This window comes from Rhizobium ruizarguesonis, from assembly GCF_017357285.1.
Taxonomy (GTDB): domain Bacteria; phylum Pseudomonadota; class Alphaproteobacteria; order Rhizobiales; family Rhizobiaceae; genus Rhizobium; species Rhizobium ruizarguesonis.
In genome coordinates this window covers 2,600,551-2,712,612 of sequence record NZ_CP071678.1, presented here as the reverse complement: position 1 = coordinate 2,712,612, position 112,062 = coordinate 2,600,551, and the positions used below count along the sequence as shown (strand labels likewise).

The 112,062-nt window shown below is 61.5% G+C and carries 107 protein-coding genes, 2 tRNA genes, 4 pseudogenes and 1 riboswitch (2 of these 114 cut by a window edge); of the genes and pseudogenes, 51 read left to right on the top strand and 62 right to left on the bottom strand.

Annotated elements, in window-relative coordinates; genetic code table 11:
• Window positions 1–2, top strand: a 2-nt sliver of a protein-coding gene (gene dksA, locus J3P73_RS13480) for an RNA polymerase-binding protein DksA (RefSeq protein ID WP_017964517.1). It extends 418 nt beyond the left edge of the window; just 2 of its 420 coding nucleotides fall inside the window; the start codon falls outside the window, past its left edge; only part of the stop codon is in view: it crosses the left edge, with 2 bases visible at window positions 1–2.
• A gap of 141 nt (window positions 3–143) precedes the next feature.
• Here dksA and J3P73_RS13475 read toward each other — a convergent pair whose 3' ends face one another.
• Both J3P73_RS13475 and J3P73_RS13470 read right to left on the bottom strand, forming a co-directional pair.
• Window positions 144–779, bottom strand: a complete 636-nt coding sequence (locus J3P73_RS13475) for a DUF1062 domain-containing protein (protein WP_018072295.1) — start codon at window positions 777–779, stop codon at window positions 144–146.
• Window positions 780–1,190: 411 nt separating this feature from the next.
• Window positions 1,191–2,273 (bottom strand): flagellar biosynthetic protein FliO, encoded by a 1,083-nt coding sequence (locus tag J3P73_RS13470; protein ID WP_207579649.1) that lies wholly within the window; start codon window positions 2,271–2,273, stop codon window positions 1,191–1,193.
• A 299-nt stretch (window positions 2,274–2,572) separates the two neighbouring features.
• Between J3P73_RS13470 and cckA the strand changes: the two genes are divergently transcribed.
• The gene (cckA, locus tag J3P73_RS13465) at window positions 2,573–5,176 is read left to right on the top strand and encodes a cell cycle histidine kinase CckA (RefSeq protein ID WP_130681722.1); all 2,604 of its coding nucleotides are present in this window, start codon (window positions 2,573–2,575) and stop codon (window positions 5,174–5,176) included.
• Between the two features lie 236 nt (window positions 5,177–5,412).
• Here cckA and J3P73_RS13460 read toward each other — a convergent pair whose 3' ends face one another.
• Window positions 5,413–6,339 (bottom strand): pseudouridine-5'-phosphate glycosidase, encoded by a 927-nt coding sequence (locus tag J3P73_RS13460; RefSeq protein WP_026170914.1) that lies wholly within the window; start codon window positions 6,337–6,339, stop codon window positions 5,413–5,415.
• A gap of 88 nt (window positions 6,340–6,427) precedes the next feature.
• A complete protein-coding gene (locus J3P73_RS13455; protein WP_018483693.1) occupies window positions 6,428–7,375 on the bottom strand; it encodes a carbohydrate kinase family protein in 948 nt (315 codons plus the stop codon).
• Window positions 7,376–7,604: 229 nt separating this feature from the next.
• Here J3P73_RS13455 and recA point away from each other — a divergent pair, with 229 nt between their 5' ends.
• Window positions 7,605–8,699, top strand: a complete 1,095-nt coding sequence (gene recA / locus J3P73_RS13450) for a recombinase RecA (protein WP_003540131.1) — start codon at window positions 7,605–7,607, stop codon at window positions 8,697–8,699.
• A gap of 154 nt (window positions 8,700–8,853) precedes the next feature.
• A complete protein-coding gene (gene alaS, locus J3P73_RS13445) occupies window positions 8,854–11,508 on the top strand; it encodes an alanine--tRNA ligase (protein ID WP_130691880.1) in 2,655 nt (884 codons plus the stop codon).
• A 95-nt stretch (window positions 11,509–11,603) separates the two neighbouring features.
• Here the strand turns inward: alaS and J3P73_RS13440 are convergent, their stop codons facing one another.
• Complete coding sequence (locus tag J3P73_RS13440) at window positions 11,604–12,236, bottom strand: LysE family translocator (RefSeq protein WP_032989241.1); 633 nt, start codon at window positions 12,234–12,236, stop codon at window positions 11,604–11,606.
• 127 nt (window positions 12,237–12,363) lie between these two features.
• On the opposite strand from J3P73_RS13440, the gene J3P73_RS13435 reads away from it, so the two are divergent.
• Window positions 12,364–13,215 (top strand): AraC family transcriptional regulator, encoded by an 852-nt coding sequence (locus tag J3P73_RS13435; protein ID WP_130691878.1) that lies wholly within the window; start codon window positions 12,364–12,366, stop codon window positions 13,213–13,215.
• A gap of 47 nt (window positions 13,216–13,262) precedes the next feature.
• Here J3P73_RS13435 and J3P73_RS13430 read toward each other — a convergent pair whose 3' ends face one another.
• The 3 genes from J3P73_RS13430 to J3P73_RS13420 all read right to left on the bottom strand — a co-directional run bounded on the left by J3P73_RS13430 (window position 13,263) and on the right by J3P73_RS13420 (window position 15,707).
• Window positions 13,263–13,889: a glutathione S-transferase family protein gene (locus J3P73_RS13430; protein ID WP_130691876.1), complete on the bottom strand. Its 627-nt coding sequence runs from the start codon at window positions 13,887–13,889 to the stop codon at window positions 13,263–13,265.
• 88 nt (window positions 13,890–13,977) lie between these two features.
• Window positions 13,978–14,424, bottom strand: a complete 447-nt coding sequence (locus J3P73_RS13425) for a GNAT family N-acetyltransferase (protein WP_130691874.1) — start codon at window positions 14,422–14,424, stop codon at window positions 13,978–13,980.
• 71 nt (window positions 14,425–14,495) lie between these two features.
• A complete protein-coding gene (locus tag J3P73_RS13420; protein ID WP_130691872.1) occupies window positions 14,496–15,707 on the bottom strand; it encodes an NADP-dependent isocitrate dehydrogenase in 1,212 nt (403 codons plus the stop codon).
• A 187-nt stretch (window positions 15,708–15,894) separates the two neighbouring features.
• Here J3P73_RS13420 and J3P73_RS13415 point away from each other — a divergent pair, with 187 nt between their 5' ends.
• From J3P73_RS13415 to J3P73_RS13360, 12 genes and pseudogenes are all read left to right on the top strand, one after another.
• A complete protein-coding gene (locus tag J3P73_RS13415) occupies window positions 15,895–16,422 on the top strand; it encodes a hypothetical protein (protein ID WP_130675185.1) in 528 nt (175 codons plus the stop codon).
• 97 nt (window positions 16,423–16,519) lie between these two features.
• Window positions 16,520–18,559: an FUSC family protein gene (locus tag J3P73_RS13410; protein WP_130691870.1), complete on the top strand. Its 2,040-nt coding sequence runs from the start codon at window positions 16,520–16,522 to the stop codon at window positions 18,557–18,559.
• 4 nt (window positions 18,560–18,563) lie between these two features.
• On the top strand, window positions 18,564–19,394 hold the full coding sequence (locus J3P73_RS13405; RefSeq protein WP_130691868.1) for an RNA methyltransferase: 831 nt from the start codon (window positions 18,564–18,566) through the stop codon (window positions 19,392–19,394).
• A complete protein-coding gene (murI, locus tag J3P73_RS13400) occupies window positions 19,375–20,178 on the top strand; it encodes a glutamate racemase (RefSeq protein WP_130686487.1) in 804 nt (267 codons plus the stop codon). Before J3P73_RS13405 ends, murI begins: the two co-directional genes overlap by 20 nt.
• Window positions 20,179–20,202: 24 nt before the next feature.
• Window positions 20,203–21,450 (top strand): MFS transporter, encoded by a 1,248-nt coding sequence (locus J3P73_RS13395; protein WP_185827871.1) that lies wholly within the window; start codon window positions 20,203–20,205, stop codon window positions 21,448–21,450.
• A 6-nt stretch (window positions 21,451–21,456) separates the two neighbouring features.
• Window positions 21,457–21,768 (top strand): annotated as a pseudogene (locus J3P73_RS13390) (aspartate/glutamate racemase family protein); the annotation flags it as partial.
• Window positions 21,769–21,933: 165 nt separating this feature from the next.
• The gene (locus J3P73_RS13385) at window positions 21,934–23,448 is read left to right on the top strand and encodes a helicase HerA domain-containing protein (RefSeq protein ID WP_130691864.1); all 1,515 of its coding nucleotides are present in this window, start codon (window positions 21,934–21,936) and stop codon (window positions 23,446–23,448) included.
• Between the two features lie 224 nt (window positions 23,449–23,672).
• A complete protein-coding gene (rpsD, locus tag J3P73_RS13380; protein WP_018072277.1) occupies window positions 23,673–24,290 on the top strand; it encodes a 30S ribosomal protein S4 in 618 nt (205 codons plus the stop codon).
• Between the two features lie 102 nt (window positions 24,291–24,392).
• Window positions 24,393–25,322 carry a glutaminase gene (locus tag J3P73_RS13375; RefSeq protein ID WP_018072276.1) on the top strand — a complete coding sequence of 310 codons (930 nt, stop codon included), beginning with the start codon at window positions 24,393–24,395 and terminating at the stop codon, window positions 25,320–25,322.
• Between the two features lie 60 nt (window positions 25,323–25,382).
• Window positions 25,383–26,252 carry a tRNA 2-thiocytidine(32) synthetase TtcA gene (gene ttcA, locus J3P73_RS13370; RefSeq protein ID WP_018072275.1) on the top strand — a complete coding sequence of 290 codons (870 nt, stop codon included), beginning with the start codon at window positions 25,383–25,385 and terminating at the stop codon, window positions 26,250–26,252.
• A 46-nt stretch (window positions 26,253–26,298) separates the two neighbouring features.
• On the top strand, window positions 26,299–27,126 hold the full coding sequence (locus J3P73_RS13365; RefSeq protein ID WP_020397556.1) for an inositol monophosphatase family protein: 828 nt from the start codon (window positions 26,299–26,301) through the stop codon (window positions 27,124–27,126).
• 40 nt (window positions 27,127–27,166) lie between these two features.
• Window positions 27,167–27,991 (top strand): inositol monophosphatase family protein, encoded by an 825-nt coding sequence (locus J3P73_RS13360; RefSeq protein WP_018072273.1) that lies wholly within the window; start codon window positions 27,167–27,169, stop codon window positions 27,989–27,991.
• Window positions 27,992–28,014: 23 nt separating this feature from the next.
• On the opposite strand, the gene J3P73_RS13355 is transcribed toward J3P73_RS13360, so the two are convergent.
• The 6 genes from J3P73_RS13355 to J3P73_RS13330 form a co-directional block, all read right to left on the bottom strand.
• Window positions 28,015–28,488: a GNAT family N-acetyltransferase gene (locus J3P73_RS13355; RefSeq protein ID WP_018072272.1), complete on the bottom strand. Its 474-nt coding sequence runs from the start codon at window positions 28,486–28,488 to the stop codon at window positions 28,015–28,017.
• Window positions 28,489–28,562: 74 nt separating this feature from the next.
• Entirely contained in the window at window positions 28,563–29,429 is an 867-nt protein-coding gene (locus J3P73_RS13350; RefSeq protein WP_018072271.1) for an alpha/beta hydrolase, read from the bottom strand.
• Window positions 29,430–29,506: 77 nt separating this feature from the next.
• On the bottom strand, window positions 29,507–30,787 hold the full coding sequence (locus J3P73_RS13345) for a multidrug effflux MFS transporter (protein WP_064648233.1): 1,281 nt from the start codon (window positions 30,785–30,787) through the stop codon (window positions 29,507–29,509).
• A gap of 35 nt (window positions 30,788–30,822) precedes the next feature.
• A complete protein-coding gene (locus J3P73_RS13340; RefSeq protein ID WP_130693087.1) occupies window positions 30,823–32,028 on the bottom strand; it encodes a multidrug effflux MFS transporter in 1,206 nt (401 codons plus the stop codon).
• A gap of 137 nt (window positions 32,029–32,165) precedes the next feature.
• Complete coding sequence (gene grxD, locus J3P73_RS13335; protein ID WP_018072268.1) at window positions 32,166–32,501, bottom strand: Grx4 family monothiol glutaredoxin; 336 nt, start codon at window positions 32,499–32,501, stop codon at window positions 32,166–32,168.
• Window positions 32,502–32,738: 237 nt separating this feature from the next.
• Window positions 32,739–32,969 (bottom strand): hypothetical protein, encoded by a 231-nt coding sequence (locus tag J3P73_RS13330; RefSeq protein ID WP_018072267.1) that lies wholly within the window; start codon window positions 32,967–32,969, stop codon window positions 32,739–32,741.
• Window positions 32,970–33,133: 164 nt separating this feature from the next.
• On the opposite strand from J3P73_RS13330, the gene J3P73_RS13325 reads away from it, so the two are divergent.
• The gene (locus J3P73_RS13325; RefSeq protein ID WP_018072266.1) at window positions 33,134–34,315 is read left to right on the top strand and encodes a hypothetical protein; all 1,182 of its coding nucleotides are present in this window, start codon (window positions 33,134–33,136) and stop codon (window positions 34,313–34,315) included.
• A gap of 35 nt (window positions 34,316–34,350) precedes the next feature.
• Here the strand turns inward: J3P73_RS13325 and J3P73_RS13320 are convergent, their stop codons facing one another.
• Window positions 34,351–34,584, bottom strand: a complete 234-nt coding sequence (locus J3P73_RS13320; protein ID WP_003540079.1) for a BolA/IbaG family iron-sulfur metabolism protein — start codon at window positions 34,582–34,584, stop codon at window positions 34,351–34,353.
• A 19-nt stretch (window positions 34,585–34,603) separates the two neighbouring features.
• Window positions 34,604–36,838: a phosphoribosylformylglycinamidine synthase subunit PurL gene (purL, locus tag J3P73_RS13315; RefSeq protein ID WP_075225542.1), complete on the bottom strand. Its 2,235-nt coding sequence runs from the start codon at window positions 36,836–36,838 to the stop codon at window positions 34,604–34,606.
• Between the two features lie 364 nt (window positions 36,839–37,202).
• Here purL and lhpI point away from each other — a divergent pair, with 364 nt between their 5' ends.
• Entirely contained in the window at window positions 37,203–38,945 is a 1,743-nt protein-coding gene (gene lhpI, locus J3P73_RS13310; RefSeq protein WP_130691862.1) for a cis-3-hydroxy-L-proline dehydratase, read from the top strand.
• A gap of 91 nt (window positions 38,946–39,036) precedes the next feature.
• Here lhpI and J3P73_RS13305 read toward each other — a convergent pair.
• Together J3P73_RS13305 and J3P73_RS13300 are read right to left on the bottom strand one after the other, a co-directional pair.
• Window positions 39,037–39,135 (bottom strand): annotated as a pseudogene (locus J3P73_RS13305) (acyloxyacyl hydrolase); the annotation flags it as partial.
• Between the two features lie 4 nt (window positions 39,136–39,139).
• Window positions 39,140–40,558, bottom strand: a complete 1,419-nt coding sequence (locus J3P73_RS13300) for an aminotransferase-like domain-containing protein (RefSeq protein ID WP_130675174.1) — start codon at window positions 40,556–40,558, stop codon at window positions 39,140–39,142.
• 81 nt (window positions 40,559–40,639) lie between these two features.
• Between J3P73_RS13300 and J3P73_RS13295 the strand changes: the two genes are divergently transcribed.
• Window positions 40,640–40,897: a DUF1127 domain-containing protein gene (locus J3P73_RS13295; RefSeq protein ID WP_130655637.1), complete on the top strand. Its 258-nt coding sequence runs from the start codon at window positions 40,640–40,642 to the stop codon at window positions 40,895–40,897.
• A 27-nt stretch (window positions 40,898–40,924) separates the two neighbouring features.
• Here the strand turns inward: J3P73_RS13295 and J3P73_RS13290 are convergent, their stop codons facing one another.
• The 7 genes from J3P73_RS13290 to J3P73_RS13260 all read right to left on the bottom strand — a co-directional run bounded on the left by J3P73_RS13290 (window position 40,925) and on the right by J3P73_RS13260 (window position 46,911).
• Window positions 40,925–41,314 carry a hypothetical protein gene (locus J3P73_RS13290; RefSeq protein ID WP_018072260.1) on the bottom strand — a complete coding sequence of 130 codons (390 nt, stop codon included), beginning with the start codon at window positions 41,312–41,314 and terminating at the stop codon, window positions 40,925–40,927.
• Between the two features lie 86 nt (window positions 41,315–41,400).
• A complete protein-coding gene (gene purQ / locus J3P73_RS13285; RefSeq protein WP_018492937.1) occupies window positions 41,401–42,072 on the bottom strand; it encodes a phosphoribosylformylglycinamidine synthase subunit PurQ in 672 nt (223 codons plus the stop codon).
• The gene (locus tag J3P73_RS13280; protein WP_018072258.1) at window positions 42,069–42,623 is read right to left on the bottom strand and encodes an RNA 2'-phosphotransferase; all 555 of its coding nucleotides are present in this window, start codon (window positions 42,621–42,623) and stop codon (window positions 42,069–42,071) included. Before J3P73_RS13280 ends, purQ begins: the two co-directional genes overlap by 4 nt.
• A 44-nt stretch (window positions 42,624–42,667) precedes the next feature.
• Window positions 42,668–42,910: a phosphoribosylformylglycinamidine synthase subunit PurS gene (purS, locus tag J3P73_RS13275; protein ID WP_018072257.1), complete on the bottom strand. Its 243-nt coding sequence runs from the start codon at window positions 42,908–42,910 to the stop codon at window positions 42,668–42,670.
• A 15-nt stretch (window positions 42,911–42,925) separates the two neighbouring features.
• The gene (gene purC / locus J3P73_RS13270) at window positions 42,926–43,690 is read right to left on the bottom strand and encodes a phosphoribosylaminoimidazolesuccinocarboxamide synthase (protein WP_003540062.1); all 765 of its coding nucleotides are present in this window, start codon (window positions 43,688–43,690) and stop codon (window positions 42,926–42,928) included.
• A 272-nt stretch (window positions 43,691–43,962) separates the two neighbouring features.
• Window positions 43,963–46,260: a bifunctional diguanylate cyclase/phosphodiesterase gene (locus J3P73_RS13265; RefSeq protein ID WP_130691860.1), complete on the bottom strand. Its 2,298-nt coding sequence runs from the start codon at window positions 46,258–46,260 to the stop codon at window positions 43,963–43,965.
• Window positions 46,261–46,356: 96 nt separating this feature from the next.
• Window positions 46,357–46,911: an RBBP9/YdeN family alpha/beta hydrolase gene (locus J3P73_RS13260; protein ID WP_130691858.1), complete on the bottom strand. Its 555-nt coding sequence runs from the start codon at window positions 46,909–46,911 to the stop codon at window positions 46,357–46,359.
• Window positions 46,912–47,074: 163 nt separating this feature from the next.
• Here J3P73_RS13260 and J3P73_RS13255 point away from each other — a divergent pair, with 163 nt between their 5' ends.
• Together J3P73_RS13255 and J3P73_RS13250 are read left to right on the top strand one after the other, a co-directional pair.
• Window positions 47,075–47,881, top strand: coding sequence for a DUF2189 domain-containing protein (locus J3P73_RS13255; RefSeq protein WP_130675169.1), 807 nt, complete (start codon window positions 47,075–47,077; stop codon window positions 47,879–47,881).
• A 153-nt stretch (window positions 47,882–48,034) separates the two neighbouring features.
• Window positions 48,035–48,514, top strand: a complete 480-nt coding sequence (locus J3P73_RS13250) for a low affinity iron permease family protein (RefSeq protein WP_130693086.1) — start codon at window positions 48,035–48,037, stop codon at window positions 48,512–48,514.
• Between the two features lie 52 nt (window positions 48,515–48,566).
• Here the strand turns inward: J3P73_RS13250 and purB are convergent, their stop codons facing one another.
• The 5 genes from purB to J3P73_RS13225 all read right to left on the bottom strand — a co-directional run bounded on the left by purB (window position 48,567) and on the right by J3P73_RS13225 (window position 53,027).
• On the bottom strand, window positions 48,567–49,874 hold the full coding sequence (purB, locus tag J3P73_RS13245; RefSeq protein ID WP_130691856.1) for an adenylosuccinate lyase: 1,308 nt from the start codon (window positions 49,872–49,874) through the stop codon (window positions 48,567–48,569).
• 118 nt (window positions 49,875–49,992) lie between these two features.
• A complete protein-coding gene (locus J3P73_RS13240; RefSeq protein ID WP_024321812.1) occupies window positions 49,993–50,478 on the bottom strand; it encodes a hypothetical protein in 486 nt (161 codons plus the stop codon).
• Between the two features lie 2 nt (window positions 50,479–50,480).
• Window positions 50,481–51,206 (bottom strand): DUF2259 domain-containing protein, encoded by a 726-nt coding sequence (locus tag J3P73_RS13235; protein ID WP_130675166.1) that lies wholly within the window; start codon window positions 51,204–51,206, stop codon window positions 50,481–50,483.
• Complete coding sequence (rpe, locus tag J3P73_RS13230; RefSeq protein WP_130675165.1) at window positions 51,203–51,880, bottom strand: ribulose-phosphate 3-epimerase; 678 nt, start codon at window positions 51,878–51,880, stop codon at window positions 51,203–51,205. Before rpe ends, J3P73_RS13235 begins: the two co-directional genes overlap by 4 nt.
• 64 nt (window positions 51,881–51,944) lie before the next feature.
• On the bottom strand, window positions 51,945–53,027 hold the full coding sequence (locus tag J3P73_RS13225) for an ABC transporter substrate-binding protein (protein WP_130691854.1): 1,083 nt from the start codon (window positions 53,025–53,027) through the stop codon (window positions 51,945–51,947).
• A 183-nt stretch (window positions 53,028–53,210) separates the two neighbouring features.
• Here J3P73_RS13225 and J3P73_RS13220 point away from each other — a divergent pair, with 183 nt between their 5' ends.
• Entirely contained in the window at window positions 53,211–53,705 is a 495-nt protein-coding gene (locus J3P73_RS13220) for a flavin reductase (RefSeq protein ID WP_003559728.1), read from the top strand.
• A gap of 93 nt (window positions 53,706–53,798) precedes the next feature.
• Window positions 53,799–54,116 (top strand): TfoX/Sxy family protein, encoded by a 318-nt coding sequence (locus J3P73_RS13215; protein WP_018072246.1) that lies wholly within the window; start codon window positions 53,799–53,801, stop codon window positions 54,114–54,116.
• On the opposite strand, the gene J3P73_RS13210 is transcribed toward J3P73_RS13215, so the two are convergent.
• The 5 genes from J3P73_RS13210 to J3P73_RS13190 all read right to left on the bottom strand — a co-directional run bounded on the left by J3P73_RS13210 (window position 54,117) and on the right by J3P73_RS13190 (window position 58,976).
• Window positions 54,117–54,542 carry an NUDIX domain-containing protein gene (locus J3P73_RS13210; protein WP_130655635.1) on the bottom strand — a complete coding sequence of 142 codons (426 nt, stop codon included), beginning with the start codon at window positions 54,540–54,542 and terminating at the stop codon, window positions 54,117–54,119. It lies immediately after the preceding gene.
• Window positions 54,543–54,549: 7 nt separating this feature from the next.
• Window positions 54,550–56,115 (bottom strand): DEAD/DEAH box helicase, encoded by a 1,566-nt coding sequence (locus J3P73_RS13205; protein WP_018483730.1) that lies wholly within the window; start codon window positions 56,113–56,115, stop codon window positions 54,550–54,552.
• A 139-nt stretch (window positions 56,116–56,254) separates the two neighbouring features.
• Entirely contained in the window at window positions 56,255–57,574 is a 1,320-nt protein-coding gene (locus tag J3P73_RS13200) for a peptidoglycan DD-metalloendopeptidase family protein (RefSeq protein WP_024321806.1), read from the bottom strand.
• A 104-nt stretch (window positions 57,575–57,678) separates the two neighbouring features.
• The gene (locus J3P73_RS13195; RefSeq protein WP_024321805.1) at window positions 57,679–58,506 is read right to left on the bottom strand and encodes a ferritin-like domain-containing protein; all 828 of its coding nucleotides are present in this window, start codon (window positions 58,504–58,506) and stop codon (window positions 57,679–57,681) included.
• Window positions 58,503–58,976 (bottom strand): peroxiredoxin, encoded by a 474-nt coding sequence (locus tag J3P73_RS13190; RefSeq protein ID WP_024321804.1) that lies wholly within the window; start codon window positions 58,974–58,976, stop codon window positions 58,503–58,505. The genes J3P73_RS13195 and J3P73_RS13190 overlap by 4 nt, the downstream gene beginning before the upstream one ends.
• A gap of 124 nt (window positions 58,977–59,100) precedes the next feature.
• On the opposite strand from J3P73_RS13190, the gene J3P73_RS13185 reads away from it, so the two are divergent.
• Window positions 59,101–62,499 (top strand): YhdP family protein, encoded by a 3,399-nt coding sequence (locus J3P73_RS13185; protein WP_024321803.1) that lies wholly within the window; start codon window positions 59,101–59,103, stop codon window positions 62,497–62,499.
• Between the two features lie 42 nt (window positions 62,500–62,541).
• Here the strand turns inward: J3P73_RS13185 and J3P73_RS13180 are convergent, their stop codons facing one another.
• Window positions 62,542–64,203: an alpha-amylase family protein gene (locus J3P73_RS13180; protein WP_130691852.1), complete on the bottom strand. Its 1,662-nt coding sequence runs from the start codon at window positions 64,201–64,203 to the stop codon at window positions 62,542–62,544.
• Between the two features lie 225 nt (window positions 64,204–64,428).
• On the opposite strand from J3P73_RS13180, the gene J3P73_RS13175 reads away from it, so the two are divergent.
• On the top strand, window positions 64,429–64,749 hold the full coding sequence (locus tag J3P73_RS13175) for a hypothetical protein (RefSeq protein ID WP_080654769.1): 321 nt from the start codon (window positions 64,429–64,431) through the stop codon (window positions 64,747–64,749).
• Between the two features lie 61 nt (window positions 64,750–64,810).
• Here J3P73_RS13175 and tyrS read toward each other — a convergent pair whose 3' ends face one another.
• Entirely contained in the window at window positions 64,811–66,067 is a 1,257-nt protein-coding gene (gene tyrS / locus J3P73_RS13170; RefSeq protein WP_130691850.1) for a tyrosine--tRNA ligase, read from the bottom strand.
• A gap of 129 nt (window positions 66,068–66,196) precedes the next feature.
• Between tyrS and J3P73_RS13165 the strand changes: the two genes are divergently transcribed.
• Complete coding sequence (locus J3P73_RS13165; RefSeq protein WP_130691848.1) at window positions 66,197–67,315, top strand: anhydro-N-acetylmuramic acid kinase; 1,119 nt, start codon at window positions 66,197–66,199, stop codon at window positions 67,313–67,315.
• Window positions 67,316–67,320: 5 nt separating this feature from the next.
• A pseudogene (locus tag J3P73_RS37550) lies at window positions 67,321–67,422 on the top strand (GNAT family N-acetyltransferase); the annotation flags it as partial.
• Here the strand turns inward: J3P73_RS37550 and J3P73_RS13160 are convergent.
• Both J3P73_RS13160 and J3P73_RS13155 read right to left on the bottom strand, forming a co-directional pair.
• Window positions 67,419–68,594 carry an acyltransferase family protein gene (locus tag J3P73_RS13160; protein WP_130661662.1) on the bottom strand — a complete coding sequence of 392 codons (1,176 nt, stop codon included), beginning with the start codon at window positions 68,592–68,594 and terminating at the stop codon, window positions 67,419–67,421. The pseudogene J3P73_RS37550 and the gene J3P73_RS13160 sit on opposite strands and share 4 nt — an antisense overlap.
• 144 nt (window positions 68,595–68,738) lie before the next feature.
• A complete protein-coding gene (locus J3P73_RS13155) occupies window positions 68,739–69,416 on the bottom strand; it encodes an alpha/beta hydrolase (RefSeq protein ID WP_003540001.1) in 678 nt (225 codons plus the stop codon).
• Between the two features lie 217 nt (window positions 69,417–69,633).
• Between J3P73_RS13155 and J3P73_RS13150 the strand changes: the two genes are divergently transcribed.
• From J3P73_RS13150 to sufA, 8 genes are all read left to right on the top strand, one after another.
• Window positions 69,634–70,851 (top strand): cysteine desulfurase family protein, encoded by a 1,218-nt coding sequence (locus J3P73_RS13150; RefSeq protein ID WP_130655631.1) that lies wholly within the window; start codon window positions 69,634–69,636, stop codon window positions 70,849–70,851.
• A gap of 93 nt (window positions 70,852–70,944) precedes the next feature.
• Window positions 70,945–72,414 carry a Fe-S cluster assembly protein SufB gene (sufB, locus tag J3P73_RS13145; RefSeq protein ID WP_018483742.1) on the top strand — a complete coding sequence of 490 codons (1,470 nt, stop codon included), beginning with the start codon at window positions 70,945–70,947 and terminating at the stop codon, window positions 72,412–72,414.
• A 46-nt stretch (window positions 72,415–72,460) separates the two neighbouring features.
• Window positions 72,461–72,661, top strand: a complete 201-nt coding sequence (locus J3P73_RS38145; protein WP_318026069.1) for a hypothetical protein — start codon at window positions 72,461–72,463, stop codon at window positions 72,659–72,661.
• 83 nt (window positions 72,662–72,744) lie between these two features.
• The gene (gene sufC, locus J3P73_RS13140; protein ID WP_017988448.1) at window positions 72,745–73,500 is read left to right on the top strand and encodes a Fe-S cluster assembly ATPase SufC; all 756 of its coding nucleotides are present in this window, start codon (window positions 72,745–72,747) and stop codon (window positions 73,498–73,500) included.
• A 25-nt stretch (window positions 73,501–73,525) separates the two neighbouring features.
• Entirely contained in the window at window positions 73,526–74,800 is a 1,275-nt protein-coding gene (gene sufD, locus J3P73_RS13135; protein ID WP_207579648.1) for a Fe-S cluster assembly protein SufD, read from the top strand.
• Window positions 74,801–74,812: 12 nt separating this feature from the next.
• Complete coding sequence (locus J3P73_RS13130; protein ID WP_018072228.1) at window positions 74,813–76,054, top strand: cysteine desulfurase; 1,242 nt, start codon at window positions 74,813–74,815, stop codon at window positions 76,052–76,054.
• Between the two features lie 12 nt (window positions 76,055–76,066).
• Entirely contained in the window at window positions 76,067–76,447 is a 381-nt protein-coding gene (locus J3P73_RS13125; RefSeq protein ID WP_003559708.1) for an SUF system Fe-S cluster assembly protein, read from the top strand.
• A 93-nt stretch (window positions 76,448–76,540) separates the two neighbouring features.
• Window positions 76,541–76,933, top strand: a complete 393-nt coding sequence (gene sufA / locus J3P73_RS13120; RefSeq protein ID WP_018483745.1) for a Fe-S cluster assembly scaffold SufA — start codon at window positions 76,541–76,543, stop codon at window positions 76,931–76,933.
• Between the two features lie 50 nt (window positions 76,934–76,983).
• Here the strand turns inward: sufA and J3P73_RS13115 are convergent, their stop codons facing one another.
• Window positions 76,984–77,304, bottom strand: coding sequence for a flagellar basal body rod protein FlgC (locus tag J3P73_RS13115; protein WP_130691846.1), 321 nt, complete (start codon window positions 77,302–77,304; stop codon window positions 76,984–76,986).
• Window positions 77,305–77,765: 461 nt separating this feature from the next.
• Window positions 77,766–78,284 carry a Dps family protein gene (locus J3P73_RS13110; protein ID WP_130661660.1) on the bottom strand — a complete coding sequence of 173 codons (519 nt, stop codon included), beginning with the start codon at window positions 78,282–78,284 and terminating at the stop codon, window positions 77,766–77,768.
• 486 nt (window positions 78,285–78,770) lie between these two features.
• Between J3P73_RS13110 and J3P73_RS13105 the strand changes: the two genes are divergently transcribed.
• Complete coding sequence (locus J3P73_RS13105) at window positions 78,771–81,056, top strand: FdhF/YdeP family oxidoreductase (protein WP_130661659.1); 2,286 nt, start codon at window positions 78,771–78,773, stop codon at window positions 81,054–81,056.
• A 31-nt stretch (window positions 81,057–81,087) separates the two neighbouring features.
• Here J3P73_RS13105 and J3P73_RS13100 read toward each other — a convergent pair whose 3' ends face one another.
• Both J3P73_RS13100 and J3P73_RS13095 read right to left on the bottom strand, forming a co-directional pair.
• The gene (locus J3P73_RS13100; protein ID WP_018072223.1) at window positions 81,088–82,134 is read right to left on the bottom strand and encodes a glycoside hydrolase family 25 protein; all 1,047 of its coding nucleotides are present in this window, start codon (window positions 82,132–82,134) and stop codon (window positions 81,088–81,090) included.
• A 332-nt stretch (window positions 82,135–82,466) separates the two neighbouring features.
• Window positions 82,467–83,090, bottom strand: coding sequence for a TetR/AcrR family transcriptional regulator (locus tag J3P73_RS13095; protein WP_018492929.1), 624 nt, complete (start codon window positions 83,088–83,090; stop codon window positions 82,467–82,469).
• A 95-nt stretch (window positions 83,091–83,185) separates the two neighbouring features.
• On the opposite strand from J3P73_RS13095, the gene J3P73_RS13090 reads away from it, so the two are divergent.
• Window positions 83,186–84,154, top strand: coding sequence for an SDR family NAD(P)-dependent oxidoreductase (locus J3P73_RS13090; protein ID WP_165406133.1), 969 nt, complete (start codon window positions 83,186–83,188; stop codon window positions 84,152–84,154).
• Between the two features lie 125 nt (window positions 84,155–84,279).
• On the opposite strand, the pseudogene J3P73_RS13085 reads toward J3P73_RS13090, so the two are convergent.
• The 5 genes and pseudogenes from J3P73_RS13085 to gcvT form a co-directional block, all read right to left on the bottom strand.
• Window positions 84,280–84,992, bottom strand: a pseudogene (locus tag J3P73_RS13085) (IS5 family transposase).
• Between the two features lie 172 nt (window positions 84,993–85,164).
• A tRNA-Thr gene (locus J3P73_RS13080) sits at window positions 85,165–85,239 on the bottom strand.
• Between the two features lie 160 nt (window positions 85,240–85,399).
• A complete protein-coding gene (gene gcvP, locus J3P73_RS13075; RefSeq protein ID WP_130691840.1) occupies window positions 85,400–88,264 on the bottom strand; it encodes an aminomethyl-transferring glycine dehydrogenase in 2,865 nt (954 codons plus the stop codon).
• Complete coding sequence (gene gcvH, locus J3P73_RS13070; RefSeq protein WP_017964444.1) at window positions 88,264–88,626, bottom strand: glycine cleavage system protein GcvH; 363 nt, start codon at window positions 88,624–88,626, stop codon at window positions 88,264–88,266. The genes gcvP and gcvH overlap by 1 nt, the downstream gene beginning before the upstream one ends.
• Before the next feature lie 23 nt (window positions 88,627–88,649).
• Window positions 88,650–89,786 (bottom strand): glycine cleavage system aminomethyltransferase GcvT, encoded by a 1,137-nt coding sequence (gcvT, locus tag J3P73_RS13065; protein ID WP_018072219.1) that lies wholly within the window; start codon window positions 89,784–89,786, stop codon window positions 88,650–88,652.
• A 157-nt stretch (window positions 89,787–89,943) separates the two neighbouring features.
• A riboswitch (glycine riboswitch) is annotated at window positions 89,944–90,036 on the bottom strand.
• A 157-nt stretch (window positions 90,037–90,193) separates the two neighbouring features.
• Here gcvT and J3P73_RS13060 point away from each other — a divergent pair.
• Together J3P73_RS13060 and J3P73_RS13055 are read left to right on the top strand one after the other, a co-directional pair.
• Complete coding sequence (locus tag J3P73_RS13060) at window positions 90,194–90,574, top strand: hypothetical protein (RefSeq protein ID WP_018072217.1); 381 nt, start codon at window positions 90,194–90,196, stop codon at window positions 90,572–90,574.
• A gap of 73 nt (window positions 90,575–90,647) precedes the next feature.
• The gene (locus J3P73_RS13055; protein ID WP_130664650.1) at window positions 90,648–91,664 is read left to right on the top strand and encodes a DUF1775 domain-containing protein; all 1,017 of its coding nucleotides are present in this window, start codon (window positions 90,648–90,650) and stop codon (window positions 91,662–91,664) included.
• Between the two features lie 125 nt (window positions 91,665–91,789).
• Here J3P73_RS13055 and J3P73_RS13050 read toward each other — a convergent pair whose 3' ends face one another.
• Complete coding sequence (locus tag J3P73_RS13050) at window positions 91,790–92,056, bottom strand: hypothetical protein (protein WP_024321788.1); 267 nt, start codon at window positions 92,054–92,056, stop codon at window positions 91,790–91,792.
• A gap of 122 nt (window positions 92,057–92,178) precedes the next feature.
• Between J3P73_RS13050 and crcB the strand changes: the two genes are divergently transcribed.
• The 7 genes from crcB to J3P73_RS13015 all read left to right on the top strand — a co-directional run bounded on the left by crcB (window position 92,179) and on the right by J3P73_RS13015 (window position 97,787).
• On the top strand, window positions 92,179–92,556 hold the full coding sequence (gene crcB, locus J3P73_RS13045; protein WP_018485897.1) for a fluoride efflux transporter CrcB: 378 nt from the start codon (window positions 92,179–92,181) through the stop codon (window positions 92,554–92,556).
• Window positions 92,557–92,650: 94 nt separating this feature from the next.
• Window positions 92,651–93,643: an RluA family pseudouridine synthase gene (locus J3P73_RS13040; RefSeq protein ID WP_018072213.1), complete on the top strand. Its 993-nt coding sequence runs from the start codon at window positions 92,651–92,653 to the stop codon at window positions 93,641–93,643.
• Window positions 93,640–94,293 carry an HAD-IA family hydrolase gene (locus tag J3P73_RS13035; protein WP_130691838.1) on the top strand — a complete coding sequence of 218 codons (654 nt, stop codon included), beginning with the start codon at window positions 93,640–93,642 and terminating at the stop codon, window positions 94,291–94,293. The genes J3P73_RS13040 and J3P73_RS13035 overlap by 4 nt, the downstream gene beginning before the upstream one ends.
• 9 nt (window positions 94,294–94,302) lie before the next feature.
• Window positions 94,303–95,088 (top strand): ATP12 family chaperone protein, encoded by a 786-nt coding sequence (locus tag J3P73_RS13030; RefSeq protein ID WP_130691836.1) that lies wholly within the window; start codon window positions 94,303–94,305, stop codon window positions 95,086–95,088.
• Between the two features lie 67 nt (window positions 95,089–95,155).
• Window positions 95,156–95,614 (top strand): calponin homology domain-containing protein, encoded by a 459-nt coding sequence (locus J3P73_RS13025; RefSeq protein WP_020397551.1) that lies wholly within the window; start codon window positions 95,156–95,158, stop codon window positions 95,612–95,614.
• 107 nt (window positions 95,615–95,721) lie between these two features.
• A complete protein-coding gene (locus tag J3P73_RS13020) occupies window positions 95,722–97,254 on the top strand; it encodes an acyl-CoA carboxylase subunit beta (RefSeq protein WP_018072209.1) in 1,533 nt (510 codons plus the stop codon).
• A 140-nt stretch (window positions 97,255–97,394) separates the two neighbouring features.
• Window positions 97,395–97,787 (top strand): DoxX family protein, encoded by a 393-nt coding sequence (locus J3P73_RS13015; protein ID WP_003559672.1) that lies wholly within the window; start codon window positions 97,395–97,397, stop codon window positions 97,785–97,787.
• A 42-nt stretch (window positions 97,788–97,829) separates the two neighbouring features.
• Here J3P73_RS13015 and sugE read toward each other — a convergent pair whose 3' ends face one another.
• The 9 genes from sugE to J3P73_RS12970 form a co-directional block, all read right to left on the bottom strand.
• Complete coding sequence (gene sugE, locus J3P73_RS13010; RefSeq protein ID WP_130664648.1) at window positions 97,830–98,144, bottom strand: quaternary ammonium compound efflux SMR transporter SugE; 315 nt, start codon at window positions 98,142–98,144, stop codon at window positions 97,830–97,832.
• A gap of 188 nt (window positions 98,145–98,332) precedes the next feature.
• Window positions 98,333–99,275, bottom strand: a protein-coding gene (locus tag J3P73_RS13005) for an IS630 family transposase (protein WP_027689416.1) whose coding sequence is annotated in 2 segments (ribosomal slippage) — window positions 98,333–98,938 and window positions 98,940–99,275 — 942 coding nt in all. Because the reading frame shifts where the segments join, the coding sequence is not laid out codon by codon here.
• Between the two features lie 129 nt (window positions 99,276–99,404).
• Window positions 99,405–99,872: a YaiI/YqxD family protein gene (locus J3P73_RS13000; RefSeq protein ID WP_018072207.1), complete on the bottom strand. Its 468-nt coding sequence runs from the start codon at window positions 99,870–99,872 to the stop codon at window positions 99,405–99,407.
• 156 nt (window positions 99,873–100,028) lie between these two features.
• Complete coding sequence (locus tag J3P73_RS12995; protein ID WP_226532158.1) at window positions 100,029–100,391, bottom strand: hypothetical protein; 363 nt, start codon at window positions 100,389–100,391, stop codon at window positions 100,029–100,031.
• 187 nt (window positions 100,392–100,578) lie between these two features.
• A complete protein-coding gene (locus J3P73_RS12990; RefSeq protein WP_130691832.1) occupies window positions 100,579–101,706 on the bottom strand; it encodes an S-(hydroxymethyl)glutathione dehydrogenase/class III alcohol dehydrogenase in 1,128 nt (375 codons plus the stop codon).
• Window positions 101,707–101,820: 114 nt separating this feature from the next.
• Entirely contained in the window at window positions 101,821–103,830 is a 2,010-nt protein-coding gene (locus J3P73_RS12985) for an acetyl-CoA carboxylase biotin carboxylase subunit (RefSeq protein ID WP_207579647.1), read from the bottom strand.
• Between the two features lie 75 nt (window positions 103,831–103,905).
• Window positions 103,906–104,610, bottom strand: a complete 705-nt coding sequence (locus J3P73_RS12980) for a hypothetical protein (RefSeq protein WP_130771533.1) — start codon at window positions 104,608–104,610, stop codon at window positions 103,906–103,908.
• A gap of 97 nt (window positions 104,611–104,707) precedes the next feature.
• Window positions 104,708–105,658: a DMT family transporter gene (locus J3P73_RS12975; protein WP_174826569.1), complete on the bottom strand. Its 951-nt coding sequence runs from the start codon at window positions 105,656–105,658 to the stop codon at window positions 104,708–104,710.
• Between the two features lie 97 nt (window positions 105,659–105,755).
• Window positions 105,756–105,840 (bottom strand) — tRNA-Leu (locus tag J3P73_RS12970).
• A 182-nt stretch (window positions 105,841–106,022) separates the two neighbouring features.
• On the opposite strand from J3P73_RS12970, the gene lipB reads away from it, so the two are divergent.
• Both lipB and J3P73_RS12960 read left to right on the top strand, forming a co-directional pair.
• Window positions 106,023–106,742 carry a lipoyl(octanoyl) transferase LipB gene (gene lipB / locus J3P73_RS12965; RefSeq protein ID WP_130655624.1) on the top strand — a complete coding sequence of 240 codons (720 nt, stop codon included), beginning with the start codon at window positions 106,023–106,025 and terminating at the stop codon, window positions 106,740–106,742.
• A gap of 260 nt (window positions 106,743–107,002) precedes the next feature.
• Window positions 107,003–107,647, top strand: coding sequence for a methyltransferase family protein (locus J3P73_RS12960; RefSeq protein WP_130655623.1), 645 nt, complete (start codon window positions 107,003–107,005; stop codon window positions 107,645–107,647).
• A 78-nt stretch (window positions 107,648–107,725) separates the two neighbouring features.
• Here J3P73_RS12960 and J3P73_RS12955 read toward each other — a convergent pair whose 3' ends face one another.
• The 3 genes from J3P73_RS12955 to J3P73_RS12945 form a co-directional block, all read right to left on the bottom strand.
• Window positions 107,726–108,091, bottom strand: coding sequence for a hypothetical protein (locus tag J3P73_RS12955; RefSeq protein ID WP_130664644.1), 366 nt, complete (start codon window positions 108,089–108,091; stop codon window positions 107,726–107,728).
• A 321-nt stretch (window positions 108,092–108,412) separates the two neighbouring features.
• A complete protein-coding gene (locus J3P73_RS12950) occupies window positions 108,413–108,931 on the bottom strand; it encodes a BON domain-containing protein (RefSeq protein WP_207579646.1) in 519 nt (172 codons plus the stop codon).
• Between the two features lie 84 nt (window positions 108,932–109,015).
• Window positions 109,016–109,510, bottom strand: coding sequence for a peptide deformylase (locus tag J3P73_RS12945; protein WP_207579645.1), 495 nt, complete (start codon window positions 109,508–109,510; stop codon window positions 109,016–109,018).
• 242 nt (window positions 109,511–109,752) lie between these two features.
• On the opposite strand from J3P73_RS12945, the gene mgtE reads away from it, so the two are divergent.
• Together mgtE and J3P73_RS12935 are read left to right on the top strand one after the other, a co-directional pair.
• Window positions 109,753–111,168 carry a magnesium transporter gene (gene mgtE / locus J3P73_RS12940; protein WP_017964422.1) on the top strand — a complete coding sequence of 472 codons (1,416 nt, stop codon included), beginning with the start codon at window positions 109,753–109,755 and terminating at the stop codon, window positions 111,166–111,168.
• A gap of 63 nt (window positions 111,169–111,231) precedes the next feature.
• On the top strand, window positions 111,232–111,624 hold the full coding sequence (locus J3P73_RS12935; protein WP_075225557.1) for a MerR family transcriptional regulator: 393 nt from the start codon (window positions 111,232–111,234) through the stop codon (window positions 111,622–111,624).
• 25 nt (window positions 111,625–111,649) lie between these two features.
• On the opposite strand, the gene J3P73_RS12930 is transcribed toward J3P73_RS12935, so the two are convergent.
• Window positions 111,650–112,062, bottom strand: partial view of a heparan-alpha-glucosaminide N-acetyltransferase gene (locus J3P73_RS12930; protein WP_018072194.1) — the final stretch only. It continues 577 nt past the right edge of the window; the window shows 413 of its 990 coding nt (coding positions 578–990); its start codon lies beyond the right edge, outside the window; the stop codon is at window positions 111,650–111,652.

Sequence of the window (112,062 nt, the reverse complement as noted above, 5' to 3'; positions counted from 1 at the left end):
GAGAGTTTTCATGCAGGCATGAGAGCAGAATAGGCGCCGCGATCTGATCGCGGCGCTTTTTTGTTTATCCATTGTCCCGCGTGTTGGAGAACAAGCCGCAAAGGCCCCGAGATTCGAGTCTTTGTGGCGGCGGGTTTTGACGACTACAGCGGATCTCCCGACGCCAGAGGCTTCCACGATTGCTCTCGGTCAGCTTCCATGGCGAGGTCAATCAACACCAGGGTGCCATTCCTGATCCGCCGCCGCATGACGTCTGCTCGATCAGGATCTGTCCGAACCATGCCTTCATCGTAAAGAGCCTGCAGCCGCGAGCGTGAAACCTTCAGCTCGGACGCCAGCAGGCGGTCAAGGCGTATGCTCGTTGGAAACGGGACCAACAGTTCGATTGTCAATCTCGTCCAATGTGCAGTTTCGCGCTGCATCTCCTTTGCGATTTCAAATTCGACAAATTCGTCCACACGCTGCGATCTGCGTCGGAGAGCATCGAGGTTGAAGGTTTCTGCCCTAATCCAATCCGGATCGTTGGACTGCAGCGCAGCAAGGACGGCAGGATCGATGTCGCGAACATTCCGGCGCTCGAGGATTGGCCGATTCCATGTCCTTTCACAGGTCAGGCATTTGTAGATAAGCCAAGCGTCAAGCTTGCGACCGTTGGCGTTGAGCCGGATCTTGCCGCTGGATTGGAAAGCTCTCAGGCCTCCGCATCCGCCGCATGCAATCCAAGGCTGGGGAGCTGTCTTGGGAATAATGGTCCATCGGACCCGAAGCGTATTGCACATACCGTCTTGGTCTTCCGTTCGGAAGTCCACCAAGATGGTGCTTGAGAAAACCCCTGCGGGCGCGGTGTGGCGATGTTGTGGGCGGCTGAAGAGCTGAGACAGCGGAGCTGCACATGGCACATTGTAACAATGCCAAACCGGTCTCTCGCCACCACCCGATGAACATGTTCATACGCCGTCAGCGTGTAGCTGCCCGGCAGTACGGGTGAAACTGGAGTGAGACCGGTATTTACTTAGGCAAAGTATGACCTCGATGCGCCAACGCTCTTCAACCGGAGCGATAACAAATTATCAGCACAAGATGGAGTCCCCTGATGCATCGGGAACTGAAAGTCGCCGCATTGCGGCTTTTATGCAACTTGGTGATGAAGGAAGGTCGGACGTACGTTTCCGCTCACCTGTCGCGCCCGATCACTTGTCGCGGTTGACGCTCATCTCGCCGAAGATACGGGCGACTTCTTTTTGCAGATCGGTATCGGCGCCGGTGATCGGGGCCATTTCCGGATCGCGGCGCGGCAGGTTTCCGGGTTGCGGCGCTCTGGGCCGGGGGTCCTGGTTTGCCGGCGCCGGCACGATGCGTTCGGCAGTCAGATTGTTCGACATTTCCTGTTCCAGCACCCGCTGGAAATCAAGACGGCTCGCTGCTGCAGACTGCGCAGCCGAAGCGTCTTCGGCGCTACCTGGTGCGGCGCGTGCGGCCGCCGGCATCTCCTGGACAGGCGGGGCGGAGTCCTCGGGTTCGATGCGGTGCTGCGGCAGCACGCGCTGACGGGCGGCATCGAGGATCTCGGCGGCACTTGAGGTATCGTGGAACGGTGCGGGCTGCGCCGCTGGAGGAGCGGCGGGACGCTCCGGCGGGCGTGGCTGGGGCTGGGCAGCACGCAGAGGATTGTCGAGTTCGGCCGACAGCGGAGCAGTCACCGGCTCTGCCGGAAGAGGGCTCGTGACCACCGGCGGTGCCACGGCCGGCTGGACAGGCGGGTGGGTCGACGGTTGGGTCAACGATTCTGGGCGCGGGCGCGGCTCTGGCAAACCCGGCGCAGCGAAAGAGGGTTCGGCGGCGGGCTCGACACGGGCTGCGACCGGTGGGCGCGGTGGCGAAACCGGTGGCGTTTCCCGTGGCATTTCCGGCCGCGCGACGGATATCGGCCGCTGTTCGACGGGTTGCGGGCGGCTGGCGCCGTCCGGCTGTTCGGCCGCTGCCGGCAGGATACGGCTTTCGATGACGATATCACTCGGGCCGCCGATCATGATCAGGTGCTCGACATCGTCGCGGCGCACCAGCACCAGCCGGCGACGGGCATCGACGGCTGCGGCATCCAGCACCTGCAGGCGGGGCTGGCGGTTGCGGCCGCCGCGCACGAAGGGTGAGGGCGCCCGGCTGCGGATCACCCAGAGCACGATGATGAGCAGGAGAAGCGCCAGACCGACGCCACCGGCGGCAAGCAGGAAACGGCTGCCATAAGCTCCGACAACATCATCCAACATAGTCACTCACTCCATTTCGCATTCGGCACATATTGACGACTTTTCCGTTCCTTAGGCAAGGGCAGCCAGCGCTGTCCAGTCACGGGAGAACGCGATTTCGTGTTCCGCTGCTAGGCACCCGGCGACCTTGCGCACGGGCAGCAGCATTGGGCTTCTGGGGCAGATGGCGCTGTTGCCTGTGAATTCAAGCAGTCTTGCCGGCTAGCGGTGTTTTTGCCGACGCGGCAAATTGCTAAGAAGGAAAGAGTGCCTGATTCCTGCTTCGTGTTCGTGCTACGAAGCGGGAGGGCTTATGTGAGGAATATATGACGAAACCGCGTCAGGCCGACGACTATAACGCACCGCTTGTGGATCGTGGGGGGCGTTCTGGCACGGTCTTGCGCATTCTTCTGCTGGCGCTCGTGCTGATCGCGGCGGCGGGCGCCTTCGTCTTCTTCAAAAAGTCGCTCGACAACGAGGTCGTGCTTGGCGGTCTCGGCGTGCTTGCCATGGTCGGCATTTTCTTCCTGGTATCCTCGGTTATCGGCTTCATCGAGGTGATGCCGCAGCGCCAGTCCGACAGCCTGGCGCGCGCCTTCCTCAACAGCCATCCAGACGGTACGCTGATCACCGATGAAAAAGGCCGGATCATCTATGCCAATGCCGCCTATGGCGCGCTGACCGGCGCGCGCAAGGCGACCGAGGTGCAGACGCTGGAAACGCTGCTGTCGCGCCACCGCGAATCCAACGAGGCGCTCTACAGGCTGGTCAACGGCCTGCGCGAGGGCAAGGAAGGCCGGGAGGAATTTCGCCTGCTGCGCGCCGTCGGGCCTGGCAGCAACAGCTCCGGCGCGCATTGGTACCGGCTGAAGGCGCGGCTGCTGCAGCCGGAGGAGAACGGCGGCAAGCCACTGCAGATCTGGCAGATCACCGACATCACCACCGAGCGCGACGACCAGGAGCGCTTCTTCAAGGAATTGCAGAACGCAATCGATTATCTCGACCACGCGCCGGCCGGCTTCTTTTCCGCCGGCAGGAAGGGTGAGATCTTCTACCTGAATGCGACGCTTGCCGAATGGCTTGGCCTCGACCTCACCAAGTTCGTGCCGGGCTCGATGACGATCGGCGACGTTGTGGCGGGCGAGGGCCTGGCGCTGATCCAGTCGGTGCAGGCCGAACCGGGTCTGAAGAAGACCGTGACGCTCGATCTCGACCTGCGCAAGAGCAACGGCCAGAGCCTGCCGGTGCAGATCATCCATAGCGTCACCTCGATGCGCGACGGCGCACCCGGCGAAAGCCGGACGATCGTATTGGCGCGTGAAAAGAGCGATGCCGGCGGCCAGTCCGCTTCGGCCGCCGCCATGCGCTTCACGCGCTTCTTCAACAATACGCCGATGGCGATCGCCTCGGTCGACGGCAACGGGCGAATCTTGCGGACCAATGCGCCGTTCCTGAAGATGTTTTCCGGCGTCGTTTCGCGCGACGATCTCGAAAAGGCGCCGCATCTCGAAACCATCGTGCAGGAGAGCGACCGGCCACAGCTGGCCGCGGCGCTGGCGGCGGCCAAGGACCGGCAGGGCGACATCGCGCCCCTCGACACCCGCACGCCGACCGACGAGGCGCGCTATTTCCGCTTCTATGTCAATGCCGTTATCGACCAGAGCGACGAGGCGCCCGAGGAAGCGGCGATCGTCTATGCCGTCGAGGTGACCGAGCAGAAGGCACTGGAAGCGCAGATGGCACAGACGCAGAAGATGAATGCTGTGGGCACGCTCGCCGGCGGCATCGCGCATGATTTCAACAACGTGCTGACGGCGATCCTGCTTTCCGCCGACCATCTGCTGCTGCAGGCGCGGCCGGCCGATGCCAGCTTTGCCGACCTGATAGAGATCAAGCGCAACGCCAACCGCGCCGCCGTGCTGGTGCGCCAGCTGCTCGCCTTCTCGCGCAAGCAGACGATGCGGCCCTCGGTGCTGAACCTCACCGATGTCGTCGGCGACCTGCGCATGCTGGTCGACCGGCTGCTTTCCGGCACCAATGTCAAGCTCGACGTGCAATATGGCCGCGACCTCTGGCCTGTCAAAACAGACCTTTCGCAATTCGAGCAAGTGCTGATCAATCTCTGCGTCAATGCGCGCGACGCAATGCCCGAAGGCGGCAAGCTGACATTGCGCACTCGCAATCTGACCGCCGTCGAGGTCTCGGCCTTCAACTATTCCTATATGCCGGCCGAGGACATGGTGCTTGTCGAAGTCGCCGATAATGGCACCGGTATCGCACCGGAGATCATGGACAAGATCTTCGAGCCGTTCTTCACCACCAAGGATGTCGGCAAGGGCACCGGTCTTGGCCTCGCCATGGTCTATGGCATCGTCAAACAGTCGGGCGGATATATCCAGCCGGAATCCGAAGTCGGCAAGGGCACGACCTTCCGCGTCTTCCTGCCGCGCCACATCCCGGAGCCGGCAGTGGCGGCAGAAGCGGGGTCGATCGACGGCGCCATCGCCGGGGCCGAAGTGGTGCCGCTGCCAGTTTCGCCGCAGCAGCCGGAAGACCTGACGGGATCGGCCGTCATCCTTCTCGTCGAAGACGAGGAGGCGGTACGCCGCGGCGGCAAGCGCATGCTGGAAACGCGCGGCTATACCGTGCATGAGGCGGGCTCGGGCGTCGAGGCGCTGAGCATCTTGGAAGAGCTCGACGGCAAGGTCGATATTGTCGTTTCCGACGTCGTCATGCCCGAAATGGACGGCCCGACGCTGCTGCGCGAACTGCGCAAGACCTATCCAGATATGAAATTCATCTTCGTCTCAGGTTATGCCGAAGATGCCTTTGCCCGCAATCTGCCGCCGGAGGCGAAATTCGGCTTCCTGCCGAAGCCTTTTTCGCTGAAGCAGCTCGCGGTCGTCGTCAAGGAGACGTTGGACGGGTGAGGGAGGTTTGACGGAGAGGTCGTGCCGTGTAGGCGCCCCCTCTGCCCTGCCGGGCATCTCCCCCACAGGTGGGGAGATCACAAGGGGCGAACGCTTCCCATCACATCAACGCTTCACCGAGTTGAAAGGGACATTTGTTCAGAAAGCCGGTGCTTCCAGCCGATCTCCCCACCCGTGGGGGAGATGCCCGGCAGGGCAGAGGGGGCTTGCTCGGCATAACCGGCAGCCCGTGGCTTTCATTCACCCAGCGCCACCGCGATTTCAGCGGCGAGCCGCGCGTTGTTTTCGACGAGCGCGATATTGGTCTTGAGGCTTTGGCCATCCGTCAGGTCGAAAATGGTCGACAGAAGATAGGGTGTGACCGCCTTGCCGGTGACTTCGTCGCGCTCGGCGCTGTCGAGCGCCCGCTCGATATAGATTTCCATCTCCTCGCGCGCGATCTCGTCGGCCTCGGGCACGGGGTTGGCGACGAGCATGCCGCCGTCGACGCCGAGCTGCTCGCGCACCGTCTGGAAATTGGCGATGGCGGCCGGACTGTTCAGCGACAGCGGGCTGCGAATGCCCGAGGAGCGCGACCAGAAGGCGGGGAATTCCTCGCTCTCATAGGTGACGACAGGCACGCCGCGGGTTTCCAGCACTTCCAGCGTCTTCGGAATGTCGAGGATCGCCTTGGCGCCGGCGCAGACGACGATGACGCCGGTGCGAGCGAGTTCCTCGAGATCGGCTGATATATCGAAGCTTTCCTCGGCGCCGCGATGCACGCCGCCGATGCCGCCTGTGGCAAAGACGCGGATGCCGGCGCGCGCCGCCGCAATCATCGTCGCCGCAACCGTGGTGGCGCCGGTGCGGCGCTCGGCGATGGCGAAGGCGAGATCGGCGCGCGACACCTTCATCACTTCGGTCGCCTTGGCGAGTTGCTCCAGCTCCGCGGCTTCAAGGCCGATATGCAGCGTGCCGTGAATGACGGCGATCGTTGCCGGCACCGCACCCTGTTCGCGAATGATCGCCTCGACGCTGCGGGCCATCTCGATATTGCCGGGATAGGGCATGCCGTGGGTGATGATCGTCGATTCCAGTGCCACCACCGGCGCGCCGCGCTGCTTGGCGCTGGCGACTTCCTTCGAATAGGCGATCGGCAGAAGAGGGGAGATGGGCTTGGTCATGGTCTTGTCCTGTGATCGACAGAGCATGATGCCGAAAAGTGCGAGCGGTTTTCGAACGACATCATGCTCAACTATTTAATTAGCCGCTTCAATGCAGAATTCTGACCTTGGGAACAAGGGCAAGCGCTTCATTCAGCAGATCGGGTGTCAGATTTTCGTTGACGGCATGCCGCGACTGCACCGTCAGCGTGGCAGCCGCGGTGCCGTGGCGAACGGCTTCTTCGAGCGGCAGGCCTGATATCAAGGCGGCGAGCGTGCCGGCCGCAAGTGAATCGCCGGCACCGGTGACATCGGCGACGGTCTCGGCGATCGGCGGCTGCAGCGTCACGGCGCGGCGACCCTCGCACAGCGCGACGAGCTCGCGCCGGCCGCGGGTGATGACGGCGTTCCTGATACCGATCTCGTTCAGCAAAGGCGGCCAGCCGGCGGCATCTTCCGGCCGCTCACCGGCAAGGGCGGCCGCTTCAGCCTCATTCAGGAACAGATAGTCGATATCGCCGATGCACGGTTTCAGCCTGACGACCTTGGCAGGCGAGATGGCGATTGCCGCAACGGGCTTGCCTAGAGAATGCGCCTTTGCGACGATCGCCGCGATCGTCTCTTCCGGCAGGTTGGCGTCGAAGAGGATGAAATCATGGGCGGCGAAGGCCTCCCGCACCCAGCGGATGGAGAGACGTCGCGGCACGAAGAAGCGGTAAAGATCCATGTCTGCAAGGGCGATCACCAGATTGCCGTCCTTTTCGATGATCGCCGTGTAGCTCGGCGTCTTGCGGTCGAGGAAGACGAAGGGCCGGTCGTCGATGCCGGCGAAATCGGCAGCTTCTCCGACCGTCTCGCCCATCGGATCGCCGCCGCGCGGTGAGATCATCGTCACCTGAAAACCGAGTCTTGCCAGGTTGCGCGCCGCATTGAAGCCACCACCGCCCGGCTCCTCGAACCAGGTGCCGGGATTGCTGGCGCCGGGCGCCGTCTCGCCGGAGATGCGGCCGCGCCGGTCGATATGGGCGCCGCCGAGAACAAGAATCTTTTTCTTCATCCGATCCGCTCTCCCGATGCCCGAAGGACGAATCGATACGGTGCGCCTAGCGGCGGTTGAGTCGGCACTTTTGGCTTAAGCCGTTGCTTTTCATCGATAAAACAAATACAGAACACGTGCCGTTTTACCTTTTTCTTTCAACTGTTTGGTCGCCTATTGCGAGAATGGAACAAATAGGGTACAAACTCGACATTGCTTGAGCGGCTTCAATAACCTAAAGGTGGATCGGATGTCTCAGAATTCATTGCGGCTGGTAGAGGACAAATCGGTGGACAAAAGCAAGGCGCTTGAAGCGGCACTCTCACAGATAGAGCGGTCGTTCGGCAAGGGCTCGATCATGAAACTCGGCTCCAACGAGAATGTTGTCGAGATCGAGACGATCTCGACCGGCTCGCTTGGCCTCGATATTGCACTCGGCGTCGGTGGCCTGCCGAGGGGCCGCATCATCGAAATCTACGGGCCGGAAAGCTCCGGTAAGACGACGCTTGCACTGCAGACGATTGCCGAAGCGCAGAAGAAGGGTGGCATCTGCGCCTTCGTCGATGCCGAACATGCGCTCGATCCCGTCTATGCCCGCAAGCTTGGCGTCGACCTGCAGAACCTTCTGATCTCGCAGCCCGATACCGGCGAGCAGGCGCTCGAAATCACCGATACGCTGGTGCGCTCCGGCGCCGTCGACGTTCTGGTCGTCGACTCGGTCGCGGCACTGACGCCGCGCGCCGAAATCGAAGGCGAGATGGGCGACAGCCTTCCCGGCCTGCAGGCGCGACTGATGAGCCAGGCGCTTCGCAAGCTCACCGCTTCGATCTCGAAGTCGAACACCATGGTGATCTTCATCAACCAGATCCGCATGAAGATCGGCGTCATGTTCGGCTCGCCGGAAACGACGACGGGCGGCAATGCGCTGAAATTCTACGCCTCCGTGCGCCTCGACATCCGCCGCATCGGCGCGGTCAAGGAGCGCGAAGAGGTGATCGGCAACCAGACCCGCGTCAAGGTCGTCAAGAACAAGATGGCGCCGCCCTTCAAGCAAGTCGAGTTCGACATCATGTATGGCGAGGGTGTTTCCAAGACCGGCGAACTGGTCGATCTCGGCGTCAAGGCCGGCATCGTCGAAAAGTCGGGCGCCTGGTTCTCCTATAACAGCCAGCGCCTCGGCCAGGGCCGCGAAAACGCCAAGACCTTCCTGCGCGACAATCCGGATCTCGCCCGCGAGATCGAACTGTCGCTGCGCCAGAATGCCGGCCTGATCGCCGACCGCTTCCTGCAGAACGGCGGACCGGACCCCGATGACGGCGATGGCGATGCCACTGCGGAAATGTAATTTTCGCGCCTAAACTCATCGGACAGTTCCAACCGGCCGCATTCCTGATGAGAATGCGGCCGGTTTTGTTTGTCTGCTGGACAGTGGCGGGGGTGAACGTTAAAAGCCGATGAATTTAAATTTACCTGCCTCCGGCAGCATTGAAGGGCATAGCATGAGCGGTGTGAACGATATCCGGTCGACCTTCCTCGACTATTTCAAGAAGAACGGCCACGAGATCGTTCCGTCGAGCCCGCTCGTGCCGCGCAACGACCCGACGCTGATGTTCACCAATGCCGGCATGGTGCAGTTCAAGAACGTCTTCACCGGCCTCGAAAAGCGTCCCTATTCGACGGCGACGTCTTCGCAGAAATGCGTGCGAGCCGGCGGCAAGCACAACGACCTCGACAACGTCGGCTATACTGCACGCCACCTGACCTTCTTCGAGATGCTCGGCAACTTCTCCTTCGGCGACTATTTCAAGGAGAATGCGATCGAGCTTGCCTGGAAGCTCGTCACCGAAGGCTTCGACCTTCCGAAGAGCCGCCTGCTGGTGACCGTCTATTCCGAGGACGAAGAAGCTGCGACGTTGTGGAAGAAGATCGCCGGCTTTTCCGACGACAAGATCATCCGCATCCCGACCTCCGACAATTTCTGGCAGATGGGCGATACCGGCCCCTGCGGCCCGTGCTCGGAAATCTTCATCGACCAGGGTGAGAATGTTTGGGGCGGCCCGCCGGGCTCACCGGAGGAAGATGGCGACCGGTTCCTGGAATTCTGGAACCTCGTCTTCATGCAGTTCGAGCAGACCGAACCTGGCGTTCGCAACCCGCTGCCCCGCCCGTCGATCGATACCGGCATGGGGCTGGAGCGCATGGCCTGCATTCTGCAGGGCGTTCAGAGCGTGTTCGACACCGATCTCTTCCGCACGCTGATCGGCACCATCGAGGACACGATGGGCGTCAAGGCGGAAGGCAGCGCCAGCCACCGCGTCATCGCCGACCATCTGCGCTCCTCGGCCTTCCTGATCGCCGACGGCGTGCTTCCGTCGAATGAGGGCCGCGGTTATGTGCTGCGCCGCATCATGCGCCGCGCCATGCGCCATGCGCAGCTGCTCGGCGCCAAGGAGCCGCTGGTCTACAAGCTGCTGCCGACGCTGGTGCAACAGATGGGCCGCGCCTATCCGGAACTGGTGCGCGCCGAGGCGCTGATCTCGGAAACGCTGAAGCTGGAGGAAAACCGCTTCCGCAAGACGCTGGAACGCGGCCTGTCGCTTCTGTCGGACGCGACGACGGATCTTTCCAAGGGCGATATGCTGGATGGTGAGACCGCCTTCAAACTCTACGACACCTACGGCTTCCCGCTCGATCTGACGCAGGATGCATTGCGTGCCCGTGAGATCGGCGTCGACATTTCCGGCTTCACCGATGCGATGCAGCGCCAGAAGGCCGAAGCCCGCTCGCATTGGGCCGGTTCCGGCGAGAAGGCGACGGAAACCGTCTGGTTCGAGCTTAGGGAAAAACACGGTGCAACCGAATTCCTGGGCTACGACACCGAAACGGCTGAAGGCGTCGTACAGGCGATCGTCAAAGAGGGCGCGGTTTCGACCGAGGCCAAGGCCGGCGACAAGGTGCAGGTCGTCGTCAGCCAGACGCCGTTCTACAGCGAATCCGGCGGCCAGATGGGCGATACCGGCGTGATCTCGTCCGACCACGGCAAGATCGAGATTTCAGATACGCAGAAGAGGGGCGAAGGCCTGTTCGTGCATCAGGGCACTGTCATCGACGGCGTGGTCAAGGACGGCGATGCTGTCGTGCTGACAGTCGATCATGCCCGCCGTTCGCGGCTGCGCGCCAACCATTCTGCGACCCACCTGCTGCACGAGGCGCTGCGCGAAGTGCTCGGCACCCATGTTGCCCAGAAGGGTTCGCTGGTCGCGCCCGAGCGCCTGCGCTTCGACGTTTCGCATCCGAAGCCGATGTCGGCCGAGGAACTGAAGATCGTCGAGGATATGGCAAACGAGATCGTGGCGCAGAATTCGCCGGTTACAACGCGGCTGATGAGCGTCGACGATGCGATCGCCGAAGGCGCGATGGCGCTGTTCGGCGAAAAGTACGGCGACGAAGTCCGCGTCGTGGCGATGGGAGAGGGTGTGCGCGGCGCCAAGGCCGGCAAGCCCTATTCGATCGAACTCTGCGGCGGCACGCATGTCGGGGCCACCGGCCAGATCGGGCTGATCCGCGTTCTCGGCGAAAGCGCCGTCGGCGCCGGCGTTCGCCGTATCGAGGCCGTCACCGGTGAATCGGCGCGGGAATATCTGGCCGAACAGGATGAACGCGTGAAGACGCTTGCCGCCTCGCTGAAGGTGCAGCCGGGCGAAGTGCTGTCGCGTGTCGAAGCGCTGATGGATGAGCGCCGCAAGCTTGAAAAGGAACTGGCTGACGCCAAGCGCAAGCTCGCCATGGGCGGCGGGCAGGGCGGCTCGACCGATGCCGTGCGCGAAGTTGCCGGCGTCAAGTTCCTCGGCAAGGCGATTTCGGGCGTCGATCCCAAGGATTTGAAGGGACTTGCCGATGACGGCAAGACCAGCATCGGGTCGGGCGTCGTTGCGCTCGTTGGCGTTTCCGACGACGGCAAGGCAAGTGCTGTGGTGGCGGTGACGCCGGACCTCGTGCAGCGCTACAGCGCCGTCGATCTCGTCCGCATCGCATCCGCCGCCCTCGGCGGCAAGGGCGGCGGCGGTCGCCCCGACATGGCGCAGGCCGGCGGCCCCGACGGCTCGAAGGCCGATGAAGCGATCGAGGCGGTTGCCGTGGCACTTGCCGGCTGAACTGCCGCCTGACAACAGTTTGAAAATTCAAACCGGCTGCGAGATCATGGATTTCGCAGCCGGTTTTGTTTTCAACGACCGTGGTCACTCGATGTTCAGCTTCGCGGCTGCAATGCCAGGCGGCAGGCGAGCCCGGTGAAGACCGTTGCCAGGACATATTGCGGCAACTTCGGGAAACGGCTCGCCGATTGGAGTCTCGAACGGATCGTGCTTCCGAGGAAAATCACGGCGCCGTTCACGATGAGGCCGATGCCGTTCAGGATGCTTGCAAGTATCAGCATCTGCACCGTCAGCGATCCGGCTGAGGCATTCAGGAATTGCGGAAAGAGCGCCATGACGAAGAGCGCCATCTTCGGATTGAGCAGATTGGTGGCAAGGCCCGCAAAGAAGATACGCCGGCCCGACAGCCGCTTCAGCGTCGATGCTGGCTGAAAGGCGGCGCCTTCCGAGCGGACCGTCTTGTAGGCGAGATAGAGAAGATAGCAACAGCCGGCCCAGCGCACCGTCTCATAGGCGGCCGGCACGGTCATGAAGAGCTGCGACAGCCCAAAGGCTGCGGCAATGGCGTGGCAATAGGTGCCGAGCGCGATGCCGGCATAGGTCAGGAAACCGGCAGCGCGTCCCTGGCTGATGCTGCGAGAGGCGATCAGTAGCATGTCGGGACCGGGCGTGGCGGTCAGCACCAGCGCTGCGGCGGCAAAGAGCATTAATGTTGAAAAATCCGGCATCTATCATTCCTTTTGAGTTCGAGCCGGAATTCCGGTCTACGCAGGATTCGCCGAAGGTTCAAGTCCGCAGGATTTGTCAAATCGGGTTATGGTTCTCTCAAGCCGATCGATTTGCACGAGGTTCGACATGAATGGCGAAACGGCATGGGCACTTTATGAAAACCGTCTGAGACGGGTTTCGGCCTATATTCACGACCACTTGGATGAGGAGCTGGATATGGAGCGCCTTGCCGAAATCGCCTGCATGTCGAGCTATCATTGGCACAGGATCTACCGGGCGATTTACGGCGAGACGCTGGCGGCCACCGTCAAGCGGCTCAGGCTGCATCACGCGGCGGGCGAGATCGTCGGCACGGAACTTGCCGTCAGTGAAATTGCGAAGCGATCAGGTTATCCCAATCTCCAATCCTTCAATCGTATCTTCAAGTCGGTCTACGGCATGCCGCCGGCCCGCTATCGGAGAGAGGGAAGCCACACAGCCTATGAGCCCTCACCCAACGGAAAGACCAAAGTCATGTTAGACGTTACCATACGTGAGATCGCGCCGATCGAGCTGATCGGCGTTGCCCATACCGGTTCCTACATGCAGATCGACAAGGCCTTCGAGACGCTGTTCGGCACGCTTTACGCCCGCGGCCTCGCCAAGCCCGACATGCGGATGATCGGCGTCTATCTCGACGATCCCGATATCGTGCCGGAGGAAAAGCTGCGCTCGATCGCCTGCGTCACCGGCGCTGCCGACGTGCCGGCCGATGCGCCGTTCGAGCGGCGCACGATCGAGGGCGGCGATTATGCGGTGCTGCGCCACAAGGGGCCCTATGCCAATATGCCGAAGTCTTATCAGTGGCTCTTTGCCGAATGGCTGCCGAAATCCGGCCGGCAGCTGAAGGACAGGGTCATGTTCGAGGAATATCTCAACAATCCGCGCGAGGTTCCGCCGACCGAGCTTCTGACGGACATTCACATGCCGCTTGTCTGACGGCTGATATTCCCGGCGCGCCGGTCTGGCCGCGCCGGGATTGGCGGTCAGGCGGCCTGCATCGTCTTGCCGGCCTCGTCGTCCAGCGCATTGGCGCACTTGTAGGCCTCACGCTCGCTGATGCGGCCGAAATAGTCGACGAAGGCCTGGCGCTTTTCGATGCTGCCGAAACCAAGGCCCCAGCCGATATGGGAGCCGACATAAACGTCGGCGGCGGTGAAGCGCTCGCCGGTGACGTAGATGGAGCCGGAGACCGCCATTTCGAGCGTGTTCATGACATCGCCGAAACCGCCGCAGCCGGCCATGCGCAGGCGGTCTTTCGGAATTTCGAAGCCGAGACCCTTCATCGTTACCGCCGATTCGAGCGGGCCGGCGGCAAAGAACATCCAGCGGTAATAGCGGGCGCGCTCCTCCGGCCTCGGCGCCAGGGTCTTTTCGGGGAAGGTCTCGGCGAGATAGGCGCAGATCGCTGCGCATTCGGTGACGATGGTATCGCCGTGGCGGATTGCCGGCACCTTGCCCATCGGATTGACCGCGAGATATTCCGGCGCCTTCATGGTTTCGCCGAAGGTCAGGAGTTCGGTGCGATAGGGCTGGCCGATCTCTTCCAGCATCCAGCGCGCGATGCGGCCGCGCGACATGGGGTTCGTATAGAATACCAGTTCTTCAGTCATGAGATCCTCCTCGTGTTCCCGTTATTCTTCGGCCTTGCGGTTCCCCGGAATCAATAGTGCGGCGGGGCCTTTGTGCAACCCCACGCCTTTAAAGCGCCTTGCGGTACTGGATGAAACCCGAGCGCTCGGCGATCCTGTCGTAGAGCCGGCGCGCCGTTGCATTGGTTTCGTGCGTCATCCAATAGAGCCTGCCTGCGCCGTTGGCGCGGGCGAGGTCGGCGACGGCCTCGATCAATGCGGCACCGGTGCCGAGCCCGCGCTGGCTGTTGTCGACATAGAGATCCTGCAGGTAGCAGGTCCATTGCGGCAGCCAGCAGGAGCGGTGAAAGATGGCATGCACGATGCCGACAAGATGGCCGTCTTCATCGAAGGCGCCGAGCGCATGCATCGGTTCGTCAGGATCGTGGAAGCGAGCCCAGGTGAGATCGGTGGTTTCGGGCGAGATGACCACTTCGTAGAAGCGCTGATAGGCCCCCCACAAGGGTTCCCAAGCGGCGCGGTCCGAGGATTCGAGCGGTCGCAGGATGGCCGTCATCGGTTCATTCTCCCAAAATGAAAACGGCGGGGAAATCCCCGCCGCTTCGATGTTATCTCGGAAAGGCCGGCTTACGCCATGGCCTTCTGCAGGTTCTGGTCGATCTTGTCGAGGAAGGCAGTGGTCGAGAGCCACGGCTGGTCGGGGCCAATCAGCAGCGCCAGGTCCTTGGTCATGAAACCGGATTCGACGGTGTCGACGCAGACCTTTTCGAGCGTCGCGGCGAAGCGGCCAAGCTCGGCATTGTCGTCGAGCTTGGCGCGGTGCGCCAGGCCGCGGGTCCAGGCGAAGATCGAGGCGATCGAGTTCGTCGAGGTTTCCTGGCCCTTCTGGTGCTGGCGGTAGTGGCGGGTGACCGTGCCGTGAGCGGCTTCGGCTTCGACCGTCTTGCCGTCGGGCGTCAGCAGAACCGAGGTCATCAGGCCGAGCGAGCCGAAGCCTTGAGCGACGGTGTCGGACTGGACGTCGCCGTCATAGTTCTTGCAGGCCCAGACGTAACCGCCAGACCACTTGAGCGCCGAGGCGACCATGTCGTCGATCAGGCGGTGTTCGTAAGTGATGCCGGCTTCCTTGAACTGATCCTTGAATTCGGTCTCGTAGACCTCCTCGAAGATGTCCTTGAAGCGGCCGTCATAGGCCTTGAGGATGGTGTTCTTGGTCGACAGATAGACCGGCCACTTGCGCATCAGGCCGTACATCATCGAGGCGCGGGCGAATTCGCGGATCGATTCGTCGAGGTTGTACATGGCCATGGCAACGCCGGCGCCCGGCGCGTTGAAGACTTCCTTCTCGATGACGGTGCCGTCTTCGCCGACGAACTTGATCGTCAGCTTGCCCTTGCCGGGGAACTTGAAATCGGTGGCGCGGTACTGGTCGCCGAAGGCGTGGCGGCCGACGACGATCGGCTTGGTCCAGCCGGGAACGAGGCGCGGCACGTTCTTGCAGATGATCGGCTCGCGGAAGATGACGCCGCCGAGAATGTTGCGGATCGTGCCGTTCGGGCTCTTCCACATTTCCTTGAGGTTGAATTCCTTGACGCGGGCCTCATCCGGCGTGATCGTCGCGCACTTGATGCCGACACCGTACTTCTTGATGGCGTTGGCGGCGTCGACGGTGACCTGGTCGTTGGTGGCGTCGCGGTTTTCGACCGAGAGGTCGAAATAGTCGATATCGAGGTCAAGATACGGATGGATCAGCTTATCCTTGATGAGCTGCCAGATGATGCGCGTCATTTCATCGCCGTCGAGATCGGCGACGGGATTGGCGACCTTGATCTTGTACATGTATCTGCCTCGTTCGAGCTTCAATGGGGACCGGCGTCCCGGGTGGGTGATGTGATGAGGAGCGCTATAGCATTGTGATCAGGGAACGCAAAGCTGCAAGGGGCTCGACAATGCGTTTTTGCCGCCATTGCCAAGCGCCGGAAATTAGCTAGTGTCCGCCTCAACTGCCGCCCCCGGACATTCGACCATGAAGACAATCGCCGTTGTTATCGCAAGCCTTATCGCCTTTTCTGGTATCGGTCACGCCGCCGACTTCATTGCTCCGGTGAAGGAGATCATGGAGGCGACCAAGAGCAACTGGGCCGACAATAACAGCGACTGGACCGACATCTTCGACACCTCCCGGCTCGGCCGTCTCTACAGCCGCGATTTCGTCGCGAAATACCAGGCGGCGGCGCAATTTCCCGCTGTCGATGACGACGGCATATCGCCCTTCGACTACGACGTCATCGTCAACGGCCAGGATGCATGCCCGCTGGAGGATCTGACGATGGCGGCAGCGCCTGTGGTCGACGGCGTGGCCGAGGTGACCGTACGCTTCAAGAAATCCGCCTGCTCGGATGCGCCCGATGGCAAGGACTATACGACCGTTCGTTTCCAAGTGGTCGAAGAAGGCGGCAAGCCCGTCATCGACGATATCGTCACCGAGAATATCGAAACGCAGGCGCGCGATTCCCTGAAGACGACGATGGCGCTGATTGCCAAGGGCCAATAGGCGCGTAACATTCAAGAGCATCGGGATTCGAACTCGGGCGGTTTGATTTCCGCTCGTGCGGCGGTATCTGTTGATCCCTGGGCGGCATGAGGGGCTCTTGCATTTGTTTTCCGGTTTTCAGTTCCGCGACTGGCTGCTTGCCAACGATCCGGCGCTTTCGCGCCTGCGCATGGCCTCGCGGGTGACGCTGACGATCGTCTTCTCCTTTTTGGTCCTCCTCGCCATCCAGATGTTCATCGTGCCGTTGCCGACGGCGGCTTTCGGTCTTGGCATCGTGCTGTCGATCGAGGGCGGGGTGGCGGTTCGCGACAAGGGCAATACGCGACAACTGGTGACGCGGCTCTTCGGTTGCGTCGCAAGCCTCGGCGTCGTCGCCATAGCGGCCGGCCTCGAGGATCGGCGGTTTCTCTCCGATCTCGTCTTCCTGGTGGTGATCGCGCTCGCATCGGCGGGCCGCGTGTTCGGGCCGCGCGGTTTTGCGATCGGCATGTTCGCCTTCACCTCCTATTTCATGGGGTCTTATTTCCGGCCTTCTCTTGCCGAGCTGCCGGCGGTGGCGATCGGCCCCGTCGTTTCGGTGCTCTTCGGGCATCTGGTGAGAGCTGTGCTCCTGCCGGACGATTGGCGGCGCGACCTGCTGCGCTCGCTCGAAAGCGTGCGCGGCCGGATCAACCAGATCCTCTTCAAGCTCGCCGCCCTTGCCGGTGGCGCCGAGATCGGCGAAGCCGACAGGCAGGAGCTGCGTCAGCTGGAAGACCGGCTGAAGGAAGTGGTGCTGATGGCCGAAACCTTCATTCCACGCCCGGCCGGCGGGGTTTTCGATGTCACCGCCGATCCCGCCGCAGAATTGGCGATCCGGCTCTTCGATGCGCATCTCGCTGCTGAGAGCGCGATCGTGCTGAGCTTCCAGAGCCAGCCGCCCTTCGCACTCGTCCATGCGGTGATCGAGGCGGATGCAGCCGAACTTGCACCCTATAGCGCCATGGCGGAAGCCATCAGGGACGAGCCGCAAGGCGAAACCGTGCGGGCGCTTCTCTGGCTCGGCGAGGCGCGGCAGCAGCTAACGCAGGCGATCGGCGAGGGGCAGGCCTCCGGCTTTGCCGGCATCGATGCCGTCAAGGACACTGCGCAGTCTGAAAAGATCGACTTTTCCTTTGCCAATCCGCTGCTGCGGTCGGCGCTGCAGATCACGCTCGCCTCGGCGCTTGCCATGGGCTTCGGTCTGCTTCTGTCGCGCGAACGCTGGTTCTGGGCGGTGCTTGCCGCCTTCCTCGTCTTCACCAATACCAATTCGCGCGGCGACACGGCGATGAAGGCGCTGTCGCGCTCGCTCGGCACGGTGTTCGGGATCGCCATCGGCCTCCTGCTGGCGACGCTGATTTCGGGGCAGCTGGCGATCGCCATTCCGGTTGCGGCCGTATGCATTTTCCTCGCCTTCTATTTCCTGCAGGTTTCCTATGCGACGATGACCTTCTTCATCTCGATCGTGCTCTGCCTGGTCTACGGCATGACCGGGGTGCTGACGCTCGACCTGCTGCAGCTGCGCATCGGCGAGACCGTGATCGGCGCGGTGGCCGGAACGGCGGTCGCCTTCCTGGTCTTCCCGGCCCGCACGCGCGGCGCGCTCGATGCGGCACTTGCCCGCTGGTTCCAGGCGCTGGACGAGTTATTGAGCGCGATCGGCGAAGGCAAGAGCGGTTTTGCGCTGATTGCGCTGTCGCAGAAGATCGATGCCTGCTACCGCGACGTGACGGTGGCCGCCAAGCCGCTCGGCTCGTCCTGGTCGGTGGTGACGCGTCCGGGCCAGATCCGCCAGACGCTGGCGATCTTCCTCTCCTGCACCTACTGGGCGCGCACCTTGGCGAAGAGTTCCACAGCGCCGGCCGAAGCCGACGAGCTGAAGAGGCTGATCGCGGCGGATCTGGCGCTGATGAAGGATGCGGCCGCGCAAGGCTCGACCTGTTTCTTCATCGAGCGCAAGGCGTCGCGGACGACAGGACGGCATCTGCCGCTGTCGCGCGAGGGCGCCAGACTGGGGCTCGAAATGATCGGTTCGGCGCTGGAAAGGCTCTATCCGCAGGCTGATGTCTTGCCGTTTGCACCGGGCGAGGTTATTGCGCGCTCGAAACAGGGATAAGGTCATGGCAGGCACGAACAGCGAGCGTCAACTTCTGGCCGAAGGGCCGGCCATCATTCTGGTCGAGCCGCAGATGGGTGAGAATATCGGCATGGTGGCGCGTGCCATGGCGAATTTCGGCCTTGCTGAACTGCGCCTCGTCAATCCGCGCGATGGCTGGCCGAACGAGAAAGCCCTGGCGACCGCCTCCAAGGCCGATCACGTGATCGAGGCGACCAAGGTCTACGATACGCTGGAGCAGGCGGTCGCTGACCTCAACTTCGTTTATGCGACGACGGCGCGCGAGCGCGACGGTTATAAGCCGGTGCGTTCGCCCGTCATTGCCGCCGAGACACTTCGGGCGAGGTTTCGCGCCGGCGAGGGCACCGGCATCCTCTTCGGGCGCGAGCGCTGGGGGCTGACCAACGAGGAGGTGGCACTTGCCGACGAGATCGTCACCTTTCCCGTCAATCCGGCCTTTGCTTCGCTGAACATCGCCCAGGCGGTGCTGCTGATGTCCTATGAATGGATGAAGTCCGGCATGGCGGATCTCGGCGCCGTGGCCTTCCAGGCGATGGGGCAGACGCCCTCGACGAAGGACCAGCTGTTCGGCCTGTTCGACCAACTGGAGGAGGCGCTCGATGCGCGCGGTTATTTCCACCCCGCCGGGAAAAAGCCAAAAATGGTCGACAATCTGCGCGCTGTCTTATCCCGCCGGGCCTTCACGGAGCAGGAAATCAGCGTGCTGCGCGGCGTCATCTCCTCCCTCGACCGCTTCTCGCGCAAGAGCCCGCGCGGCGGCCGGTTCCCGACAGCGGCCAAGGAAACACCGCCCGATGACAGCGCCGACGCATGAGCTGAAACCCGTCCTCGTCTTCGATTCCGGCATTGGCGGGCTGACCGTCTTGCGCGAGGCGCGCGTGCTGATGCCGGAACGCGGCTTCATCTATGTCGCCGACGATGCCGGCTTTCCCTATGGCGGCTGGGAGGAACAGGCGCTGAAGGAACGGATCATCGGGCTCTTCGGCCGGCTGCTCGCAGATCACGACCCCGAGGTCTGCATCATCGCCTGCAACACCGCCTTCACGCTTGTTGGTGCCGATCTGCGCGCTGCCTTTCCGCAGATGACCTTCGTCGGCACCGTGCCGGCGATCAAGCCGGCGGCGGAGCGCACGCGCTCCGGCCTGGTCTCGGTGCTCGCGACGCCGGGCACGGTCAAGCGCGCCTATACGCGCGATCTCATCCAGTCCTTCGCCCAGCAATGCCATGTGCGGCTCGTCGGCTCGGAGAACCTGGCGCGCATGGCGGAGGCCTATATTCGCGGTGACGCTGTCTCCGACGACGCCGTGCTTGCCGAAATTGATCAATGCTTCGTCGAGAAGGACAGTCAGAGGACGGATATCGTTGTGCTTGCCTGCACGCATTATCCCTTCATGGCCAATCTATTCCGCCGGCTTGCGCCTTGGCCGGTGGACTGGCTGGATCCGGCAGAAGCCATTGCCCGGCGCGCGCGCACACTAGTTCCGCAGATCGCCGATGCCGTTCACCCAGATAATTTCGACTTTGCCGTCTTTACATCCGGCAATCCCGATTTTGCGACGCGCCGACTGATGCAGGGTTTCGGTCTCAGCACGCGATAAGGCACTGCGCGCTTTATTTCGCCGATGTCATCGCGCAACATCTCTGCGGGGAATCGCGGGCGGGTGTTTGCCGCTCAAGACATAAAGGGATGCGCCGTGCCGCTGCAAAGACTTGTCATGCTGATCTTCTTTCTGCAGCCGATAGCCTTTGGCGCCTGGTTGCCGCGCATTCCTGATATCCAGGCGAAGCTTGAACTCGGCACCGCCGATCTCGCCGTCGCACTTCTGGGATTGCCGATCGGCACGCTGATCACCCTGCCGTTTGCCGGCCGCCTCGTCTCGCGCATCGGCGGGCGCATGGCGATCATCTATGGTTTCATCTTCTTTCTTGCCGTGGTTTCGCTTCCAGCCTTCGCGCCCAGCGCCATGCTTCTATTCTTCGCCTTGATTGTCGTTGGGGTCGCGCTTTCGACGGTGGAACTCGGCATGAATGTCGAGGCCGATGTGACGGAGAAGGCGACGGGGCTGATCATCATGAGCCGCTGCCACGGCTTCTGGAGCTTCGGCATCATGACCGGCAGCCTGATCGGCGTTGGTGCCATAGCCATCGGGCTTTCGCCGCACTGGTCGATCCTGATCACGGCGATCGTCATCCTGCCGGCTGCGCTGATTGCCAGCCTGCGCCTGCCGAAATTGCCGGAAAGTCACCATGCGGAGAATTCGCAGGCAATGACCGGCTTCAAGCTGCCCAGTCTTGCTCTGCTCGGGATCTGCGCCTTCGTCTTCGGCGTGACGATGACCGAAGGTGCGATCGCCGATTGGTCGGCGGTCTACCTCCGCGATGTTATGAATGCAGAAGGCGCGCAAACCGGCCTCGGTTATTCGGTTTTCGCTTTCATGGTTGCGGCGGGGCGCTTCAGCGGTGATTACATGAAAGGCCGTTTCGGCGCGGTTGCCATTGCCCGTGGCTGCGGCATCGCCTCGCTTGCCGGCATGCTCGTCGTTCTCCTTGCACCGGCGACACCGCTTGCGCTACTCGGCTTTGCCGCAGTCGGTGTCGGCGTCTCGGTCGGGTTTCCGCTTGCGGTGACGGCCGTCGCTTCGCTGACTGACCGCCCGCCCGCTTCAAGCGTTGCGACGCTCTCCTTCGCAGCCCTGACCGGTTTTCTCATCGGGCCGCCGATCATCGGCTTTCTTGGCGAACTCCTGGGTTTGCGCGCGGGGCTTGCGGTCTTGCTGGTACCGCTTTTCGTCAGCCTGCTCTGCACACGTTTGCTGATTCCGACGCAGAAGGACATGGCGGGCGACCTCGTCGAGCGCGAGGCAGTGTGAAGCCTTATCCGCGGCGAGACCGTCTCCGATGAGGCCGTGCTTGCCAAAATCGATCAATGCTTCGTCGAGAAGCGCGGACGAAAGACCGATATCGTCGTACTGGCCTGCACGCATTATCCCTTCATGGCGAACCTATTCCGGCGACTTGCGCCCTGGCCGGTCGATTGGCTGGATCCAGCCGAGGCGATCGCGCGCCGTGCCCGCGCGTTGGTGCCGCAGGTGGCCGATGCCGTGCATCCCGACAAGTTCGACTTCGCGGTGTTCACCTCGAGCAATCCGGATTTTGCGATGCGGCGGCTGATGCAGGGTTCAGCTTGAGGGCGTGACGATCGTTTCGACGGCCGGAATTGTCTTAGGGAAATTGTCCTGTGGGTTGGTGAAATCCGGTCCTGAAAGACGATGCATTCTTTGATAGACGGGGCGCTGCCGTTTCGGAAGAATGGCGTTTCGTTCATGTGAGTCTTTTCGCCGCGAGGATCAGCATTGCAGGTTGGCATCGATATGGGATTGGCGTCCGGCAGCCCGGCGACGCTCGATATCGAGGAGCTGCTGGCGACCCGTCTGCTCGTGCAGGGCAATTCCGGATCGGGCAAGTCGCATCTGCTGCGCCGCCTGCTCGAGCAATCGGCGCAATGGGTGCAACAGGTCATCATCGATCCAGAGGGTGATTTCGTCACGCTCAGCGACAGGTTCGGCCATGTCGTGGTCGACGGTGAGCGGACCGAGGCGGAGCTTGCCGGCATCGCCAACCGCATTCGTCAGCATCGCGTTTCCTGCGTGCTGACGCTCGAAGGCCTCGATCTCGAAGACCAGATGCGCGCCGCCGCCGCCTTCCTCAACGGCATGTTCGATGCCGATCGCGAATACTGGTATCCGGTTCTCGTCGTGGTCGACGAGGCGCAGATGTTTGCGCCGTCGGTCGGCGGCGACGTCTCGGAAGATGCGCGCAAGATGTCGCTCGGCGCGATGACCAACCTGATGTGCCGCGGGCGCAAGCGCGGGCTTGCCGGCGTGATCGCGACGCAGCGGCTTGCCAAGCTCGCCAAGAACGTCGCCGCCGAGGCCTCGAACTTCCTGATGGGCCGCACCTTTCTCGATATCGACATGGCGCGCGCTGCCGACCTGCTCGGCATGGACCGGCGCCAGGCCGAGATGTTCCGCGACCTGAAGCGCGGCAATTTCGTCGCTCTCGGACCGGCGCTATCGCGCCGGCCGCTGCCGATACAGATCGGCGCGGTGGAGACCTCGGCGCGCTCTTCCAGCCCGAAGCTGATGCCGCTGCCGGATGCGCCTCAGGATGTCGAGGATCTGATCTTCACGCCCGATCCGGAGGAATTCCAGCGCCCGCTGGTGCGCCGCGCCCCGCCGGCGCCGCGGCCGACGACCGATATTCTGGCCGAACTCTCACGCTCGACGCCGGCGGCATCGGCGGTACCTGCCGAGGCGAGGGCGAGCCAGGTGGAAGTCTCCGCCGAGGAGCGGGAGGAGCGCCTGGCCGGCGTGCTTGCCGAAATCCTCGACGATCCCACCTCCGCCTTCCGTACCGATTCGGTGCTCTACCAGGATTTTCTGGTAAGGCTGCGCATGCGCCGCGTGCCGGGACCGCCGATCGCGCTGCCGGATTTCCGCCGGCGCGTGGCGATCTCGCGCTCCGGCGTCGATGCGGCAACCGCCGCGACCGATGCCTGGGCGACGGCGCTGTCGCTGTCTTCAACTGTCACCGACGACCTGCAGGGCGTCTTCCTGATGCTCGCCAAGGCCGCCGTCTGCGGCGAGCCGTGCCCGTCGGACGCCCGTATCGCCCGCGCCTATGGCACCCATTCCGCCCGCCGCGCGCGCCGTCTGCTTGGCTATTTCGAGGAGCAGGGCATCATCGTCGTGCACGCCGATTTTTCCGGCAAGCGTATCGTCGCTTTCCCGGACATGGACTGCCAGACGGCGCCGGGCGACGCCAACGCACCTGATGCCGGCGGGGACCAAGCGCTGGCGGCGGAATAGTGGTGCTTTCGGGGTTTGCCGCTGTTGACATTTTCATGACGGCCCTCTAAAGACCGCCGCAAGCACCGGGCAGCAATGTCCGGTATTTCATTTGACATGTCCCGTGGATCGTTCCTGTTCGCTAACCGGAACATCCTGTCAGATCTCGGCAGAGATCAGAGGAGGGCGTGTTTCCTTCGCGCGGTTTGGCAACAAACCGTCTTAAACCTTTGAAAGGAAATACGATGAGCAAGCGCGAATCGTCCAAGTACAAAATTGACCGCCGTATGGGCGAAAACATCTGGGGCCGTCCGAAGTCCCCGGTGAACCGCCGCGAATACGGCCCGGGCCAGCACGGCCAGCGCCGCAAGGGCAAGCTTTCGGACTTCGGTGTGCAGCTGCGCGCCAAGCAGAAGCTCAAGGGCTACTACGGTGACCTGCGCGAAAAGCAGTTCCGCGCGATCTTCGCCGAAGCCGACCGCCGCAAGGGCGACACGTCTGAAAACCTGATCGGACTCCTGGAATCGCGCCTCGACGCAATCGTCTATCGCGCCAAGTTCGTTCCGACGGTCTTTGCTGCCCGTCAGTTCGTCAACCATGGCCACGTCACCGTCAACGGCGTGCGCGTCAACATCGGTTCCTACCGTTGCAAGGCCGGCGACGTCATCGAAGTTCGCGAAAAGTCGAAGCAGCTGGTGATCGTTCTGGAAGCCGTCAGCCTCGCAGAGCGCGACGTTCCCGACTATATCGAAGTCGATCACCACAAGATGGTCGCAACCTTCGGCCGCGTTCCGACACTCAGCGACGTTCCGTTCCCGGTCGTCATGGAACCGCACCTGGTCGTCGAATTCTACTCGCGCTAATGCATTCGTCTCGCAGTCGAAACCGATTGCGAGACAACAGCATGCGCCGGTATACGGAAAGCCGCTCTTTCGAGCGGCTTTTTTGCGATCTGGAGAGAAGCAATGGCAGATTTGCAGGCGACCCTCGATAGCATCTACGCCGATATCCAGCCGCGGATCGGCGAGGGCAAGGTCGCGGACTATATTCCCGAGCTCGCCAAGGTCGACCCGAAGCAGTTCGGCATGGCGATCGTCACCGTCGATGGCAAGGTCTATCGCGTCGGCGATGCCGATACCGCCTTTTCGATTCAGAGCATATCGAAGGTCTTCATGCTGACGCTGGCGCTCGGCAAGGTCGGCGAGGGGCTGTGGAAGCGGGTCGGGCGCGAACCCTCGGGATCGGCTTTCAACTCGATCGTCCAGCTCGAGCACGAGAGCGGCATCCCCCGCAATCCCTTCATCAATGCCGGCGCGATCGCCGTCAGCGACGTCGTCATGGCCGGCCATGCGCCGCGCGAGGCAATCGGCGAGCTGCTGCGTTTCGTGCGCTATCTGGCCGATGACGAGTCGATCACCATCGACGACAAGGTGGCGCGCTCGGAAACGCAGACGGGATATCGCAATTTCGCGCTTGCCAACTTCATGCGCGCCTACCGCAATCTCGACCATCCCGTCGACCACGTGCTCGGCGTTTATTTCCATCAATGCGCCTTGTCGATGAGCTGCGAGCAGTTGGCCCGCGCCGGGCTGTTCCTGGCGGCGCGCGGCAGCAATCCGACGACCGGCCATTCGGTGGTCTCGCCGAAGCGGGCGCGGCGCATCAATGCGCTGATGCTGACCTGCGGCCATTACGACGGCTCGGGCGACTTCGCCTATCATGTCGGCCTGCCCGGCAAGAGCGGCGTCGGCGGCGGCATCTTCGCCGTGGCGCCGGGCATTGCCTCGATCGCGGTGTGGTCGCCGGGGCTGAACAAGGTCGGCAATTCGCAGCTCGGCGCCGCGGCGCTGGAAATGCTCGCAGCGCGCACCGGCTGGTCGGTTTTCGGCGATTGACGCTGTGTTGCCAGACCGGTTTCTGCTAGAGCAAGTGTGGAATTTCTGTAGGACGAAGCAATGAATATCGCAGCCAACATCGCCGATGATTTGGAAACCGGCGAGGCCGACACCAGCGGCCATGCGCTGTTTGCCGATGCGCCGCGTTCCGTCTCCTTCAACAAGCTGCGCAAACGCCTGCTTCGGCAGGTGCGCCAGGCCTTCGACGATTTCGACATGCTGAAGGGCCAGAAGCGCTGGCTGGTCGGCCTTTCCGGTGGCAAGGATTCTTACGGGCTGCTGGCGCTGCTGCTCGATCTCAAATGGCGCGGCCTGCTGCCGGTCGAACTCATCGCCTGCAATCTCGACCAGGGCCAGCCGAACTTCCCGAAGCACGTGCTGCCGGATTATCTCACCAAGATCGGCGTCCGCCACCGGATAGAATATCGCGATACCTATTCGATCGTGAAGGAGAAGGTGCCTGAAGGCGCTACCTATTGTTCGCTCTGTTCGCGGCTGCGGCGCGGCAATCTCTATCGCGTCGCGCGGGAAGAGGGTTGCGATGCGCTGGTGCTTGGCCACCACCGCGAAGACATTCTCGAGACCTTCTTCATGAATTTCTTCCATGGCGGCCGGCTCGCCTCGATGCCGGCGAAACTTCTGAACGACGAGGGCGACCTGATGGTGCTCCGGCCTCTGGCCTATGCCGCTGAGGACGACCTCACGAAGTTTGCCGCCGCCATGCAGTTTCCGATCATCCCCTGCGATCTCTGCGGCTCGCAGGACGGGCTGCAGCGCAATGCGATGAAGGACATGCTCGCCGATATCGAGCGGCGCATGCCGGGCCGCAAGGATACGATGCTGCGGGCGCTTTCGCATGTGAACCCGTCGCATCTGCTCGACCCGAAACTCTTCGACTTTTCCACCCTTGGTGTCACCGATCCTTCATGAAAGGCCGGCTATGCAGGCTGGCTATTGAATGAAGGCAGGATTTCGCATGATTATTTCAGACCAGGATATTGTCTTTCTCGGCGATTGCGTTCGGGAGACGGCGCGCGCCGAAATCATGCCGCGTTTCCGCAATCTCGGCGCTGCCGATGTTTCGGAGAAGACTTCGGCAATCGATCTGGTGACGCAGGCTGACCTGCTTGCCGAACACCGGATCACCGCGGCGCTGAGAGAGCGCTTTCCCGCAGCACTGGTCGTCGGCGAGGAGGCTTATGACGCCGACCGGTCCGTCGTGCCGGCACTTGCCGATGCCGAGCTCGCCTTCGTCATCGACCCTGTCGACGGGACGTTCAACTTCGCCGCCGGGCTTCCTGTCTTCGGGACCATGTTGGCGGTGACCGTCAGGGGCGAAACGGTCGCCGGCATCATTCACGATCCCGTTCTCGGCGATACAGTGACCGCGATCAGGGGGGCAGGCGCCTTTCTGACGCGTCGGGACGGGCAGTCGACAAAGCTGAAGGTCGCCGAGCCTGCTAGCCTGAACCAGATGGTCGGTGGCCTGTCATGGAGCCACATGGACGAACCGGATCGCGCGCGTATCTGCGCCAACATGGCGAAGATCCGGATGACCTTCGCCTTCAACTGCTCAGCCTACGAATATTGGATGGTCGCCTCCGGCAAGATGCATTTCATCGGCCATGCGAAGCTGATGCCCTGGGATCACCTGGCCGGCGTGCTCGCGCATCAGGAGGCCGGCGGTCATACGGCGAAATTCGACGGCACGCCCTATCGCCCCGGCGAGACGACGGGTGGCATCATCTCTGCGCCCGACCGGGAGAGCTGGCAGCTCATCCGGCGCGAGATCGTCGGCATCTGATTCAAGCTTCTCCTGAGAGACCTAAGCGTGAGGATTTGACATGACTTCGACTGTCGACGTGACCGTTCTGGCCGATCTGCTGCGCCGCGCGGCGAAGGCGGAGATCCTGCCACGCTTCCGCCGGCTTGGTCAGGACGACGTGCGTGCCAAGAGCGAGGCCACCGATCTCGTCACCGAGGCGGATGAGCAGGCGGAGCGGATGATTGAGGCGGAAGCTGCGCAACTCTGGCCGAGCGCACTGTTCCTCGGCGAAGAATCGGTTGCGGCCGATCCTGATTTGCTCGGCAGCCTCGAACATGCCGATCTCGCGATCGTCGTCGATCCGGTCGACGGCACCTTCAATTTCGCCGCCGGCATTCCGGCCTTCGGCGTCATGGCGTCCGTTATCTCCGGCGGCGAGACGGTTGCCGGTATCATCTACGATCCGATGGGAGACGACTGGGTGATGGCGGAAAAGGGCGGCGGCGCCTGGCTGCGGCGGCCGGAAGGCGGCGCCGAGCGGCTCTCGGTCGCAGCGCCCGTGGGATTGGAGCATATGGTCGGCATGGCCTCGACTGGCTACCTGCCAAAGGAGAAGCGCGCCGAGGTGCTCGGCAATCTCGCCAAGGTGCGCTTCCTCACCAACTACCGCTGCGCCGCCCACGAATACCGCACCTTTGCCGGCGGTCATGTGCATTACCTGATGTACAACAAGCTGATGCCCTGGGATCACCTTGCCGGCACGCTGATCTCGCAGGAGGCAGGCGCCTATGCGGCGCGCTTCGACGGCTCGCCCTACCTGCCGCATCATCTCGATGGCGGGCTGCTGATTGCGCCCGACAAGGCCTCATGGGACGTGCTGCGGCGTGAGGTGTTCACGGTCTGAACAACCGCCCGACCTACCGCATGTTACTGGTAGAGCTTTTCCATGAGAAAGTTTTCCAGGCCTTGCCCACGTTTCTCGACGATTTGCTGCGTTATGACGCGAAAGCCTTTGCGCTCAAAAAACGGTCGGGCCGTTCGGCTGGCTTCGGTGTAAATTCGGCTAAACCCCAGTTTCAGAGCTTCGTCCTCGACCCTGCTCAATAGCCGACTTGCGATTCCGACCCCTTGAAATTCGGGGTGCACAAACATCATGTCCAGGCACCCGTCGCCAGTCAGGTCGGAAAACCCGACAGGCTGTCCGTCAAATTCTGCGATCCAGGCAGGCCTGCTTATCCTTCGCTCTGCCCATAGTTCGCGATCTTCCACCTTTGCCCAAGCCTGTATTTCAGCGGGTGAGTAGTCTTTCGACGCGACCTCTCGAATGGCGCGCAGAAAAATTTCAATCGTCGCGTCCGCGTCGCCTGGCGCGTAGGGCCTGATCAGAATTCGGTCGTCCATCGAGGGTGCCTTTCGCGCACTGCCGCGCCAATCCGATGGATTGAACCATCGATCAAATCACTGCAGCGCTCACGCTATAGCATCTCAAGAATATGTTCCCACGCGAGTCGTCCCAATTGGGCGTCGGCCTCGTCACTTCCACCATGAGCGCGCAGCGATGATCGAGGAGTCGTTTCGCCCGGCAGCAGAATGCGATGGCCCGCATCTTCTCCCAAGACAAGCTGGGTGAGTAAGCCCGAAGCTGCGCGCCTCCGAACAAGTGACACGGCAAATTTGTTTGATGGCCAGAGCGCGTCGTCGCATCCTGCTACGAGCAGAATTTCGGCATTCGTTTTCTCCAAAGGGATAGCCGCTGCGTCGATCTCAGACTCGTGCATATCGAGACATCTTTCGACCAGATCCCTATAGGCGATCAACCCGTCTCTGTATTCCCGCACCCATTCTGGGTCTGACGAAACAAAAGGAAGCGGTGTACCTCGCAATGTCCACGACGAGCGCTCGGGCCAGCTGATGCCATCAAGCCCCGGACCAATATTTCCCCAGACGACTGAAGAAGGGCTTATTGCCACGACCGCGCTGATGCGCGGATCGTATACCGCTGTGAGCAGCGCAGCTTCGGCGCCTTTCGATGTCCCCACCAGGACGATGCGTTTACAACCGAGTTCGATCAAGTAATCAGTGGCAGCGAAGAAGGTTTCCAGCGGCACCTCGCAAATGCCTAGCACCTGACCTTCGCCGCTGAACCAGCGAAGAGCGATTGCCGTTGTGCCTTGGCTCGCAAACAACCTGGCGCGGGCCACATCGACCCGGCCACTGGAGCCGCCGAGTACAACAACGCCAGTGCCGGTATCTGGTTTGACTTGAAATATCTCACCCTGCAATGGCGGGGGGAGACGTTGATATTCTGCATCCAAAACCAGGCTCCTTCGTTCAGGGGGCATCCAGATTTAGGAGCGTGCCGAGTTTGCCATCTAATGCAATGCTGCCGGGGACCAACCGCTCCGGCAGATTTCCCATTTCAGAAGTGAGCAGCACCCGGATCGAGCTGCGGGCTGTCGCCGGGGTGGGTGAAGAGCTTGCCGTTTTCGGCCCAGAGGGTGGCTGCGATCGTCACCGCGCCGAAGAGCGCGAAGCCGCCGAAGAGCGGCTGCACCGTGCCATTGAACATCTGGCCGACCAGGCCGCCGAGGATGGCGCCGGCCGTCGTCGAGACGAAGCCGGTGATGGCGGTGGCCGTGCCGGCGAGATTACCCATCGGCTCAAGGCTGATGGCGGTGAAATTAGTGGCGATCAGGGCAAACATCATCAGCACGATGGTGAAGATGCCGTAAGCGATGGCGAAATCCGGCTTGCCGGCCAGCGAATAGAAAAAGCCGGCAGCCGACAGCGCCGTGAAGATCAGCAGAGCGGCGTGCGAGATGCGGCGCATGCCGAATTTGCGCACGAAGAATCCGTTGGCGAAATTGGCGACGGCGATGCCGCCGGCGGTGGCCGCAAAGGCGATCGGCAGCCAGTCGCCAAGGCCATAGACCTCGCCGAAGACCTGCTGCACCGAGATCACATACGCGCTGATGACGCCGGTGAACATGGTGAGGCCGATCATGTAGCCGCAGGTGATGCGGTTGGTGAGCACGGTCTTAAAACCATCCACGACAGAGCCGACCGACAGCGGCAGCCGTTCTTCCGGCGGCAGCGATTCCTTCAGCCGGAGGAAAGCCCAGACGAACAGGATGGTAGCGATGATCCCGAGCAGGATGAAGATCCAGTGCCAGTTGGCATAGAGGATGATGAGCTGGCCGACGGAGGGGGCAACGATCGGCACGATCATGAAGACGATCATCACATAGGACATCACACGGGCCATTTCGCGGCCACCGAAGCAGTCGCGTACCATGGCCATGGTGGTGATGCGCACCGCAGCACCGCCCACACCCTGAACGAAACGCATGACGAGCAGCATTTCAAAGCTGCCAGTTGCTGCAGCGGCAAACATTCCGACAATATAGCAGGCCAAGCCGCCGAGCAGGATGTTGCGGCGGCCGAACGTATCCGAAAGGCTGCCGAAGAAGATCTGCGAGACGCCGAAGCCTAAGAAGAACACGCCGATGATCAGCTGCGCGTCGTTGGTATTGGTGACGCCGAGGGAATGGCCGATATTGGGCAATGCCGGTAGCATGCTGTCGATCGCCATAGCGACGCTGGCGGTCATGATGGCAATGGTAACGACGAATTCGCCAAAGCCCATGCCGATGCGGCGGGAGCCCTGGTTTTCCTGGTGCGGTTTATGCGGCGGCGTCATGTGGTGAAATCCTGGATGCGAAGGAGGCCAGCCGTTCAGACGGCTGGGTTCTGCGATTGGAAGAGGCGGCCCTTCTCGGCGATCAGCACGAAGACGAGCCCGATGATCGACACGGTGAAATAACCGGCGACCATCGGCAGCGCGGTGCCGTCGAAGGCCTGGCCGATGCCGGCGCCGATAATGGCGCCGCCGACCGTGCTCATGAAGCCGAGGACGGAGGAGGCGGTGCCGGCGACGTGGCCGAGCGGCTCCATGGCGAGCGAATTGAAGTTTGAGCCGATCCAGCCGAACTGGAACATGGCAAGGCCGAAGAAGGAGATGAACAAAGCGAAGGGCATCGGATCAGTGCTCGCCATCTGGACGATCAGCCAGATGGCGTTGATGGCGATGAAGCCGAGCAGCGAGCCGTGCGACAGGCGGCGCATGCCGAGCTTGCCGACAAAGCGTGAATTGAAGAAGGACGACAGCGACATGAAGATCGCCACGCCGGCGAAGGCGAAGGGGAAATAGACGCCGAGATCGTAAATGCCGACATAGACCTGCTGGGCCGAATTGATGAAGCCGAACAGCGCGCCAAAGATGAAGGTGCTGGCGATGGTGTAGCAGAGCGCGACGCGATTGGTCAGCACCAGCTTGAAGGCGCCGAAGATCGAGCGGGCGGTGAAGGGACGGACATTGGCGGGATGCAATGTTTCAGGCAGGCGGAGATAGGCCCAGACGGCGATACCAGTCGCCATGGTGGCGATGAAGAGGAAGATCAGGTGCCAGTTGCCGAAGAACATGACGATCTGGCCGGTGCCGGGCGCAATGACCGGTACGATCATGAAGACCATCATGATCAGCGACATGACTTCGGCCATCTGCCGGCCGCCATAGATGTCGCGAACGATGGAGACTGTGATGACGCGGGTTGCGGCCGAACCGACGCCCTGCACGAAGCGCAGGGCGAGCAACGCTGCAAAGGTCGGCACAAAGACGATACTGATGGCGGACATGATATAGATGACGAGACCGATCAAAAGCGGCGTGCGGCGACCGAAACGGTCTGAGAGCGGCCCGTAGAACAGCTGGGCACAGCCGAAGCCGAGCAGATAGGTGGAGACGACGAATTGCCGGTGATTTTCGCTCTCGACGCCGAGGCTCGCGCCGATCTGCTGCAAGGCCGGCAGCATGATGTCGATCGCCAGAGAATTGACGGCCATCAGGAAGGCGGCGAGCGCGATAAATTCTCGCTTGCCCATGGGCAGGCGGCCCGCGGACACGGCCTGTGATGAATCTGTCACAATGAAATTCCCATAAACAGGCTAAGGCGCTGCTTGCCGCAGCGCCTCGGACTCAAGATACAGATTTGGAAACCGGGCGGACGCCCGGTGACCGGTCAGGAGGCGGCGCGCACCGCGATGCCGTTTTCCTGGAGATGCTGCTGCAGTTCACCAGCCTGGAACATTTCCCGGACGATGTCACAGCCGCCGACGAACTCGCCCTTTACGTAGAGCTGCGGGATTGTCGGCCAGTTGGAATATTCCTTGATGCCCTGGCGGATTTCCGAATCGGCGAGCACGTTGACGCCCTTGTAGTCGACGCCGATGTAATCGAGAATCTGCACGACCTGGCCGGAGAAGCCGCACTGCGGAAACTGCGGCGTGCCCTTCATGAAGAGGACGACGTCGTTGCTCTTGATTTCGTTGTCGATGAATTCGTGAATGCCGCTCATGGGACCTAATCCTTTCAACAGGTGGGTTAAAGGCCCACCGTTTCAATCGTTGCCTTTAGATAGCATGCGACAGCAGGAATTCCAGCCGCCCGAACCAAAAAAATACCAATTCCGGCGGGCCGTTGCCGGGGCTGTTGCCGTCGCGCTACTGCACATCAAAGCGCTACAGCTTCCTTTGCGCGCCTCAAAAGACGCAGCGGCGCAGAATTCGTCCGAACGCTCACATTTCATCATACCTTAGCTACGTCGTTGACGGCTGCGGCCGGCGGCGGTGCGGCGCTTGCTGACTTGTTTCCGGGGAGGCTTGGGTTTGGCCGAGGTCGCCTTGCGCGCAGCTGTCGTCGTCGCGGCGGGGTGTGTCTTACGCCTCTTGCGCTTCGTCGTGGCGCGGCCGGTGGTTTTCTTCAGGATCTCCTTCAGCACGCTGTCGACGACGCCTGATATCAATTCTTTGACTAGGTCGGCCACAAAACCCCTCCGTTCGTGATGGAAACGACATGGATACTATTGAATTCCGGAAGAGTTCGGTTAGCAAGACGGCTTCGAGACCATAGCTGCTTTTTTGCCCTATCAGTGGCGCAGCAGCCGGATCGCGCCAACATGCCGGCCATTCGTCCGGCCGGAAGAGTGGAATGAAACTGATCGAGAAGCGGGTCGTCCTGCATTTCACGGGCTTCGAGCCGCTCGACGGCGTTGCCCACAGGGCACGCTACGAGCGTTCGGCCAGGCAGAGTGCCGCCGTCTGGGGCTATTCGGTTGAGACAGGGGCAGCGGACGAGGGGAGTGATCCGGTCAGTTTCGTGGTCACGACGGGTGAGAAGGCCACAGCGCCGGAGGCAGGGGCCGGTTCCCCCGGCTGGCAGACGAAGAGCCGGATCCACATGGTCGATCACGATACCTTGGTGCGTAGACTGCGCAGCGGCAACACGCTGAGCCAGATCATTGCAGGCTTCCGAAGCTGCGCCGAGATCATGCTCGAAGGAGGCATGCGGGGATATTTCCGCCACGCCTGGCGCTTCGGCCTGTTCTTCCTCTTCCCGTTCCTGCTGACGGCGCTGGCGATCGCGCTGACGGCGCAGATCGCCATCATGCCCTATGGTCTCGGCTTTTCGCCGTGGCACATGCTCTGGAGCGCGCCGCTGGCGCTCTGTTTCTTCATCTTCGCCTTCCTGCCGTTTTCCGAACGCTTCCATACGCTGCATCTCTTCGCCGATTGGGCAATGGCCGTGGCGCTAGGCCGTATGGACCGGAAAGATTTCAACGACTGGCTGGAAGAGCGGGCCACTGCCGTGCGCAAGGCGCTTGACGAAGAGGCGGACGAATATGTGATCTCCTCGCACAGCATGGGATCGAGCGTCGCCGCCCATGTCATCGGCATATTGCTGGAGAGGGAGCCGGAGATCTTCAAGGGCAAGCGCGTGGTGTTTGCCACACTCGGCAGTGCCATTCTGCAATGTGCGTTGATGTCATCGGCGACACTGCTTCGCGCCCGCGTCGGGCTGATCGCCCGCTGCCCAGAGATTTCCTGGCTCGACGTGCAGTGCCTGACGGATTCGATCAATTTCTACAAAGTGCCTGTCGTCGCCGTCTCTTGCCATCGGGATGCGCCTGAGGCGAAGATGATTCTGATCCGCGTCAAGCAGATGCTGACGCGCGAACACTACCGCAAGATCCGCAAGGACCAGCTACGCGTCCACCGGCAATATGTGCTTGGCCCGGACCTAAAGGCGTCGTTTGATTTCACGCTGATGACCGCGGGGCCGATGCCGGCCTCGGTCTTTGCCAGTCCCGATGAAAAGAGAATGCCCGGCTGAGGGCCGGGCATCGTCCATCCAGATTGCGTCGGGCTTTATTCCGGCGCCGAGGTCTGCAGGGCCAGAGCGTGCAGTACGCCGCCCATATTGCCCTTCAGCGCTTCGTAGACCATCTGGTGCTGTTGCACGCGGCTCTTGCCGCGGAAGGCTTCGGCAACGACTTCGGCGGCGTAGTGATCGCCGTCGCCCGCCAGATCGCGGATCGTCACCTTGGCACCGGGAATCCCAGCCTTGATCATGTCTTCGATATCGCCGGGTTTCATGGCCATGGTCGTTACTCCTTGCGCATCATTCCGCAGCGGCAAGTTCGCCGCGGCCTTCCATGAAATCAGGGAACCACGATTCATGGGCATCGCGCAATTGCTGAATCGGCAGCGAGATGAGATCGCCGACGACGAGCGCCGTTCCTCCGACCGTGCCGAGACGGCGGAAGGGAACGCCGCCGCCTTCTGCATTGACGCAGACGAAATCGGCGACATCGGCAGGCAAGGTCAGGACGTAGCGCGCCTGATCCTCGCCGAAGAGCAGCGCATGCGGCGCGTCCCTGCCTTCGCTCAGATCAATCGTCAGGCCTTTGCCCGAGGCCATCGCCATTTCAGCGAGCGCCACGGCAAGGCCACCCGAGGAGATGTCGTGGCAGGCGGTTGCCTGGCCGTTGCGGATGACGGAGCGGACGAAATCGCCATTGCGGCGCTCGGCAAACAGATCGACCTCCGGCGCGGGACCTTCGCGGCTGGAAAGCACGTCGCGCAGATAGACCGACTGGCCGAGATGGCTGCCGTCGACGCCGATCATGATCACCTTATCGCCATCGTTGGCAGCGCCGATACGGGCCATCTTGCTCCAATCCGGCAGCAGGCCGACGCCTGCGATCGTCGGGGTCGGCAGGATGGCGACGCCGTTGGTCTCGTTGTAGAGCGAGACGTTGCCGGAAACGATCGGGAAGTCGAGCGCGCGGCAGGCCTCGCCGATGCCTTTCACCGCCTCGACGAACTGGCCCATGATCTCGGGCTTTTCGGGATTGCCGAAGTTCAGATTGTCGGTGGCGGCGAGCGGCTCGGCGCCTGTTGCGGTGATGTTGCGCCAGCATTCGGCGACCGCCTGCTTGCCGCCTTCGAAGGGGTCTGCCTCGACATAACGCGGGGTGACGTCGGAGGAGAAGGCGAGCGCCTTGGAGGGATGGCCGTCGACGCGGACCACGCCGGCATCGCCGCCCGGCAGCTGCAACGAATTGCCTTGGATCAGCGTGTCGTATTGCTCATAGACCCAGCGGCGGCTCGACTGGTTGGCGGAGCCGACGAGTTGCAACAGCGCCTGGCCGTAGTCTTCGGGTGCGGCAACGAGATTGGCCGGCAGGGGGGCATGCTTGCCGGATTCGCGCCAGGGGCGATCATATTCCGGCGCCTGGTCACCGAGATCCTTGATTGGAAGGTTGGCGACTTCTTCGCCCTGGTGCACGACGCGGAAGCGCAGGTCGTCGGTCGTCTTGCCGACAATAGCGAAATCGAGGCCCCACTTCACGAAGATCGCCTTGGCTTCCTCTTCCTTCTCCGGCTGCAGCACCATGAGCATGCGCTCCTGGCTTTCCGACAGCATCATCTCGTAGGCGGTCATCCGCTCTTCGCGGACCGGCACCTTGTCGAGCTCGAGCAGGATGCCGAGATCGCCCTTGGCGCCCATTTCGACGGCGGAGCAGGTGAGGCCGGCCGCGCCCATGTCCTGGATGGCGATGACGGCGCCGGTCTTCATCAGCTCAAGGCAGGCTTCCAGCAGGCACTTTTCGGTGAAGGGGTCGCCGACCTGAACGGTCGGACGTTTCTCCTCGATCGATTCGTCGAATTCGGCCGACGCCATCGTCGCGCCGCCGACGCCGTCGCGGCCGGTCTTGGCGCCGAGATAGACGACCGGAAGGCCAACGCCCTTGGCTTCCGAGAGGAAGATAGCATTGGATTTCGCAATGCCGGCGGCAAAGGCGTTGACGAGGATGTTGCCGTTGTAGCGGGCGTCGAATTCGACCTCGCCGCCGACCGTCGGCACGCCGAAGGAATTGCCATAGCCGCCGACGCCGGAGACGACGCCGGAGACGAGGTGGCGGGTCTTCGGATGATCCGGCTCGCCGAAGCGCAGCGCGTTCATCGCGGCGATCGGGCGCGCACCCATGGTGAAGACGTCGCGCAGGATGCCGCCGACGCCGGTCGCAGCCCCCTGATAGGGCTCGATATAGGAGGGGTGGTTGTGGCTCTCCATCTTGAAGACGACGCAATCGCCGTCATCGATGTCGACCACGCCGGCATTTTCGCCCGGGCCCTGGATGACGCGTGGCCCCTTGGTCGGCAGCGTGCGCAGCCACTTCTTCGAGGATTTGTAGGAGCAGTGCTCGTTCCACATGGCCGAGAAGATACCGAGCTCCGTGAAAGTCGGTTCGCGGCCGATCAGATCCAGAATGCGCTGGTATTCGTCCGGCTTCAGGCCATGGCTCGCGATGAGTTCCGGCGTGATCGGGATGGTGTTTGGAATGGTCATGAGCTCTCGAAAGTCCCTGCCTTAGAGCAATCCAGCAAAAGTGCGCAGCGGTTTTGCGTCCGGAATTGCGTGAAAAGAAAGAGATAGAGCATCTCCGTGATTCGAAGAAAACGGAGATGCTCTAGCGCGTTTTCCGCTCTTTAACCTATGTCGGGACGGCGCGCGATAGGAAAATGCCCGCCGTCAACAGAGGGCGGGCGACTTATTCGGCCCGGTACAGGCGGCCGCTTCTCAGAGTCTGTTTGACAACTTGCTTTTGATTCTCGATCGATAGCAATGGGGCAAGGCTCCGGCCTCAGCTTTTGCGTGCCGTTGATGTTTCCTATAGGAAACTTTTCTTCTTGGTTGATGGTATCGAGATACAATGCCGGATATACAACAACAGGCAGACGAAAAGGTGTTTGCCGGGCGCGCGCTTGTGGCTGGCTTCGCTACGGGGTCGATCGTATTCAGCGACACGGCGCTCAGCTTCTGGGGCGGCGTCGACTCCCGAACCGGAGAAGTCATCGACCGCCACCATCCCCTGTCGACACAGGTCCTGACAGGAAAGATTCTCGCCATCCCCGGCGGACGCGGCTCGTGTACGGGCAGCAGCGTGCTCATGGAGCTGATCATGAACGGGCACGCTCCCGCCGGCATCGTGGTCTCGCGCCAGGAAGAAATACTGTCGCTCGGAGTGATCGTCGCTGAGGAAGTGTTCGGCCGATCGATCCCCGTTGTCCAGCTCTCCGAAGACGACTTCGCCGAGCTGCACTCTATCCCTGAAGTCACCCTCATCGGCGACAAGGTCATCGCGAGCCGGATCGAAACCGCCCCCGGTTTCGATGCCGCCGATCGCACCTATGGAAATTCGATAGCGCTGACATCGAGGGATCGGTCGGCTTTGAACGGGGAAATGGGCAAGGCCGTGCAGGTGGCAATGAGGGCCACGACGCGCATGGCTGAAATTCAGGGAGCGACGGAACTCATCGATATCTCCCAGGTCCATATCGATGGCTGCATCTACACCGGGCCGACCAGCCTGGAATTCGCGAAACGCATGCGGGACTGGGAGGGTAGGGTTGCCGTTCCAACGACCCTGAACTCGATATCGGTGGACCAGATGCGTTGGCGGGAGCAGGGCGTGTCTCCCGACGTCGCCGGACCCGCATCCGAATTGGGTGAGGCCTACGCCTCCATGGGAGCACGAAAGACGTTCACCTGCGCGCCCTATCAGCTGTCGTCCGCACCCAGGCAGGGTGAGCAGGTGGCCTGGGCGGAGTCGAACGCCGTCGTATTCGCGAACAGCGTTTTGGGTGCTCACACTGCCAAGTATCCTGACTACCTGGATCTGTGCATCGCTCTCACCGGGCGCGCGCCGCTGACCGGGCCGCATATCGCCGACAACAGGCGCGCCAGCCTCGTGGTCAATGTGTCGGGCTTCGTGTCGCGGGATGACATGGTCTACCCCATTCTCGGCTACCACATCGGCAAGCTTGTCGGAGATGAAATTCCGGTCGTGATCGGCCTCGAGACGTGGAAGCCGAATCTGGACGACCTAAAGGCGTTCGGGGCGGGTTTTGCGACGACATCAGGCTCTCCCATGTTCCATATCGTCGGTGTCACGCCGGAGGCCGACAGCCTTGAGAGCATTATCGGAAGCAAGATCAAGGCGAGCTACGAAATCTGTCCCAAGGACGTCGTTGCGGACTGGAGGAAACTCAACGGCGGGTCTGTGGATGCCATCGAGTTCGTCGCGCTGGGCAATCCGCATTTCTCTTTCGACGAATGCGCGCGGCTGGCCGCGCTCTGCGAAGGCCTGACGAAACATCCTGACGTCAAGGTTCTGGTTACCTGCAACCGTGCGACGTTCGAAAGGGCTTCCGCTGCGAATCTCGTCGGCAAATTGTCGGACTTCGGCGTGGAATTCGTAACCGATGCGTGCTGGTGCACACTTGCGGAGCCTGTCATCCCCAAATCGGTCGATACAATTATCACCAATTCCGCGAAGTTCGCTCACTACGGTCCTGGATTGACGGGTAAGGCGCTTCGGTTTGGCAGCCTGGCGGACTGCGTCGCGGCGGCTTGTCAGGGCGAGTTGAATACTGTTCGTCCCACATGGGACTGAACGGTTCCCGCCTGCCGATGATCGATTAGACGGCCGTAATGAGCAGTTCAATCATCCGTCGGCCAACCCGCTGAAATTGTCGAATGGACTCTCAGAACTTGTAGCCGACCTGCAAGCCGGCGCGCGTCATGCCGTCGTTCGGCCCGTCGCACAGATTGGCGTTCGAGGAATGGGCGATCTCGGCCATCAACGGATCATATTTCGCCGTCATAGGCGGAGCCGCCATTTTCCAGCAGCCGGCGCAGGATCATCAGGCCGGAGACCAGTTCCTGCCCCGTCTTCGGCGAGGAAAAACCGATGCGAACGCGATGATAGGTTTTCTCGCCGCGCGCCGCCTTGAACTCGTCCTCGTCGTCGACGAGCACGCCGTCGCGGAAGGCGGCATTCTTGAAGGTGCCGGACATCCAGGGCTCCGGCAGTTTCAGCCAGAGGAAGGGCGCATGCGGGTGCGATTGGAAATCGAAGCCCTGCAATTGTTCACGGGCGAGCCGGACGCGCCTGGAAAGTTCTTCGACGCTTTCCTTTCGGATCTCGTGTGCCGTGCCGCTTTCGACGAGGCGGGCGCAGGTCTCGGCCAGGATGAAGGGCAGGCCGCCGGTGATCATCCTGTGCGTCACCTTGATGCGCTGAGCAAAATGCGGCGGGCAGGCGACCCAGCCACCGCGCACGCCGGCGGCGACCGATTTCGACAGGCCGTTGACGAGGAAAGTGCGGTCGGGCGCCAGCGAGGCGAGCAGCGGCGTATCGTCGCCTGACATGCCGCCATAAAGGTCGTCCTCGATCAGCCAGACGCCGTGTTTCCTGGCGATTGCAGCGATTGCCACGCGCCGCTCATAGGGCATGATCGACACCGTCGGATTGTGGACAGTCGGCATCAGGAAGGCGATCTTCGGGTGCTGCTGCTGGCAGAGCCGCTCGAAATCCTCGGGGATGACGCCCAGTTCATCAGACTCGACCGTCAGCGTGCGCCGGCCGAGAAGGCGGGCGCTGCGGCTGACCTGCGTATAGGTGAGATGCTCGAAGACGATCTTGTCGCCCGGCGCCGAGACGGCGGCAATGACCGAGATCGCCGCCGCATGGGCGCCGAGCGTCGGCACGATGTTTTCGGCCTCCGGCATCCAGCCGCTGCGGGCAAGCCAGAGACGGCCAGCCTCGAACCAGTTGCTCGGGAAATTGCGGGAATAGGAAGAAATCTCAGAGAAATGCTGCTCGCCGATCTCGGCAAGGATGCCAGCGATGACCTTGCCCTGGCCGAGATCGGGGGCGGCTGTCGTATCGAAGCGGATCTTGTTGGCAGGCGCATCGTGGACGCGGGTGCCGCCGAGCGAGACGGTCAGCGGGTCGATCTGTTCGCCGGGCGGCGTCTCGGAGCGGTTCAGCACATAGGTGCCACGCCCGACCTCGCCGGCGACGAGGCCGCGCTCGTGCACCAGCGCATAGGCGCGGCCGATCGTGCCGATCGTCACGCCGATATCATAGGCGAGGTTGCGCTGCGGCGGCAATTTGCTGCCGGCGGGCAGGGCGCCGCTTGATATGGCGGATTCGATGCTGTCGGCAAGCCGGAGATAGACCGGCCCGGAACCACGGGAAATATCAGGAAGCCAATTTGTCATGGTGACAATTGTATATATTGCCACATTGTACCCGTCAAGCCTAAGAGACAATCCGAACGGACGAACCGAGAGGATTCTGGGATGTCTGCCCTACCCGAAATGAAAATGCCGATTGTACCGATTGTCTCTTATGACGACAGGAGACAAATTGTCCTGCCGACCGCGCCTGCGGAGGAGACGACGCGTCTCAAGCGGATATGGGCCGCCATTCTTCTCTGGCAGCAGAAGCGGGAGGGCCGGCGCGCGCTGAGAGGCCTGACGGCGGCTGAACTCAAGGATATCGGGGTGTCGCAGTCGGATGCGGCACGCGAAGTCAGCAAGTCGTTTTTCTGGGATTGATCGGGCTTTGCGGACTGATCCGGGCGATCAGCTGCAGGCCTTGCTGCCTGCCGACCAGCGATTGACGTCGGTGGTGATGCGGCCGGCGACCGGTTCCGACATCATCGGACCGAAGGCCTGCAGGCGCGACGGGCTTCCTTCGGCCTGAACGACGAGCAGCGGCCGGCTTTCCGGGCTGCCCTTGTGGACAAGCAGGATGCGCGGCCGGCCGGAGAAGGAATTGAGCTCCGGCGCGAGCTTATAGGCTGCAAAGGCCGGATCGCCCGATTTGAACCAGCAGGCATTGGCGCCGAGCGCCACGCGTTCCATGGTCGGCAGCGCGGCGCGGTTCGGGCCTGTCGGCGCTGGCGTCTGGCAGGCTGCGACCATGGCTGCAACAGCGGTCAACAGGGCGGCGTTTGCGAGGCGAGGGCGCATCAATCTTGCTCCAGATCCGGACGGAAGGATTTTCGGGTGCATGCCGTTGCCCAAGACCGCTGTGCGTTTTTGGGCAAGGCGCGGGCTCAGGCGGCGATGACGTCGAGCGCCGAGGCGAAGAGCCCGCGACCGTCCGAGCCGCCATGAGCGGCTTCGATCAGGTTCTCGGGATGCGGCATCATGCCGAGTACGTTGCCCTTTTCATTCATGACAGCGGCGATGTCGTTGATCGAGCCGTTCGGATTGGTGCCCTCGGCATAACGAAACACCACCTGGCCATTGCCTTCGATGGCAGCCAGCGTCGCTTCGTCGGCGAAATAATTGCCGTCGTGATGGGCAACCGGGCAGCGGATGACCTGGCCCTGCGCGTAGGCGCGGGTGAAGTCCGTCTCGGCGTTGACGACTTCGAGCTTGATCTCACGGCAGACGAATTTCAGCGAGGAATTGCGCATCAGCGCGCCGGGCAGGAGGCCGGCCTCGACGAGGATCTGGAAGCCGTTGCAGACGCCGAGCACCTTCACGCCCTTTGCAGCCTTGTCGATGATCGCCTGCATGACCGGCATGCGGGCGGCGATCGCGCCGCAACGCAGGTAATCGCCATAGGAAAAGCCGCCGGGGATGACGATCAGATCGACATCGGGGATTTCGGTTTCCGTCTGCCAGATCGTCACCGGCGGCTTGCCGGAGATCTTGGTCAGGGCGGCGATCATATCGCGGTCGCGGTTGAGGCCCGGAAGTTGAACGACGGCTGATTTCATGGGGTCCCTGCGTTTCGCGAAAGATATTGAACTGGAACGCTTTCGGCGAGCCATACTCCATTGTCGGAGACAAAGAAAGAATGACCCTCTGAAAACATGCGGGCCGCATCCACACGCAGGATGATATGTTCACCCTTGCGGCGCGCTGCGACAATTTTCGCCGTTTCGACATCCGCCGACAGATGAACGTGGTGCCGCTGCATCTTCTTCAAGCCTTCGCGCTCGATCGAGTGCCAGTTCGTCAGAGACGTGCCGTGAAAAAGAGCGGCGGGCGGTTCAACCTGGTTCAATGCGAGATCGACATCGACGCTATGACCTTGGTTTGCGCGAATTCTGCCATCGGCGAGCGTGAAGCGCTTCTTTGGATTGTTGTCGACAATCTCGATGATATCGGCGCGGGAAACGTCGTATTTCGACGCCAACACCTTTTCGAGCTCATCGAACGACACCCAACCCTCGCTATCAAGCGTCAAACCCGCGGCATCAGGCGCATGACGCAAAACATAGCTCATATATTTCGAGACTTCCGTCTCCAGCTTTGCTTTCATCATGACGCCAAATCCTCAAAGTCCGCCGGACGACGGGTCTGTGATCATCAGTCGATCGCGATTGCGTAGTTCTCGATCACCGTGTTGGCGAGCAGTTTTTCGCACATGGCCTTGAGGTCGGCCTCGGCCTTGCCCTTGTCGGCGCCTTCCAGCTCCAGGTCGAAGACCTTGCCCTGTCTTATATGGCCGACGCCCGAGAAGCCGAGGGCGCCAAGCGCACCCTCGATAGCCTTGCCCTGCGGATCGAGAACGCCGTTTTTCAGCGTGACGGTGACACGAGCCTTGATCACTTTGTCTTTCCTGCCTTACTTGACGAGAACCGGGCCGGTGCCGCGCACGGGCTCGTTTTCATTGATGATGCCGAGACGGCGCGCAACTTCGGAATAGGCTTCGAGCAGCCCGCCGAGGTCGCGGCGGAAGCGGTCCTTGTCCATCTTCTCGTGGGTTTCGATATCCCAGAGCCGGCAGCTGTCCGGCGAGATTTCGTCGGCGAGGATGATGCGCATCATATCGCCTTCGAAGAGGCGGCCGCATTCGATCTTGAAATCGACGAGCTGGATGCCGACGCCGAGGAAGAGGCCGGTCATGAAGTCGTTGACGCGGATGGCAAGCGCCATGATGTCATCGAGTTCGGCGGGGTTTGCCCAACCGAAGGCGGTGATATGCTCTTCGGAGACCATCGGATCGTCGAGCGCGTCGGACTTGTAATAGAATTCGATGATCGAGCGCGGCAGCACGACGCCTTCGTCGATGCCGAGGCGCTTGGCGAGAGAACCGGCGGCGACATTGCGCACGACGATCTCCAGCGGGATCATCTCTACTTCCTTGATCAACTGCTCGCGCATGTTGAGCCGGCGGATGAAATGAGTAGGGATGCCAATCTTGTTCAGATGGCTGAAGATATATTCGCAGATGCGGTTGTTGAGGACGCCCTTGCCATCGATGACTTCGTGTTTCTTCTTGTTGAAGGCAGTGGCATCGTCCTTGAAGAACTGGATCAAAGTGCCCGGTTCCGGGCCTTCATACAGAATCTTTGCCTTGCCCTCGTAGATACGGCGGCGACGGTTCATCGTGGTCATTCTCTATTGTTGGCGCTCTTGGGATAGCGCGAGTGGATCGATCTCGTGGCGTCCCCTTAAAGGAAAAGAGAGGGTTTCACAATCCGCCTGTCGCTCCTTCCCTGGTTTCCAGATTTCGTGGCCCCGGTTTCCGGATTGCGCGGCCCCGGTTTCCGATTTTACGGAATACCGCCAAGAGAATCGAATGAATTCACAGGATGAGTGTAGCGCCTTTTCCAGTACGGTGGAATGAAGGCGAAATGGCGGGCCGCTTATGCAGGTTTTTATTTGGCGGCTCTGCCTGGCAGCGCGCGGCGAAGCTGCGTCTGCAGCGCGCGAGCGGCAATTTGCCCGTGGCGCCAGCTTCCGGCGCGGATGAAGGAGGGGATCTGCATGGCCGGCATCGGCCGGGCGAGCGCGTAGCCCTGCAGCGTGTCACAGTCGAGTTCTTCGAGAATCCGGATGTGATCCGCCGTTTCGACGCCCTCGGCGATGACGAGGATGTTCAGCGAGCGGCCGATATCGATGATCGAGCCGACGAGTTTGCGCTGCTCGGCCGATTGCGGCAGCATGCGGATCAGCTCGCGGTCGATCTTCAGCGTCTTCGGGCTCAATCGCAGCAGGCTGACGATCGAGGCATGGCCGGTGCCGAAGTCGTCGATCTGGATGTCGATGCCGAGCTTGCGCAGCTTTTTCAGGTTGGCGGCCACCGCCTCGTCGCAATCGTCGAGCGAGATCGATTCCAGCAGTTCGAACGAGAATGTGCCGGGCTCGATCTTCAGGGCGCGGAGCTTCTTGCCCAGATCGGGATCGGCGAGCCGCCTGGCGGAGACGTTGACCGATATCTTCGGGATCGGCAGCCCGTCCTTCAGCCACGCCTTTCGGTCGGCAATGGCGCGCTCCAAGATGAGGGCGTCGATGGTCGAGACGACGTCGAGATCCTCGGCGATATCGAGGAAGCGGTCTGGCGTCAGCAGCCCGTGCACCGGGTGCTGCCAGCGGGCTAGCGTTTCGACGCCTGCAACATCGAGCGTGCGGGCATCGAACTGCAGCTGATAGAAGGGCACGAATTCATTGCGCTCGAGGCCGATCAGGATCTCGTCGGCAAGGTGCTTGGCGGAGATGATGTCGCGGCGGGCAGAGGCCGAGAAGAATTCGAAGCGGTTGCGGCCCAGGCCCTTGGCACGATAGAGGGCGATATCGGCGTCGAGCAGCACCTGCTTGGCGTCGAGCGTCGGTCCGCTATCGATGGCGATGCCGACGCTGGCGCCGAAACGGCAATCGTGCCCCTCATATCTGACGGGTTTGCGCAATTCGCGGATAACACGTTCGGCAAGGCCGGCGATCTTCTTCGACGCGGGATCGACGGCGCAGAGGATGACGAATTCATCGCCACCAATGCGAGCGACAAAATCGGCGGCGCGGACGGAATTCCTCAGCACGCTTGTGGCATGCTGCAGCATGGCGTCGCCGGCCCGGTGGCCGAGCGTGTCATTGATCTGCTTGAAGCGGTCGAGATCGATATGCAGGATCGCCAGTGCCAGGCCCTTGGCCCGGCATTCGGCCGAACGCTCGCCCAGCATCTTGTCGAGATAACGGCGGTTCGGCAGGCCGGTGAGATAGTCGTGCAGCGCCAGGTGCTCGATGCTCTCCTTGGCGGCTTCGAGCTCGTGGTTGCGCGCCTCGGCCAGATCCTTGGCGCGCTGCAGCTCGTTGCGGAGCGCGACTTCCTCGGTGACGTCCCAGTTGGCGCCAATCAGCTTGCGGTGGCCGTTGCCGTCGATGAAGAAGGCCGAGCGGGCGCGGATGACACGTTCGATGCCGTCGCCGCGGATGATGCGGTATTCCTGCTGGAAATCGCGGCCGCTTTCGACGCTGCGGTCGGACAAGCCAAGCACGCGCTCGCGGTCGTCGGGATGCAGGCTTTTCGCCCAGGCGTCGCTGGCGATCTGGCGCGAGGCGCCCTGCAGGCCGTAAATGGCGATGAGGCGGTCGTCCCATTCCACGGTATCATGCTCGATATCGGCTTCGAAGACGCCGATGCGGGAAACCTCCAGCGCCAGATCGAGCCGGCGCGACAAACGCGACAGCGTCTCCTCGGCCTGCTTGCGGGCGGTGATATCCGTATCCGTGCCGATGATGCGCGTCGGCACGCCGTCCCCGTCCCATTCGACGCAGGCGCCGCGACACTCGATCCAGACCCAGTGACCGTCCTTGTGACGCTCGCGATATTCGAAGATCTGGTAATTGGGATCGCCGGCGTTCTGCCGGTCGATCGCATGGACGACGAAATCGCGATCGTCGGGATGGACGAGCTGCAGCCAAGCCTCGTAATCGCCGTCGGCTTCCTCGTCGGGCGCCATGCCGCGGATGGTTTTCCACGTCGGCGAGTAATATTTCCGGTCGAGACGGTAATTGTGATCCCATACGCCAAGGCCCGAGCCGACGAGCGCATAATTCCAGCGGCTCTCCCGCTCGGCCAGGTCGGAATCGTCGGCTGCCCCATTGCCGATGCCTGTCTCAGCCGCTGCGGCATCGCCATGCGGATCACCGGCCTCTGTATGGGCTTTCTTCACGGGCATTCTCGCTTATTTCACTTCGGCGCAGTCTGCTGTCATTCCATTAAGAAAGACTTAGAAAGCAGTTGCTCAACAAGAGAGACGATGCCTTTTCCTCGATCAGACAGAGAGCCGGCCAAGGAACTGGGCAAAGACCATGGTGCCTTCGGGCCATGGGCCATGACCGGAATCAGCATTGATATGACCGGCTTCGCCGGCATCGACGAGGAAGGAACCCCAGCTGCTGGCGACATCGTCGGCATGCTCGTAGCTGCCGAACGGATCGTTGCGGCTGGCGACCGTAATCGACGGGAAGGGCAGCGGATCGCGCGGATAGGGACCGAAGGTCATCAGGTGCTTCGGGCGGATGTCGGGATTGGCGACATCGGGCGGCGCGACGAGAAAGGCGCCTGCCACAGGCTTGCGGAAATGCGGGATGGCATGGATGACCGAGGGCACGCCCAGCGAATGGGCGACGAGAACGACCGGGCGGGTCGAGGCGTTCACTTCCTCGGCGATGCGGGCGATCCAGTCCTCGCGGACCGGCTTCGTCCATTCGGCCTGTTCGACGCGCCGCGCCGTGCTGAGCTTTGCCTCCCAGCGGCTCTGCCAGTGGCCCGGGCCGGAATTGGTGTAACCGGGGATGATGAGGATATCTGCGTCTGAGGCTTTCATAGTGCCGCCGATGTGAGAAAGCCTGACCTCGATGTCAAGGGGAATGGCGACAGGGGCGTGGAGATTTGTTATATTGCGCCAGTGCCGGTTGCGGATTTCGTGTCGGCTTGCCCGCCGATGCCTACCCGCCGCCGGCCATGTCTCGGCTGAGGAGGAGAAAGCCATGGCGGCATTTCATGTTATGACAGGTGCAAGCGAAGGTCTCACACGGCCCGTCGTCAATCGCATCGGCGTCGCAGATGTCTTCGACGCGCTGAAGCGCGGGTACGACGATTTTATGGAGAAACCATCCCACTATGTGTTCTTGTGCCTGATGTACCCGATCGCCGGCGTCTTCCTGACGCTCTGGACCTCGGGGGCCAATCTTCTGCCCATGGTTTTCCCGCTGATGGCGGGCTTCGTGCTGATCGGCCCGATCGCGGCGATCGGCCTCTACGAGATCAGCCGCCGGCGCGAGGCCGGCCTCGACACGTCATGGTCGCATGCGCTTGAGGTGCGCCATTCGCCGGCGCTGCCGGCGATCGTTGCGGTCGGGCTGATGCTCTGTGCCTTCTTCGTTGTCTGGCTGGTGACGGCGCAGACGCTCTACAGCAATCTGCTCGGCGAGGTGTTTCCACGCAGCATGGCGGATTTCTTCGGCCAGGTCTTCGGCACGTCCCAGGGCCTGCAGTTGATCATCTGGGGCAATCTGATCGGCTTCGTCTTTGCGCTCGTCGTGTTGGCGATGACCGTCATCACCTTTCCGCTGCTGCTCGACCGTGACGTCGGGGCGGTGGCCGCCGTTACGGCGTCGATCCGCGCGATGGTCATCAATCCGGTGCCGGTGCTGCTTTGGGGCCTCATTGTCGCCGCGCTGCTCTTCATCGGCACGATCCCGATCTTTGCCGGGCTTGCGCTGGTTATCCCGATCCTCGGCCATGCGACCTGGCATCTCTATCGCAAGCTGATTGCGCGGGAAGTCACAGCATAACCACGGCCTTGCCTGCGGGGAATTCCGGCCCCCCAGGGGGAATCTCGGATCCCTGGGGGAACCTCGATCCTGCCTCGGAGTTTGTTTAGCCGAGAGCATGATGTCGTCGACATCATGCTCTGGAGACGTCGAGGGAGGATCTTTGAGGTGACGATGAAGCATCTGTTTGCCCACTTCGCAACAAAGGTATCGGAATGGGCGGGCAAACCCGTCATCTTCATCCTGGCGCTGATCGCCGTCGCCATCTGGGCGGCACTCGGCCCCTTCTTCGATTATTCCGAAACCTGGCAGCTGGTGATCAATACCGGCACGACGATCATCACCTTCCTGATGGTTTTCGTGCTGCAGAACGCCCAGACACGCGACACCAGGGCAATCCAGGCCAAGCTCAACGAAATCATCCTGACAAGCCATGCCGAAAACCGTTTCATCGGCATCGAGAATCTCGACGAGGAAGAGCTGAAACGTCTCGACGAGCTGGTCGCCAAGGCCGCAAAGGGCAGGGGCGAGAGCGAGGCTTGCAAGACCTCGGAGGCGGCAAAAGCGACGCCGTCGAAAAAGGCGGAAGCACGCAAACGTCCTGTGGCCGCCAAAGGGCCGAAGCAAAAACAACGGCCGCTTGAGAAAAGCTAGATATGAAAACGGCGCCTGCAAGGGCGCCGGTATATCGTTGATGGCAGATCGCTCAGGCGTTGCCGAAGACGCGGCGGAAAATCGTGTCCACGTGCTTCGTATGGTAGCCGAGGTCGAACTTCTCGCGGATGTCCTCTTCCGACAGTGCAGCGCGGACTTCGGCGTCGGCAAGCAGCTCTTCCAGGAAGTCCTTGCCTTGTTCCCAGACCTTCATGGCGTTGCGCTGGACGAGGCGGTAGGCATCCTCGCGGGAGGTGCCGGCCTGTGTCAGGGCCAGCAGGACGCGCTGGGAATGGACGAGGCCGCGGAATTTGTTGAGGTTCTTCTCCATATTCTCGGGATAGACCAGCAGCTTCTCGATGACGCCGGCAAGCCGCGACAGGGCGAAATCCAGCGTCACGGTGGCGTCGGGGCCGATCATGCGCTCGACCGAGGAATGCGAAATATCGCGCTCGTGCCAGAGGGCAACGTTTTCCATTGCCGGCATGGCATAGGAGCGGACCATGCGAGCAAGGCCGGTCAGGTTTTCGGTCAGAACCGGGTTGCGCTTGTGCGGCATGGCCGAAGAGCCCTTCTGGCCGGGCGAGAAATATTCCTCGGCTTCCAGCACCTCGGTGCGTTGCAGGTGGCGGATCTCGGTCGCCAGCCGCTCGATCGACGAGGCAACAACGCCGAGGGTGGCGAAATACATGGCGTGGCGGTCGCGGGGGATGACCTGCGTCGACACCGGCTCGGCCTTCAGGCCAAGCGCTTCGGCGACATGTTCCTCAACGCGCGGATCGATATTGGCGAAGGTGCCGACGGCGCCCGATATGGCGCAGGTCGCAACTTCCTCGCGGGCGGCGATGAGGCGCTGGCGGCAGCGCTCGAATTCGGCATAGGCGAGCGCCAGCTTGACGCCGAAGGTGGTGGGCTCGGCATGGATGCCGTGCGAACGGCCGATGGTGACAGTGTCCTTGTGTTCGAAGGCGCGGCGCTTCAGCGCCTCGAGCAGGCGATCGAGATCGGCGATGAGGATGTCGGTGGCGCGTACCAATTGCACGTTGAAGCAGGTGTCGAGCACGTCGGATGAGGTCATGCCCTGGTGGACGAAGCGCGCATCCGGGCCGACGATCTCGGCGAGATGGGTGAGGAAGGCGATGACGTCATGCTTGGTGACGGCCTCGATCTCATCGATGCGGTCGACGTCGAAGGTGGCGGCGCCGCCTTTTTCCCAGATCGTCTTTGCCGCCGATTTCGGGATGACGCCGAGTTCGGCCAGCGCGTCGCAAGCATGCGCCTCGATCTCGAACCAGATACGGAACTTGGTTTCGGGAGACCAGATGGCGACCATTTCGGGCCGGGAATAACGCGGGATCATGGGCGGCTGCCTTCACTTCAAGAGGTTGAGCGTTTAAGACGCAATTCCGGACGCAAAACCGCTGCACACTTTTGCTGGAATTGCTTTAGCGCCCCTGTAGCAAAGACGGGCGGCAATCTCAACGCATGCGTTTGGCAAGATGATAGCTGCTGGCGACAAGACAGACGAGGCCGAGTGGCAGGAAGAGGCGCAGGCCGATCACCAGGAACTGATAGACGGCGCTGATACTGGTGAAGACGAACTGGAAGGCCCAGACGATACTGCCGAAGGGCGCGTGCCAGCGCGAATAGAAGATCCGGTATTCCATGGCGAAGAGGAAGGCAGTCATCAGGATCGTAGCTGCGGTCAGCGTTACGAAAAAAGCGGCAAAACGCGCTTCCGGCTGCCTGCCATAAGCAAAGAAGCGGGCAACCGGCAGGGCTAACGGCCAGGCAAACAGGCCGCCGGCGAAATAGAGCGCGGCAACCTCGGCAAGGCGGCTCGTCTGCAGGCCGTTGCGCAGGTAAAGGCCGAGCATGGCGGCGGCAAGCATCTGCATGCCCCAAAGCAACGCGCCGGCGATTAGATCGGGGTAGGGCGGCCATGCAGCCCTAAGGCGATCCATGCTCAGGGATGAACCGGAACGGCGATCCAGCGTCCGTTCCTTGTCGCATCGAAGGCCAGGACGAGGGCGATGTGAACCTGGTTTCCGCCTTCCGGCTGATAGACCATCGCGCCGCCGATCCGGTATTCGACCGAACATGCGCGCTCGGCCGGAACGGCGGTGGCCTGGCGCGCCGCCTGTCGGTTCGGAGCGCCTTCCTTTTCGATCATCTGCAGGCTGAAGCCGATGACGCGTTTATCGACCGCAGCGCAATCCTTCGGCGTCGGCACCGGCATCTCGCCGAGTGACAGCGTATAGGGCGATTTCGGTGGACCGTCGGTCGCAAGCGTCGTGTAGCGGATCGTCTTCGAAGGCGAGCCGAGTTCGGTCGGTGGATTGAAGGCGGCGATCAGGCCGGGATTGGTCAGGAGATCGTATTTGTCCATCTGGCTGCGCGCCGCCGTCAGGTTCTGCCGCCGCGCCTTGGAAAGATTGGCTTCCTTATCGGTCAGCTCCGTGTGGAAGGGCGTGCCCTCGAGATAGTGACCGTCTTCGGTATCGATGAAATAGGTGTTGGAGTAGGGAAGGTTGCCGCTCTCCTCGATGCCGAATTCCTGGAATCCGAAGACCTTGCCGTCGGCGGAAAAGCCGATCGGCTGGATATTGGCGATGTCTCCGGCAAGTGACAGGCCGGGCAGGCCGGCAAATGCGGCAGCAAGCATGCCACCAATGATCAGACGCTTGTTCATGCTCGTGCCCCTTCAGCTGCCTGACGCAAATCGGCGACGGTCCGGCGATAATCCTCGACCGTATCGCCCTTGAAAATTGCCGAGCCGGCGACGAGGACGTTGCCGCCCGCCCGCGCGATATCAGGCGCCGTTTCCACCGTGACGCCGCCGTCAACCTGAAGTTCGATCGGCCGGTCGCCGATCAGTGACTTCGCCGCCGCGATCTTCTTTGCCATCGCCGGAATGAACTTCTGCCCACCGAAACCGGGATTGACCGACATGATCAGGATGAGGTCGACATCGTCGAGCACGTTCTCGATGGCGCTGAGCGGTGTTGCCGGATTGATCGTCACGCCGACCTTCTTGCCGAGATTTCGGATGGTCTGCAGCGAGCGGTGCAGATGCGGTCCGGCTTCGGCATGGACGGTAATGCGGTCGCAGCCGGCCTTGGCGAAGGCTTCGAGATAGTCGTCGACCGGGGAGATCATCAGGTGGCAGTCGAAGGTGGCTGATGTATAGGAGCGTAGCGACTTGATGACATCGGGGCCGAAGGAGATGTTCGGCACGAAATGCCCGTCCATCACGTCGAGATGAATCCAGTCGGCGCCGGCGGCCGTCACGTCGCGCACCTCCTCGCCGAGCCTGGCGAAATCCGCTGCGAGGATCGAGGGGGCAATGCGAATGGGCAGCGTCATCAAATCTTACTCCGTATGGGCCGCCATTTGAGCGCGGGGCCTGAATTCAAGGCTGGCGCACCGCTCATTGCGTCGGCGCGGCAGGTGGAAAAAAGCCGTTGCCCCGCCATTCGAGCAGGCGGTAGGGATTTTGCGAAAGTTCATGCGCACCGGTGAAGGCAATCGTGCCGACCGGTGTCTGGAATGTCGTGCCGAGAAGCGTCTCCTGGAGGGGCTTGACCGCCGCAGCGGCGGCTTGCCCGGCCTGTCCGGCAATGAGGGCCGCGGCCAGCGACGGCAGGACATAGCCTTCCGGCTCGATGCCCTTGGCGTGCAGCGCGTCGGCAGCAGCCGTGCCTTCCGGCAGGAGGGCGTATTCGGGCAGGGCGACGGCGCGCACGCCTGAATCAAGCGGCAGTGGCTGGTCGGCAGCGCGCATGGCATCGCCGCCGAGGATGGACAGCTGGATGTTCTCGGCCTTGGCGTCGCGGGCGATGACGGCTACGTCGTTGCGGTCGCCGCCGATGAAGACCCTGGTGGCGCCGGCCCGTTTCAGGCGGCGGACAAGGGAGATCTGCTGCTCCTGTCCCGGACGGTAGGTATCGGTAAAGACCGGCTTCAGACCGTTCTGCTCCAGCGCATTGCGCACCGCTTCCGTCAGTTCGCGGCCATGAATGGTGCCGTCCTCGATCAGGGCGATCGGATCGGCGGCCCAGTCCTTCAGGATCATCTCGATGATCTTTGCCGCCTCGGCGCCGTCGGCGGGCGCCGCCCGGAAGAGCGGCCAGCCGTTCTTCAATGCATCCTCCATCAGGATGCGGGAGCGCACGGAGACGGTGATCGCGGGAATGTTGGCGTCCTTCAGCTTCGGCAGCGCGCCTTCCAGCGTTTCGCTGCAGAGAAAGCCGATTGCAACCTGTACCTTGGCATTGACAAGCGCATCGGCGACCGCAGCACCACTATTGTCCTCGCAAGTCTCGTTGATGGCGACGAGGGTATTTCCCGACTGCTGGATCTCGAAGCCGGCGCCGGCGGAAATCTGGGCGCCGAGCAGGGCGAGTGGGCCGTTCTGAGGGGCGACGACGCCGATCGTCACGCCGGCCGCATGGCTTTCAGCCGCCGCTCCCAGCAGCGCCAGAAAAGCTGCTATGCCACGCAGGTTGATCATGAAAGGCGGAGATCCCTAGCCATCGTCCATGCCCTTTTATCCGCAAGGCCGCGATCGTCAAAGAAAAACAAGCGCAACACGGCGCTTTTCACCGGTCCTATTGTAGAAAAGGTAACCGATGCTCGCCATATTGGCGCGATAGCAAGTCGATCCAGGCAGAATAGCGCGCGCACGGAGAAGCAGGTGTTGAACAGGCAGCATATCGACCCCGGCCTTTATCGCGATGCCATGAGCCGTTATGCCGGCCATGTGCAGCTCGTGACGACGGCAATGGGCGAGCTGCGCCGCGGTGTTACCATCACCGCCGCCTGCTCGGTCTCGGACAATCCGGCCTCGGTGCTGATCTGCCTCAACAACACCAATCCGAAGAACGAAATCTTCTTCCGCAGCGGTATCTTCGCGCTGAACACGCTCGGCGCCCATCATCAGGGCGTTGCCGATGCCTTTTCCGGGCGCACGTCGCTTGCCAATGACGACCGTTTCGCCAGCGCCCGTTTCGAGATGCTTGCCACCGGTGCGCCCGTGCTGGCCGACGCGCTTGCCGCCTTCGATTGCCGGGTGATCGACATCAAGGAAATGCCGACGCACAATGTCATCTTCGGCGAGGTCGCGGCTGTCCGCTTCAGCGAAAAACATCCGGCGCTCATCTATATGAACCGGGATTATCACGCGCTGTGATTAGAGCGCATTGCGTCCTTCGGATGCACAGCGCTCTAACACTTTGAATCGACGCATCGCGCTAGGGTGGCCGAGATTTCGAGGGAATAGAGAATGGACAATGCCGGGATCGAGGAAATGTTTCAGGGGCTCGGCCCCGTCACGGTCAAGCGCATGTTCGGCGGCAAAGGCATCTATCATCTCGGGCGCATCATCGCGCTCGAAGTGCGCGACGAGATGTTGCTGAAGGCCGACGAGACGAGCGCCCCGGAATTTGCCGCTGCCGGCGCCACGCAATGGACTTATGAGGGAAAGAACGGCAAGCCGGTGAAGATGCCCTACTGGTCGATACCCGATGAGGCCTACGACGATCCCGATCTGATGGCGAAATGGGTGCGGCTTGCCTATGAGGCGTCGCTTCGCGCCGAATAGCTATTCGCCGCGCTCGGCAGCAGGCAAAGCTGCTATCGCGGCTTTGGTGAAGGCCGACAGCGGCTCGGGCAGATTTGTCAGGGGAAACCAGCCGAAATCCGAAAGCTTGTCCGGTTCGGTCAATTGAGGCTCGCCCTCGACGTCTCGGGCGAGATAGAGGATCGAAATCCAGTGTTGGCGATCGGCCTCGATAATCTGCTCGCTCATGCAGAGGCGTTCGATGCGACCGATCGTCAGGCCGGTTTCCTCTTCGGCCTCGCGGCGCGCAGCTTCTTCAGCCGGCTCCATATGATCGACCTTGCCGCCGACGATATTCCAATAGCCGGCTTCAGGTGGATGCATGCGTTTGTAAAGAAGGATCCTGGCGTCGCGCAGAATCACCAGGCCGACGCCGAGACCCGGAAAATCAAGACCGGGCCTGCCCATTGGAAGTTCAGACCTTGGCGCTGCCGGCGATCAGCATGAAGGCGGGGATATCGTCGCCGAAGCCGACCGGGGTCGGGCCGTCGTCATGGTCGCGATGACGGCGGCGGTCGCGGCTGTCATCATTTGCCGGGTAAGGCCGACTGTTACGCGCATTGTTCTGCGGCTTCTGCTCTGCTTTGCGCTCGTTCTTCACGATGTCGGCCTTTACTGGTGCTGCTTCGATCACGTCGACGCCATTATCCTGTATGTCGTTATCAGATTTATGACTCGCGGCGGCGCGATTGCCGCGTCCGCGCCCACGATCCCTGTCGCCATGCTCTCTCGGCGCGTGATCCCGGGCTGCACCGTCTCTGGCGCCACGTTCGCGGCTGTTGCGGCGCGGGCGTTCGCTGTCCCGGCTGTCTTCTGCCGGCGGCGGCAGCGACGTCAGGTCGCCGCTCAGCCATTCGACCTTTTGGCCGATCAGCTTCTCGATCGCATCGACGAATTTGGTGTCGCGCTTGGTAACGAGAGTGAAGGCGGCACCCGAGCGGCCGGCACGACCGGTGCGGCCGATGCGGTGGACGTAATCCTCGGAATGGATCGGCACGTCGAAATTGAAGACGTGGCTGACATCGGGGATATCGAGGCCGCGGGCGGCGACGTCGGAAGCGACCAGAAGCTGGAGGTTGCCGTCGCGGAAGCTCTGCAGCGTCATCGTGCGGGAACGTTGGTCCATGTCGCCATGCAGGGCGCCGACCGAGAAGCCGTGGCGTTCGAGCGAACGGAAGAGATCGGCGACATCCTTCTTGCGGTTGCAGAAGATGATGGCATTCTTGAGTTCGGTCTGGGCGCGGACGAGTTCGCGCAGGACGGCGCGCTTTTCGTAATCCTTGCCGTGCGAGGCGACGAAACGCTGCGTCACGGTCGCGGCGGCCGAAGCCGGCTTTGCGACTTCGATACGCTCTGGATTCTGCAGGAATCGATCGGCGAGCTTCTGGATCTCCGACGGCATGGTTGCCGAGAAGAACAGCGTCTGGCGAGTGAACGGGATCATCTTGGCGATGCGTTCGATATCGGGGATGAAACCCATGTCGAGCATGCGGTCGGCCTCGTCGATGACGAGGATCTCGACGCCGCTCATCAAGAGCTTGCCGCGCTCGAAATGGTCGAGCAGGCGGCCGGGCGTGCAGATCAGCACATCGGCGCCGCGCTCGAGCTTGCGGTCCTGGTCTTCGAAGGAAACGCCGCCGATCAGGAGGGCGACGTTGAGGCGGTGGTTCTTGCCGTATTTCTCGAAATTCTCGGCGACCTGAGCGGCGAGTTCGCGCGTCGGTTCGAGAATCAGCGTGCGGGGCATGCGCGCACGCGCACGGCCCTTTTCGAGAAGCGACAGCATCGGCAGCACGAAGGATGCCGTCTTGCCAGTGCCGGTCTGCGCGATGCCGCAAATATCGCGGCGCTCGAGCGCAAACGGGATGGCTCCCGCCTGAATGGGCGTGGGGATCGTGTAGCCCGCATCCGTAACAGCGGATAGCACTTTTTGGCTCAAGCCAAGGTCAGCAAATGTCGTCAAAGGGAAAACTGTTTCCATTCAGGTTCGGCCGAACTCTGAACGAGTCGGCGGGATTGCATGCCGCAATGCAGCGCGACATAGCCCCGAATGGCCGGCAAGTCAAGAAATAGAGACGCCGCACCCATTGCAGAGTGAAGCGTTGGTTACCGGGCAGGAGTTACTTGATATAGGTGGCGAGTTTAAGGCCGGCATTCATGAAATATACTGGATCGACGGCATGGCCGTCCTGTCGCACTTCATAGTGCAGGTGCGTGCCCGTCGAGCGGCCGGTGCTGCCGGCAAGGCCGATGACGTCGTTGCGATCGACCGTGTCGCCGACCTTGACCAGAACCTCCGACATATGCCCGTAGCGGGTCGAGATGCCGTTGCCGTGATCGACCTCGACCATGTTGCCGTAGCCGCCGGTCCAGCCGGCCGAAATCACCTTGCCTGGTGCCGTCGGGCGGATCCTTTCGCCCGGCGAAAAGCGGAAGTCGATGCCGGAATGGAGCGCGAGGCGGCCGAGGAATGGATCACGGCGGTTGCCGAAGGGGCTGGTCACGTCCTTGCCGACAGCGGGATTGCGGAAGGGCAGGGATTCGGCAGTGCTGCGCACTGCTTCGAGCCGGGTCAGCGCGCCGTCGAGCGCGACCAGCGAATTGTTGAAGCCGTCATTGCTTTCCGGCTCGACATAGGGGCCGCCGACCGCATCGTCATCGTCTTTCTCGGCAGCGCTCTCGGGCATCGGAATCTTGAAGCGGGTCAGCACGGTCTCGATGGCGTTGGCGGCATTGCCGGCATCGCTCGTCAGCTGTTCGACACGACTGCGCTGATCCTGTTCGACATCTTTCAGCGACAGCGTCACCTTGGAGAAGATGCGGTCGGCACGGTCGCCGACCGTTTCGGCAGCCGGCACATAGGCGAGCGTCGAATTGTCGGGCGTCGCATCGGCGGGCGCGCCGCTCGCCAGCTGTTTCTCGATCGCCTCGATGCCGCTATCGGCTAGCGATGCACGCTTGTCCTTGATATCGGGCGCATAAGACTGAACGGGGGAAGTCGGCGGGGGCAGGGCGCCGTCCTTTTCCGTCAAGCCGGAGCTTTCGGCCCGGTCGAGCAGATTGTCGAGTTTGCCATGGCGCGAGGTGAGCGCCATCTGCTGCTCCATCAGCTTGTCGACCTTGTCTTCGACCACCTGCTGGTCGAGAAGCTGGCGGGAGGTGATGCGGTCGACCTGCGCGCGGAGGGCGGCGATGCGGTCTTCATAGTCGTGCTGCATGCGCGCCTGGCGGGCCATGGTGGCGCCGATCAGATCGTCGCGCAGCACGAGATAGGACGTCGCCAGGAGGTAGCCGATCGAGAAGACACCGACGAAGCAGAAGGCCAGCGCAGCCATCCAGGGCCGGACCGTCATATGGCGGACCTTGTCGCCGCTTGCCAGGATGAGGATATGTTCCTGTGCCCGCCTGCCGAATACCCGGTGCTGATGTCCGCTGTTCACGCAGGCTCTCCCGATTGATGCTCTACGCCTCTTTCGGAAATTAGACACCGTTATGGTTAATGAATGCTTTCATTGCCGCAGTCGCATCATAAATTTCAGTGACTTCAAGCGTGGCTGATCGATGCGAGCGAGCGGTAGAAGGACGGCGTCAGCCCAGCCTCGGCGCGGGCAAGGTCGTTGAAGGGCGGCTTCAGCGGTCCGCGGAAATTGGCCCGCACCAGCTCCTGGAAGGCTTTTGCCGGGTCACGCTTCTCGCGGGCGCAGAGAAAGCGGAACCATTTGGCGCCGACGGCGACATGGCCTTTCTCGTCGTTGTAGATGACGTCGAGGACATCGGCACTTTCGAGGTCGCCGGTCTGACGCATCTTCGCCTGCAACGACGGCGTGACGTCGAGGCCGCGGGCTTCGAGAATCAGCGGCACGACGGCGATCCTTGCCGTCAGGTCGTTGCGGGTCGAATGGGCGGCCTGCCAGAGCCCGTCATGGGCGGGCAGATCGCCGTAATCGGCGCCGAGATCGTTGAGCCTGGCGCGCACCATGCGGAAATGCTTCGCCTCCTCGAAGGCGACCTGCATCCAGCCGTCGAAAAAGGAATTCGGCACCTGTTCGGTCGCGAATCGCGCGACGATATCGAGCGCCAGATCGACGGCGTTGAGTTCGATATGGGCGATGGCGTGCAGCAGCGCGATCCGCCCTTTGAGCGTGTGCAGCGAGCGCTTCTCCACCTGGGTCGGCGGCGTCAGCACCGGTTTGTCAGGACGGCCGGGCCTGTCGGGCAGCGCCGCATCGAGCGGCGAGCGCAGCGACACCCGACGGGCGAACCAGCGGGTGGCGCTTTCCTGCGCAAGTGCCGTCTTGCGGTCGAGATCGGCGGAAGAGATCGCATCGATGGCGCCGCCGCGCAGCGAGGTTATCGTGAGATCCCCGGTCACGCGGCCAGGTTCCTCACGGCCTCGAGCACGGTCTCGGCATGGCCCTGCACCTTCACCTTTTGCCAGATGGTGGCGATCGTGCCGTCCTGGCGGATGAGGAAGGTGGTGCGCTCGACGCCCATGAAGTTGCGGCCGTACATGCTCTTTTCCTTCCAGACGCCATAGGCCTGCAGCGTCGTCTTTTCCTCGTCCGAGGCGAGCGCTACCGAAAGACGGTGCTTCTTGATGAACTTGTCATGGCAGGTGGCCGAATCGGGCGACATGCCGATGACGGCAGCACCAGCCGCCTCGAACTCGCTTGCCAACGCGGTGAAAGCCAATGATTCGGCGGTGCAGCCCGTCGTATCGTCCTTGGGATAGAAGAACAGAACAAGCGGTCTGCCGTGGAATTCGGCCAGCGAGACGCGGCCGCCGCCGTCGCGGGGAAGGTTGAAATCAGGGGCCGAGACGCCGATGCCAGGAACCGCCATTAGGAAAACCTTTCTTTTGCCGGGTTTGTGGATGACACTTTCTCTCCCCGAATTATATAGTGGACGGAAACCCGTCCAGCATGGCCGGGTTCAATTCTTCACTTAAGGGAGAGCCCGAGGGCGCATGTCAGCCATCCGCGGCGAAAAGGTCACGTTTCGCAAGAAGGATATCGTTGCGCTGGACCGCTTGCCGTCGGCTCAGACAGAGGATCCGATCATCGTTCATTGCCCGCCGCCGCGCTCGCCGATGCGCGGTACGGCGAAGCTGACTTGTGGATTCCTCGGGCTGATTCTCCTCCTTCTCGCCGCCATCGTCTTCACCGTCGAGGGCGGCATGTTCGACAAGCCGCTGTCGCAGCAGGCGCAGGCGGCGCTGAACAGCGTGGCCGGACCGCGTTACCGCGCCGAGGTCGGCTCCACCGTCATCCGCTTCACCTCGGGCTTCCGGCTGGCGCTTGAAGCGCGCGACGTCAACATGATCGACCAGGAGAGCGGCGAGCATATGTCGACGACGCGCTCGATCAGCATGGCGCTCGATCCGCTCCAGCTTTTCCGCGGCCGCATCGCGGTCACCTCGATCGAGGCGGATGATATCGCGCTCGATACGGCGCTTCTGCCCTCGGGCGCACCCGTCACGCTCGGCGACCTGCGCATCGACGCGATGCCGGCGGCGATCGAGACGATCTTTTCGCATCTCGACCTGTTCGACAAGTTCCTGACGCGCGGTTCCACGGATTCGGTGCGCATCTCGGGCATCGACGTCAAGCTTGCCGATACCGCCAACGGCCCGCTGTCGCTCGTCATCGACAATATCGCCTTTGCCCGTGCCGGCCCGACCTCGCTGCAATTGACCGGCGAGATCGCGCTCAACGGCGAGGTGGCGGAACTCGACGTGCTGGCCGAGAAGGAAGGCGGGCATGTCTCCAAGGTCGTGGCGACGCTCAAGCATGCCGACCTCACGCCCTTTGCGCTGAAGCGCAACGATCAGGGCGTCATCCGCCAGGGGCTTAGTACCTTCGCCGACCTGACGGTATCGGCCACCCGGACCGCTGATGTTGTCGCGCCGACGCTTGCGGCGACGATCGACATCGATCCCGGCCTGATTTATGCGGATGGCGATCCGCAGGAGCTGTCGGGCGGGCAAATCAATCTCGTCTATGATTTCGACAAGCAGACGCTGGAGATCGCCCGGTCGAACGCCCGGTTCGGCGCCACCACGATTCCCTTCAACGGCGCGCTGATCGATCTCGACAAGCTCGACCCGCAGGCAGGCAAAGGCTTCGGCATCGACCTGCTCGTCAGCGGCGGCACGGCAGCACCCCGCGGCTCCGGCGAGCAGCCGCTTTCCTTCGATATCCAGGCGACCGGGCGTTATATGGTCACTGAGCGGGAATTCCGGTTTCCCAACATGACCGTCTCCAGCCCGCTCGGCGCGCTTTACGGATCGCTTGATGTCAAGCTCGGCAACAAATCGCCGGAGTTCAGCTTCGCCGGCCAGTCGGCGAAGCTAGAGACGACGGCGATCAAGCAGCTCTGGCCGTTCTGGATGGCGCCCAAGGTGCGCACTTGGGTGCACGGCAATCTCTTCGGCGGCACCGTCACCGACGCCGCCATTTCCGTTTTCATTCCCTCTGGCAGGCTGGACGAGGCGGCCGGCGGCAAGGGGTTGAAGCTCGACGCCAACCAGATCCGCATCGCCTTCGACGTCGCGGGCGCGCGGATGAACGTCGCCGGCGACATTCCGCCGATCCGCGACACGGCGGCGCATTTCGACTTGATGGGGCCTGTTGCGACGATCGCGTTCAAGAGCGGCACCTCCTATTTCCCTTCCGGCCGATCCGTCAGTCTCGGGCAGGGGACGTTCGTCCTGCCCTCCACCTACGACAAGCCGCTGATGGCCGATATCGACCTTACGGTCTCGGGTGCGGCGGATGCCGTCGGCGAGCTTCTGACCTACAGGCCGATCCGGGTGCTGCAGCGCGCCGGCTTTACGCCCGACGATCTCAAGGGGCGGGTCGAAGCGAATGTGAAGGCGCATTTCGGCCTGCTCTCCTCGCAGAACCCGCCGCCGGCTGAATGGACGGCGGCGATGAAGCTCACCGACGTCGATCTTGCCAAGCCGTATTCCGGCCGGATCATCAGCAATGTCGACGGCACGCTGAACGGCAATCCGAAACGGATCACGCTTGACGCCAAGGCCCAGATCGACGGCGTCCCGGCCGATATCGATCTTACCGAGCCCGTCGAGGCATCCTCAGGCGTGGAGCGGCAGCGCGTCATCACCGCGACGCTCTCCGAGGACCAGCGCAACAAGCTGATACCCGGGCTTTCCGGCATCGTCGGCGGCAGCGTGAAGATGGTGCTGACGCGGATTGATGACGACAGGCAGGACGTCCAGCTCGACCTCACCAAGTCGCTGCTCGAACTGCCTTGGATTGGCTGGGCGAAAGGCAGCGGCATCGCCGCTACGGCCGAATTCGAAACATCCGGCCCGCCCGACAGTACACAGATCAGGAACTTCCGACTGAAGGGCGACGGTTTCGGCGCCAACGGGTCGCTTGATATCGGCAAGGGCGGGCTGATCTCGGCCGATTTCGATAGCGTCAAGCTCTCCTCGCTCGACGATTTCGCCCTATCGGTGAAGCGCAACAAGGGCAATTTCGACGTCTCGGTTTCCGGCGACAGCGCCGATGCGCGGCCCGTCATCGCGCGGTTGAAATCGGGCTCGGACAGCGAGGGTAACGGAGATGCCGGCGATACCGCAGTATCGGTGCGCGCCAAGCTGAAAAACGTCATCGGCTTCAACGACGAGAAGGTCGGCAATTTCCAGGCGCAAATATCACTGCGCGGCGACAAGCTGCAGGCGCTCAACTTTTCCGCCGTTACCGACAGCGGCGAGGCGGTGGTCAGCCAGATGAAGGACGGCGGCGTCATCAACATCACTAGCGGCGATGCCGGGGCGGTATCGCGTTTCGCCGATCTCTACCAGCACATGCAGGGCGGGCTGCTTAATCTGGCGATCCGGCTGGGGGCCGAGGGCGGCTGGGACGGTTCGCTCGACGTGCGCCGCTTCGCGATTGTCAACGAACAACGCCTGCGGTCGATCGTCTCGACGCCCGTTGGAAGTGAGCAGCGCAGCCTCAACGAGGCCGTCAAGCGCGATATCGATACCTCGTCGCAGCGCTTCCAGCGTGGCTTTGCCCGCGTCGTTTCGCGCAATGGCATGGTCGGCATCGAAAACGGCGTGCTGCGCGGCGACCAGATCGGCGCGACTTTCCAGGGCACTGTGCGCGATCGCAAGGGCAACATGGACATGACCGGCACCTTCATGCCGGCCTACGGCCTCAATCGCCTGTTCGCCGAACTGCCGCTGATCGGCGTCATCCTCGGCAATGGCAGCGACCGCGGCCTGATAGGCATCACCTTCAAGCTGACAGGCAAGTTCGACCAGCCAAACCTGCAGATCAATCCGCTGTCGATCATCGCGCCTGGTGTTTTCCGGCAGATCTTCGAATTCCAGTGAGGCGGGGGAAGCCGTCACGGCAGAAGTCGTGGCGAGAAGTCCCTAGATCTCCTTGCGCCTGAGGAGATAGTCGAGACCGCCGACGCGATACCAGCGATAGCCGTATGCATCGAGCATGACGGTATGAAATCCTTTCTCGTCTGCCTTGCTGCTCGCGCCATCGGCAATATCGATCAATTGTCGTCCGTCTTCACCGATGTCGGGATCGAAGGTCACTTCCGCCGGCTGCGCATGCAGATTGTGCAGGATCAACACGGAATTGCCGCGCCAGTCATAACGAAGAGCCAGCACGCCGTCGTCACCGGTGTCGATTACAGAAAAGTCGCCCCAGCCGATTTCAGGAGCTTCCTTGCGCATCCGGATCATCCGCTCGGTCCAGTTCAGCAAGGAATTGGGATCGCGCCGTTGTTCGGCAACATTGACATGCTGGAAGCCATAGGGACCGTCCTTGATGACGGGCGAGACAAGCTTTTTACTTTTGGTGAAGCCGCCTTCCGCTTCCGTCGACCATTGCATCGGCGTGCGTGCGCAGTCACGCTCCGGCAGGTTTAGATCATCGCCCATACCGATCTCGTCGCCGTAGCGGATAACAGGCGTTCCAGGCAGCGAGAACAGCAGGCTGTAGGCCATTTCGATCCGGCGGCGATCGCCGCCGAGCATGGGCGCCAGGCGACGGCGAATGCCCCTGTCATAGAGTTGCATGTCCTTTTCGGGTCCGAGAGCGGCGAATACCGCGCCGCGCTGCTTGTCCGTCAGCCTGCCGAGATCCAGTTCGTCGTGGTTGCGAAGAAAGAGGCCCCATTGCGCGGTCGCGGGGCGCGGTTTCGTGGCCTCCATGGCCTTCTTGAGCGGCTGAGTATCGGCGCTGGCGAAAGCATAAAACAGCGCCTGGTTGACCTGGAAGTTGAACATCATCTGCATGCGGTCACCGTCATCGCCAAAATATTCGAAATTGTCCTTCGGCAGAATATTGGCCTCCGCCAGCACGATGGAATCTCCCAGACGCCACTGCAGGAATTCGCGAAACTTCCTCAGCATATCGAACTGCTCGACAGGCTTGACGACGTCGGCACCTTTGGTCGCGATGATGAAGGGGGCGGCATCCATCCGGAAACCGGAGACGCCGAGCTGGATCCAGAAGCCCATGATCTTGAGGATTTCCGCCTGCACCTCGGGATGGGAGGTATTGAGATCGGGCTGGTGATCGTAGAAACGATGAAAATAGTAGGCTTTCGCCTTGTCGTCATAGGTCCAGGTTGTCTTCTGGACGCCGGGAAAGACCATGCCCTGATCGGCATTCGCGGGCTTTTTCTCCGACCAGACGTACCAGTCGCGATAGTGCGAGCGCGGATCGCTCCTGGCGTCCTGGAACCAGGGATGGTCCCTGGATGTATGATTGATCACCAGATCGATCAGCACGCGGATACCGCGTTGCTTGGCGCCGTGGGTGAATTCGACGAAATCGCCGAGCGAGCCGTAACGCGGGTCGACATTGTAATAATCGGAGACGTCGTAACCGTCGTCGCGACCGGGCGACGCCTGGAACGGCATGAGCCAGATCGCCGTCACGCCGAGGCCGGAGAGATAGTCGAGGCGCCGCATCAGGCCCTGAAAATCACCCACGCCGTCACCGTTCGCGTCCATGAATGTCTCGACCGACAGGCAGTAGATGACAGCGTTCTTATACCAGAGGTCGTTGATCATGCCGGCGCTCCAATCCAATCTGGTCGCAAATCCCGGCGGGCGGAAAAGGTTCCGACAAAGCATTCGTTATGCGGGTCGTGGCGCTTCGCAGTAGAGAAGTGCGTGGGCTCCTCCAAGACAAAGCCAATTCCAAGCCAGGCTGACAAATCCGGCATTGATACTTTGCCTATTTTAGGAAAATCTGATGTACTATACTGTCCCGGCCAGGAAGCAACGGCCGGTGCAATGTCGGAGGATGCCATGCAGTGCGCCCGGACAGTTTCTTTCGCATCGGCCGCCATGATGGCCGTCACGATTCCCGACGTGTCGCTTTCCGCGGAAAAGGGCGTGCGGCTGAAATCGCAAGAGGCGGTCATCCGTTCCGACCACGTCCTGATGGTTCCTCTGGACGCGGAAATGACGCCGCCGATCTTCTCGATCAGCTGGTGGTCGCGGGTGAAGCCCGCTTCAAGCGTCGATCCGCCGGGCTATCTTCTTAAGAAACCAGACGAGATGACCCGAAATACCGGCGGTGAGCTGAGTGATCTTGCTCGCCGACCCGAATAGTGAGGCAAAGAAAAAGCCGGCGCGGGCGCCGGCTTTGATATCGGTTCGGAATTGAAGCCGCTTACGCCGCGCGGCGGATCAGGATGTGCTTCTTCTTGCCGAGCGAAAGCTTGATGACTCCGTCGGTGGTGATTTCGCCGCTGCCGATCATCTTGCGTTCGTCGCTGATCGCCTCGTCGTTGATGCGGACGGCGCCGCCCTGGACGTGACGGCGGGCTTCGCCGTTCGATGAGGCAAGGCCGGCGCGAACGATCAGCGACAGAAGGCCGATGCCGGCGTCGAGCTCGGAGGCGGGCACGTCGACCGACGGCAGATTTTCCGAGAGGCCACCTTCCTCGAAGGTCTTGCGCGCCGTTTCGGCAGCCTGTTCAGCGGCCTCGCGGCCGTGCAGGATCGCCGTAACCTCGGTCGCAAGGATCTTCTTGACCGCGTTGATCTCCGAACCGCCGAGTGCCGAGAGCCGGGCAATTTCATCCATCGGCAGCGTCGTGTAGAGCTTCAGGAAGCGCGAGACGTCGGCATCCTCGGTGTTGCGCCAGTACTGCCAGAAGTCATAGGCCGAGAGCATGTCGGCGTTCAGCCAGACAGCGCCGGTCGCCGACTTGCCCATCTTGGCGCCCGACGACGTCGTCAGCAGCGGCGACGTCAGCGCGTAGAGCTGCAGGGTCCCCATGCGGTGACCGAGATCGATCCCGTTGACGATATTGCCCCACTGGTCCGAACCACCCATCTGCAGGCGGCAGTCGTAGCGCTTGGCCAGCTCGACGAAGTCGTAGGCCTGGAGGATCATGTAGTTGAATTCCAGGAAGGACAGGGACTGTTCGCGGTCGAGACGCGTCTTGACGCTATCGAAGGACAGCATGCGGTTGACCGAGAAATGCTTGCCGACGTCGCGCAGGAATTCGAGATAGTTCAGCGAGCGCAGCCATTCGGCATTGTTGATCATCAGCGCGTCCTTCGGACCGTCGCTGTAGTTCAGGTAATTGGAGAAGACGCGCTTGATCGAGGCGATGTTGCCTTCGATCGTATCGACGGTCATCAACTGGCGCGCTTCTTCCTTGAAGGAGGGATCGCCGACCATGCCGGTGCCGCCGCCCATCAGCGAGATGGCACGATGACCGGTCTTCTGCATCCAGTGCAGCATCATGATCTGGATCAGCGAGCCGGCGTGCAGGCTGGGCGCCGTCGGATCGAAGCCGATATAGGCCGTCACGGTTTCCTTGGCGAACAGGTCGTCGAGGCCGCTTTCATCGGAGACCTGATGAATGAAGCCGCGCTCTTTCAGCGTGCGGAGGAAATCGGACTTGAACTCGGACATGGCCTTCGTCTCTTGATATCTGCGCTCGCCCATCTGGGCCTCGCGCAAGTTCGTTGTTGTTGATCTGTCGCGGCGCGTTTAGCACTGTTTTTATAAAAGTGCATCCGGGAATCGCGGGAAGGAAACCTCATGGATGTCATCAGGACCGCGATCGGTCTGATGAGCGGCACGTCGATGGACGGAATCGACGTCGCGCTGATCATGACCGACGGCCGCGGCTTCATCGAGCGCGGACCGTTCATGGGCGTGCCCTATGACGCAGATTTTCGCGGGCGGCTCAAACGGGCGCTGGAAATCGCACGTCCACTGAGCGACAGGAGCGAACGGCCCGCTGAGCTTCACGACATCGAGCTTGAACTTACCTTGCGGCATGCAACTGCCGTAACGGCATTCCTGGAGCGTTTCGGGCTTTCTGCCGCTGGCGTCGATGTTCTCGGCTTCCATGGCCAGACGGTGCTCCATCGCCCTGATGAGGGATTGACGATCCAGATCGGCGACGGCCCGGAACTTGCGCGCCGAACCGGCATATCGGTGGTCTACGACATGCGCGCCAACGACATGGTCCATGGCGGGCAGGGTGCACCGCTGGTGCCGGCCTATCACGCCGCACTTGCGGGAAAATTCCAACAGCAGGGACAGGCGGTGTGCTTCGTCAATATCGGCGGCATCTCCAATCTGACCTTTATCGGCACGGACGGCCGGATATCCGCCTTCGATAGCGGTCCGGGCAATACGCTGATCGACCAGTGGGTGGAGATGCAGACCGGCAGAACCTATGATCCCGGCGGCGAGATCGGCGGCCGCGGCAAGGTCGTGGCCAGCCTGGCGGAGCGTTATCTGCAAAGCCCGTTCTTCCGCGGCAATGTTCGCCGTTCCCTCGACCGCGGTGATTTCGCGCCGCTTCGACCCGAAGAGGCGAGCCTTGAAGACGGCGCGCGGACGCTGGCCCATGTCGCCGCCGCGTCGATCATCAAATCTGCCAACTTCCTGCCCGAGACACCGTCGATCTATATCGTCTGCGGCGGAGGGCGCCTGAACGCCACCCTGATGGCGGAGTTTTCGGTCATGGCCGAACGGCTGGGATCAAAGGTGTTGACCGCCGAGGAGGCAGGCTTCGATGGTGACGCGATGGAAGCCGAGGCCTGGGCCTATCTCGCCGTCCGGTCGCTTGAAGGGCTGCCGTTGACATTTCCCGGCACGACGGGGGTCGGGGCTCCAGTCAGCGGCGGTGTGCTGGCACGGGCATGATGTCCCTCAGAAAAATCGGCAGGCGCGAAGGCGCGCCGATCCTGATTGATGGAGTGCAGGACACGGCTTTCGAACTCACCGCCGATAAACGGCCGGCAAAGCTCTAACTCTTTACGGCAACCGGCCGGACATGGGATTCGCGCCCAGCCTGATTGCCGTCCTCGACGCCCCTGACCTGGGCGATGAACGAAAATTTCTTGCGAAGGCCAAGGATCGGCTTCTCGATGAAATGCCAGGACAGCACCGCAACGGCGAGAGCCGATGGCAGGCCGACGAGATAGAGGGCCAGCGCACCATATTTCGGATAGAGGAAAACCGACGGGAACGAGCTGATCCAGATCTGCAAAAACGGGTCGTGATAGAGATAGACGCCGTAGGAATAGTCGCCTTTCCTGAAAAAGGCCGGGATGGGCACCTCGGACAGGCCGACGAAGACGGTGATGTAAACGAGAGAGGTGATGACCAGGGGCCGGTTCATCACCGACTCTGTCGCCCGGCTGTCCAGGGTGAGAATGGCGACGATGCAAACCAGGCAGGCGGCGGCGAACAGCCAGCGGGAGTGCGGAATGACCGCTTTGAACTGAAAGGCGACGATGCCCATCATAAAGGCCGTTATCAGCTGTGAGCCTCGGCTCATGAACAGGAAGCGCGCGATCGGCTTGATCGAGTCAGGCAACAGATAGGGCATCTTCTGTACGACAATGCCGATGGCTATGTAGGCGATCGTCACCGCGAGCAGCTTGTAGCGCGTCTTCACTATGGCGCTGACCATCAGGAACGACATGATGATGTAGCAGAAGATCTCCCAGGGAACTGTCCAGAGAGCGCCGTTGACACGCTGGCTCGGATTATCCTGGAACACGCCCGGCAGCTCGTAATGGATCCAGCCGACGATATTCAGGAAGTATTTGAAAAACCGCTGATCGGTAAAATATTCGGAGTGGTACACGACCGTAATGATCGGCCCGATAATCAACGAGCAGACGACGATATCGACCGCAAGGGCCGGGACGATGCGCAAGCCTCGGTTGATCAGGAAATTCCGGAGGCTGAGGCGCTGTGCACTGCCGGCGATCAGAAATCCGCTCAAGGCGAAGAACATCGGAACAAGAGCGTATTCAGTGAACCAGAATACCGACCCCCTGATGAAGTCATTGTTCTCGGTTAACAAAAATGAATGGGTCAATACGATGGAAAAGGCGAGCCCTATTCGAAGAAAATCGAACCCCGGACCAATACCCCTATACTTATCCAGGACTTCCCCGAACGACTTGGTCATTGCGGACCTCGCTTTTGTTAGGATCGCGAGGACCCTACCGCACTGCAACATGGATTGCAACACGATAGGTGATCTGTTCTGGCACATCCGGCCCGGTTGTGTTCGGGGCCGTCACGGCATCGATGAGGCCTGGGTTTCGTGGTGTCAGCGGATCCGCTTGGCGGCCGGTTCCGGCACCAGTTCGCCGTTGAGGCGCCGGTCGAGATAGTCCTCGCATTCGCCCATCAGCGTTTCCACCTGACCGTTGAAGAAGTGGTTTGCGTTGGCAACGGTGCGATGGGTAATGAGGATGCCCTTCTGGGTCTTCAGTTTTTCCACAAGACCATTGACATCCTTTTCCGGCGCCACCTTGTCGGCCTCGCCGTTGATGATCAGGCCGGAGGAGGGGCAGGGCGCCAGGAAGGAGAAGTCGTACGTGTTCGGCTGGGGCGAGATCGACATGAAGCCCTCGATCTCCGGCCGGCGCATGAGGAGCTGCATGCCGATCCAGGAACCGAAGGAATAGCCGGCGACCCAACAGGTCTTGGAATCGGGATGCAGGCTCTGCACCCAGTCGAGCGCCGAGGCGGCATCCGAGAGTTCGCCGGCGCCGTGGTCGAATTCACCCTGGCTGCGGCCGATGCCCCGGAAATTGAAGCGCAGCGTCGTGAACCCACGCTTCTGGAACATGTAGAAGAGCTGATAGACGATCTGATTGTTCATCGTGCCGCCGAACTGCGGATGCGGATGCAGAATCAGGGCGATGGGCGCGCTTTTTTCCTTGGAGGGCTGGTAGCGGCCTTCAAGACGGCCGGCTGGGCCGTTGAAAATAACTTCGGGCATTGGTACTCCGGGTTTTATTTCGCGTTCGCGCTGCGTTGGACGACAACATGACTTGACTAGTGTTGTCAGCTTTTCTAAAACGCAGTTTAGAACAATTCGAAACTTGCATGGCGATCCACGCATCGTGGAACGTGTCATAAGGCAAGCCCGGCGGAAATTTCAAGAAAAATGAACCGCGGCCGCTGAAGCAAGCTCGTCAAGCGCAGGACTGAAGATCATGGCGCCGCCACGCCTTTATCTCGACTGGAATGCCACAGCGCCCCTGCACCCCGCAGCACGCGCGGCGATCATGCGCGCCATCGACGTGTTTGGCAATCCGAACAGCGTGCACGGAGAGGGTCGCGCCGCGCGCGCCGCCATCGAAGGCGCGCGACGCAAGGTGGCGGCGCTTGTCGGCACCGATGCCGGCAGTGTGGTCTTCACCAGCGGCGCGACCGAGGCCGCCAATCTGGCGTTGACACCGGATTTCCGCATGGGGCGCACGCCGCTGCGGCTGGGTCAGCTTTATTTTTCGGCGATTGAGCATCCGGCGGTGCGCGAAGGCGGTCGCTTCACCAGGGAGAAGATGACGGAGATCCCGGTGACGGAAGCCGGTGTCGTCGATCTCGACGCACTCTCCAGGCTGCTCGATGCCCATGACAAGGCCGCCGGCCTGCCGATGGTCGCCGTCATGCTCGTCAACAATGAGACGGGCATCGTCCAGCCGGTTGAGGCGGCAGCAAAGATCGTCCACGCCCATGGCGGCCTCTTCGTCGTCGATGCCGTCCAGGCTGCCGGCCGCATCGCGCTTGACATCGAAAAGATCGGCGCCGATTTCTTGATCGTTTCCTCGCATAAGATCGGCGGGCCGAAGGGGGCCGGCGCTCTGATTGCGCGCGGCGAGGCGCTGATGCCCAAGCCGCTGATCCAGGGCGGCGGGCAGGAGCGGGGTCACCGCTCGGGGACACAGAATTCTCTGGCGCTGATCGGCTTCGGCGCAGCGGCAGAAGCCGCGTCCGACGAACTCGAGGCGCGCAATACGACGATCGGCGCGCTGCGCGAGCGGCTGGAAGCCGGCATGCGTGAGGCGGCTGCCGATGTGGTGATCCACGGCGAGGGCGGCGAGCGCGTCACCAATACGATCTTCTTCACCCTGCCGGGGCTGAAGGCTGAGACCGGGCAGATCGCCTTCGATCTCGAAGGCGTTGCCCTTTCTGCAGGCTCTGCCTGCTCATCCGGCCGGCTCGGCGAAAGCCATGTGCTGACGGCGATGGGCCGTGACGCCAAGCTCGGAGCGCTGCGCATCTCGCTCGGCTTTTCGACGACGGAGGAGGATATCGACAGGGCGATTGCGGCTTTCGCAAAGATCGCCAACCGGCGCAGGTCGGCTGGGGAGGCGGCTTGCCCTGTGTCAAAACTTGCGGAAACGCAAATTTCTGCTTGCCAATCGGGCTGAAAAGTCCCTTTTGGCCTCTTACATAAAGGGCAAGACAATTGCCCAAACACTACAAGCTGCCGGACCTTGTATCCGGCGAGATTGGAGAATGAGATGGCTGCCGTGCAGGAAACAATCGACCAGGTCCGCCTGATCGATGTGGACCAGTACAAATACGGTTTCGAGACCGTCATCGAGATGGACAAGGCGCCGAAAGGCCTGTCCGAGGACATCATTCGTTTCATTTCGGCGAAGAAGCAGGAGCCTGTGTGGATGCTGGAATGGCGTCTCGAGGCCTATCGTCGCTGGCTGACACTGGAAGAGCCGACCTGGGCGCGCGTCAACTATCCCAAGATCGATTTCAACGACATCTATTATTACGCCGCGCCGAAAAGCACGCCGGGTCCGAAGTCGCTCGATGAGGTCGATCCGGAGCTGTTGAAGGTCTATGAGAAGCTCGGCATTCCGCTGCGTGAGCAGGAGATTCTTGCCGGCGTCGAGAAGCCGAAGATCGCCGTCGACGCCGTTTTCGACAGCGTGTCGGTCGTCACCACCTTCAAGGCAGAGCTGAAGAAGGCCGGCGTGATCTTCATGTCGATCTCGGAAGCAATCCGCGAATATCCCGATCTCGTCCGGAAATATCTCGGCTCGGTCGTGCCGACCTCGGACAATTATTATGCGACGCTGAATTCGGCTGTATTCACCGACGGTTCCTTCGTCTTCGTGCCGAAGGGCGTTCGTTGCCCGATGGAGCTGTCCACCTATTTTCGCATCAATGAGAAAGGCACTGGCCAGTTCGAGCGCACGCTGATCATTGCGGAAGAGGGCGCCTACGTCTCCTATCTCGAAGGCTGCACGGCGCCGCAGCGCGATGAAAACCAGCTGCATGCCGCCGTGGTCGAGCTGGTTGCGCTCGACGATGCCGAGATCAAATATTCGACGGTGCAGAACTGGTATCCCGGCGACAAGAACGGCAAGGGCGGCATCTACAACTTCGTCACCAAGCGCGGCGATTGCCGTGGCGACCGCTCGAAGATTTCCTGGACGCAGGTCGAAACCGGCTCGGCGATCACCTGGAAATATCCGTCCTGCATCCTGCGCGGCGATGACAGCCGCGGCGAATTCTACTCGATCGCCGTTTCGAATGGCCATCAGCAGATCGACAGCGGCACCAAGATGATCCATCTCGGCAAGAACACGTCGAGCCGTATCGTCTCCAAGGGCATCGCGGCCGGCGTTTCCAACAACACCTATCGCGGCCAGGTCTCGGCTCACCGCAAGGCATCGAATGCGCGCAACTTCACCCAGTGCGATTCGTTGCTGATCGGCGACAAGTGCGGCGCCCATACCGTGCCCTACATCGAGGCGAAGAATTCGACGGCGCAGTTCGAGCATGAGGCGACAACCTCAAAGATCTCCGAGGATCAGCTGTTTTACTGCCTGCAGCGCGGCATCCCGACCGAAGCGGCGATCGCCCTGATCGTCAACGGTTTCGTCAAGGAAGTGCTGCAGGAACTGCCGATGGAATTCGCTGTCGAGGCGCAGAAGCTGATCAGCATTTCGCTGGAAGGCTCTGTGGGCTGACATGAGCGAAGCGGACTAGAAGCGCATTCTTGAACGTCTGACGAATATGCGCGGGGAGATATTGGCGAAAATTCGCCCCCGGGAGCTAAGAAACGAGACCGAAACGCCGCCGGAGCAGCCTTATGTGTTTCTCCGGCAGCGCATGGAAAAACCGGGAAAGATCATTCAGGGGATCTCGGATTTTCTCGAGTGGGTTGGGCTCGTAACGGTCGCGGTTTTCCGCGTCGTTCGTTTTTTTGCTCGATAGCGCCGAGCGCAACATGTCGATGTCCCTTAGAAATTACGCGAGGCTCTTAGTGAGCTGCGCAGAGAAAAACGCAGGAGCCAAAGATGCTTGAAATTAAGAACCTCCATGCCCGTATCGCCGAAGATGGCACCGAGATCATCCGTGGTCTGAACCTGACGGTGAAGGCCGGTGAAGTTGCCGCTATCATGGGGCCGAACGGCTCCGGCAAGTCGACGCTCTCCTACGTCCTTTCCGGCCGCAGCGATTACGAAGTCACCGAGGGCGACATTCTCTACAATGGCGAGAGCATTCTCGAACTCGATCCGGCCGAACGCGCCGCCAAGGGCATCTTCCTCGCCTTCCAGTATCCGGTGGAAATTCCGGGTGTCGCCACCATGCAGTTCCTGAAGGTGGCGATGAACGAGCAGCGCAAGGCGCGCGGCGAGGACGAGTTGACGACGCCGGATTTCATGCGCCGCGTCAAGGATGCCGCCGGCAAGCTGCAGATCAATACCGAGATGCTGAAGCGGCCGCTCAACGTCGGCTTCTCCGGCGGCGAGAAGAAGCGCGCCGAGATTCTGCAGATGGCGCTGCTCGAACCGAAGCTCTGCGTGCTCGACGAAACCGATTCCGGCCTCGACATCGACGCGCTGAAGATCGTCGCCGACGGCGTCAACGCGCTGCGTTCACCGGACCGCGCCGTCGTCGTCATCACCCACTACCAGCGCCTGCTCGATTATATCGTGCCGGATACCGTCCATGTGCTCTACAAGGGCCAGGTGATCAAGTCGGGCGACAAGACGCTGGCGCATGAGCTGGAAGCCAACGGCTATGCCGACATCATCGGCGCGGCAGCCTGAGTTTCGGGCGGAAAGGACGACGTCCATGAACATGCAGACGACAAGCCGCCTGACCGCGGCCGAGGCGGCGCTGATCGAGGCCTTCAACCAGCAGATCGGTGAACTGCCGGGCAACGGCGCGGTAACAGCGCTGCGGGACCGGCTTCTCGACGACCTGAAGAAGGCCGGCCTGCCGACGCGCCGGATCGAGGCCTGGCACTATACCGATCTCAAGAATCTTTTGCGCACTGTCCCGTCGCAGGCGGGTGATGCCGGCTCGGACGCTTTGGAGCCGCTCGTTGCCGAGGCCACGGTGCTGGCGGTGATCCAGGGCCATTCCAACCAGAAGGCTGCCGCCGACGGTCTTGGCGTTTCGCCCTATTCCGAACATCTGCTCGACGGCTCCGCCGCGAACGGCCTGGATGCGCTCGGCAGCGACGACGCGGTCGGCCGCATCAATGGCAGCTTCGTGCGCGACGGCTATGTCATCGACGTGCCTGCTGATACCGAGCTTGAAAACCCGCTTGAAATCCAGTTCATCCATGCGGGCGGGCAGACACATACGCGCCTTCCTGTGTCCTTTGGCGCCGGTACCAAGGCGACGGTCATCGAGCGTCACCTCACGGTGACCGGCGATGCGGCCCTCGTGTCCCACGTCAGTGACATCACGGTCGGCGAAGGCACGGAACTGACCTGGATCATCCTGCAGCAGCAGGGAGCCGACGATACGCATCTCGGCCAGATCCGCATCGATCTCGGCGCTGACGCCAAGCTCCGGCTTTTCGTCATCAATGCCGGCGGCAAGCTGGTGCGCCAGGAGCTTAACATCAAGGTGACGGGCGAGGGCGCCGACCTGACGCTGCGCGGCATCAACCTGCTCGGCGGCGACAGCCATACCGACGTGACGATGGTGCTCGGCCACGACGTGCCGAATACCGGCTCGACCGAAGTGATCCGCAATGTCGTCTTCGACCGCGCCAAAGGTGTCTTCCAGGGCATGATCCGGGTCGCGCCCGATGCGCAGAAGACTGATGCCAAGATGGCCTGCAACACGCTGCTGATGTCCGACGATGCCGAATTCTCGGTCAAGCCCGAGCTCGAGATCTTCGCCGACGACGTCCAGTGCGGCCATGGCGCGACGGTGACCGATATCGACGCCAATCACCTCTATTACATGATGGCGCGCGGCATTCCGGAGAACAAGGCGCGGGCGATGCTCGTCAACGCCTTCGTCGCCGAGATTGTCGAGGAACTGGAAGACGAGGCCCTGGTCGAGGCGCTGGAAGGCGTGATTTCGGCCTGGCTCGAAAAGCACGCCTGATCGGATATATCAATGGACAAGATAGTGCCGGCCACGCAATACGACGTCGAAGCCATCCGTCGGGATTTTCCGATCCTGGCGGAGAAGGTGTACGGCAAGCCGCTGGTCTATCTCGACAACGGCGCATCGGCGCAGAAGCCGCAGGTGGTGATCGACGCCATCTCGCATGCCTATTCGCATGAATACGCCAATGTGCATCGCGGCCTGCACTATCTCTCGAATGCGGCGACAGACGCCTATGAGGCAGCGCGCGAGAAGGTGCGCCGCTTCCTCAACGCCCCCTCGGTCAACGACATCGTCTTCACCAAGAATTCGACGGAAGCGATCAACACTGTCGCCTACGGCTGGGGCATGCCGAAGATCGGCGAAGGCGACGAGATCGTCCTGACGATCATGGAGCACCATTCCAACATCGTGCCCTGGCACTTCATCCGCGAGCGGCAGGGCGCCAAGCTTGTCTGGGTGCCCGTGGATGACGAAGGCGCCTTCCATATCGAAGATTTCGAGAAAAGCCTGACGGAGCGCACCAAGCTTGTCGCCATCACCCATATGTCGAATGCGCTCGGCACGATCGTTCCCGTCAAGGAAGTCTGCCGGATCGCGCATGAGCGCGGCATCCCGGTGCTGATCGACGGCAGCCAGGGCGCCGTGCATCTGCCTGTCGACGTGCAGGATATCGATTGCGATTGGTACGTCATGACCGGTCACAAGCTCTACGGCCCGTCGGGCATCGGCGTGCTCTACGGCAAGAAGGAGCGGCTTTTTGAGATGCGGCCGTTCCAGGGCGGCGGAGAGATGATCTTCGAGGTCGCCGAGGATATGGTCACTTATAACGACCCGCCGCATCGCTTCGAGGCCGGCACGCCGCCGATCGTGCAGGCGATCGGGCTCGGTTATGCGCTCGACTACATGGAGAAGGTTGGCCGCGAGGCGATCGCCCGCCATGAGGCCGATCTTGCCGCCTATGCGGTCGAGCGGCTGAAATCCGTCAATTCGCTACGTGTCTTTGGGACGGCGCCTGACAAGGGAAGCATCTTTTCCTTCGAGCTTGCCGGTATCCATGCCCATGACGTCTCGATGGTGATCGACCGGCAGGGTGTTGCGGTCAGGGCCGGCACGCATTGCGCCATGCCGCTCTTGAAACGCTTCGGCGTCACCTCCACATGCCGTGCATCCTTCGGCATGTACAATACCCGCGCCGAGGTCGATGCCCTGGCCGATGCGCTTGAATATGCGCGCAAGTTCTTTGCTTGAGGAGTGTCCGTGATGAGCCTGGACGAAAGCGAACAGAAGATCGACGTGCGCGAAGGCATCGTGCATTCCAGTATCCCGGCCGATGAGCTGGCGCGGCTGAGCGACGACGTCATCAGCGCGCTGAAGACCGTCTACGATCCGGAGATTCCCGCCGACATCTTCGAACTCGGTCTGATCTATAAGATCGACATCGAAGACGACCGGATGGTGAAGATCATGATGACGCTGACCGCCCCCGGTTGCCCGGTTGCTGGCGAGATGCCCGGCTGGGTCGAAAACGCCGTCGGCGCCGTCGAAGGCGTATCGGGCGTCGAGGTGGCCATGACCTTCGATCCGCCGTGGACGCCGGATCGTATGTCCGAAGAGGCGCAAGTCGCCGTCGGCTGGTACTGACATCCCGCGGTATTGATCCGTTTACTTCAGGGTACTACATTTGAGTCACGATGCGCCGGATCTTGACCCCGGTTGCGGAAGGAGAATGAGCCGATGGGCTTTGCAATCATGAGCATGACGGACGGGGCTGCGGCCCGCGTCAAGGCGATCGTCGAGAACTCGGGGCCGGAGGCCAAGGGTGTCCGTGTCGGCATCAAAAAGGGCGGCTGCGCCGGGATGGAATATACCATCGACCTGGTGACCGAGCCCAATGCCAAGGACGACCTGATCGAGCGCGACGGTGCAAAAGTCTGGGTCGAGCCGTCGGCAGCCCTCTATCTGCTCGGCACCGAAATGGGCTTCGAGACGACGACGCTCCGCTCCGGGTTCACCTTCACCAATCCGAACCAGACATCGGCCTGCGGCTGCGGCGAATCCGTCGAGCTGAAGCCCGCCGATCTCGCAGCCCTTGCCGCCCAGCGCCAGGGCGAGCCGGCGCATTCCTGATAGCCGCGCCCTTCAGGCTGGCGGGAAATTCTCAGCCAGCCAATTCTGGATTAAATCCGGGCGTGGTAGTCGCGCTTGATGCTCATGAGCATTTCCCAGATGTCGGCGCCGGTCTCGAAGACCACGGCATTTGCCTTGTAGCTCTGCTCGGCTTCGATCAGGTCGGTGAGTTCGGTGGCCGGATCGACATCTGACGTCGTCGGGCTGACGACGGCCTGTACGCCGCCTGACACAACGGGGGTGAGGCTGGTGTTCAGCCTGGCATAGCCCGGCGTGCTCGTGTTTGCGATGTTGTTCGCAATTGCGCCGACCCGCATCGTCTGTGCCCGCATTCCCGAAAGAGCAGTGCTCGCAATACCTGATAGGCTCATCAGCCGTTTCCCCAGAACTGGATGGTAGCCTTGTATCGGCAAGGGCTTAGGGAATGCTGAAGGCTTTGCGTTAGTAAAAGCCTTAGGTCAGGGCCTTTTGCCGTCGCGTCTGTTCAGGATTGGCACGGCACTGTATCCAGGATAAGCGGCAATGGAGCCCGCGGCGGCGATAAGAGACGCCGCCACCAGGGCCGACATGGGCGATGCGGCCGCTGCAAATGCAAGCGTCGCAGCCAGGAGAAGCAACTGGCCGATGATGAGCCGGCGCCGATTGACTGGGTTGGCGAACGACCGCAATGGAGGCCATTCTCGTCCGTGACAGAGTTCCTCATAACAAGTGTCAGCAAAGGCTGATCCGCTGGCGGTCGCCTTCGCCAGCAGACCAAATCTCCCAATTCGGCGATCCTCAAGTGTCCGGATAGTGGTCATGACATTACCCTTTCCAGCCGGCGGCGAGCCGGCTATTCGGCGTTGCGGGTTGTTTCGAACAGGAACCAGGCACGGCGTTCCGTCTCGTCGATCCAGACTTCGAGCAGGCTTGATGTGGCAACGTCGTTATGCTCGACGCAGACCTCGTGCGCCTGGCGCATGAACGAGATGAGCTGCTGGTTGTCGCCTTTCAGTTCGGCGAGCATGTCGCGCGGCGTAACGAAATCGGCGTCATTGTCGAGAAGGCGCTGCAGCCGGCCGATATGACCGATCGAGCGAATCGTCATGCCGCCGATCTTGCGGGCGCGCTCGGCGATCGCATCGGTCATCGCGAAAATCTGGTCGCCCTGTTCGTCGAGCAGGAGGTGATAGTCGCGAAAATGCGGGCCGCTCATATGCCAATGGAAGTTCTTGGTCTTGAGATAGAGGGCAAAGGTATCGGCAAGCAGCGCTGCCAGCGCGCCCGAGATGTCGGCGGTCGCGTTGGAGGCAAGGTCGGACGGAGTGGCAAGCGACGCCTTGCGACGGTTTTCGAGTTCGATACGGTCCATGGCTGTTCTCCCTGGCTGGGGATTTCGGGAATGAGCGATCTGGCTGCGCGGCCGTCAATTTGGCGTTCCTGCTTCGCTGGCCTTGAAAGAACCGTAGAGCAGGTTTGGAAAGCAGGACATTCAATGCTGGTGTAGCCGGACCTATCCTTCTGTTTGGGTTGCAGCGGGCACCACGAGCTTGGGCAATATGGTATCAACAAGATCCCCCATACCTATGCATAGTTTCGTGGCCTGTTGCCGGGACGTAAGGTCTGTCGGTCTCTCGGAAGTGACTTCCATGTGGAGACCGGCACCGCGAATGTGCCGATAGACATCGGCATGTCCCCTCCCGCGCCGAGTCTCGTGGATCCCATGATCCGCCAGGACCGCTCCGCCCCCTCGGAGCGGTCCGATCTTTTTTAAAAGGATGTCCGCGCCATCTATCGCATGACATCCCTTTGCATTGATAATAGGCGCTGGCCCTCGGACGGATTTGTGGAGCAGGTGATGACCAAGAAGCGGCCGAAAGGCATCGAGAAATACACGGCCCCTGCCGGCGGCTGGGGTGCACTCAAAGCCGTCGCCGAAACCCTTGCGCGCCAGCAGGTCATTGCGCAGGGGGCTGCGACGCTGCTGAAAGCCAATCAGCCCGAGGGCTTCGATTGTCCGGGCTGCGCTTGGCCCGATCCCAAACATACGAGTTCGTTCGAGTTCTGTGAAAACGGCGCCAAGGCGATCACCTGGGAATCCACGGCGAAACGTGCCGGGCCTGACTTTTTCGCGGCGCATACGGTCGCCGAACTGTGGCAATGGAACGACCATCAGCTGGAAGACCAGGGCCGCCTGACGCACCCGCTGGTCTATGATCACGCCAGCGACCGCTACCTGCCGATCGGCTGGGAGGAAGCCTTCACGTTGATCGGCGCCGAACTGCGCAAACTGCCCGATCCTGATATGGCCGAATTCTACACATCGGGACGCGCCTCGAACGAGGCGGCATTCCTGTTCCAGCTTTTCGTCAGGGCCTACGGCACCAACAATTTTCCCGACTGTTCGAACATGTGCCATGAGGCGACCAGCGTCGGCCTGCCGGAGTCGATCGGGGTCGGCAAGGGCACGGTGACGCTCGAAGATTTCGATCATGCCGATACGATCTTCAGCTTCGGCCACAATCCTGGCACCAACCATCCGCGGATGATGACCACCCTGCATGATGCCGCAAGACGCGGCGTCCCGATCGTGGTCTTCAATCCCCTGAAAGAACGCGCGCTCGAGAAATTTGCGGCACCGCAGAACCCGGTGGAAATGGCGACGATGTCTTCGACGCCGATCGCATCGGCTTATCATCAGCTGCGCACCGGTGGGGATCTCGCTGCCCTCAAGGGCCTGATGAAGCGGATATTCGAGCGCGACGATGCCGATATCGCGGCAGGCGGCAAAGGCTTTCTCGACCGGGAATTCATCGAAGCCCATACGATCGGACTGGAGGCTCTCAAGGCCGATATTGCAAAGACGGAGTGGGCGTCGATCCTGAAGAGATCGGGATTGACGCTCGAATCGCTCGACAGCGCCGTTGATGTCTATCTTAACGCCCGCAAGGTTATCCTCTGTTATGGCATGGGCATCACCCAGCACAGCCACGGCACTGCCAATGTCCAGCAGCTTGCCAATTTCCTGATGCTGCGGGGAAATATCGGCCGCCAGGGTGCCGGTATCTGCCCGCTGCGGGGGCATTCGAACGTTCAGGGCGACCGGACCGTCGGGATCACCGAGATCCCCAACAAGGCGCTTCTCGACGGCATGGAGAGGGCCTTTGGCTTTCGCCCGCCTGAGGAGAAGGGCCACAACGCCGTCGAGGCCATCGAGGCGATCATCGAAGGCCGATCGAAGGCGCTGGTCTGCCTCGGCGGCAATCTCGCCGTCGCCATATCCGATCCGGAGGTGACGTTCGAAGGCATGCGCAAGCTCGACCTTGCGGTCCATCTGGCGACAAAACCCAACCGCTCGCACCTGCTGATCGCCCGAACCTCCATCATCCTTCCCGTTCTCGGCCGCACCGACCTGGATATTCAGACGACGGGACCACAATCGGTGACCGTCGAGGATTCCATGTCGATGGTGCACGCCTCGCGTGGTTTCCTGAAACCACCAGGCGAAGAGCTGAGATCCGAACCGGCGATCATCGCCGGCATCGCCAAGGCGACGCTCGGCGCCAGATACGGTATCGATTGGGACGGGATGATCAGCGATTACAACCGCATTCGGGAAAAGATCGAAGTGGTCTTTCCCGATTTCCATGATTTCAACACACGGGTCAGGAAACCCGGCGGCTTCCGACTGACGGTGGCCGCCTCCGACCGGCAATGGCGCACGCCCTCAGGAAAAGCCCATTTCCTCGTCGCGCCTGGACTAGACGAAGATCCGCGCCTTGCCGACGCAGACACGCTGGTTCTGACGACGCTGCGCAGTCACGACCAGTACAACACGACGATCTACAGCCTTGACGACCGCTATCGAGGAGTCTTCGGCCGCCGTGACGTGATCTTCATGAACAGCGGAGATCTCTCCGCACGCGGCCTCGCCGATGGCGATAAGGTTGATATCGAGTCGGTGACGGATAAGGGTCGCAAGGCGGTCAAAGGCTTCACTGCGGTGGCCTATGACATCCCGTTTGGCTCCATCGCCGGATATTATCCCGAGATGAACCGGGTCATCGCGCTTGGCGATTACGACCGGAAATCGGGAACGCCTGCCTACAAAGGCGTGCCGGTGAAGGTGCAGAAGTCCGCATGAGGACGGGGCAAGCGGCCTGGCGGGCTTTCGGCTATCGCGACGCCACCCAGTCGTGCCAGTCGCTTTCATTGCCGTTGAACACGTTGAGGTCGATCTTGCCGTCAACGCCATCGGAAAGGCCGGAGCCGGAATATTGCCAGAAGAGCCACTTGCGGCCCGGATAGACCTTGGAGGGGTGAGCGGCCACGGAGCGCAGCCAGAAGGGGTAGTCGAGCAGTTGGCCCTTCAAATTGTCGCGGTAGAAGTCCGGCGCCGTGTAGATGATCGGGCGCTGGCCGTAATAGCGCTCCAGCTTGTCCATGAAGACCTGCATCTTTTCCCGGACACGTGCGGGAGAGATTCGCCTCTTGCAGCTCGATTCGCCATTCCATTCAACGTCGATCACAGGCGGAAGAGCGTTGGCTTCCCTTGGCACGTTGCGGATGAACCAGTCGGCCTGTTCGCCGGCTGTCCGGCACCAGTAGAAGAAGTGATAGGCGCCGTGTTTCAGGCCGGCTTCCTTGGCGCGGCGCCAGTTCTTCTTGAACATCGGATCGAGGTGATCGCCGCCGTCCGTGGCCTTGATGTAGACGAAATTGGCGCCTTGCCGCCGCAACGTCTCCCAATCGATCTCGCCCTGCCAGCGCGACACGTCGACGCCGTGCACGGCAAGCTTTCTCGGCGAGGTGGAGCCGAAGTTGATCGGCTTGGCATCGCGGAAGCGGTGGCCGTAAATTTGGCCGCGTGTCGGCGATCTCGTGCCGACATCGGGCATTGCATTGCCGGCGGGATTGGCCGGCATCAGCAGCGCGACCGGTTTATCTGTCGGCAGCGGCATGCCAACCGGCCTGTCGGCGGGCACGAGCGCCTGCGGCTCCGGAACCTCTCCCGCCCAGCGCAACGCCTGCTGCGGCGGGCTTGCCTGCGGCGCTGGATCGCCGACGGCGGCAGCCGGTATCGGGCCGCTCGGCTGGGCGATAGCATTGGTCGTTTCCGGTGACGGCACGTTGCCCAGCACATCTTCGGCGCCAGAACTGGCAGCGCATCCCGACAGGATCAGGGCGGCGAGGAGGATTGCTGGCACAGCCGATGGACGCATAAGAACCTGCACGCAAAACAAGGGATCGACGGTGATCCATGTTGATGGAAGCCGCCTTTATGAATTGCTAACAGAGACTTGCTAAGAAAGGTTAAATTTGATCCTTGTGCGCCAAAGGCATGCAGCCCCTCCCAACCTGTAGGAGGGGCTTGCCCATTTGCTGCTACTCAGCCGCCTCGGCGTAGCTTTCCACCGGCGGGCAGGTGCAGATCAGGTTGCGGTCGCCATAGACGTTGTCGACGCGGTTGACCGGCGACCAGCATTTGTCGACGCGGAAGGCGTCGGGCAGGAAGCCGGATCTGAGACGGCCGTGCCGGAGTGGTACGACAGCCTTAGCGACTGGCTCTCATGCCCGCTATCAGAATATCGATGAGTTGCCTTGCCGCATCCCGCCAGGCGGGGCCACAGCTGATGCTCGCGCCGCCCGCCAGGGCGCGCAGGATATCGAGCGGGTCCATCGCCAGACGGATTTCACCGGTGGCGACTGCGCGATCCACCAGCAGATTGACGGCACCTATGATCAAATCGGCAGAATCGGCATAGAGCTCGGAGGTGCCGCCGACCAAAGAATCCAGCACTTCGGACATGCCGTGTTTCGTCACGACATAATCCACGAACTGCACCAGCCACAGGCGGAGCGCTTCGACAGGCGGATGTGTCTCGGCAAGGCTTTTGGCGGCAGCGGCAAGCTGCGTCGTCTCGTTGCGGTAGATGGCGGAAACCAGTGCATCGCGCGTCGGGAAATGGCGATAGAGTGTGCCGATGCCAACGCCGGCGATGCGGGCGATTTCCTCCAGGCTGGCGCTGGAACCCTTGTCGGCAAAAACGGTCTTTGCCGTTTCCATCAGCAGAAGACGATTGCGTTCGGCATCCGCACGCGGCTTTCGGACCGTGGGCTCGTCACTTTTTTTGGCCATTTCCGAGAGGTCCCCTTGATAAGCGGAGGCGCCCTCCATATTTATCTGGAGGCACCCTCCTTTTATTTCATTTGAGGCCGGCGGGCAATGGTCCACCAGCCTGGAGCGGTGCGTCCATGATCAAGGAGATAATCATGAGTGGACTTTTTGGCGCGACATCAACCACCGATGAGGTGCTTGCCGGCGTCGATCTCAAGGGCAAGCGCGTTCTGGTGACGGGTATTTCGGCCGGCCTCGGCGTGGAAACCGCGCGTGTGCTGGCGGCCCATGGAGCGCAGGTAACGGGTACGGCACGTGACCTTGCAAAGGCGAGGGCGGCAACGGAAGTCGTGCGCGCCGGTGCGGCCAATGGCGGCAGCCTGGATATCGTCGAGCTTGATCTTGCCTCTCTGACAAGCGTGCGCGCCTGCGCCGATGCGCTCACTTCGGATGGCCGCCCCTTCGATGTCGTCATTGCCAATGCCGGCGTAATGGCCGCTCCCTTCGGCCGCACCGCCGATGGCTTCGAAACGCAGTTCGGCACCAACCATCTCGGTCATTTCGTGCTGGTCAACCGCATCGCACCGCTCGTCAAATCGGGCGGCCGAGTGGTGATCGTCGCATCCTCGGGCCATCGCATGGCACCTTTCAGCCTCGACGACCTCAACTTCGAGAGCAAGACCTATGAGCCCTGGGCGGCCTATGCCCAGTCGAAAACCGCAAATATCCTGTTCGCGGTGGAACTCGACCGGCGCCTCAAGGAGCGCGGCATCCGCGCAACGGCACTGCATCCCGGCGGCATCCAGACCGAGCTCGACCGTCATCTCGACCCTGACATGATTGAAGGCATGATAGTGCAGATCAACACAGCACTTGCCGCCGAGGGCAAGCCGTCCTTCCAGTGGAAGACGATTCCTCAGGGTGCGGCTACCTCCGTCTGGGCAGGTTTCGTCGCCCCGGCAGACGCGGTCGGCGGCAGATATTGCGAGAATTGCCACGTCTCCGAAGTGACGGATGCGGAGATCAGCCCGATTTCCGAAGGCGTGCGCACCTACGCGCTCGATCCCGAGACGGCCAGGGCATTGTGGGCCAAAAGCGAGGATATGGTCGGCGAGCGCTTCTAGAGCATGATGCCGAAAAGTGTAAGCGGTTTTCGGACGACATCATACTCTAACTATATAATGTAGAACGGGATTCAGATTTTAGGCCGACCGGCCTAAAATCATCCTGTTCTAGGATCTGTGGACAGTTACCTGAGCCATAGGATCGTTGCGGCGATTGCGATCATTGCCCGATAGTTTCGGGCGGTTTTCTCATATCGCGTGGCGATGCGTCGAAATTGTTTGAGCTTGGAGAAGCAGCACTCGATCAGATGACGCTGGGCATAGAGTTGCTTGTCGATCGGATATTTTCGGGCGCGTGATGGATTGTTTGGGATGACCGCTTGCGCTCCTTTGTCGGCAATGACTTTGCGTAGCCGATCGCTGTCGTAAGCAGTATCGGCCATGACGACATCGGCTGGCAGCTCTTTGATCAAGGCATCGGCTTGCGGTGCATCGCCTTTCTGGCCGGCGGTCAGCAGGAAACCAACAGGACATCCAAGGCCACGCACCGCCAGATGGATTTTGGTGCTCAGGCCGCCGCGAGAACGGCCAAGGGCCTGATCTTCAGCCCCTTTTTTGCGCCCGAGGCGTGCTGATGGGCGCGAATGATGGTGCTGTCGACGATCAGATATTCGAAGTCGTTATCATCCGACATCGCTTCGAAGAGACGCCACCAGACGCCTTTCCGACTCCAGCGACTGAAGCGACGAAACACACTGTTCCAATCACCAAACACATCCGGCAGATCGCGCCAGGGCGAACCCGTCCGCACGATCCACAGGACTGCTTCCAGAAACATTCGATTGTCACGTCCAGACGAACCGCGCGTGCGATCATCGCCAATGATATGAGACGACATCCGCTCCCACTGGTCATCCCGAAGAATCAAACGGTCCAGAACACCCATGGCTGCCTCCAAAAGACAGCATTGAATCAGACCGAAGCTGATTTGGGAATCTCAAGAGTCCACACTTCCTAGGCCGTAAACCGGCACGCTTCGACGCGGATAGAGAGCAGGGGAACTGGGAAACTGGTGCCCCTGCCGAGGAATTGAGCCTGGATCGGCTGCTAACCAGACAGCTGCTCTACGTTGAGCTACGCGGGGCGTAGCGTGTTATGCCAGAAATGACGTTCGCAGACGAACGGAGCTTCGATAGACGGTTAGAGAGTAAGGTCAGCCGCGCATGTCTATCAGAATTAGGAAAGCCCCTCCCATGAGGGAAGGGGCTTGGGTTGCTCGGCCCTTCGCTGCACCAGGCTTGACCGCTACTCAGCCGCCTCGGCGTAGCTTTCCACCGGCGGGCAGGTGCAGATCAGGTTGCGGTCGCCATAGACGTTGTCGACGCGGTTGACCGGGGACCAGTATTTGTCGACGCGGAAGGCGCCGGGCGGGAAGCAGGCTTGTTCGCGCGAGTAGGGGCGATCCCAATCACCGACGAGATCTTCCACCGTGTGCGGGGCGTTCTTCAGCGGGTTGTTCACCTTGTCCATCCGGCCATCCTCGATGGCGCGGGCTTCCTCGCGGATCGCCAGCATCGCCTCGCAGAAACGGTCGAGTTCGGCCTTGGTCTCGCTTTCTGTCGGCTCGATCATCAGCGTGCCGGCGACCGGCCAGCTCATGGTCGGCGCATGGAAGCCGCAGTCGATCAGCCGCTTGGCGACGTCGTCGACCGTGACGCCCGAGCTGTCGACCAGCGGACGGGTGTCGATGATGCATTCATGCGCGACGCGGCCGGTCTCCGACTTGTAGAGCACGTCATAGGCGCCCTTCAGCCGGGCGGCGATATAGTTGGCGTTGAGGATCGCCACCTTGGTCGCCTGCGTCAGCCCTTCGCCGCCCATCATCAGGCAATAGCTCCAGGAGATCGGCAGGATCGAGGCCGAGCCGAAGGCGGCGGCTGAAACCGCACCCGAACGGCCGTCGGTTTCGGGATGGCCTGGCAGGTAGGGGGCCAGATGCGCCTTGACGCCGATCGGGCCCATGCCGGGTCCGCCGCCGCCATGCGGAATGCAGAAGGTCTTGTGAAGGTTCAAGTGCGAAACGTCGGAGCCGATGTCACCGGGGCGGGACAAGCCGACCATGGCATTCATGTTGGCGCCGTCGAGATAGACTTGGCCGCCATGCTCATGCACCAGATCGCAGATTTCCTTGACGGTCTCCTCGAAGACGCCGTGCGTCGAAGGGTAGGTGATCATGCAGCAGGCGAGGTTCTCGGCATACTGCTCCGCCTTGGCGCGGAAATCGTCGAGATCAATGTCGCCGTTTTCACGCACCTTGACGACGACCACCTTCATACCGACCATCTGTGCCGAGGCCGGGTTGGTGCCGTGTGCCGAGGTCGGGATCAGGCAGACGTCGCGATGGGTATCACCATTGGCGATATGATAGTTGCGGATCGTCAGCAGGCCGGCATATTCGCCCTGCGCGCCGGAATTCGGCTGCATGGAGAAGGCGTCGTAGCCAGTGACGGCGCAGAGCTTTTCGATCAGGTCGTCGATCATCTCGCGGTAGCCGAGCGCCTGGTCGGCCGGCACGAACGGATGGATGTCGGAAAATTCCGGCCAGGTGATCGGCAGCATTTCCGCCGTCGCATTGAGCTTCATCGTGCAGGAGCCGAGCGGGATCATCGAGCGGTCGAGCGCCAGATCGCGATCGGAGAGCCGGCGGATGTAACGCGTCATCTCGCTTTCGGCGCGGTTCATGTGGAAGATCGGATGGGTGAGGTAATCGCTGGTCCGAAGTAGGCCCTTCGGCAGGCGGTAGGAAGGCTCGAAATCGGCAATGGTGAAATTGCCGCCGAAGGCGCGCCAGACGGCTTCGAGCGTCGCCGGCCGGGTGCGTTCGTCGAGGCTCATGCCGATTTTGGTTTCGCCGACCTTGCGCAGATTGACGCCTTCGGCGACGGCGGCACGCAGGATGAGGCCCTGCATGTGGCCGACATCGACGGTGATCGTGTCGAAGAAAGTGTCGGGTTCGACCTTGTAACCGAGCTTTTCCAGCCCCTTGGCCATCAGCACGGCTTTCTGGTGCACCTGCTGGGCGATCGCCTTGATGCCCTTCGGGCCGTGGAAAACGGCGTACATCGAGGCCATGACGGCCAGCAGCACCTGGGCGGTGCAGATGTTCGACGTCGCCTTCTCGCGGCGGATATGCTGTTCGCGGGTCTGCAGCGACAGGCGATAGGCGCGGTTGCCGCGGGCATCGACGGAAACGCCGACGAGGCGGCCGGGCATCGAGCGTTTGATGGCATCCTTGACCGACATGTAGGCTGCGTGCGGGCCGCCGTAGCCGACCGGGACACCGAAGCGCTGCGAGGAGCCGACGGCGATATCGGCGCCCATTTCGCCGGGCGATTTCAGCAGCGTCAGCGCCAGGATATCGGCGGCGACCACGGCGACGGCGCCGGTCTGGTGCAGGCGCGAGATCAGGCCGGTGAAATCATGCACGTGACCGTGCGTGCCGGGATACTGGAAGATTGCGCCGAAGACGTCGACAGGATCGAGATCGGTGAAGGGATTGCCGACGATGACGTTCCAGCCGAGCGGCTCGGCGCGGGTGCGGATGAGGGCGATGGTCTGCGGATGGCAGTCGGCATCGACGAAGAAGGCCCTGGCGTTCGACTTGGCGACGCGCTCGGCGATCGCCATGCCTTCGGCGGCAGCGGTTGCCTCGTCGAGCAGCGAGGCGTTGGCGACATCGAGGCCGGTGAGGTCGCAGATCATCGTCTGGTAGTTCAGGAGCGCTTCCAGGCGGCCCTGGCTGATCTCCGGCTGATAAGGCGTATAGGCGGTGTACCAGGCGGGGTTTTCCAGGATGTTGCGCTGGATGACAGGCGGCGTGATCGTGCCGTAATAACCCTGGCCGATCAGCGAGACCAGCACCTTGTTCTTGTTGGCGGTCTCGCGCAGCTTGTCGAGCGCCTCGCGCTCGGTCATCGGGGCGCCCCAGACGAGCGGCTCCTTCTGGCGGATCGAGGGCGGCAACGTCGCGTCGATCAGGCCATCGAGGCTATTATAGCCGATCACCTTCAGCATGTCGGTCATCTCGGCCGGCGAGGGGCCGATATGACGGCGATTGGCGAAATCGTAGGGCTGATAGTCGGTGAACTGGAATTCTGTCGGCGTCGTCATTACGCAGTGAGCTCCTTGTAGGCCGCCTCGTCGAGCAGGCCGTCGGCGTCGGCAGCATTTGCAAGCTTCAGCTTGAAGAACCAGCCGGCGCCCTGAGGATCGGAATTGACCAGCGACGGATCTGCAACGATGGCCGGATTGACCTCGGTGATCTCGCCATCAAGCGGACAATAGACGTCGGAAGCAGCCTTGACGGATTCAACGGTCGCGGCATTACCGTTCTTGGAGAAGGTCGCGCCGACTTCCGGCAGCTCGACGAAAACCAGGTCGCCGAGCTGATCGACGGCATAGTTGGTGATGCCGACCGTCGCAACGCCGCCTTCGATCTTCAGCCATTCGTGTTCTTCGGTAAATTTCAGCATTGTTCGTCCTCTCTGGAAAAGGTTTAGCGTTTGTAGGTCGGTGTGACGAAGGGCAGGGCGCTGACGGTGATCGGCAGATATTTGCCGCGCACCTCGGCGTAGACGAGCGTGCCTGGCGCAGCGTGGGAGACCGGCACGTAACCCATGGCGACGGGGCCTTCGACGCTGGGACCGAAGCCGCCTGAGGTGACTTCGCCGATTTCGACCTTGCCCTCAGCATCGGCATAGAGCTTGGCATGGCCGCGCACCGGCGCCTTGCCTTCCGGCTTCAGGCCGACGCGGCGGCGTGCGGCGCCGTTTTCGAGTTCGGACAGGATGCGGCCGGAGCCCGGGAAGCCGCCGGCGCGCGCACCGTTGCCACGCCTTGCCTTCTGCATGGCCCATTCGAGTGCTGCCTCGACCGGCGAGGTGGTCGTGTCGATATCGTTGCCGTAGAGGCAGAGGCCGGCTTCGAGGCGCAGCGAATCGCGGGCGCCGAGGCCGATCGCCTGGACGTCTGGATGTTCGAGCAACCGCATGGTGACATCAACTGCCTTGTCTGATGGGATCGAGATTTCGAAGCCATCCTCGCCGCTGTAGCCGGAGCGAGAGACCAGACAGGAAACGTCGTGCAGGCGGCAGTGGCGCACGTCCATGAATTTCATCGCTGCGACATCAGCCCAGAGTTCGGCAAGAACCGAAACCGCTCGTGGTCCCTGCAGCGCGATCAGAGCGCGATCGAGAACGGTGATGTCGCATTGGTCGCCGATATGGGCCTGGAGATGGGCGACATCGGCCTCCTTGCAGGCGGCGTTGACAACGACGAAGAGGTGCTCGTCGAGATGGGCGATCATCAGGTCGTCGAGAATGCAGCCGGTGTCGTCGGTGAAGAAGCCGTAGCGCTGGCGGCCTTCGGCAAGACCAAGGATATCGACGGGCACCAGGCTTTCGAGCGCCAATGCGGCATCCTCGTAGCTGCCCGACTTCGCCTTCACGATGACCTGGCCCATATGGGAGACATCGAAGAGGCCTGCTTCGGCGCGGGTATGAAGATGTTCCTTCATCACGCCCAAGGGATATTGCACCGGCATGTCGTAACCAGCGAACGGCACCATGCGGGCGCCGAGCTGGAGATGCAGGGCATGCAGCGGGGTTTTCTTCAGGGCAGCAGTATCGTCCAAAAGACGCCTCCGGGGTTTGCGCCTTCTTCACGAAGGCGCGGGCTCAAATCTGAAGGCGCGGCTGCGCACTTCTCTCCTGAGCCCCCTCTGTCCCTGTGCCTGAGATTGTTATCCCTTCGGCGAGCGTTTCGAGAACGCTTCTCTCCAGAGTTCCGTCTGCCCCTTGCTGGTCCTTTTGCCTGAGAGTTTCCGGGGCGGTTGCTCCTTCGGCACCGGTGGCGAAAGCACCGGCTTCTCCCAACAAGGTTGGCGCAATTATCCGGCGGGTGCAGCACTTGGCAAGGCCAAATGTCGTGACCGGGCAAATTTTTGTCGCCTTATTCCCAGCAAGCGTTGATCTCAGGCAAATCTGCTTTTGCATTCCGTGCTAAAACCGGCTATCGCGGCCTTCTGTTGAAGGGGATCTCATGCGGCAGACCGGACTGAAAGCGACGCTCTTCCTGCGCATGCTTTGCGCATTGAGCCTGCTTTTGCTCGGCCTTGCCCATCAGGCGCCGCAGGCTGTCGCCGCCGAAGGCTACGATGCCGCGGCCTATGTGCTGCCCGACGGCACCTTCGCCTCGCTCTGCGTCACGGTGAAGGATGCCGACGGCAAGACCATCGCCTTCAAGCCGAATTGCGAAGCCTGCCGGTTGTCTGCCTCCGTCATCCTGCCGACGCCGGATGCGGACTCCTGGCTCGAGCGCGAACTCACTTCGCTGATCAACGCGCCGATCGAAACATCAGCCGTTTCAGGCGCAAGCGCCGTCTGGCGGCCGAATTCGCGCGCGCCTCCCACCCTCGTCTGATCTTCCTCCACCGCCTATGATTCAGCATGCCGGTCCGCCCGAGAAAATGCCGCGGCCGGCGAGGAGATATCCGATGAAGACCATCAAGACATTTGGCAAAACCCTAGGGCTTGCCGCCCTTCTTTCCGCAACCGCCTTTGCCGGCGCCGAGGCCCATGTGACATTCCTCGACAGAGAGGCGAAGCTGGAGAGCACCATTCTCGCCACGCTGCAGGTGCCGCATGGCTGCGACGGCAAGGCGACCACGGAAGTGCGGGTCAAGCTGCCGGAAGGCTTCGTCTTCGCCAAACCGCAGCCGAAGGCCGGCTGGGAGCTCGAGGTGATCAAGGGCGACTATCAGAAGACCTACGACAATCACGGCGACAAGGTGAACAAGGGCGCGATCGAAGTGCGCTGGAAGAACGGCAATCTCTCCGACGATTTCTACGACACCTTCGTCATCCAGGGTAAAGTATCGGGCGTCGAGGCCGGCACCTCGCTCGCCTTTCCGGTGACGCAGATGTGCGGCGATATGGTCACGGCCTGGGACCAGGTGGCAAAAGAAGGCGGCGATGCGCATGGGCTGAAGAGCCCGGCACCGCTCTTGAAGGTCGTGGCCGGCGAAGACCACGGTCACGACCATGACGATATGGCCGGCATGGACATGTCCGGTATGAACATGAGCGGGACGGCGGGCATGGGCGCTGCTACACCGGCTGGCGAAACGGTCAAGGCCGGCGATCTCGAAATCTCCGGCGGGTTCGCCAAGGCAATGCTGCCCGGCCAGCCGGTCGGCGGCGGCTTTTTCACGGTGAAAAACAACGGCAAGACGGACGATCGCTTGCTGTCGGTGACGTCGCCTGTATCAGGCGATGTTCAGATCCACGAGATGGAGACCAAGGATAACGTCATGCGGATGCGCCAGCTGAAGGACGGTATCGCCATCGCCGCGGGCGAGACGATCAAGCTTGAGCCCGGCAACCTGCATCTGATGTTCCAGAAGGTGAAGACGCCGTTCAAGCAGGGCGACACGGTGCCTGTGACGCTGACCTTCGAAAAGGCCGGCAAGGTCGATCTGGTCCTGCAGGTGCTCTCCGCCCAGGGCAAGTGAGAGCAGCGATTCAAAGTGCTACAGCGTCCTTTGCGCGTCTGAAAAGACGCGCGGCGCCGTCGTTAAAACAAAAAAGCCCGCGACTGTCATCGCAGTCGCGGGCTTTCGTTTGGAAGGCGATCGCCTCAGAAATCTTCGTAGGATCGGAGCGCCTGTTTCAGGCCGGCCTGCGGCTGGCGGTTGCCCTTGGCCATCAGGTCGAGTGCCACTTCGGTCGACTGGATGATGCTGGAGGGCTCGTCTATTTCCTCAGTGCCTTCGGCCTTCAACTGCCGGTCGGCCACGCGCCGTGCGTCGCGCGCCGCAGTGCTCGTCGCGACACGCTGCGGGATTCGGAGCGACTCGAAAGCAATGGCGGCGGTGTTGGCCGATACGGACAGGAGCTGGGTCATGCCAGTCACTGTATCGGCATGATCTTGGTGCCCTCATAAGAAAATCATTGGCATTTTACAAAATGGTAAGAATTCATATGAGCTCGATTGGAATCACTTTCGCAACGCGGTAAATCCGGCTCATGATCCAGGCTCTCCTTGTCGCCTTCGGCGGCGCTATCGGTTCCGTTCTCAGGTATTATGTCGGCCAGTGGGCGCTGAGACTGATGGGGCCGGCATTCCCCTGGGGCACGCTTGCCGTCAATGTCGTCGGCTGCTTCGTCATCGGCGTCTTCGCCGAGTTGATCGCGCGGAAGTTCAACGCCTCGGTGGAATTGCGCCTCCTGCTGATCACCGGCTTCCTTGGCGGCTTCACTACCTTCTCGGCCTTCTCGCTGGACGCCATCTCGCTGTTCGAGCGCGGCGAGACTGTCGCCGGCGGCATTTATATCGCTGCGAGCGTCGGATTTTCGATGGCGGCCGTCATCGCCGGGCTCGCCACCATGCGCGCTTTGGCCTGATTTCGATTCCGGTTTCCGTTTTGCGTGAAAATGCTCTAAAGGCTGCGGCAAGAACGCCGGCTCGGCCTGCGCTGCAATTTCCGAAAGATTTCTTATGGCTGGCATAGAACATATCAAGATTGAACCTGACGAGGCGGGCATGCGGCTCGACCGCTGGTTCAAGGTGCACTTTCCGGGGCTTGGCTTCGGTCCGCTTCAGAAGCTGCTGCGCTCCGGACAGGTGCGCGTCGACGGCGGACGTGTCAAATCGGATGCGCGCGTGCAGCCCGGCCAGACGGTGCGCGTGCCGCCGCTCGACGTCGATGCGAAGCTGAAATCCGGACCGATCGCCGGCAAGGATCTCAAGCATTCGACGGATTTCGAGCTGCTATCGCGTATGGTGCTGCATGAGGACGAAAAGGTAATCGTGCTCAACAAGCCTCCTGGTCTTGCGGTGCAGGGCGGCTCGGGTGTGGCCAGGCATATCGACCAGATGCTCGAAGCCTGGACCAGTCCGAAGGGCGAGAAGCCGCGGCTCGTTCACCGTCTCGACCGCGACACATCGGGTGTTCTCGTCATCGCCCGCACGCGCGGCGCAGCACAGAAGTTGACGGCCGCCTTCCGCGAGCGCGATACCAAGAAGACCTACTGGGCGCTCGTCAAAGGTGTGCCGCGCAAACACGAGGACAAGATCTCGACCTGGCTCGTCAAGGAGCCGACGATCGATGGCGACCGCATGCGGATCGCCAAACACGGCGAGGACGGAGCAGATCACGCCGTTTCCTTCTATCGCGTGCTCGAAACCGCCGCCCAGAACCTCGCCTGGCTGGAGATGGAACCCTATACTGGACGGACCCATCAGCTGCGTGTGCACGCGCTGCATATCGGCCATCCGATCATCGGCGACCCGAAATATTTCGACGACGATCCGAATTGGGATTTTCCAGGCGGCGTCCAGAAGAAGCTGCATCTGCACGCGCGTCACATCGACATCCCGCACCCCTCAGGTGGGCGCCTGCGCATCAGTGCGCCGCTGCCGTCGCATATGGTGCAGACCTGGAATCTCCTCGGCCTCGATCTCGCCAGCGCCGAAAGGGACGCCGAATGAAACTGGCGCTTTTTGATTGCGATGGCACACTGGTCGATAGTGCCGGTCTGATCCACGAAACCATGCGCAGGACCTTCGATAAGTTCGGCAGGCCGGAACCGCGCTTTGAAGACACCAAAGCCATTATCGGCCTGTCCCTCGATATTGCGATTGCCCGCATGCAGGGCAGGCAGCATGTTGAGCAGCAAGACATCGACATGACGGCGCATTACAAATCGCTGTTCTCGATCGTGCGTCAGGATCTCGATTACAAGGAACCGCTGTTTCCCGGCATCCGCGAGATGATCGACGCGATCAGCGGGCGCGACGACCTGCTGATCGGCGCCGTCACGGGCAAATCCCGCCGCGGGCTCAAGCTCGTGATCGAGACACATGGTTTCGACGGGCATTTCATCGTCGCACGCACCGCCGACGATTGCCCCTCCAAGCCGCATCCAGCCATGGTGACGGAATGCTGCGATGAAACTGGCATGAATGCTGCCGACACCATTGTCATCGGCGATGCGGTTTACGATATGCAGATGGCAAAGGCTGCCGGCGCCAAGGCGATCGGCGTTGCCTGGGGCTATGCCAGCGTGGATGAGCTGATCGCCAACGGCGCTGATGCGATCGCCTACCATCCGAACGAGATATTGCGTCATTTTTCCTGAGGTGAGCCCATGCGCGATCTGCTGAACGACCTTTCCAAAGGCCTGAGCCATCCCGATCCCATCCGCCGCGCGCAGATCCAGATGAAGAAGCCGCTGCCGAAGCGTTTCTATATCGACGTCGCCGTTGCCGAACACGAGGGCGGCTTTGCGATCACGCTCGACGGCAAGATGGTGCGCACGCCGGCACGGCAGGTTCTCGCCGTGCCGACCGAGGCACTCGCGCGGCTTGTCGCTGCCGAATGGCAGGCGCAGGGCGAGGAGATCAATCCTATGAGCATGCCGGTGACGCGGCTCGTCAACACCGCACTCGACGGCGTTGCCGCCAATGCGCAGGCGATCTTCGAAGATATCCTGCGCTTTTCCTCCAGCGACCTCATCTGCTACCGCGCCGAGGAGCCGGAATTGCTGGTCGAGCGCCAAGCCGAGCGCTGGGATCCTGTGATCGACTGGGCGGCGAATGATCTCGGCGCCCGGTTCATCCTCGTCGAAGGGGTGATGCCTCATGAGCAGCCGCGCGAGGCGACGGCCGCCTTCGCCGTCACGCTCGCCAGATATGACAGCCCGATGGCGCTTGCAGCGCTCCACACAGTCACCACGCTGACCGGCTCGGCGATCCTGGCGCTCGCCTTCGCCGAGGGCCGGGTGACGACTGAGGAGGCCTGGTCGCTTGCCCATCTCGACGAGGACTGGACGATCGAGCATTGGGGCAGCGATGAGGAAGCCGAGGAGCGGCGGACCAAGCGCTTTGCCGAGTTCAAAGCCGCAGCGGATGTTTTTTTCGCCCTAAGCGCCTGAAACATATTGCCTTCCAATGCATTATGACGAAGTCTGCGACTCCAACGGGGTGGTGCGGGATTTTGCAATGAATTGGCTGAGGTCGTGTTTTTGCCGGGCCGCACTCGTCTGTATCGCGCTCACGGCCTGCGTCAGCCTCTCGGCCACCAAGCCGGAGGCGCCGGTCTATGATGTGCGCAGTGCCGTCGTTCTCTCCGGCCCGAACATGCCGGCCGAGCTGCTTTCTGGCATCAACGACCGCGTCAACGCCGCGATCAACGCCACCGTGCACGATACCGTGCTGCCGCGGGTGGTGCTGACGATCCGCGTGGTTTCCATCCAAAAGGGCCTCGGCTTCCAGAAGGACCGCAACGTCGCCAAGATCAGCATCGACGCGGCCTCGGTCGAGGACGGCTCGGTCATCGCCGTCAGTGCCTTCGACGTGACCAGCATCGCTGCCGATCCCAAGCTTGCCGACGAGATCCTGGCCGAGGACGTCGCAGCAAGGATACGCTCGGTTTTCTCGCTCAGCGGGCGCGGGCGCTAAATAGTTAGAGCATGATGTTGTCCGAAAACCGCGCACACTTTTCGGCATCATGGTCTAGCGCATAATCTAACCGCCGGATTGCCGCCCGCAGCGGCGAGGGAGATCGCATGAAGGAAATTCTCGAGGAACTGGAACGGCGCCGCGGCATCGCCCGCCTCGGCGGCGGCGAGGCGCGCATCGACGCCCAGCACAAGCGCGGCAAGCTGACGGCGCGCGAGCGGATCGACCTCTTCCTCGACGAAGGCTCGTTTGAGGAGTTCGACATGTTCGTCGAACACCGCTCCACCGATTTCGGCATGGATAAGAGCCGGATTGCCGGCGACGGCGTCGTCACCGGTTGGGGCACGGTCAACGGCCGCACGGTGTTCGTCTTCGCCAAGGACTTCACCGTCTTCGGCGGCTCGCTATCGGAAGCGCATGCCGAGAAGATCATGAAGGTGCAGGACATGGCGCTGAAGAACCGCGCGCCGATCGTCGGTATCTATGATGCGGGCGGCGCCCGTATCCAGGAAGGCGTGGCGGCTCTCGGCGGTTATGCGGAGGTATTCCAGCGCAATGTGCTCGCCTCCGGCGTCATACCGCAGATCTCGGTGATCATGGGTCCCTGCGCCGGCGGCGATGTCTATTCGCCTGCTATGACCGACTTCATCTTCATGGTGCGGGACACCTCCTACATGTTCGTTACCGGTCCCGATGTGGTGAAAACCGTCACCAACGAGACGGTGACGGCAGAAGAACTCGGCGGCGCTATCGTGCATACGGTGCGCTCGTCGATTGCCGACGGCGCCTACGACAATGATGTCGAAACCTTGCTGCAGGTACGCCGGCTGATCGATTTCTTGCCGCTTTCGAATACCGCGCCGCTGCCCGAGATCGAATGTTACCAGTCGGTGACAGAGGTCGACATGTCGCTCGATACGCTGGTGCCGGCGAGCTCCAACAAGCCTTACGACATCAAGGAACTGATCCGGAAGGTGGCGGACGAGGGGGACTTCTTCGAGATCCAGGCGAGCTTTGCCGGAAATATCGTCTGCGGCTTTGGCCGCGTCGAAGGCTCCACCGTCGGTTTCGTGGCCAACCAGCCGATGGTGCTGGCCGGCGTTCTCGACAGCGACGCCTCGCGCAAGGCGGCCCGTTTCGTGCGCTTCTGCGACTGCTTCAACATTCCGATCGTCACCTTCGTCGACGTGCCGGGCTTCCTGCCGGGGACGGCGCAGGAATATGGCGGCCTCATCAAGCACGGCGCCAAGCTGCTCTTTGCCTATGCCGAGGCGACGGTTCCGAAACTCACCGTCATCACCCGCAAGGCCTTCGGCGGCGCCTATGACGTGATGGCGTCGAAGCATCTGCGTGGCGACCTCAACTATGCCTGGCCGACGGCGCAGATCGCCGTGATGGGCGCCAGGGGTGCCGTCGAGATCATCTTCCGCAAGGATATCGCCGATCCCGAAAAGATCGCCGCACATACGAAAATGTACGAGGACCGGTTTCTCTCACCGTTCGTCGCCGCCGAGCGCGGTTATGTCGATGAGGTAATCATGCCGCACTCGACCCGCCGGCGGCTAGCGCGCGGTCTGAAGATGCTGCGCAATAAGGATCTCGCCAATCCGTGGAAGAAACACGACAACATCCCGCTTTGACGGCTGGCCGCCGAATAAAAGTGTTCGGTCAGGTGTTTAGCCACTGTCGAAAATGTGAACGGCCGTCAGTGATCCGTGTGTTCAATCCTTGCCGAGGACAGGCTAACGCTCGACTCTTATTGTTTTAAAGGAGAGGTTTAATGTCAACTTTCGAGCGTCTTTCTGCCTATCGCCCCTATGGGCTGGCCGCTCTCAGAATCATCACCGCGCTGCTGTTCATCGAACACGGCACGATGAAGCTTTTCGCTTTCCCGGCTGCGCAGATGGCCGGCCCGTTGCCGCCGCTGATGCTTTTCGCCGCCCTTCTTGAGCTGATCGGCGGTATCCTCATTCTCGTCGGCCTGCTGACGCGCCCTGTCGCCTTCCTCCTCGCCGGCGAAATGGCGGTTGCCTATTTCATGGCGCATGCCCCGAACAGCTTCTTCCCAGCCGTCAACCAGGGCGACGCCGCGATCCTGTTCTGCTTCGTTTTCCTCTACCTGTTCTTCTCCGGTCCCGGCGCTTTTGCCGTCGATAACCGCAAGGCAGCCTGAACGATACACTGAGGGGCGTCGGCGACGCCCCTCAACCTCACATCAGGCGGTAAGCTTGAGACCGGCGATGCCGGCGACAATCAGCGTGATGCAGGCAAGACGGGAGACACTTGCCTCATCGCCAAGCAGCCAGATGCCGAGAAATACGGTGCCGACCGTGCCGATGCCGGTCCAGACCGCATAGGCAGTGCCGATCGGCAGATGCTTCACCGCCAGGCCGAGCAGCACGATGCTGATGACCATCGATATGACGGTCAGAGCCGTCGGCAGCGGGCGGGTGAAGCCATCGGTATATTTAAGGCCGATCGCCCAACCACATTCGAAAAGACCGGCGAGAAAAAGCAGAAACCAGGCCATGCGACTCTCCTTGTTGAAGAGCGAGGCCGTCCCCGCGACAGTTGCATCCTGGAGGATGCCGCAGTCGTCTGCGATGACGCCTATATGCGTGAGGAAGCGGCGGAGTTCAAGATCGAAATCAGCACAGCTGCCATGCCAGCCGTTTCTTGCGGCCTACAGCGCCGCGCGTCTTTTAGAGCGTGCTGTTTTTAGACGGCAGCATATCCTGAGTTTCTAAGATAGTTTGCGCATTCGTCAGGCGCGAATGCGTCGAGCATGTGACCGGCGGTGCGCCACGTTGTTTCGACGCTTCGTGGCTCGGCCTTTCTGATGAGATGCTTGAGCTTGGCGAAGACCTGCTCAATGGGATTGAGGTCTGGACTGTAAGGCGGCAGGAAGATGAGATGCGCGCCGGCAGCCCTGATTGCACGTCGGATAGCCTGCCCCTTGTGGCTGCCGAGATTGTCGAGGATGACGACGTCGCCTTTGGCAAGTGTTGGCACAAGGATTTTCCTGACATAGACGTTAAAGAGCTCGCCATTGATCGGCCCGTCGATAACCCAGGGCGCGTCGATACGGTCGCTGCGCAGGGCCGCGATGAAGGTCAGGGTTTTCCAGTGGCCGTGCGGGACTGAAGCGGCGAGCCGCTGGCCACGTGGTGCCCAGCCCCTGAGCGGCGCCATGTTGGTTTTGATCCAGGTCTCGTCAAGGAAGACCAGTCGATGAGCCTCGATCCGGTGCTGGTGGTTCTTCCAGCGTTGCCGTTTGCGGGCGATGTCCGGTCTCGTCTGCTCGGCTGGCAGCACCGTTTTTTTTGAAACTCAAGCCTTCAGCCCGGACAAACACCCAGACAGCACGGCGGTCGGTCTTGATGCCACGCTCGGCAAGCTCCGCAACCAGCCCACGTGTCGTGAACGGGCCAGAGCAACAACGTTGGCGCAACCACTCGGCCCGCTCATCCGACAAAGTCCGTTTCTTGTGCCCGCCAATCCGGCCTGGCGTAAGAGCGCCTGTCTCGGCCAGGCGCCGCTTCCATTTTGAAACACACGAAGGGCTGATCGATAGTGCGGCCGCAATAGAGCGTATCGTCTCGCCGGCCGTTAGCCGCGCCATTGCACGCTCTCGAAGATCTTCAGAATAAGGCTGTGTCATCGCCGCTGGCCTGCCTTCCCCAGCAGCAATGTTGAATCACATTCAAACTGATTTGCGAATCCCAGATTCCGCTAAATCACAGCATGCTCTAGACGTGCAAAGGACGCTGTCGCACCTTTAGTTGCTGTATCACGGCTGCCCACCAGCCTCCGCGGCAAGGCTTTTGGCGCGGCGGCAGAGGCGATCGAAGGTTTCGAGGAAGCGTGAGCGGTCTTTCGGGCTGAAGGCGGCGTTGTAGCCCTTGCTCTCGCCGGTTTCGCGCAGGTGCGCGCCGAGATCGCGCATGGCGCTCGCCATGCCGATATTGGTCTCGTCGAAAACGCGTCCTGTGGGTCCACTGACGAAGGCGCCGGTGGCGACACAGCGCACGGCAAGCGGCACATCGGCGGTGACAACGACATCGCCCGCGCCGGCGCGTTCGGCGATCCAGTTGTCGGCGGCGTCAAAGGCGTTGGAGACGATGACGTTGTGGATCATCGGATCGCGCGAGGGGCGCAGGCCTGAATTGGCAACGAATGTGACTTCGAGGCTGAGACGTTCGGCCACCTTCAGGATTTCCGGCTTCACCGGGCAGGCATCGGCGTCGACATAGATCAAAGGCTGTTTACCTCACTTAGAGCATGATGCCGAAAAGTGTGAGCGGTTTTCGGAAGACATCATGCTTTAATTCTTTGATTTAGATCCGGATTTAATTTCTAGGTCGATCCGACCTAAAAACTTCCGGATCTAATGCCGACGCCTGATACGCGCGGATTACTCGCGAGTCCAGATTTCGCTCGCAACCTTTTCCGAGCCGCCATAGGTCCAGACACCCTGCCAGCTGCCGTCCGGCTGCTCGAAATACATGGCGATGCCGAAATTCTCCTTGGAGACGTATCCGACGGAGATCGCCGTGTCCTCGTCGCTTGCCGGACCCATTTCGAAACGATCACCGCTGAATTTTGCGCCGAGGCCGGTGCCGATCGACTCGTTCTTGCCGATCATCCAGTCGACGATATAGGTCTCGCCGTTGCGAAGCACCTTGACGGTGCCCTGATATTTGCTGCCGTCCTCGCTGGTGCCAGCGACCTTGTAGGAACCTGTGGGGTCCGCAAATGCAATGGCGGGCAGTAACACAAATGCGCAAGCCGAAATAATAGTCCGAAAAATCATAGGTCCCCCTTTTTGGCGAAGCAGGATTGCTAGGCACCGAAGCGGTAACATGAAAGGGCTTCACACTTGGTGAAGCCCTCTGCAGATCCGGCCCGTTATTTTTAGGGTATCGAGCGGTTTTACTTCAAGCCCGCAGTCTTTGTGTCATGCGTTAGTACACCACCACGCCGCGGATGCTCTTGCCCGAATGCATCAGCTCGAAGCCCTTGTTGATGTCTTCGAGCGGCATGGTGTGGGTGATCATCGGATCGATCTGGATCTTGCCTTGCATGTACCATTCGACGATCTTCGGCACGTCGGTGCGCCCGCGGGCGCCGCCGAAGGCGGTGCCCATCCAGTTGCGGCCGGTGACCAGCTGGAACGGACGGGTGGAGATTTCCTGGCCGGCACCGGCAACGCCGATGATAACCGACTTGCCCCAGCCGCGGTGCGAGGCTTCCAGTGCCTGGCGCATCACCTTGGTGTTGCCGGTGCAGTCGAAGGTGTAGTCGGCGCCGCCGATCAGGTCGCCGTTGCGTTTGGTCAGGTTGACGAGGTAAGGCACGATGTCGTCACCGACCTCCTTCGGATTGACGAAGTGGGTCATGCCGAACTTTTCGCCCCAGGCCTTGCGATCATTGTTGACATCGACGCCAATGATCATGTCGGCACCGGCAAGCTTCAGACCCTGAAGCACGTTGAGACCGATGCCGCCGAGACCGAAGACGATCGCCGTGGCGCCGATCTCGACCTTGGCGGTGTTGATGACCGCGCCGATGCCGGTGGTCACGCCGCAGCCGATGTAGCAGATCTTGTCGAACGGCGCGTCCGGGTTGACCTTGGCAAGGGCGATCTCCGGCAGCACGGTGAAGTTCGAAAAAGTCGAGCACCCCATATAGTGGTGGATCTTGTCCTTGCCGATCGAAAAGCGGCTCGTTCCATCCGGCATCAGCCCCTGGCCCTGGGTTGATCGAATCGAGGTGCAGAGATTGGTCTTGCGGCTGAGGCAGGAATAGCACTCGCGGCATTCCGGGGTGTAGAGCGGAATGACATGATCGCCCTTCTTCACCGAGGTGACGCCGGGACCGACATCGACGACGATGCCGGCGCCCTCATGGCCGAGAATGGCCGGGAAGAGGCCTTCGGGATCGGCGCCCGACAGGGTGAAATCATCGGTATGGCAGATGCCCGTCGCCTTGACCTCGACCAGCACTTCGCCGGCCCGCGGCCCCTCCAGCTGCACGGTCATCACTTCGAGCGGTTTTCCTGCCTGAACGGCAACGGCGGCGCGAACGTCCATCTTGATATCTCCCTGTCGATTTTTGTTGGTTCCCAGCTGATTTATCGGGCTGAGATTGGCATGGTCGGCGAATTCGGCTCAAGCGAAAACAGCCGGTCGCCCGGTCTTTTCCTCTCAGGCGAATTCCATGATCACGGCATCGACGGCCAGGCTTTCGCCGGCCGCGGCATTGATCTTCGAAACGACGAGATCGCGGTCGGCGCGCAGCACGTTTTCCATTTTCATCGCTTCGACGATCGCAAGCGTCTCACCGGCCTTGACCTCCTGGCCCTCGGCAACGGCGATGGCGACGACAAGACCGGGCATCGGGCAAAGCAGGAGCTTGGAGGTATCAGGCGGCAGCTTTACCGGCATCAGCCTGTCGAGTTCGGCATGACGCGGCGAAAAGACCTTGGCAAGCACCGAAAGCCCCTGCCAGTCGATACGCAACCCGTTCAGAACGGGGCGAAGCTGCGCGGTAATGTCGAGACCGCCGACCTTGCCGCTCCAGACCGGGTCGCCCGGTCTCCAATCGGTGACAACGCTCTTGTTCTCACCCTCGATCGCGATGTCCATATCGAAGGGGATGGTGACGAGACCGTCGAGCAATCGTGCCGCGACGTACTTGTCGCCAATCTTGATCACCCAGTGCTCGCGCAGCGCGCCCGATGCAGCGCGCAGGCGATCGGCGAAACGTTCACGGCGGTTCGCCTCGATCAACGAGGCGGAGAGGGCGATCGCGGCAAGCACGGCGTCTTCCGACTGCTCCGGTTTCATCGGCGCGAAGCCGTCAGGATATTCCTCGGCGATGAAGCCTGTGGAAAGCCGGCCCTCGCGCCAGCGCGGATGTTTCATCAGCGCCGACAGGAAAGGAACATTGTGCTCGATGCCATCGACGACGAAGCCGTCGAGCGCCCGGCCCATGGCGTCGATCGCCTCGAGCCGTGTCGGCGCCCAGGTGCAGAGCTTGGCGATCATCGGATCGTAATACATCGAAATCTCGGCACCCTCGAAGACGCCGGTATCGTTGCGGACGACGACATTGCCGGTCTTGCCTTCCGCCGGCGGGCGGTAACGCGTCAGGCGGCCGATCGAGGGCAGGAAGTTGCGGTAGGGATCTTCGGCATAGAGCCGGCTCTCGATCGCCCATCCGTCGAGCCTGATGTCCTCCTGAGCAAAGGGAAGGGGCTCTCCCGCTGCGACCCGGATCATCTGCTCGACAAGATCGATGCCGGTGATGAGTTCGGTCACGGGATGTTCGACCTGCAGGCGGGTGTTCATTTCGAGGAAATAGAAATTGCGGTTGCGGTCGACGATGAATTCGACGGTGCCGGCGCTCTGGTAATCGACGGCCTTCGCCAGCGCCACCGATTGCTCGCCCATCGCCTTGCGGGTCTTCTCATCGAGGAAGGGCGAGGGCGCCTCTTCCGCCACCTTCTGGTTCCGCCGCTGGATCGAGCATTCACGTTCGCCGAGATAGACGACGTTGCCATGCGCGTCGGCCAGCACCTGGATCTCGATATGGCGTGGCTCGACGATGTATTTCTCGATGAAGACGCGGTCGTCACCGAAGGAGCTTTTCGCCTCGGAGCGGGCACGCTCGAAGCCGTCGCGCACTTCTGCCTGGTTCCATGCAATGCGCATGCCCTTGCCGCCGCCGCCAGCCGATGCCTTGATCATGACGGGATTACCGATCCCGCCAGCGATTACCTCCGCATGGGCCGCATCCTCGATGATGCCAAGATGGCCGGGCACTGTGGATACACCGGCGGCATTGGCGAATTTCTTCGATTCGATCTTGTCGCCCATCGCCATGATGGCCTTCGGCTTCGGGCCGATGAAGACGATACCCTGTTTTTCCAGTTCGGCGCAGAAGGAGGCGCGTTCGGACAGGAAGCCGTAGCCGGGATGCACCGCCTCGGCGCCCGTCGCCTTGCAGGCCGCGATGATCTTTTCGGCAGCCAGATAACTCTCCGACGCTGCGGCGGGGCCGATATGCACAGCCTCGTCAGCCATCTCGACATGCAGCGCGTCCCGATCCGCATCCGAATAGACCGCGACGGTCAGAATTCCCATGCGGCGCGCAGTCTTGATCACGCGGCAGGCGATTTCGCCGCGATTCGCGATCAGGATTTTCTTGAACATCGAGACTCCACCCAGAAATGCATCCCGGAGTTTTACGCACAAAACACCGGAACGCACAATCAGGCTTGCGGAGCGTCAGGCGACAGCGGCTGCCGAGACTGGTTCCTCGTCGACGATGCGCAGCCAGCGGCTGCGACGCGGCTCGGCATAATCGCGCAGCTCGACGGCGGCCATGATCCCCGCCCAGTGCGGATGATTGGCGCCAGCCAGCGTTGCCCGCTCGATCTGCTGGAGCACGCCGTATTCGACCGACGAGACGGGGATGACGCCGCCTTCGGCCACGCTTCTGAAGATGCGCATCGCAAAATCGACGTCCTGACGGGAGATGCCCCGGCGATCGATGGCACGCGACAGCTTGTAGCCACCGATATTGTCGGTGATTGCCAGGCGGAGCTGATCGAGGGCGAGCGCTCTCAACTCGCCCGGGACATCGGCCGAGATCTCCATGACGTGAAGAATGAGCTCGAGTTCCAGCGCCGAGTTGACGACACCATCGGTCGTAAACATGCGCATGATCCAGGCGACGTTGATTTCATCAAGCGAGCCTTGCGGATACGTGTAATGGACGATGAAACCGGCGAGCTGCTCCACAAAGAAAGCGTTCCAAGCGGCACATTTTTCAGGGCAGGAATTGTTGAGCGCCAACATCGCCACGACATCGTCTGATGTCCGGATGCCCTGCGGGAAGGCATGTTTGCGCAGCAGTGTCATATCTTCGGCCGTCAGCCGATGCTTGCCGGCCACGATACAGGCCGGAAAAGCGAGACGAAATTCGCTCATGTTTTAACTCCAGGCTTCATCATGAAACCGGCGACAGTTTTAGCGCCTGCGAATTGACGATCCCTCAAGAAGAGGAGTTAACCCGATATTCCCGATGTCAGGAAGATTTTAACGATTGCGCCTGCAGCCGCTCGCGCCAGATGATGAAGAGGCCTGACGCAACGATGATGAAGATGCCGATCCATTTGGAAAAGCTCGGGAAATCGTCGAACAACGCATAACCCAGAACGGTCGCTGAGATGATCTCGAAGTACTGGAACGGCGCAAGCAGCGACAGGGGCGCGAGACGAAAAGCCCGGACCACGAGCATATGCGCATATCCCGAGATCGTGCCGAGGGCGAGAAGCAGGACAAGGCCGAGACCGGAGGAGGGCAGGGAGACAGCAAAATCGGCATTGCCGGAACTGCTACCGACGAGAAGGGCGGCCGCCATAAAGACCGTTCCGCCGATGCCGGCCATCGTCTGCATGGTCAGCGGCGAATCGGCCTCGCCGATGGCGCGGTTGAGGAAGAGATAGAGCGAGAACAGAAAGGCGCAGGCGACCGGCAGCAGCGCCTTCAAGCCGAAAATTTCGTAGCTTGGCTGAATGACGATCATCGCGCCGCCGAAACCGACGACGATCGCTGTCCAGCGCCGCCAGCCGACTTTGTCGCCGAGAAACAGCGCAGACAGGGCGGTCAGCATGAAGGGCTCGACGAAATAGATGGCGAAGACGTCGGCGAGCGGCATGTATTTGACGGCGACGAAGAAAAGCAGGCTCGCAGCACCATGCAGCACACCGCGCAGCAGGTTCATCCATGGCCGTTTGGCCGAGAGCGCCTTCAACCCGAAAAGGGCGAAAAGAATCGGCAGGGTGCAGGCAATCTGGAAGAAGAATCGGTAGAAGGTCACCTGACCCGGCGACATCGCCTCGAAGGTCGCCATATATTTGGCGATCGCATCCATTGTCGGCAGGATCAGCATGGCGCCGGACATGATGGCCATGCCCTGCAGGGAATTTTGGTGGGGCTCTGACATGGCTGCTGATTCTTGCGAGGATGACGCCATCAACCATGAGAAGGCTGGGCAATCAAGCCGAGCAATCGCAAATGGCTTCGAGGTGAAAACGAAATCGTCGCTTAGAAAGCGTTTCCCTGAAGGGAAATGGTGCGGTCGAGAAGACTCGAACTTCCACGGGTTGCCCCACAGCGACCTCAACGCTGCGCGTCTACCAATTCCGCCACGACCGCATCGTGGTAGGTGCCGATTTGCGTCGGCGGGGCAGCATGTAGCAAAAGCATCTGGGGTGCACAAGGGCGATATGACAGTTTTTTTGAAAACCGGTCACAGCATTTGAATTGGCCTCGAAACGGGTCCATATAGCTGTCCTGCCGCCCCTATTTCACAGGCGTTTCGGGGAGAGCGGCAAGGAATGGCCATGCTTCGCACCGATCTCGAATTCTCCATGCTTCCCCAACTCGGCACGCGGCCGGTCCGCTGGCGCATTGCCGATGGCCTCATTCCCTATGAGGAGGCGGTGGAGACGATGGAGCGCGAGGTGGCGGTGATATCGGATGGCGGTGATGAGCTCGTCTGGCTCGTCGAACATCCGCCGCTCTATACTGCCGGCACCAGCGCCAATAAGAGGGACCTCGTCCAGCCGGACCGTTTTCCGGTCTTTGCGACAGGGCGTGGCGGTGAATATACCTATCATGGACCCGGCCAGCGCGTCGCCTATGTCATGCTCGACCTGAAAAGGCGGCGTCAGGACGTGCGCGCCTTCGTTGCCGCCCTTGAAGACGTCGTCATCCGCACGCTCGACATGATGAATGTGCGCGGTGAGCGACGTGAAGATCGCGTCGGCGTCTGGGTGCGCCGGCCGGAAAAGCCATTGCTGGCCGATGGGGCGATGGCCGAGGACAAGATCGCCGCTCTCGGCATAAGGCTGCGGAAATGGGTGACCTTCCACGGACTGTCGCTCAACGTCGATCCCGATCTCGACCATTTCGGCGGCATCGTGCCCTGCGGGATATCAGCCTATGGCGTGACCAGCCTCGTCGATCTTGGCCTGCCGGTGATGATGGCTGATGTCGATATCCGGCTGCGCACCGCCTTCGAGGCGGTTTTCGGCGAAACGACCGGCGAAATCTGACTGATCGCGGCGACCGGGGCAATTTGTATCGGAAAGAAAGGCTGGTTTCGGCTTTTCCCAGGGGAACAATGCTTCGTGGAAGTTTTGGCGGTCGCGCAGCGTTGAGGTCGCTGTCGAGGAAGCCTTGGACGTTCGAGTCTTTCTGCCGTCAGGCTCGGCAATCGCTTCACCGTCAGATCTGAGCCGGTGTTTTAACCGATAATTAGCGGTGGAAAATATATAGGACACCACAGCAGTGTGAATATGGAAGTCCGAGGATAATGAGAAAAAAAGCAGCGGCAAGCTGGTCGTTCCTCGATGTGTATTTCGTTCTCGATATTATCGAGAAGGTTCTCATCGGTTATTTCTTCGTTGGGATTGTCATGCGCGTCCTGCCGCAGATGCAGGACAATCGCGCGATCATCGATTGCCTGCTGATCGTTTCGGAGGGAGCTGCCGCATTCCTCATCCTGACCCGCCGGCCGACGAGAAATGCGTCGCTACGCTTCTTCGACTGGACGGTCACCGCCATCGGCACGATCTTCCCGTTGCTTGCAGCGCCCTCCGCGACACAGCCGTTAGCGCCGCTCGCATTCTGCGGGACGGTGATGGCGCTCGGTTTCATCTTGCAGATATCGGCAAAGCTGACATTGCGGCGAAGCTTCGGCCTGGTGCCGGCCAATCGCGGCGTCAAGATCGGCGGGCCTTACAAATTTATCCGCCATCCGATGTATGCGGGGTATCTGATGACACACATCGGCTTCTTCCTGGCCCATCCGAGCCTTTGGAATTTCGCCATCTATGCGACGGCCCTGGCCGCACAATGTTTCCGCCTCCTGGCGGAAGAACGTCTGCTCAAGCAGGATCCTGCTTACGAGGCTTTCATGGCCACGACCCGTTACCGGCTCGTTCCATTGGTATTCTAGGACGACATAAAGATGGATTGAAAAGAGAAGGGCCGGTTTCCGGCCCTTTCTTTTATCGGATCCCTGTCTTTTATCGGGTCAATGCGTCGCGCGGCATGCTTCGGTGCGGGAGGCGCCGCTGTCGGCACCCTTGGTGTGGGAGCCCTTCGGACCGATCATGCTGTGGCATGGGGGCAGCTGCGTGATGCTGGCTGTTGCGGTCTTATCGACGGCAGGGGCTGCCATGGCGCTCGGTGCGAAGCCATCGCTGTCATTGGTATAGTCGCCGGAATAGGCCGGGGCCTTGCGGCTGCTGTAGTGGACCGGGGCCGGCTTCGACGTCGGGCTCGGCGCGAAGCCGTCGCTGTCGTTGGTGTAGTCATCGGAATAGGTCGGCTGGGCGAAGGCAGCGCCTGCAAGGCTGACGGCGAACAGGGAAGCGGCAAGGGCAAATTTGATGCGCATGGGTCTATCTCCTCAATCTGCTGTTGAATTCCACAACATAAACTAACCCTCGGCAAACACGAGTTCGCGCCCCAATTCAGGCAATTTTGTGATAATATGACGACGCAGCCGCGACCTTTTGTCCAAATGAAATCACAGTGTTGTCAACGAAATTGACGTTCGCGTTACAGAAGCCGCCTAACAAAAATAGGCGATTGGTGTCTCGAATAAGACAGCTGGTGCTGCAATCTTAAATTGTTAACTTTTGGTAATGTTGGGAAGGGTCACTAACGGGAGGCGGCAGCCCGTCTCCCGTTGGTGATCTGCGCCTTGTGCGTGAAGTCAGTCGTCGTTCGGGATATGCGCATCGACACCGGTCAGCTGCAGTTTGTTGCGGACGTGACGGACGCCATCCACCGAAAGCGCGCCGAGTTCGACCTTGCGAGCGATGCCGATCGTCTCCACCGACCCTTCCAGGGCGACGACGTGACCGTCTGCATGAACCTCGATGCTGTCGATATCGACCTCGGGGATGTTTTCGAGATTGTCGTTCACCCGCGCTTCCAGCTCGTCGCTTTCATCGCGGTCGATCGTATCGGCGCGCAGCGAATCCTTCAGGCGGTTCTCGTTGCCGTCCTCATCCGTGCCATCTATCCGGAAGCCCTTGTTGGGATCGCTGTCAAAATTGGCCGCAGTCTCGCCGTAGGGGCGATTATCCGGGCCGCCGGTGCCGGCGCCGCTGCCGTCAGCGTATGGCCAGCCGTCATCGAGGTTGCGTTCTTCGAGGTCGCGATAATCCTCTTCACGGGAAAGCTCAGGCTTTTCCCGTGAAATCGGGGTCTTGTCACCGATCCTTGCCATTGCGGTCGCTCCTTGTTTCTTTTGCTGGAAACGCCGGCAGCGGCGAATGGTTCGGTGCGGACGGCGATTTGTCAGCCGTGATTGTCAGCCCTGGGCCTTCTCCCATTTCTTCACGAGACGGTCGCGCTTCAGCCGCGAGAGGCGCTGCAGCCAGAAAATGCCATCGAGCTGGTCGACTTCGTGCTGGATGCAGATGGCAAGGAAATCTTCGGCACCGTGCTCGTGCACGGCGCCCTCGGCATCCTGATAGCGGAAGCGGATTGCTCGCGGGCGCGTCACCTCGTCGGTCACGTCGGGCATGGAGACGCTGCCTTCGGAATGGCTCATCGTCTCCTTCGAAAACCAGGTGATATGAGGATTGACGTAGAGACGCACGCCGTCGGCCTGGTCGAGTTCCAGCACCGTGACACGGTCGAAGACACCGATATGGGCGGCGGTGATGCCGACGCCGGGGGCTGCGCGCATCGTCGCCAGCAGATCGTCGGCAAGGGCTGTGAGCGAGGAATCGAAGGCCGTCACCGGCGCGCAGACAGTCTTCAGGCCCGGATGTGGATAGCGCAGAATCGGACGGATGGGCATGGGGCAGGCTTCCTCTGCTTGCACGGGTGAGGAAACTATCGCCGGCCGCAGGCATTGTCATCACGAAGCACGGTTTGCCGCTTTACGACACGGGTGCTTTGGGCTAGCAGGGGCCAAGAATTCCGGCTGCGGGAGCCTCGCGCGGGATTTGCTTATCCGCTTGTTGATAATGTGTTTTCGGCCAACATTTGCGAATGCGGCGCGGCAGTCGTTGAAATTCGAACCAGATGCGAGGGCGGCAGATGACGACGACCGATGGGGAAGACCGCATTCGCAGGCGTCCTGATGACGAGGAAGCCGATATCTACGACGAGGACGGCAATGTCCGCGGCGATTTTCTGGCGCTTGTCGGCGCCGCAATCGCCGACCGCGACACGCTGTTCCTGCGCCAGAACGTTGCCCGCCTGCATGAATCCGAAATAGGCGACCTGCTGGAGGCGATCCAGCCGGATCAGCGCCTGGCGCTGGTGCGCCTGCTCGGCGACGATTTCGACATGACGGCGCTGACCGAAGTCGACGAGGCGATCCGCCGCGAGATCGTCGACCAGATGCCGAACGACCAGATCGCCGCCGCGATCGGCGAGCTCGATTCGGACGACGCCGTCTACATTCTCGAAGACCTTGACAAGGAGGATCGAGAAGAGATCCTCGCCCAGCTGCCGTTCACCGAGCGGGTGCGGCTGCGCCGGGCGCTCGACTATCCCGAAAGCTCGGCCGGGCGCCGCATGCAGACGGAATTCGTCGCCGTGCCGCCATTCTGGACTGTGGGACAGACGATCGACTACATGCGCGACGAGGAGGATCTGCCCTATTCCTTCTCGCAGATCTTCGTCATCGATCCGACCTTCAAGCTGCTCGGCGCCGTCGATCTCGACCAGATTCTCCGCACCAAGCGGCAGACGAAGATCGAGCAGATCATGCGCGAGACGAACCATCCGGTTCCGGCCGAGATGGACCAGGAGGAGGCGGCTCAGCTCTTCGAGCAGTACGACCTTCTCTCGGCCGCCGTCGTCGATGAGAACGGTCGGCTGGTCGGCGTGCTGACCATCGACGACGTCGTCGACGTCATCCACGAGGAGGCGGACGAGGACATCAAGCGCCTCGGCGGCGTCGGCGACGAAGAGCTGTCGGACAATGTGCTCTCGACAGTGCGTTCGCGCTTCCTGTGGCTTTTGATCAACCTCGGCACGGCGATGCTGTCGGCCAGCGTCATCGGGCTGTTTGACGGCTCGATCGAGAAGATGATCGCGCTTGCGGTGCTGATGCCGATCGTCGCCTCGATGGGCGGCAATGCCGGCACGCAGACGATGACGGTGACGGTGCGCGCGCTCGCGACCCGCGATCTCGACATCTACAATGCCGGCCGCATCATCCGCAGGGAGGCGGGCGTCGGCATCCTGAACGGCATCGTCTTCGCGACGATCATGGGCGCGATCGCCGGGACCTGGTTCCACGACTACCAGCTCGGCGGGGTGATTGCGGCGGCGATGGTCATCAACCTGATGGCAGCCGCTCTTGCCGGCATCCTTCTGCCGCTGCTGCTCGACAAGATGGGCGCCGACCCGGCGATCGCCTCGTCGGTCTTCGTCACGACAGTGACGGACTGTACCGGCTTCTTCGCCTTTCTCGGCATCGCCACCTGGTGGTTCGGCATCTGAACCGCCAAAAATTGACTATTACGTAAAAGTCAATATTATCGTCTGTCCGACGACGGGGAACACATGCCGGTGAACAAATACTATAGCATAACGGAACTGACGCGCGAATTCGGGGTCTCGACGCGCACGCTCCGCTTCTACGAGGACGAGGGACTGATCCATCCAGAGCGGCGCGGGCGCACCCGTCTGTTCCGGCAAGCCGACCGGCGCCTCATCGCGGAAATCCTCCGCGGCCGGCGCATCGGTTTCACCATCGCCGAAATCCGCGAGATCATCCAGGTCTACAAGGAGCCGCCGGGCGAACTCGGCCAGCTGAAGCTCCTGATGAAGCGCGTCGACGAGAAGCGCGACGACCTGCGCCAGAAGCGCAAGGATATCGACGACACGCTGGCGGAACTCGACTCTATCGAAGAGACCTGCCTCGGCCGCCTCGCCGAAATCGGCGTCACCACCTGAAAAACGGCTACGGGGTTGCCAACCTCTATTGTGCCTCGGCGCTGCATTCGGCGGCGATCGTCTGGACCCGCTCGTCGTTCCGAATATCGATCTCTCCCGCCTGCAGCGGCGTGAACAGGGCTTGGGCCTGCAATTTGTCCAGCGTGCACTGGCAGAAGCCGCGGCAAAGCGCTTCGCCTTGCTGCATGACGCAAGAGGCGTTGCATTGCCTTAGGTAAGTCGCGAGCGGATCCGGCGCCTGCGGCGGGACGACGAGGGAAATCCCATAGGCGATGGCGATCAACACCGGCTGGTGGATGAGATAGAAGGCAAGGCTGTGGCGGCCGAGCCTTGCCGGCCACCAGGAACCGGTGCCAAGGGCGGCAAGCCGCTGCGGCAGCCTGGTTCTGATGGCGATCGAGGCGATACTCAATCCAGCGAAGAAGGGCACTGCCCAGG

Excerpts from the sequence above, each read along its gene's own strand:
- J3P73_RS12945 (WP_207579645.1), bottom strand. The coding sequence starts at position 109,510 with ATGCCCATCCGTCCGATTCTGCGCTATCCACATCCGGGCCTGAAGACT.
- J3P73_RS13255 (WP_130675169.1), top strand. The coding sequence starts at position 47,075 with ATGGCGGCATTTCATGTTATGACAGGTGCAAGCGAAGGTCTCACACGG.
- J3P73_RS13185 (WP_024321803.1), top strand. The coding sequence starts at position 59,101 with ATGTCAGCCATCCGCGGCGAAAAGGTCACGTTTCGCAAGAAGGATATC.
- J3P73_RS13165 (WP_130691848.1), top strand. The coding sequence starts at position 66,197 with ATGGATGTCATCAGGACCGCGATCGGTCTGATGAGCGGCACGTCGATG.
- J3P73_RS13175 (WP_080654769.1), top strand. The coding sequence starts at position 64,429 with ATGTCGGAGGATGCCATGCAGTGCGCCCGGACAGTTTCTTTCGCATCG.
- J3P73_RS13440 (WP_032989241.1), bottom strand. The coding sequence starts at position 12,236 with ATGCCGGATTTTTCAACATTAATGCTCTTTGCCGCCGCAGCGCTGGTG.
- J3P73_RS13475 (WP_018072295.1), bottom strand. The coding sequence starts at position 779 with ATGTGCAATACGCTTCGGGTCCGATGGACCATTATTCCCAAGACAGCT.
- ttcA (WP_018072275.1), top strand. The coding sequence starts at position 25,383 with ATGAATATCGCAGCCAACATCGCCGATGATTTGGAAACCGGCGAGGCC.
- J3P73_RS13345 (WP_064648233.1), bottom strand. The coding sequence starts at position 30,787 with ATGACGCCGCCGCATAAACCGCACCAGGAAAACCAGGGCTCCCGCCGC.
- J3P73_RS13095 (WP_018492929.1), bottom strand. The coding sequence starts at position 83,090 with ATGGAGGGCGCCTCCGCTTATCAAGGGGACCTCTCGGAAATGGCCAAA.
- J3P73_RS13060 (WP_018072217.1), top strand. The coding sequence starts at position 90,194 with ATGCGGCAGACCGGACTGAAAGCGACGCTCTTCCTGCGCATGCTTTGC.
- J3P73_RS13160 (WP_130661662.1), bottom strand. The coding sequence starts at position 68,594 with ATGACCAAGTCGTTCGGGGAAGTCCTGGATAAGTATAGGGGTATTGGT.
- J3P73_RS12980 (WP_130771533.1), bottom strand. The coding sequence starts at position 104,610 with ATGAGCGAATTTCGTCTCGCTTTTCCGGCCTGTATCGTGGCCGGCAAG.
- purQ (WP_018492937.1), bottom strand. The coding sequence starts at position 42,072 with ATGAAATCAGCCGTCGTTCAACTTCCGGGCCTCAACCGCGACCGCGAT.
- J3P73_RS13035 (WP_130691838.1), top strand. The coding sequence starts at position 93,640 with ATGAAACTGGCGCTTTTTGATTGCGATGGCACACTGGTCGATAGTGCC.
- J3P73_RS13180 (WP_130691852.1), bottom strand. The coding sequence starts at position 64,203 with ATGATCAACGACCTCTGGTATAAGAACGCTGTCATCTACTGCCTGTCG.
- J3P73_RS13225 (WP_130691854.1), bottom strand. The coding sequence starts at position 53,027 with ATGATCAACCTGCGTGGCATAGCAGCTTTTCTGGCGCTGCTGGGAGCG.
- grxD (WP_018072268.1), bottom strand. The coding sequence starts at position 32,501 with ATGAGCGGCATTCACGAATTCATCGACAACGAAATCAAGAGCAACGAC.
- J3P73_RS13455 (WP_018483693.1), bottom strand. The coding sequence starts at position 7,375 with ATGAAGAAAAAGATTCTTGTTCTCGGCGGCGCCCATATCGACCGGCGC.
- J3P73_RS13295 (WP_130655637.1), top strand. The coding sequence starts at position 40,640 with ATGTCTGCCCTACCCGAAATGAAAATGCCGATTGTACCGATTGTCTCT.
- J3P73_RS13100 (WP_018072223.1), bottom strand. The coding sequence starts at position 82,134 with ATGCGTCCATCGGCTGTGCCAGCAATCCTCCTCGCCGCCCTGATCCTG.
- sufB (WP_018483742.1), top strand. The coding sequence starts at position 70,945 with ATGGCTGCCGTGCAGGAAACAATCGACCAGGTCCGCCTGATCGATGTG.
- sugE (WP_130664648.1), bottom strand. The coding sequence starts at position 98,144 with ATGGCCTGGTTTCTGCTTTTTCTCGCCGGTCTTTTCGAATGTGGTTGG.
- murI (WP_130686487.1), top strand. The coding sequence starts at position 19,375 with ATGACAGCGCCGACGCATGAGCTGAAACCCGTCCTCGTCTTCGATTCC.
- J3P73_RS38145 (WP_318026069.1), top strand. The coding sequence starts at position 72,461 with ATGCGCGGGGAGATATTGGCGAAAATTCGCCCCCGGGAGCTAAGAAAC.
- purB (WP_130691856.1), bottom strand. The coding sequence starts at position 49,874 with ATGATCCCGCGTTATTCCCGGCCCGAAATGGTCGCCATCTGGTCTCCC.
- sufD (WP_207579648.1), top strand. The coding sequence starts at position 73,526 with ATGAACATGCAGACGACAAGCCGCCTGACCGCGGCCGAGGCGGCGCTG.
- J3P73_RS13235 (WP_130675166.1), bottom strand. The coding sequence starts at position 51,206 with ATGAACAAGCGTCTGATCATTGGTGGCATGCTTGCTGCCGCATTTGCC.
- J3P73_RS13250 (WP_130693086.1), top strand. The coding sequence starts at position 48,035 with ATGAAGCATCTGTTTGCCCACTTCGCAACAAAGGTATCGGAATGGGCG.
- sufC (WP_017988448.1), top strand. The coding sequence starts at position 72,745 with ATGCTTGAAATTAAGAACCTCCATGCCCGTATCGCCGAAGATGGCACC.
- J3P73_RS13320 (WP_003540079.1), bottom strand. The coding sequence starts at position 34,584 with ATGGCCATGAAACCCGGCGATATCGAAGACATGATCAAGGCTGGGATT.
- J3P73_RS13405 (WP_130691868.1), top strand. The coding sequence starts at position 18,564 with ATGGCAGGCACGAACAGCGAGCGTCAACTTCTGGCCGAAGGGCCGGCC.
- J3P73_RS13340 (WP_130693087.1), bottom strand. The coding sequence starts at position 32,028 with ATGGGCAAGCGAGAATTTATCGCGCTCGCCGCCTTCCTGATGGCCGTC.
- J3P73_RS12950 (WP_207579646.1), bottom strand. The coding sequence starts at position 108,931 with ATGGCAAGGATCGGTGACAAGACCCCGATTTCACGGGAAAAGCCTGAG.
- J3P73_RS13425 (WP_130691874.1), bottom strand. The coding sequence starts at position 14,424 with ATGACGGCCATCCTGCGACCGCTCGAATCCTCGGACCGCGCCGCTTGG.
- J3P73_RS13300 (WP_130675174.1), bottom strand. The coding sequence starts at position 40,558 with ATGACAAATTGGCTTCCTGATATTTCCCGTGGTTCCGGGCCGGTCTAT.
- J3P73_RS13280 (WP_018072258.1), bottom strand. The coding sequence starts at position 42,623 with ATGATGAAAGCAAAGCTGGAGACGGAAGTCTCGAAATATATGAGCTAT.
- gcvP (WP_130691840.1), bottom strand. The coding sequence starts at position 88,264 with ATGACGACGCCGACAGAATTCCAGTTCACCGACTATCAGCCCTACGAT.
- J3P73_RS13350 (WP_018072271.1), bottom strand. The coding sequence starts at position 29,429 with ATGCCCCCTGAACGAAGGAGCCTGGTTTTGGATGCAGAATATCAACGT.
- J3P73_RS12955 (WP_130664644.1), bottom strand. The coding sequence starts at position 108,091 with ATGCGCATCAAATTTGCCCTTGCCGCTTCCCTGTTCGCCGTCAGCCTT.
- J3P73_RS13430 (WP_130691876.1), bottom strand. The coding sequence starts at position 13,889 with ATGACTGAAGAACTGGTATTCTATACGAACCCCATGTCGCGCGGCCGC.
- rpsD (WP_018072277.1), top strand. The coding sequence starts at position 23,673 with ATGAGCAAGCGCGAATCGTCCAAGTACAAAATTGACCGCCGTATGGGC.
- J3P73_RS13155 (WP_003540001.1), bottom strand. The coding sequence starts at position 69,416 with ATGCCCGAAGTTATTTTCAACGGCCCAGCCGGCCGTCTTGAAGGCCGC.
- J3P73_RS13190 (WP_024321804.1), bottom strand. The coding sequence starts at position 58,976 with ATGGCGGTTCCTGGCATCGGCGTCTCGGCCCCTGATTTCAACCTTCCC.
- lhpI (WP_130691862.1), top strand. The coding sequence starts at position 37,203 with ATGCCGGATATACAACAACAGGCAGACGAAAAGGTGTTTGCCGGGCGC.
- J3P73_RS13150 (WP_130655631.1), top strand. The coding sequence starts at position 69,634 with ATGGCGCCGCCACGCCTTTATCTCGACTGGAATGCCACAGCGCCCCTG.
- J3P73_RS13090 (WP_165406133.1), top strand. The coding sequence starts at position 83,186 with ATGAGTGGACTTTTTGGCGCGACATCAACCACCGATGAGGTGCTTGCC.
- J3P73_RS13265 (WP_130691860.1), bottom strand. The coding sequence starts at position 46,260 with ATGCCCGTGAAGAAAGCCCATACAGAGGCCGGTGATCCGCATGGCGAT.
- tyrS (WP_130691850.1), bottom strand. The coding sequence starts at position 66,067 with ATGTCCGAGTTCAAGTCCGATTTCCTCCGCACGCTGAAAGAGCGCGGC.
- J3P73_RS12975 (WP_174826569.1), bottom strand. The coding sequence starts at position 105,658 with ATGGCGTCATCCTCGCAAGAATCAGCAGCCATGTCAGAGCCCCACCAA.
- J3P73_RS12990 (WP_130691832.1), bottom strand. The coding sequence starts at position 101,706 with ATGGACGTTCGCGCCGCCGTTGCCGTTCAGGCAGGAAAACCGCTCGAA.
- J3P73_RS13420 (WP_130691872.1), bottom strand. The coding sequence starts at position 15,707 with ATGTACAAGATCAAGGTCGCCAATCCCGTCGCCGATCTCGACGGCGAT.
- J3P73_RS13365 (WP_020397556.1), top strand. The coding sequence starts at position 26,299 with ATGATTATTTCAGACCAGGATATTGTCTTTCTCGGCGATTGCGTTCGG.
- purL (WP_075225542.1), bottom strand. The coding sequence starts at position 36,838 with ATGACCATTCCAAACACCATCCCGATCACGCCGGAACTCATCGCGAGC.
- J3P73_RS13105 (WP_130661659.1), top strand. The coding sequence starts at position 78,771 with ATGACCAAGAAGCGGCCGAAAGGCATCGAGAAATACACGGCCCCTGCC.
- J3P73_RS13210 (WP_130655635.1), bottom strand. The coding sequence starts at position 54,542 with ATGGGCAGGCCCGGTCTTGATTTTCCGGGTCTCGGCGTCGGCCTGGTG.
- cckA (WP_130681722.1), top strand. The coding sequence starts at position 2,573 with ATGACGAAACCGCGTCAGGCCGACGACTATAACGCACCGCTTGTGGAT.
- J3P73_RS13205 (WP_018483730.1), bottom strand. The coding sequence starts at position 56,115 with ATGGAAACAGTTTTCCCTTTGACGACATTTGCTGACCTTGGCTTGAGC.
- crcB (WP_018485897.1), top strand. The coding sequence starts at position 92,179 with ATGATCCAGGCTCTCCTTGTCGCCTTCGGCGGCGCTATCGGTTCCGTT.
- J3P73_RS13325 (WP_018072266.1), top strand. The coding sequence starts at position 33,134 with ATGAAACTGATCGAGAAGCGGGTCGTCCTGCATTTCACGGGCTTCGAG.
- J3P73_RS13125 (WP_003559708.1), top strand. The coding sequence starts at position 76,067 with ATGAGCCTGGACGAAAGCGAACAGAAGATCGACGTGCGCGAAGGCATC.
- J3P73_RS13130 (WP_018072228.1), top strand. The coding sequence starts at position 74,813 with ATGGACAAGATAGTGCCGGCCACGCAATACGACGTCGAAGCCATCCGT.
- J3P73_RS13055 (WP_130664650.1), top strand. The coding sequence starts at position 90,648 with ATGAAGACCATCAAGACATTTGGCAAAACCCTAGGGCTTGCCGCCCTT.
- J3P73_RS12960 (WP_130655623.1), top strand. The coding sequence starts at position 107,003 with ATGAGAAAAAAAGCAGCGGCAAGCTGGTCGTTCCTCGATGTGTATTTC.
- J3P73_RS13375 (WP_018072276.1), top strand. The coding sequence starts at position 24,393 with ATGGCAGATTTGCAGGCGACCCTCGATAGCATCTACGCCGATATCCAG.
- J3P73_RS13215 (WP_018072246.1), top strand. The coding sequence starts at position 53,799 with ATGGACAATGCCGGGATCGAGGAAATGTTTCAGGGGCTCGGCCCCGTC.
- J3P73_RS13050 (WP_024321788.1), bottom strand. The coding sequence starts at position 92,056 with ATGACCCAGCTCCTGTCCGTATCGGCCAACACCGCCGCCATTGCTTTC.
- J3P73_RS13015 (WP_003559672.1), top strand. The coding sequence starts at position 97,395 with ATGTCAACTTTCGAGCGTCTTTCTGCCTATCGCCCCTATGGGCTGGCC.
- sufA (WP_018483745.1), top strand. The coding sequence starts at position 76,541 with ATGGGCTTTGCAATCATGAGCATGACGGACGGGGCTGCGGCCCGCGTC.
- J3P73_RS13110 (WP_130661660.1), bottom strand. The coding sequence starts at position 78,284 with ATGGACCGTATCGAACTCGAAAACCGTCGCAAGGCGTCGCTTGCCACT.
- recA (WP_003540131.1), top strand. The coding sequence starts at position 7,605 with ATGTCTCAGAATTCATTGCGGCTGGTAGAGGACAAATCGGTGGACAAA.
- J3P73_RS13355 (WP_018072272.1), bottom strand. The coding sequence starts at position 28,488 with ATGGACGACCGAATTCTGATCAGGCCCTACGCGCCAGGCGACGCGGAC.
- J3P73_RS13395 (WP_185827871.1), top strand. The coding sequence starts at position 20,203 with ATGTCATCGCGCAACATCTCTGCGGGGAATCGCGGGCGGGTGTTTGCC.
- purC (WP_003540062.1), bottom strand. The coding sequence starts at position 43,690 with ATGAACCGTCGCCGCCGTATCTACGAGGGCAAGGCAAAGATTCTGTAT.
- J3P73_RS12985 (WP_207579647.1), bottom strand. The coding sequence starts at position 103,830 with ATGTTCAAGAAAATCCTGATCGCGAATCGCGGCGAAATCGCCTGCCGC.
- J3P73_RS13460 (WP_026170914.1), bottom strand. The coding sequence starts at position 6,339 with ATGACCAAGCCCATCTCCCCTCTTCTGCCGATCGCCTATTCGAAGGAA.
- J3P73_RS12935 (WP_075225557.1), top strand. The coding sequence starts at position 111,232 with ATGCCGGTGAACAAATACTATAGCATAACGGAACTGACGCGCGAATTC.
- J3P73_RS13360 (WP_018072273.1), top strand. The coding sequence starts at position 27,167 with ATGACTTCGACTGTCGACGTGACCGTTCTGGCCGATCTGCTGCGCCGC.
- mgtE (WP_017964422.1), top strand. The coding sequence starts at position 109,753 with ATGACGACGACCGATGGGGAAGACCGCATTCGCAGGCGTCCTGATGAC.
- J3P73_RS13290 (WP_018072260.1), bottom strand. The coding sequence starts at position 41,314 with ATGCGCCCTCGCCTCGCAAACGCCGCCCTGTTGACCGCTGTTGCAGCC.
- J3P73_RS13240 (WP_024321812.1), bottom strand. The coding sequence starts at position 50,478 with ATGGATCGCCTTAGGGCTGCATGGCCGCCCTACCCCGATCTAATCGCC.
- J3P73_RS13030 (WP_130691836.1), top strand. The coding sequence starts at position 94,303 with ATGCGCGATCTGCTGAACGACCTTTCCAAAGGCCTGAGCCATCCCGAT.
- J3P73_RS13025 (WP_020397551.1), top strand. The coding sequence starts at position 95,156 with ATGAATTGGCTGAGGTCGTGTTTTTGCCGGGCCGCACTCGTCTGTATC.
- J3P73_RS13415 (WP_130675185.1), top strand. The coding sequence starts at position 15,895 with ATGAAGACAATCGCCGTTGTTATCGCAAGCCTTATCGCCTTTTCTGGT.
- J3P73_RS13020 (WP_018072209.1), top strand. The coding sequence starts at position 95,722 with ATGAAGGAAATTCTCGAGGAACTGGAACGGCGCCGCGGCATCGCCCGC.
- gcvH (WP_017964444.1), bottom strand. The coding sequence starts at position 88,626 with ATGCTGAAATTTACCGAAGAACACGAATGGCTGAAGATCGAAGGCGGC.
- rpe (WP_130675165.1), bottom strand. The coding sequence starts at position 51,880 with ATGACGCTGCCCATTCGCATTGCCCCCTCGATCCTCGCAGCGGATTTC.
- lipB (WP_130655624.1), top strand. The coding sequence starts at position 106,023 with ATGGCCATGCTTCGCACCGATCTCGAATTCTCCATGCTTCCCCAACTC.
- J3P73_RS13435 (WP_130691878.1), top strand. The coding sequence starts at position 12,364 with ATGAATGGCGAAACGGCATGGGCACTTTATGAAAACCGTCTGAGACGG.
- J3P73_RS13040 (WP_018072213.1), top strand. The coding sequence starts at position 92,651 with ATGGCTGGCATAGAACATATCAAGATTGAACCTGACGAGGCGGGCATG.
- alaS (WP_130691880.1), top strand. The coding sequence starts at position 8,854 with ATGAGCGGTGTGAACGATATCCGGTCGACCTTCCTCGACTATTTCAAG.
- J3P73_RS13260 (WP_130691858.1), bottom strand. The coding sequence starts at position 46,911 with ATGAAAGCCTCAGACGCAGATATCCTCATCATCCCCGGTTACACCAAT.
- J3P73_RS13115 (WP_130691846.1), bottom strand. The coding sequence starts at position 77,304 with ATGAGCCTATCAGGTATTGCGAGCACTGCTCTTTCGGGAATGCGGGCA.